Below are 113,012 nucleotides of genomic sequence, written 5' to 3'. Positions count from 1 at the left end.
CCACAGCCACGGCACTGCCGGCCTTCTTCGGCCCTACGAGACGTGCCGCGGTGCTCGAAGCCACGGCGAGGAACAGGCCGTGGCCCATACCGGCCACAAAGCGCGCAATCAGCAGTGTTGACAGGTTGGTGGCGATTGCCGCGAGCAGGCTGCCGACAGTGAAGACCAATACTGTCACCAGCATGACTTGCTTGCGTGACCATCCGGCGGTCAAGGCTGTCAGGACGGGCGCCGCGAAGGTCGCCCCCAATGCGTACAGGGTCACGGCGCTACCGGCCTGTTCGATGCTGATGTCCAAGCTTTGCGCCATGACCTCGGTCAGGCCTATGGGCACAAACTCGGCAAGGCCCAGCGCGAAGGCACTGAGCGTAAAGATGTACACGATGAGTGGCATGAGAATCGCTCTCGATCTTCGGGAAAGAACAGCCTTGGGCCGCAGTGCCGTGAATCGTAAAGAAGGTCTATGGATATGAGGAATTATCATTTAATGGTCTATGGATAAAAAATTTTATGGCTGACATACTTTTTTCATGCAGATCGACTTGCGAACGGCGGTCCGGAGCCGAACAGGTCGCTATCTCCACCAGAACCTTCCGGAGGACGTCGCCAGCAGCGGCGTGACACTATCCATGAGCCATCTTGATCATCTGCGCACATTTATCGAGGCTTACCGGCTGCAGTCGTTCTCACGGGCGGCAGAATCTCTTGGCATGACACAACCTGCGGCATCCCTGCACATCCAGGCGCTGGAAGCCTTTGTGGCCAAGCCGTTATTCGTACGTCGTGCCCGTGGCGTCACGCCGACGGAAGCGGCTGACGAGCTGGCGCGAGCGATCGGCCCGATGATCGACGGGCTGGAGATGAGGATGGCCTCATACCGTCTGGGCGGTGAGATGGGTGGCACCGTGCATATCGCCGGGCCTTCCGACTTCATTTATTCCAAGATCGCGGCGGGATTGGCACCGCTGATGGCGCAGGGATTTCAGATCCGCGTGCACACGGGAAACCGCGACCGCATCTACAGCCTCCTCAATGCCTCGACTGCGGACCTGGCCATCACCGCCTCCATGCCGAATGAGCATTCGCACGGATTCGCCAGGCTGTGGACCGAGCGTTTTTTGCTTGTCCTCGCTCCGGAGATGGCCAAGCAATTGGGCAAGCGTCCTACTGCGCAAAGGCTGGCGAAGCTCCCGCTTATCGCGTTCGATGAAGACCTGCCGCTGATTCGGCCGGTGTGGACCGCGCTGTTTCAGTTTGCGCCAACACTGCAGGCCGCGCTCACAATCGCCGACCTGCGCATCATTCAAGACCTGGTCGTGAAGGGGCACGGATGGAGCGTTTTACCGGATTACCAGTGCGCCGAGGCGCTGGAATCAGGACTGTTGGTGTCGATCACTTCGCGTCAAGACGCCCCCACCAACAACCTGTATCTGGTTTGGCAAAAAACCGTTATGCGCAATCCACGCATCGTCCATGTGCGCGACTTCATTCTGGGAATGTTCGGTAGCGACACATAAGAGCGTATTGTCGGCCGCTGCTCAAACAACAAGTAAGCGGACTGGCCTGTTAGACCCCATTGTGTGTCCGGGGCCGAGCGGCCAGTTGCGAGCGGGGCGTCAAGGTGGCCAAGGCAACCGCCACGATGAAGAGCGCCGGCACGTCACCTGCCAAGTGCCCCATTTGCCCCGGCTGGGTCACCGCCTGGACGGTCATGATTCCTGCGTGTACGGCGCTAGACCACGCGGTGAACCAGATCAGGCTCAGATTGGCTAATGGATCACGTGCGGCCAGGATCAAGAACACGCCAAGTGTGGCGTAGATGCCAACGATCATCATCGGGTAGTCCGAGTGACCGACGTGCCAGGCCCAGCCGGACGGCCAGAACAACATAAGTGGGTAGAGAGCAAGGCTCGCGAGCCCAGCCAACACTAGAACGACACGCAAATACCTGAGGCGATCGACTACGGTCATGGCGGACTCCTCTTTGGGCCTGACTCTAATTTGACCTCAAGTGGGGTGATAACACCCTCACGGGCTTGGTGGATAACATTCCTTGTTCTGTCGTCTAGCCCTGACTAGACCGGGCATTGACAGTCGGGTGTCTGCTGAAGGGGGTTATACGCCATCGACGCAAAAGCCCAATCTGCTCAAATAGTTCCGGCAGCAGACCAAGCATAGCTACTCATTAGCTATCGCTCCGTCCACCGGCTGCTTTTGGCCGTTTTCTGCCTGTAGCGAAGGGCAGTTACCGACCCATAGTGGCCAGTCGGCAGCTAGCAGGTGAAATCCACTGAGAGGACGCTAGAGAGCATCCGTCATCAAGCTATTTTCAATATGCCTCACCTTCATCTCCTTCAATACTGCCTGCGAGTGCTTTCGCAATTTCCTTGGCCTTAATGATTGCCGCATCGCTGTAGACGAAGGAAATCATCCCCCTGCGATAATCAAAGAGATACTGTTGCTGTGTTAGTGGAGACGTCCAAGTTGCTGAGTTTTTCCCGCTGGAAACAATGGATTCACCGGTGACGGGATTTTTGCGAGCAAACTCGTTTTCAAGCTTCATTGATGGATCACTTGCGCAAAGTGATTGCCATTCTTCAAGAGCTATTTCCATTGGTCTGACAATATGAAGTTCGTAGGCCATAGGTGTACCGGCTCCTGACTTTTGGCTGTATGTGACGAGTTTGTGAGACACCTGAATGTCAGTGATGGCTGAGGCTAGCGACTGACGGCAGAGGTGTCCAGTGACTCTTCTTGGCCGTTTTTGGCTGTCACCAAGGACAGCCATCAACCCACAGCCGCGCGCAACCGGTTGACCGTTATGTTCTGTGGCATTAACAATCGTAACTTTCATACTGAATGCGTAAGACTTATGCGTTACGACGAACTAGCCTGTTTGACGGAAATTTACCTCGAAGATAGCTACGTGCTCGCAATCGAAGAGGGACAGTCAACCTTGGTATTTAACATGGATTTGGTGCTTCTAGAGTCGCACCCGTTTTACAAAAAACCAAGCGCAGGTGAACACTACTGCTATCAAAGGGCCGACATTCTGTTCCGTGAAACGGAGTGCGTGAGCTGGCAGAAGAGAAGCGATCTCGTTTCAGTAGATGAAGACGGCGAGGTTGATTTCGGGAACATAGATACGTTCGTGGCGGACGGTCGCAACTACATGCTTTCCGGAGATTGGGGGGCTGTATCGGTGACGTGCGACGCGCTCATGGTGAAATTCCACCTTGATTGATGCTTAAGGCTGTTGTCACTAAGGTGAATGAGTGCTTGCGACCCAAAGGAGACGGTGGTGGCCATGTGGGCTGTGGACACGGTCTCAGCTCCAATGTAAGCAATGAGGCTAGCGCGCAGGCCCTGCAAATGTGGTGTCCATCGTGTGTCGGTCGTAATCCAGCAGGTATGTATGATGCAGACGATACAGCTGTGAAAGCAGATCTTTGTTGGGGCCGACCACATCCATACCTCTGTCGTCGTAGGGAAAAACCATGACGTGCTTCTTCAAATTGAAGAGATATAAAACACAGTTGGGTTTAGGCTGAATTTCGGCAAAGTCTCTAGCCAAAGCACACCAAAGAAATGCTTGAAGCAGAGTCGCAGGCGCTTCAAATGCGATGTTGATCCAATACTCCGGCTCACTTTCGCAAAACCATTCCTCCGGATCTATCTCCTCACTCCAGACTGAGAATTCCGTGGGTATGTCAATGCCGGCAGATCGAAGAGCGTGAATCAGAGGCCGATGAGCAAATCGGTTGCTGCCAGAATGAGCAGACAAGCAACAAGCGTCGCGTCATCAAGAAAGATATCACTGCAGATCTTTGTTGATTTTCGTATTGCTGTTAGAAATTGCTCAATCACTCCACCAGTCTCAGAGAGCTCAAAACGCAGACCTCCTGGATAGGAATAGAAAAGTGGCCTGGCAAATGCTTTACCCCCAAAGATCCTCTCAATTTCAAGTTGTAGATTCATTTGATCCCTTCATGGCAGGTTTCAGTCAGCCCTATCAGATTGCTCAAGCCCTTGCACCAGTGTCGTAAAAATGTTGGACGCAATATGCTCGCCCTTTGAGTGCGTTTAGCTTGCAGTTCTTAGCTATACAAAAAGACGCATCTAATCCGCCGTGATTCTCAACCATACGCTCTATTATCAAGGATTTTATACCGACCGACTCCCAGCCCTTTGGCGAACTCAACTTCAACGCATACAGGGTTTGGTATTTGTCCCATTCATCCGTTCGCCAAAACTGACCACAATCAAGGCACTGCAATAGTTTGATCCATTGGCCTATCTCAAGGCAGCGTAAACCAGCGACAAACTCCGCATAGTTATGACCAATCTCTACGAGGTCGCCCCGACTGCCACAACTGCAATGCATTGCTTCACTCCTAATACTGAGCTTTTTACTAGACTCGATCGTCCGTGCCTGGCCGATCTCTGCGTGTTGCGAGGGGTAGTAAACGACCCAAGGCGCCCTTGTTACATCATTGGCGGAAGAAGAATGGTACTTGTTATCTGATCTGAAATATTTCAGAAATTGCATTCATGGCCTTCTTGCCGTCAGATTCATAAAGGCCATGTAGTAACTTCTGATCGCTGAGACGGTGCAGACGGAAATGGTTGTAAAAAGCCTGACCCAACCGCTGGTTCTCGAATGCACCTCTGTCCCAAAGCGCTAAGAACTCATCGTAGGTCGCTCTCTCAATTTCCGGTCTTATTCTACTTTCCAATGCAAACCTCAATTGATTGTGAGTGCTGGCAGGATCCTACAAAACCAAAACTGCTGGTGCAAGGCACCTCAATCTGGGTGACCGCTCCTGGCCGTTTCCGTCCATTGGCAACCGGCTGAAATCGACCCGATGGCAGCCTGTCACTCGGAACTGCACAAAATTCAGGTCAGGTTTCAGCGCGCGCTGAGCCACTCGCTTCGTGTGATCTCCCAGACTTCGACCTGCATGGGCCCCGAGACAAAATGCCCGTCCCGCGTCCCTATCATCCGCATGCCTTCATGTTGGGATACCTTGCGCGAAGCGTGGTTGGCGACAGCCTTGGGCACCTGCATGACTGGACGTAACAATGTCGCGAACCAGTACGCGTTGACGACCTCGCAAGCTTCGCGCATATAGCCGTTGCCCTGCCACAGAGGCGCGAGCCAGAACCCCCTATGGTTACCTGGCTGGTCATACAGGCTGATGCTTCCGATGCTGCGCTCAGGTTGCGCGCGCGTGCGAATCATCCAGTGCCACTCTTCTCCCCTGGCCATGGCGGGAAGAGCGACATCGCGCACGTAAACCAGCGCACCATCCTGCGGGTAGGGCCATGGCACACGGCTGTCAAGGTAGCGGACCACTTCCCATTGGGGAAACAGCTGTTGTATAGCGGCTGCATCAGTCATTCGCAGCGGCGTGAGGATAAGACGGCTGGTGTATAGCGTCGGGGGGCAATCCATCGCATGAAATCCTTGGCAAGAGTTGTTGCAGATTGGATCAGCACTTTCCTAAAGCAATCGTGCCTTTGTCGCGTGTCTACACTTGGCCGATTTCTGCCTGCCGTGGGGGCAGCAGCCACCCAAAGCGGACAGATCGACCCAGAACTTGAGTCGATCTATCAATGCCGGTCAGAAACGCCAGTCCTCAGCGTGAACGACACGACAGAATGGGCCCGCCAGGGTTGCATTGTGATGAGCGACGATACTTTCAGCCTTCAATGCGGGAGTGTCGGTGCAGGTATGACCATCGGCGATCAGCACTGCGTCGAATCCAAGATCTCGTGCGGCGCGGCAGGTGCTGTCGACACAATACTGGGTCTTCATTCCCGCAATAACCACGCCTCGAGATCCACAAGCCTTTAGTCGATCGGCCAGATCAGTCATGGCGAAAGCGTTAGGTCGGCTTTTGTTGAAAATCACTTCGTCGCCTTGCAGCAACAGTTCCTGCACCAGTTGCGCCAACGGGCTTCCAGGTTCGATAGGCGAGCCGGGCGGCCCCACGTGGCGAGCAAGAAAAATTGGCGCGCCTGCCCTGCGGGCTTTATTCAACAGACTATTCAACGTATTCAGCAGCGCCTCACCAGCCCATGGTTCATCCGGGCCATGAAACAATCCAACCTGCATATCGAGAATCAACAGTGCATGCATAGTGCTTTTCCTTGCGTTTGGACCAGCGACACAAGGGCAAAAGAAAAGGCCCTTTCCATCACTGGCGGGCCTTTGAAGTTCGTGCGTTATTAGCTCACGACACCTCTCACGACCCGCCTCGGGCGGTCGTAGTCGTGGTGGTGGTCGTGGCAATGCGTAGCTGATTCATAAGCGGACAGTATCTGCACGGTGCCTGGTTGGCAAGGGGACAAGATCTACGCGATGGCTACTTCTTGTATTGCTCATTGAGGTCCGCTTCTGGCCGTTTTCTGCCTATCACGACAAGCCGAAACCGACCAGAAGCTGCCGGTAGCGCAGGAAAATAAATGAGTCCCCTTTTCTGGTTCGAAGGCATACGATTAAAAGTAAGGCAGTCTACATACAAGCTACAGCGCCGCCACGGTGACACCACGCCGGATGCGGTCATCAGACCGGGAGGTGTTACTTGAAGTGCACAACTGATATGCCCGCTAGCGTCATCACGACACTTACCTACCTGGTCAAGCACGATGCGAAGCCCTATGTGCATACCGAGGCTCTGACCGGTAACAGTGAACCGCACTACTTTGCTGAGCAGGAGGAGCGCGAGGTCACGATACACAACGGTCGTCCGTTGGCAGACAGCCTTTCTCTGGACAAGCAGGGGTTTGAACTCCATCGGCGGGATACGGTGGTCGACGACCTCTACGACGATACCTCAGTGGAAAGCGTCTACTATGACGAGGTCAAGGCCTTGATCAAGGAGTTGACGGGCGCGAGCCGGGTCGTCATCTTCGACCACACTAGGCGCAGCGACGCCGAGCGGCGGGATATTCGCGGCCCAGCCAGCCGTGTGCATAATGACTACACCGAGCGCTCGGGGCCTGAGCGTATCCGCGACGTGCTGGGCAGCGATCAGGCCGCCGCACTGGCAGCGGTGTCGATGGCCCAGATCAACCTCTGGCGCCCGATGAGTGGACCCGTCAAGCGCTCGCCGCTGGCCGTGCTGGACGCCTCGACGCTCGACCCCAATGACCTGCTGGCCACCGACCTGGTCTATCCGGATCGTATCGGTGAGATCTACCACCTGGCCTACAATCCGCACCAGCGCTGGTACTATTTTCCGGACATGCGCCGTGACGAAGTCTTGCTGATCAAGGGGTATGACTCGCGTCATGACGGCCGTGCCCGCTTCACGCCCCATACCGCCTTCCAGGACCCCAATACGCCGCCGGGAGCCCCGCCGCGCGAGAGTATCGAAGTTCGCACCCTGGCCTTCTTTGATTAGGTTGTGGCCACCTGGCGTGGGCCTCACCCGTGCGGCGCTTGACCTCTCCCGCGTTCTACCAGGCGACCATCCGTTCCCAGTCGATTCCAGCCCCACTGATGGATCTGTAGCCGTTACGAGTGATGGCTGCTCGCAAACGTAAAAACAGCGAAGTTGCGAAGTGGCGACCCCTGATGAAGTCGCCACGTTTCGTCTGCCTGATCAGTTACCCACTGGCATCGGCAGGTTGATACCCTCTTTTTTCAGGACGTCACGCACGTACTGGAATTTCTGGTATTGCGACAGCTCGATCGGCCCGTCATAACCCATGCTTTGCAGTTTGCGCGGTGGGTAATCCGCGTAGGTTTTCATCAATTTGATGATTGCGCTCGTGATCGGCACCATCGTCCAGGTACGCTCGGTGAAGTTGTTCATGAAGAGGTCATAACGTTCCTGCGGGTCTTGCCACAAGTCAAAGACTTGCGGAACAGTGGCCACATACTTTTCTGCGCCTTTCCATCCCAGGTTGGAGTCGACAGCCAGACCACCGGTTTGTGCACCATCATCGCCGCGCAGGTTGAACACGGCTTTGTAGTTTCCAACTCGGGCCGCACCCGGGGATAACTCGTTCTCGGTAAAGTAGAACCACTCCTTACGTGGAGACGGGCCAGTTCCAGTGAGCACTGGAGTCATATCGTAACTGTCGAAGATGATCGGCTGACCCTCGCGGTCTTTTTCCGGCAGCTTCACGCCAGCAACAGAGGCGAAGGTTGCCATCAAATCCAGGCCACCGAGAATCTCGTGATTTTTTGTGTCCGGCTTGATCTTGTCTGGCCAGACGGCAATGGCCGGTACCCGGTTACCCCCCTCACGCACGGTACCTTTGGTTCCCCGGAACGGCGTGTAGCCAGCATCCGGGTAAACATCCTGCCAGGCTCCGTTGTCAGTGGTGTAAACCACCAGAGTGTTCTTATCCAGCCCGAGCGCCTTGAGCTTGTCCATGATGCGTCCGATGTGGGTATCGAGTTCGACTATAGAATCGGCGTACTTGGACTTGGACATGGACTTATGAACGAACTCCGGGGCCGGCATGTTCGGCTGGTGGACTTTCATGAAGTTGACGTTGATGAAAAACGGCTTGTCCGATTTGGCCGCCGTGTCGAGAAACTCCAGTGCAGCTTTCTCAACGTAGTTGTCAAAGAACGGAATGCCGACCACGCCGGGTTTGCCGTCTACAACCGGCGTGTCCACGTACTGACCATTGACCTTGAATTCCTCGACCGGTTTTTCACCCGCCTTGCCGGACAATGCGCCCTTGGTCACCCGCTGAAACATCTCGCGGGTTTCCGGGTCCATGTCCGGGAACCAGGTCGGGTCAGCGTAGGTGTAGGCGTTGAGATGGTATAGCCCGACGTATTTCATCACGTCATAACCTTGCGCATTGGGCAGCGCATAATCGGCTTCGCCCAAATGCCATTTCCCGGTGAAATAGGTGTCATAGCCACCGGTTTTCAACACCGATGCCAATGTCCACTCGGCTGCAGGCAAGCCGCCGCCCTGGCCCTGGAACGCCACAGTGGTCATGCCGCTACGGTTGGGAATACGCCCGGTTTGCATGGCCGCCCGACCAGGTGTGCAGCTTGGCTGAGCATAAAAAGAGTAAAAAGTGACCCCTTCTGCCGCCAGCTGATCGATGCTGGGCGTCGGCATGCCTCGACCGACCCCACCGCCGTAAGGGCCCAGGTCGCCATAGCCGGTATCATCGGAGACGATAAACAGAATATTGGTTTTTTCCGTTTGAGCCGCGTGGGCGAGTCCGTTCAAAGACAAAAGCGCAGCAAACACTATAGACAGTTTGAAACGATCCGATAGCTGTTCCATATCAGAATTCCTCGTTGTTTCATGGTGTTGGCAACCGGGTGATGAGTGCACATCAATGTTGACCCATGGTGCATTGACCACCGAGCAATTAGCCTAGGTACTGCGTACAGAATCATTTCCCTCCCCCCTGTTACATGATCGTGCACTGTTTAAGGCGCAAGAAGGAGTCTAGTGCTGTTTTGGCAAGTGGACGGGGCGATTGCACTGTTCTGCCGGTATATGTAACGCCAGAATTACAACCGGATAAATACCCTTGGATACAATCGCCACCTATAACGCGACTTGATTCAAACTGACCGCGGGAAGTTCATCGAGTCGCGTGTGCAATATCGCCGCAGAAAATATCAGCGCTGCCATCCTCGGGTGAAGTACGCACGACAACTGAGTACTTGCCGGAAAGCAGGTCTGGCAAGGTTATTGGTGCGCTCCTGTAAAAGGTCCATCCACCGGTGCCTGCATTGGGCTCAGTGTTGACCTTATCGTTCATTGCGAACGCGGCTGGCCCGGGTTGCTGGCAGCTGCCCTTGTTGATGAAGGTGTAGAGGCGCGGCGGCAAGATGGTTCCGTCTGGAACGCCGGTTATGTAGAAATCAAAATTGGTTTGATTGCCTTCGCCAGTCAATGTAGTCGTGGCTGTATGACCAGGGTTTTTATGGGTCGCTGCCAAAGGAAGATTCATTGACTGGTGTGATGAACTGGAGCAGCCGAAGAGAGTAGCGGTAATGACGAGTGCCGACAGGGGGATACAGGGTTTCATTGCCAACCTCCAATAATGGAAGAAGTGCGGTGGGGGGACTATTGGGTATAGCTCAATAACATCGCATTGTTTTCTTGGGCCTCTATTTTTTTATTACCCCTTGAATCCCTGATCCTACGGTTTATGTATAAGCCATTGTGATTACCAATGCTCACGCGCTTGAGAACCAGTAAGTAAGTAGAGGGTTACGTCACTCGAATGCGAAAATCTTCTTCCAGTCTTTTTTATGCTGATCACCGTCCAGCCTTGTTGCTTGGGTATATAACGATTCGAACTTGATCCGTGTAAAAAACGGGACGCTCAGTGCCCCGTTTTTTATGGCGCAAGTATCAGCTTCCAGCGCGCCTGTTCAGCGCCTCTTCCTCTGCGACAATCTCTGCCTGGCGCCTGACGATCAAATCGCCCTTTGGCGGTCCCTGGAAGCGGCGGGCTTCGAAGCCGAACCAGACGATGGCGGTCAGCACCAGGAAGCCGATGGTGATGTACAACGCCCATTCGTTGGGTGGCTGGATGCCGATGACGAAGATGATCACCATCGAGAGGACCGAGAGCAGGGCGAACACCGTGTACCAGAATCGCCCCATGTTCCACGGCCCCATGGTGGGCCACTTCGAGGTGCCGTAGGTGAACAGGCCGAGCACGATGGGGATGATGAAGGAGAAGAACAGGAAGATCACCGTACAGGATACGACGATGGTGTAGACCGGCGTTTCACCGATCGATATCACCGACGATCCCCAGTCGAACAATACCGCGAGCGTGGCGCCGGTCCAGATCGCTGCGACCGGGCTGCGCAGGGTTGGCGAAACCGAGGACAGTGCCTTGGAGAAGGGCAGGCCGCCGTCACGGGAGAACGCGAAGATCATGCGCGAGACCGAGGTTACGGTCGCCAGTCCGCAAAGCACTTGCGAGATGAAAATGGCCACGTACAGCACCGTTTTTACGGTCGGGTTGACTTGGGTGTCCATCGCCCAGAAGAACACGGTCCAGCCATGCTTGGCTGCCTCGTCCATGCTCGGCAGCATCAGGACAAACGAGCAGAGCATGAGCCAGCCGAACAGCAGCGACCAGACCACTGAGGTGACCATGCCGCGTGGCACCGACATCGTCGCGTTATGTGTCTCTTCCGAGGTGTGCGCGGAGGCGTCGTAGCCGGTGATGGTGTAGATCGGCAACAGCAGGCCGAGCATGAACACCCAGCTGTTCGACACCTGCGGCCAGACGTTGCCGCCTGCCTCGCCGGAATAGTTGCTGAAGGTCCATAACCGGGCGAACTCATAACTGGGCGCCGATATCAGGCAAACGATGGTTAGCGCGAGCGCGGTGGCGAATATCAGGTACCCCGAGAAGTCGGTGAGTTTCGCAGTCAGGCCAATGCCCAGGTGGTTGCACAAGGCCTGGAGGCCCGTGAGGATCGCCAGGAAAATCACCCGTGTCGTGATGGTGTCTTCCATACCCAATGCCGGTCCGAAGGCGCCGAAAAAGAAGTAATACGTCCCGACGTTGATCGCGCCAAGCACGGTGATCAGACCCAACAGGTTGAACCAGGCCGTCAGCCAGCCGGTGAAGCGGTTACCAAGAATCGAGCCCCAGTGATAGAGGCCGCCAGCGGTGGGGTAGGCCGAGGAGATCTGCGCCATCGCCATGGCGAAGACCCCGGAGATCAGGCAACCGATTGGCCAGCCAATGCCGATGGACGCGCCGCCCGCGCCCGAGGTGCCTTGGGCAAGTGAGTTGATGCCACCCGAGAGGATGCAGATGATCGAAAAGGAAATGGCGAAGTTGGAGAAAACGCCCATGCGTCGCGAGAGCTGCTGGGCATAGCCCATGCTGTGCAGCACCTTGACGTCATCGTCGTGCGGGCTTGCTGGCTTCATGTCGTGTGCCCCTTCAGGTTTTGATACGCATCCATCCGGGGTCCCGGATGGCCTGGTCTTCAACCCCTTGTCGTACTGCTCCTTTTTGCAACCCTGTCCGCACGGCGACGGCTCTAGAGACGGCCGTGATACGCCGCGTCGAAAATCTGTGCGGCACCGGCCCGCGTCAATGGCAGCGGGTTGCCGCCGGCAGACGGATCGACAATCGCCATGTCCGCGATCAAGTCGGCTTGTCGATCATCCACGCCCAGTTCTATCAACGTGTGCGGCACACCGATGTCCTTGCGCAGCTTGAGAATGAAGGCCAGGAAGCTGTCGAAGCCGGGCGAGGGTAATCGCAGATAAGCCGCCAGGCGCGTGATGCGCTCTTCGATGGCCGGGCGATTGAACTTCAAGACATAGGGCATGAACGTGGCGTTGGTCATGCCGTGATGGGTGTCGTACAGCGCACCCACCGGATGCGACAGGGCATGCATCCCGCCCAGACCTTTCTGGAAAGCGGTGGCGCCCATCGCCGCGGCGGCGAGCATTTGCGCGCGTGCATCAAGGTCGGACGGCGTAAGAACCGCTCGCACCAGGGCATTGGCCACCAGACGTATGCCTTCCACCGCGATGCCGTCGGCCATCGGATGAAAACCCGGGGCGCAGTAGGATTCCAGGCAGTGCGCCAACGCATCCATGCCTGTGCCGGCGGTGACTTTTGCCGGCATGCCGACGGTCAGGGCCGGGTCGCTGATGACCACGCGCGGCATCATTTTCGGGTGAAAGATGATGCGCTTGGTGTGGGTTTGCTCGTCGATGATCACCGCCGCACGGCCCACTTCGGAACCGGTGCCCGCCGTCGTTGGCACGGCGATGACCGGGGCGATCCGGCTTTCGTCGGCGCGGGTCCAGTAGTCGCCGATGTCTTCGAAATCCCAGACCGGCCGGGTCTGGCCGCTCATGAAGGCGATGAGTTTGCCCATGTCCAGGCCGCTGCCCCCGCCGAACGCGACCACGCCATCGTGTTTGCCCGCGCGCCAGGCATCGAGCCCACCGGCCAGGTTGGCTTCGACGGGATTGGGCTTGAGGTCGCAAAACAGCGCGACACCCAGGCCGGCCGCGCGCAAGGCGTCGACCGCCGCGATGGTGATCGGAGCGCGTGCCAGACCGCTGTCGGTGACCAGCAACGGTCGCTGGATACCCTGGCTGCGACAGACTTCGGCCAGTTCGGCGATGCGGCCGACGCCGAAACGAATGCTCGTGGGGTAGTTCCAGTTTCCGGTCAGGCTCATGGCTCAGGTCTCGTGGCGAAGATGGAAGGATTTCGCTCGGGTCAGGTGTTCGTAGCCCAGGGACGACAGCGTGACGCCGCGCCCGCTGTGCTTCACCCCGGTCCAGGCGAGGGCCGGGTCCAGGTAATCGCAGCGGTTCATGAACACGGTGCCGGTGTCGATCTGGTCACCCAGGCGTTCGGCGGCAGCGAGGTCTTGGGTCCAGATGGACGCGCTCAGGCCGAATTCACTGTCGTTCATCAAGGCAATGGCTTCGTCGTCGCTGGCCACCGGCATGATGCCGACCACCGGACCAAAGCTTTCCTCGCGCATCACCGACATGTCATGGCTGACGTCGACCAATACCTGAGGCGCCATGTAGGCGCTGCCCGGCGCATCAAGGGGGAAGGCTTTCGGATCGATCAGGGCCTTGGCGCCTTTTGCCAGCGCATCGACGATCTGGCCACGGACGAATTCGGCGGCGCCCGGGTTCACCAGCGGACCGAGGGTGGTGGCTTGATCCAGTGGATTGCCCAGCACGTATTGATTGGTCAGGGCGACGAATCGCTCGACAAAGGCCGGGTAGATTTTCTGATCAACATAGATGCGTTCAACGGCGCAGCAGCTTTGCCCGGAGTTGAAGAAGCTGCCATCCACCAGGTTTTCTACTGCGTGTTCAAGGTTCGCGTCTGCGCGAACGTAGGCCGGGTCTTTGCCGCCGAGTTCCAGGCCGACGCCGATGAATCGCCCCGTGGCGGCGTTTTCCATGGCCTTACCGGCGGCAACCGAGCCGGTGAAGTTCACTTGCTGCACGCGTCCAGAGGCAATCATCGACGCGGTCTGCTGATGATCGAGCAGTAAATTTTGAAACAGGCCTTCGGGCAGATTGGCGCGGCGAAAGGCTTCGGCGAACCGTTCGCCCACCAGCAGCGTTTGCGAGGCGTGTTTGAGGATGACGCTGTTGCCGGCCATCAGCGCCGGAATGATCGTATTCACCGCCGTCAGGTAGGGGTAATTCCAGGGGGCGACGACCAACACCGTACCCAGCGGATCACGTTTGATATAGCGGCGAAACCCCGCGATCGGCGTGGGCTCTATCGTTGCCAGGACTTTGGGTGCGATGGCAATCATGTGCCGGGCGCGTTCTTCGAAACCGCGCAGTTCACCGGCGCCAAAACGCACCGGGCGACCCATCTGCCAGGCCAGCTCCGGCACGATCTCGTCCTTCATCGCCAGCATGGCGTCCGTGGCGGCGCTGCAAAACGCCGCGCGTTCGTTCAGTGGCCTGCGTTTCCATTGCGCCTGGGCGGCTGCGGCAGCCGTCAACGCCTGCTCGATCTGTACGGTATCGGCGCAATGGCGCTCGGCATAGACCCGGCCATCGACCGGTGAGATGAGTTGAATCATCGAAGTCATGATCGCCTCAATAGCGCTCGAAGCCGCGCTGCAATTCCCAGTCGGTGATACGCCGGTCGTATTCCTTCTGCTCCCATTCGGCGGTGTGCACATAGTGGTCGACCACTTCATCGCCGAACGCTTCGCGCAACATCGTCGAGCCCTTGAGCGCGGCGCAGGCTTCGCGCAAGGTCTTCGACACTTCGGGCAAGTGTTCGTCGACGTAGGCATCGCCTTCAAAGGGCGGCGCGAGATTGAGCTTCTCGTCGATACCGGCCAGGCCCGCCGCGATCAATGCGGCGAAGGCCAGGTAAGGGTTGAGGTCGGCGCCACCGATGCGGCATTCAATGCGGATGGACTTGCTGCTTTCTGCGCACAGGCGAAAGCCTGCGGTGCGATTGTCGCGGCTCCAGACTGCCCGCGTCGGCGCAAAGGTGCCGGCCTGGAAGCGCTTATAGGAGTTGATGTACGGCGCGAGAAAACAGGTGATGTCGTTGGCATATTTGAGCTGCCCGGCGACCCAGGCGCGCATCAGTTTCGACATGCCGAACTCAGCCTTGGCGTCGAAGAACAGCGGCTTCTTGCCGTTCTTGTCCCACAGTGAATTGTGGATATGGCTGCTGGAACCGGCGGCGTCATAACGCCACTTGGCCATGAAGGTGATCGCCTTGCCTTGCAGTTGCGCGATTTCCTTGCAGGCGTGCTTGATGATGACGTGGTGATCGGCCATCGTCAGCGCATCGGCATAGCGAATGTTGATTTCTTCCTGCCCCGGCCCCCATTCACCCTTGGAGTTTTCCACGGGGATGCCGCTGGCTTGCAGGTGCTTGCGAATCGCCCGCAGCACCGGCTCTTCGCGGGTGGTCTGGAGGATGTTGTAATCCTCGATGTAGTGGCCGGCGGTCTTGGGCTTGTGGTAGTTGCGTTTGTGGATGGCCTCGTAGCTTTCGTCGAACAGGTAGAACTCCAGTTCCGAGGCGAACATGCCGGTATAGCCGCGCTCACGCAGGCGCTCGATCTGCTTTTTCAGGATGGCCCGCGGGCTGTGGGGCAAGTCCTTTCGATGGTAATGATCGAGCACATCACACAAGACCAATGCCGTGCATTCGAGCCAGGGCACTCGGCGCAACGTGGCCATGTCGGGCTTGAGCACGAAGTCGCCGTAGCCTTTGCTCCAACTGGCGGCGGCGTAGCCCGGCACGGGCTCCATGTCGATGTCGTCGGCCAGCAGGTAATTGCAGCAGTGGGTTTCTTCATGTCCGCTGTCGATGAAAAACTCGACCTGGAATCGCTTGCCGACCAGTCGGCCTTGCATGTCGACCATGCACACCAGAACGGTATCGATTTCGCCGGCGGCAGCAGCGCGCTTGAGTTGCTCGAAAGTGAGGAAGGGCTCGGTCATCACGTAATCCTGCGTGAATAGGTTGGGCCTGTCTGAGATAGCTGTTGCAGACGCTCTCCAGAACAAACCAAAACCTGCAGACGCGAGCATCGTGAGCAATAAGCTGCTCTTAGCTTAGCCTACCTCCGCTGAATGCAAGTTTTGCGCGGTGGTCATTCGCGGCCCCGGCTAACCCATCGCACCGCGGAGTTGGCGGTAAGCATCCACCAGTTGATCCTGCGTGAACGCGCGATTTCGCCCACTCGGATTGGGCAGGACCCAGACCGACGCGTTGCCAAAAGTTTGGGATTGTCGCCCCCAGTTGATTTGCCGCTGGCCGGATAGCGCGCAATAAGCGGCTTTGCCGAGAAACGCCACACAGCGCGGTGCGTAGCGTTCGATCTTGCGTTCGAAATCCGCCGCTGCTGCGGTGAATTCATGCGCAGACAACTGATCCGCCCGAGCGGTCGGCCGCTCAACCACGGCCGTCAGCCCACACTGATACTGCAAGATCGTCCGATCGTTTTCCGGGCGCACTTCCTCAGGTGTAAAACCGGCGAGGTGCAGCGTGCGCCAGAAGCGATTGCCCCTGCCGGCAAAGTGATGCCCTTGAGCGGCGGCGGTCAGGCCCGGATTGATCCCACAAAAAATCACCGCCAGCTGCTCGGCCAGAATGTCTTCAAGTCCTTCACTCACGATCAACCTCACACACCGCAGATCACACTGACCGCGTTGCGCGCCAGTTCCGTCAGTTCTTCGCGGGATTTACCTGCCCGCGCGCGGATCGAGATGCTGTGCAGCAGGGAGGAGGCGAGGACGGCGAGGGCGGCGGCGTCGACATCGCTTTTCAGTTCGCCGGACTCGATGGCCGTTCGCAGGCGCACTTCAAGATCGGTGTCGAGCCTGCTGAGCCGGTCTGAAAGTACCTCACGAATTTCCGGGTCCTCGACGGCTTCGGTGGTTGCCGTGCCGATCGCAAAGCAGCCGCGCGGTTGGCCATCACCCGAGAAATAGATCGACAGCTGCCCTTCGTAGAAACGCATCAACGCATCGCGAAGGGGCAGCTGGGTGTCGGTCAGCGCCTCGTGCATCGCTGCTGCGGCAAATTCCCAGTATTGCTCAAGCGCTTTGATGTACAGCGCGTGTTTATCACCGAATGCCGCGTAAAGGCTCGGGCGATTCATCCCGGCTGCGGTGGCAATGCTATCCAGCGAGGCGCCTGAATAACCGGTGCTCCAGAATACACCAAGCGCTTGCTGCAGGGCGGTTTGCGGGTCGTAGGCGCGAGGGCGGCCACGGCCTTTTCCCTCGCTAATCTTTTTTTGTGCCATGTCGTACAAAATCCTTGGTGGAAGGTGGGTGTGGGGATATTCTTACATCATCGCACAAAATTAAGGAACCAGAAATTCCTTGGTTTACGGTTTGTTGAAGCGGAGCTCGAACTGAGTGTTGCGGCGACGAAACAGGTGCGGCGGAGCGATCCTCCAGTCCGTGCTCGGGCTTGATTCCTCACAGCAACTATTGATGTCCGGCCCGGCACAGTGTTGGCCGGCCTGATTTCCCGGTTAAAGGTGTATTCGATCATGACTAAACAGTTCGACATCCCGGCGTCACAGAGCTTCGAGCACCCAGGCGTGAACCCTGGCCAGGCGCCCATCAAGAAACCGTTCAAACAGAAACTGCGACCGTGGCTGATGGTCGGCTTGCCGGTGATCTTCGCCGCGCTGGGATACGCCCGCTATCATGCCGGCGCCGCTTTCATTTCGACGGATAACGCCTACGCCCGAGTGGCGAAAGCGTCGATCAACGCGCGCATTTCCGGGCAAGTGGTGGAAATCGCGGTCGAGGACAATCAGCGGGTACACAAAGGCCAGGTGTTGTTCCGGATCGATCCGAAACCGCTGCAGATCGCCGTTGACCGCGCCGAAGCGCAGCTGAATGTGGCGCGCCTGCGCATCGATGGGCTCAAGGCCAGCTACCGCCAGCAGCAGGCTGAGCTGCAATCGGCCAAAGAGTCGGCCGATTTCGATCAGCGCGAATTTGCCCGCAAGAAGGCGCTGGTCGCGACCGAGTTCGTCTCCCGCGCCATTTACGAACGTGCCGACACCGACCTTAAAGTAGCCCGGCAACGGATCGCGTCTGTCGAACAACAGATCGCCAGCACCGTGGTTGCCCTGAACGGCAATCCGACGATTGAAGTCGACACCCATCCGACGGTTCGCGAAGCCAAGGCGCAACTCGACGAGGCGCAGCTCTACCTTTCGTACGCGACGGTGTATGCGCCTGACGACGGCACTGTCGCCAAGGTCGACGACTTGCAGGTGGGCAACTACGTCAACAGCGGCGCGCCAGCCTTTGCGTTGTTGTCCGATCACGAGATCTGGGTCGAGGCCAACTTTCGCGAAACGGACGTCACCCATATGCGCCCCGGCCAGGAAGCGACCGTCAGTATCGACACCTATCCCGATCACGTTTTCAAGGCCCACGTGACCAGCATGAGCCCGGGGGCCGGCTCCGACTTCGCCCTGCTGCCACCGGAAAATGCCACCGGCAACTGGGTCAAGGTGGTCCAGCGTGTTCCGGTACGGCTCGAACTCGATGAAACCGATCCCGCCTTGCCGCTGTTCTCGGGCACCAGCGCCACGGTCAAGGTCGATACCGGCTTTCGCACACCTTGGTGGCATCCGCTCAAGGCATTGTTGACCGCGGGTAACTTCTGATGAACGCCAACCATGCCGGACCTCAAGGTGCGGGAGCGTTAAGGTTCGCCGCGCTGCTTGCGACGTATATGCAGTCGGCGAGCCTGCCACTTCCCAACGCTGTACTCAGGTTGATTCAGGGCAGCCTGTCGATGACCGACGACCAGGCGGGGTGGATCTTCACCTCGTACCTGGCGGCCAGCGCCATCACCCTGCCGATTGCGCAATGGCTCGCCGGACGCTTTGGTCTCAAGCGTGTTTATCAAACCGCGCTGGCCTTTTTCGTCCTGGGGTTGCTGCTTGCCACCCAGGCCTCAACGCCGCTGGAGTTCATTGGCGCGCGGATTATCCAGGGCCTGGCGAGTGGGGTGCTGGCGCCGCTGTCGATGGCGATTGCCATGGAGACGTTGGCGCTGGAAAAACGCGCGAAATTTGGCGCGACCTGGACCGCCATCGTGCTGTTCGGCATCGTCAGCGGCCCGAGTATCGGTGGCTGGATTGGCGAGCATTTCGGATGGCGCCCGATCTTCTACATCAGCGTTCCGTTGTCGGCGTTTATCGGCCTGGTGATCGCGCTGTTGCAGGTCGAGAAAAAGGCCGAGAAGCGTCCGTCGTTCGACTTCTTCGGCTTCGGCAGCTTCACGCTGGGCTTGATCTGCCTGCAAATGCTGCTCGATCGTGGCGAACGTCTGGACTGGTTCGCCTCGACCGAAATCTGGCTGGAGGCCATCGGCTGCGCCCTGGGGCTCTACCTGTTCGCGGTGCATGTGTTGACCACGAAGGTGCATTTCCTCAACAAGCGCTTGTTCCAGGACCGTAACTTCGTGTTGTCGACGACGATCTTCTTCGCCGTGGGTTTTGTACTGTTGTCGACCATGGCCCTGACGTCGCCGATGCTCGACGAGATTCTCGGTTACCCGCCGGATACCACCGGGTCCCTGACGATCCCGCGTGGCATTGGACTGGTCGGCGCGTTTCTGCTGATGGGGCGTGTGCCAGAGCGCTTTGACCGGCGGTTTTTCGTGGCGGTGGGTGTGGCGCTGGTGGTTTACGCCAACTGGCTGATGCTCGGTTACTCGCCGCTGATGGACTGGTCGCCTGTGGCTGTGGCGGGTGCGATCCAGGGCGTCGGCATCGGCATGTTGATGCCGTCGCTGACGAAAGTCGCGTTCAGCACGCTCGACCCTGCGTTACGCCCGGAAGGCACCGGCATTTTCAATCTGTTCCGGGTCTACGGCAGCACGCTGGGCGTGGCGATTGTGCAGCTGTTTTTCTTCAACAACACGCAAGCGATGCACTTGGCGCTGGCCAGCAACCTGACGCCGTATCGCCCGGCGCCGACATCCCTGCAAGCACTGGCGGGGCTCAACGAAATGATCACAGGGCAAGCGGCGTTCATCGCGGTGATCGATCAATTCAAGATTTTGATGGTGGCGATGCTGGTGGTGAGTCCACTGGTTGTCTTTCTTCGCAAGCCGGTTTCGGCCCAATAGTTTTCGTGGAGTATGCCCAATGAAATCCTCTGCACGCTTCATCAACAGACAGACCTTCAGAACCACGTTCGGCGCGATGGCGGCCCTTGCATTCCTGACCGCCTGCACCGTCGGCCCTGACTATCAAATGCAACCGCCGAGCCAGTCGCAGCACTACGACCAACAGGCCGAGCAGCGCCTTGGTCCGCGCGGCAACACGCCGGGTGAACAGCACATTGCCCTTGGCCAGAAGGTCAGTGGCAACTGGTGGACGGCTTTCCAGTCGCCGAAGCTCGACAAGGTTGTGCGCCGCGCCATCGAAGGCAATCTTGAGCTGGTGGCCGCGGACGCAACCATCCGCCAAGCGTCGTCTTCGGTAGCCGCGGCGCAAGGTGCGCTGTATCCGCAAGTCGATTTTGGCGGCCAGGCGGGTCGCCAACGGGTGCATAACGCGAAGGAGCCAACCACCACCAATTTCTATGCGATCGGCCCACGGGTTGGCTTCGACCTCGATGTATTCGGCGGTAACAAACGCCTGGTCGAACAGCAAGAAGCGTTTACCGATCTGCAGAAGCATCGCTACGAAGCGGCCTATTTGACCTTGACGGGCAACGTCGCGAGTCAGGCGTTGCTGGTCGCGTCCGCCAACGCACAGATGGCGGCAGTCGAGAAGTTGCTGGCCAATGACACGAAAAACCTCGAGCTGGTACGCAGGGCACACGCCAGCGGCGCCACCACGCAGATCGACGTTTCGCTGGCCGAAACTCGGCTTGCCCAGGACCGCACGCTGTTGCCGCCGCTCGCCCAGCAGCGCGATGCCGCTCGCCACGCGTTGTCGATTCTCACCGGCAAAGGCCCTGGCGACTGGATCGCGCCGGACTTCGATTTTGCCGAGTTCGTGTTGCCGGCAAACGTGCCCGTCAACGTTCCTTCGGAAATGGCCCACGGCCGGCCGGACGTATTGCAAGCGGAGGCCGAGTTGCACATGGCCAGCGCGGCAGTAGGCGTTGCAACCGCTAATCTCTATCCACATGTCACGCTGTCGGCGTCGCTGGTACAGGCCGCTTCAGGCAATGGTGGGGCGGCGCTCTGGGGTTTCGCGGCCGGGATCGCGGGTCCGCTGTTCGATGGCGGAACGCTCAAGGCAGAACGTCAGGCGGCCGTCGACGGGTACAAGGCGACGCTTGCCGGCTACCAGCAAACGGTCATTCAGTCGTTCGGCCAGGTCGCTGACTCGTTGCAGGCCATCAACCACGACGCGGAGGAAAACCTGGCGCAGGCAGACGCGTTACGCGCGGCCGAAAGCAGTTTTCAGTTGAACCAGCAAGCGTACGCGCAGGGCGAGAACAGCGTTCTCCAGGTGTTGGAAGCGGAGCGTGCTTATGAGCAGGCATTGCTGGGTCAAATCAAGGTGAAAACCGCGCAATACCTCGACACGGTGCAGCTCTACGTAGCGCTCGGCGGTAATTCGGTCGGTGCGTTCGAGCAGCGCGTTGCCAGTCGTGATGAACCGAAACCTGCGTATCAATAGCGCCGGATTTTTTGGCAGCACATGATCCAGGGGCGGCCTGACAACAGGTTCGCCCCGTTTCTCTATTTTCCCGAGGTGAAAACGATGGACGTTTTCCAGACCATGCGCTTTTTCGTTGCGGTGGCCCAAAGTGGCAGTTTTACCGCCGCAGCTGAAGTGTTGGACACCACCACGACGAACGTTTCCAAAGCAATCTCCAGCCTGGAAGCGAGGCTGCAAACACGGTTGATCAACCGCACCACCCGGCGCCTGGCATTGACCGAAGCAGGCCTGCGTTATTTGCAACGCTGCGAGAGGATTCTGGAAGAGATACGTGACGCGGAACAGGAAGCGGGCACGGCGCATACGCTGCCGGTGGGGCGGCTGAAAATCCATGCGATGTCGGCGGTGGGCAATCACTACGTGATCGATGCGATTGCCAAATACAGAGAGACGCACCCCTCGGTGATGTTTGACCTGACGCTGACCAACCGGCTGCCGGATCTGCTGGAAGAGGGCTATGACATGTCGATTGTGTTGGCTCGGGACCTGCCCGACTCAGGGTTTGTCGCGCAGCGGCTTGGCATTACGTACAGCATTCTCTGCGCGTCGCCGACTTACTTGAGGAAACGCGGATACCCTGACACACCGCAGGCGCTGGCCGCCCATGACTGTTTGAAAATCGTCAACACGGTGATGCCGGTTGAAAGCTGGGTACTGGAAGGGCCCGAAGGCGTGGAGACGGTCAACGTGTCGTCATCACCGTTTCACATCAATACCGCCGACGGCATGACCGTGGCGATTGCCAATGGCATGGGCATCGGCATTCAGCCTATTGCTTCTGCGGTCGATGGCTTGAGAGCGGGCACGTTGATGCGTGTGTTGCCCGAACACCATCTGGAAGAGCTGAATTTGTATGCGATCTACCCGTCACGAAAGTTCGTGGATGCAAAAATAAAGACCTGGGTGGAGTTTCTTAAACATTCCATCCCGGACGTGTTGGCCAGCGACGAAAAAATCGTCGGTTCGGCGAAAAAAAATCAACTTCACTGACAGCGCAGGCATGGAGTGTCGACCCTCCATCATCCTGACTGTATTCAACCATTTGAACATCCGGTGCCCATCACTTGGTACTGAAGGGTGTGACGCTGTCCCTGAGAGTCTTCATACGTCATTTGCGCTGGAACCGGCCCGCATTCGTTGGGAATGTCTGAGATCACGATGATTTTCTTGATGTCCAGCGTCGTGCCATACACGTAACTTTCAACCGCTGTTTTGTCGGCTTCGGCCGTTGAGTGGCCGCTGTCTGCAAAAGCCTGTGCGCCTAAACCGCCCAGCGCCAGGAACAGCGCAATTTTCAAAGCTTTCATGTCATTCACCTTCTCGTCTTGGGTTGATCCAGTGGGCCGCTTGAGAGTGACTCTTTTGGCTCTCTGGTTAGACGCAATGCTAGGTGTTTGGCCATCCCTCAAACAGCCGCCTCCCGGACAAACACTGTTGCCGGATTTCGTATAAATAGGGGTATCGACACACGTGACAAAGGTGAATGTCCGGGTCACCGCCTTGTCTTGAACCATCTCCTATACTGATTCGCGTTAACGGGTTTAACCCAACCTTAATACCGTCTAAGCAGCATTTCGCGTTCTGACGGCTTCCCTGCGAACTCACTGTAAGGAGAACGATCATGACCATCCGTATTGGCGACGAAGCCCCGGACTTTACCGCCGAGAGCACCGAAGGCACGCTGCATTTCCATGAGTGGATCGGCGATAAGTGGGCGATCCTGTTCTCGCATCCCAAGGACTTCACCCCGGTGTGCACCACTGAGCTCGGTTACATGGCAGGGCTCAAGCCGGAGTTCGATAAACGCAACACCAAGATCGTCGGGCTCAGTGTCGACCCGGTCAGTAATCATGCGAGCTGGGCCAAGGACATCGAAGAGACCCAGGGGCATGCGGTCAACTACCCCATGATCGGCGACGATAACCTGGTGGTGGCCAAGCTCTACGACATGATCCATCCCAATGCCAGTGGCGGCGCGCGCACGGCCGTGGACAACGCCACGGTGCGTTCGGTGTTCATCATCGGGCCGGATAAAAAGGTCAAGGCAATGCTGGTCTACCCGATGAGTGCCGGGCGCAACTTCGATGAGGTACTGCGCTTGCTCGATGCGCTGCAATTGAACGCCAAGCACACCGTTGCCACCCCGGTGAACTGGCGTCCGGGCGAGGACGTGATCATTCCGACGTCAGTGTCCGACGAGGACGCGAAGAAGAAATACCCGGATGGCTTCAAAACCGTGAAACCGTATTTGCGCACCGTGGCGCAACCGAAATAACCCACTCGTTTGGAGACCCGCATGGCTGTTCAAATCGTTCGCGCCGAAGCGATTCATGTCGACAAGATTGCCGGCCTCTTCGATGCGTATCGAGGTTTTTACGGCCAGCCCTCCAACCTGGCGCAGTCCCGGGATTTCATTGCCGAACGCCTTGCCCTGAACGAATCGGCGATCTTTTTCGCCGAGGACGCCACCGGCAAGGCGCTGGGCTTTGTCCAGTTGTATCCGACGTTTTCCTCCATCGACGCCTATCGCACCTGGCTGCTAAGCGACCTGTTCACCGCTCCCGAAGCCCGGGGGCGGGGAGTGGGGCGATCACTGATGAACGCTGCGCGAGCCTTCGCGGTGTCGACCGGCGCCAAGGGCATGGTGCTGGAAACGGCCACGTACAACCTGCCGGCGCAACGGTTGTATGAGTCGTTGGGTTATGTGCGTGATAGCGGTTATTACACCTACTGCCTGGATTTGAAAAAGGGCTGAGCAAATCCTGGTCGGTGGCCCATCAACGCGGCGGCAACTTCCAGGCTTCACGCAATTGCTCGTATTGCGCCTCGGGCATTTGCACCAGCAACGGCGATTCACCCGGGTCCAGCCAGTCGAACAACCGCGAAATATCCGCCGGGTCCATCGCTGTGCAGCCCAGCGTCGGGGAGGTGGGCCCGCGCCAGATATGGAGAAAGATGCACGACCCCGAGGCCGGGGACGCTGGCGTGTTGTGCTCGATGAAAATGCCCTGGCGATAGCCGGACTCACTGCGCATGTGTTCGGAGCTGTTCCAGTCCTTTGCCGTCGCCGCGCCGTCGACCAGTGCGTTGTAATGCCTGGAGGCGCTGTCATCCACGCATTCGGTGGTGGGCGTCAGTGCGAGGTAAGGCAGTTTTGTCGCGGCCGTCGTGTCATAGCCGAAGGCCGTTCCGAGCCTGAATATCCCGGCCGGTGCCTTGCCGTCGCCTTCGCGTTTGACCGGTCCTGCGACAGGCTCGACGTTACCCGGACCCTTGCCCCAGGCCAGGCCGTTTTTGCCGACCACCACTGCAAACCCGTCACCGACTTTTCGAAAGGAGTTCCCGTCCCGTTCATAACGCTGGGCGCTGCCCTGGATGTCGTCCCAGTTCTTGGTGGTGACCACGATCAATTGATGACTGCTGTCGAGCACATCACGGGACGTCAGCGGTGTGATGGGGAAATCCATCACGGTTTTGGGCGCGCCCTCTGCGCTGTAAGTGAAGTGCCACCATTCTTTGGAGTATCCGGCAAAGCCCTCTTTTTCCATGGCGCTGCCGAGCCGTTGGCGGTTTTCTTTGGCGAGCGCATTGATCGTCGGGTTGGCGGTATGCGCGCGCTCATCGAAACAATCGAACCCGGTGCCCATATCGAGTGCGCCGTCGTGCCAGCGCTGGCCGTAGGGCGCGGTGCAATCGACTTGCGCGGCCGAGGGCGTCCAGGTGTCGGCAGGCAGCGCGTTCGGGCCGGTCAGTGTCAGGTCCACGGTCGAACCTCTGGAGTGATTCGACACCCGCGCCACATAGCCCAGGTGCCAGAAATCCTGCTTGTCCACGCGCGGGTAGAACTCGGCCTTGCGCGGATCACCGGGTTCAGTGGCGAAGCGAGCCATATCGGCCACGGCACGGCTGGGCCGATAGCAGTCGAACACCTTCAAGCCGTAACCTTGTTTTTGCAGGGCGGTTTGTACCCGGGACAGGGCTTTGGCGGTGTCCAGCGAAAGCATGCATTCCGGCGCGGCATAGCCGTCAAGCGGGTGCCCGGTGAAGTTGTGAGCGCCTGCGTAGCGAATGTCCTGCTCGATACTCGGATCAATCGCACGCAGATACACCATGTTGTCCGGCCTTGGCTCGGCGCCGGCCATGGCGGGCATGACGATACTCAGCAACAGGAGAGGGCGTGCGAACAGGCGGCGCAGTTGAGCCGCCATCGGCAGTGAAGCGGGCATGGAAACGTTCAGGTTTAAGCGCATGAAATGATCGTCGAGTCCGCAGGAGGCTTCGAATGATCTTAAACCATGCCACCCGCTTCTGGCCGATTCATGTCTGGCCGGTTTGGCGATTTTTTGAGGCACGTCATGGTTACCGCCGGTTGCGCTCGCCAGACGCCTCGGGCAATGGATGGCGAATCGAACGCCATCACTTTTTCGAGGATTTGCCGCTGGCGGGCATGTGCAGGTAAGCCATCACGCTTTCAGTCAGCTCGGTCGCCAGCTTGACGGCTTCTTTGTTGCGCGCCATCACACCGGCCACCAAGCCTTCGATCAAGGCGAGCACCGCGATGTTGGAACTGGTCAACACCGGATGGTCGGCGGGGGCAAACAGCGTGTGTTCGGCAATGCTGGTGAGCGGCGAGGCGGGTGAATCGGTGATGGCCAGTACCGAGGCACCACGTTCGTTGGCGAAACGGGCGAGTTGCAGGGTGTCGAGGGAGTAGCGCGGCAGGGAAATCGCCAGCAACACATCCTGATCGGTGATCGCGGCCAGGCGGTACGCGGCGTTTTCGTTGCCGCCCTCCATGCTGATGGCGGTGGCGTCCGCACAGAAGGGCATCAGGGTCGAGGCGGCGAGACCGGCGAAGTACACACTGTTGCCAAAGCCCAGGATGTAGATTTTGCGGGCGGTGGTCAGCCGGGTGACGAACGCTTCAAAGGTGTCTTCGTGGTTATTGGTCGCCGCGGTGGCAAGGTTGCTGCTGGCGCTCTGGATTTGCTCATGCAGGCCAAACGCACCGTCGGGGCGATGGGCCAGTTCATTGCGCAGCTTGTCGACCGGCGACACCATCTGCTGCAAGGTCGCGACCAGCTCGGCCTTCATGCCGGTGTAGCCGCCCAGGTTCAGCGCCTTGGCCAGCCGGTTGACCGCGGCAGGCGAGGTGGATGTTTCGTGCGCCATCTCCTCGATCGTCAGCGTCGCGGCCTTGAGCGGGTGACGCAGGATAAAGTCCGCCACCTTGCGCAGGGACGGCTGCAAATCGGCAACGATTTCCGCCAGTTTGCGCATCACCGGCGCGGCATAGACCGTGGTGTTTTTCGAGGGGGTCGGCATATCCGGCTCAACATTTCCTGAGGGCATAAGGTTGGCTGGAGTGTATCCGAAGCCAACCGTCGGTGAGCGGGGCGGCCGGATTATTTCAAGCTGCCGGCCAGGAATTGCTGGAGGCGCTCGGACTGTGGGTTGGCCAGCACCTCACGCGGGTTGCCGCGCTCTTCGACCTGGCCCTGGTGCAGAAACACCAGTTGATTGGAGACTTCCCGGGCAAAGCCCATCTCATGGGTCACGACCACCATGGTGCGGCCTTCGAGGGCGAGGTCCTGCATGACTTTGAGGACTTCGCCGACCAGTTCGGGATCGAGGGCCGAGGTCGGTTCGTCGAACAGCATCACTTCCGGTTCCATGGCCAACGCACGGGCAATCGCCACTCGCTGCTGCTCGCCGCCCGACATATGCGCCGGCCAAGCGTCCATGCGATGGGCGACGCCGACTTTGTTCAGGTAGTGTTCAGCCTTTTCGCGCGCCTCTTTTTTGGACATTCCCAGCACGTGCACCGGGGCTTCCATGACATTTTCAAGGGCGCTCATGTGCGACCACAGGTTGAAGTGTTGAAACACCATCGACAGGCGCGAACGCATGCGTTGCAACTGCCTGGGTTCGGCAGCCTTGAGACCGCCGAGCTTGTTGGGCATCAACTTGAGCGGTTCGCCATTGAGCACGATAGTGCCCGCGTTCGGTTGTTCCAGCAGGTTGATGCAGCGCAGGAAGGTGCTTTTGCCGGAGCCGCTGGAGCCGATAAGGCTGATCACGTCACCGGCTTTCGCCTCCAGGGACACACCTTTGAGCACTTGGTGGGTGCCGTAGCTTTTATGCAGGTTCTGGATTTCAAGTTTGTACATGCTGGTCACTCTCTGGAGTCAGTCGCTGAGCAAGCGACCCTGGCGAATTAGGCGGGTGCCGGCGACTTTGGCCAGCCACAAACCGGGTTGGGCAAAACGCAGGCGTTCGCGGGCATAGAGGATGCCGTCGGTGCTGGCGCGCACGATGCTGTGCTGGTCTGTCAGCGGATCCAGTACTTCGAACAGTGGATCACCGACCCGGACCTGGGCACCCAACGGTTGCAGAAAACTCACCACGCCGGGGTGCGGCGCATAGGCGTACTGCGTACCGGCGAAGGGCGTTGCTTCGCAGCAGGTCAAGGGCGCTTCGGGCCAGTCACCGCTGATCAGGCCCTGCTCGGCGAGGTAACCCAGAATGGCGTCGGCGCTGTCGCTGCATTGCTCGCGCTCGGTGTCGGCCATGCCGCGCAATTCGATGGTGGTGGCGGCGCACGCCAACGGGATAGCGGCTTCAGGAAACCGCTCGGCCAAACGCAACCACGGGGCCGCGCAGGCTTCATCGAAGGCATTGCCACCGGCACCTTCGGCGAGGAGCGTTGCGCCGGCACCCAGGCGCGCGGCCAATGAACGCAAGCGCGGCCAGTGTTGCGGCATGGCGTAAAGCAGCATGATCGACTCGAAGTCGCAATGCAGGTCCAGCACCAGATCGGCGTCGCAGGCATGCTGCAACAGCACGCGACGCAGGCCATCGAGCTCCGAGTTTGCTGGCGGCATGTCGGCGAGGACATCGCTCATGGCGCGGCGGATCAGCGCGGTGTTGAGGTCGGCGTTGTCGCCCAGTCGACCTTTCACCAACGCCGCCACGGCTTCGGTCAGTTCCGGGAAGTCGCGGTTGAAATTCTTGCCGCTGTTGAATTCGAAACGCCCCTGGTGGGTGGCCTGGAACATCTGCGCGATACCAATCGGATTGGCCATTGGCACCAATTCGATCACCCCGTTCAGCCGACCTTGTTCTTCCAGCAGCCGCAGCTGCCGCTTGAGTTCCACCGCCACGCGCATCCCCGGCAGTTCGTCGGCATGCAAGGAAGCCTGGATGTAGGCTTTGCGCGGCCCGCTGCCAAAACGAAACAGCGACAACCGCCGTTCCGTGCCCGAAGCACTCCACGGCAACAGGTATTCAATGTGTTCCATAAGCGCTCCTTAGTGCTTGCGCGGTGCCAGGTATGCCAGCCAGCGGCGCTCGGCCAGCTTGAACAGACGGACCAGGATGAAGGTCAGGGCAAGGTAGATGAGGCCGGCGGTGATGAACGCTTCGAACGGCAGATAGAACCGTGAGCTCACCGTCCGCGCCGCGCCGGTGATGTCCACCAGCGTGACGATCGAGGCCAGGCTGGTGGTTTGCAGCATCATCAATACTTCGTTGCTGTACTGCGGCAGTGCCCGGCGCAAGGCCGACGGCAAGAGAATCCGGCGGTACAACGTGAAGCGCGACATGCCCATGGCCTTGGCCGCTTCGATTTCGCCATGGGCGGTGGCCTTCAAACTGCCGGCCAACAGTTCCGCGCTGTAGGCACTGGTATTGATCGCAAAGGCCAGGCAGGCGCAAAACGTTGCGCTGGAAAGGTACGGCCAGAGCGCACTGTCACGGACCGCTGCGAACTGCGCCAGGCCGTAATAGATCAGGAACAATTGCACCAGCATCGGCGTGCCGCGAATCACGTAGGTGTAGAGCCAGGCAGGGAAGTTGATCAGTGGCGAGCGGGACACCCGCATCAGCGCCAAGGGGATCGCCAGCACCATGCCAAAAGCCAGGGAAATCAGCAGCACTTTGAGGGTCAACAAGGCGCCATTGAAATACAGCGGCAGGTTTTCCCAGATCAGGTTGTAGTCGAGAATCATGGGGGTTGCTCCCAATCACAATTCGGCGGCTTTAATGCCGACCGAGTAGTGTTTTTCCAGATAGCGCAGCACAAGCAATGAAAGGCTGGTCAGCATCAGGTACAGCGCCGCCACCGCAAGGAAAAACGTGAACGGTTCATGGGTGGCGTCCGCCGCGTTTTTGGCCTTGAACATCATGTCCTGCAAGCCGATCACCGAGATCAGCGCGGTGGATTTGGTCAGCACCAGCCAGTTGTTGGTGAAGCCGGGGATGGCGAAACGAATCATCTGCGGCACCAGAATCCGCCAGAAAACCTGCGCGCCACTCATGCCATACGCCATGCCGGCCTCGCCCTGGCCTTTGGGAATCGCCATAAAGGCGCCGCGAAAGGTTTCCGAGAGATAGGCACCAAAAATAAAGCCCATGGTGCAGACGCCGGCGACAAAGGGATTGATGTCGATGTATCGGGTGTAGCCGAGTGCCAGGGCAATGCGGTTCACCAGGTCCTGGCCGCCATAGAAAATCAGCAGGATCAACATCAGGTCAGGGATCCCGCGAATCAGCGTGGTATAGCCTTCGCCGAGCATCGCCAGCCATTTAAGCGGCGACAAACGAAAGGCGGCGCCAATCAGACCCAAGGCAATCGCCATGCTCATGGAGGTCAGGGCCAGGTTAATGGTCAGCCAGGCGCCATCGAGAATGCTCGATCCGTAGCCGTGAAGCATGATGAAGTTCCTCAAGCAAGCGCCGTGAAGCGCGCAAGACAAGTCCCAAGCGCCCGCGATGAGCGGGCGCCCGCATGACAGATAAAGGTTTATTCGCCGTAGATATCGAAGGCGAAATACTTGGCCATCACTTGCTGGTACTTGCCATTGGCGCGGATCGCGTCAATCGCCGCACTGAGGCGTGCAGCGTTCGCGCTGTCGCCTTTACGCACCGCAATCCCGGCGCCCCGACCGAAATATTTCGGGTCATTGATGTCCGGCCCGGTCAGCGCGAAACCCTTGCCCGCCGGGGTTTTGATAAAGCTTTCGTCGGTGGCGACGATGTCGGCGAGCGTGGCGTCCAGTCGACCCGACGCCAGGTCAAGGAAGGCTTCGTTTTGTGAGCCGTAGCGCACCACTTCGACGCCGGCTTTTTCAAGTTGCTCGGTGGCGAAACGGTCGTAAGTCGAGGCGCGTTGCACACCGACTTTCTTGCCCTTGAGATCCACCAGCGGGTCGTTGATCACGTTGCCGACCTTCATCGCGAACTTGCCCGGCGTGTGGTAGTACTTTTTGCTGAAGTCGACCGACTTCATGCGGTCTTCAGTGATTGACATCGACGACAGCACCGCATCGATCTTGCGCACTTTGAGCGACGGGATCATGCCGTCGAACTCCTGAATGACCCACTCGCATTTCACTTTCATCTCTTCGCACAGTGCGTTGCCGATGTCGTAGTCGAAGCCACTGACGTTGCCCTCGGGCGTCTTGAAAGAGAAGGGCGGGTAGGCGGCTTCGATACCGATACGCAGGCTGTCTTCCTCGGCGTGTGCCAGAAAGCTTGCTGCGCACAGTGCCAGAGCGCCGAGAAGTGCTGTCTTGTTCATTTTGTTGACTCCTGGGGGGCATTGGGAGGGTGCTGGTTTGGTGCCGTCCGGGCTGGCGGTGGATCAGTCCTGATGAATTTTGTGAGGCTATAAATGACACGTATTGTTTCATAAATCAATATCGTGAAAATAAACGTATCAAAACGAGGCGCGCGGATTTATTGATCAATCGATGCCGGCCCGGTTTATCCGGTCGATCCTCAAGGCGCAGAAAAGGCAAACTGCTGGCCCCCAAGTCGCCAAACTATCGCCAAAATCACTTCACTTTCAGGTGGTTAGGTGAATGGAATTGCGAAGTGTATTTGTCACGATGATCTCGTTCGCCCTGGCGAGCGTTGCACTCTCTGCCCAGGCTAAAGAGCTGGCGTCCAATGACCGGTTTATGTGCAGTTGGGGCGCAGGAACGGCGGCGAGGGCCCAGGAACTCAAGCTGGCCGGGGTTTCGCTGTATGCCGCTCGTCAGAAGATACAGGCCTACAAATTCGACAAGGCGTGGATGCGGATGATGGCGATGGGCATCACCGAGCAAACCTACGACAGCAAATCGCGGTACAAGCCAGCGGACGTGCGGAAAAATTTTTATGAGGATTGCGTGCGGTTCAAATTGGCGCGCAAGTGAAAAAAGGCCCGCGAATTTAACTCTCTAGTCCCCTGTGGGAGCGAGCTTGCTCGCGATAGCGGACTGTCATTGAGCAATGATGTCGACTGATCCACCGCTATCGCGAGCAGGCTCACTCCTACAGGGTCTGCTTTTGCCTCAGTTCAGGCATTGCGGCTTCGACCAGTTCGATCCAGTGCCGCACAGGGGGGCGGCCCTCACCGTCGAGGTGGGACTGCATGGGCGTTACGCGAAAAGGCCGTCGCATTCGTACGGACTGGGGTTGATCTCTTTTTCAGTGGTGGCCTTTTAATATTGCCTGCAACTCTCTAAAATCCGCGACCCGCTCTCCGGTATGGAGGCGCTGTGCCATTATTAAAGGGAGTCGTCATGCAGTTTGGGAAATGTCTAGGGTTGGCCTTGGTACTCGGCCTAAGTGGTTGCGCCAGCTTCACCAAAGATGAAGTTGCTCCGGTCAGCCTGCCGTCAATGTCCAGCTATTCGAACAAACCGAACGTCTATGTGGACTTCGATTTCTATCAAGGCGAGCCAAAAAGCGCTTCGGCCGTTGAAATGCCGCAAGCACGCGACATGTTGAAGCCTGAACTGCAAAAAGTGCTGACCGATTCCGGTCTTTTCGGCCGCGTCACGCTGGACGAGTTCCAGAAACAGCCAGGTGACTACAAACTGCGTTTGAAGGTTTATAACCATCCACCGGGTGGTGGTCAGATGGTCATGGCATTTATCAGTGGTTTGACGTTCACCGTTATCCCGGCGCTGGCGACGGACCAATACACCATGAGCCTCGAGACGCTCGATTCGCAGGGGCAGACCCTGACTAACACGAGCAACCATGACGGGATCAATACCTGGATTGGCATCTGGTTCGTGCCGTTGATGGCTAACACCCCGAAAGAGGCAATCAACGACACCTTCAGCCGTCAGGTCAATTCCCTGCTCAAGCAGATGGTCGATAGCAAAAGCCTGAAATATTCGGCTCTTGATGCCTACGTGCCTCGGGCCTGATCACGACATCACGACAGGAGCCGCAAAAGCGGCTCCTGTTTTGCCCTTACTTGAGGGCTTGAATGAACTTCGGGTCGCTGTACAACGCCTTCAGCAAATCACGAACCATCGGGTTGTAAGCGTTAGCGGCATTCGGGATCGCAATGGCACCGAAAAAGCTACTGTCCCACTGGCGGCTGACATCTTTGGTCGCGTCATAAACCACCTCATTGTCCTTGAGCAGCGTAAAACGCGCCGCCAGCTGGCCCGTGCCCGTTCCCATGCCTGCGGTCAGCTCATTCTTGACCACCAATACATCCAGATGCCGCTGCGCATGAGCATTCAACAGTCCCGCCCGACCCAGTTCTTCGGTAATCGCATCCTGAATATGCTGCGTGATGCTGCCGCTCGGTGAGCTGATCGGATTGGCCCGGACCGTCAGCGATCCCTGACCGGAGTCCGCTTTGACCTGAGCGTTGCTGATCGATTGCAGCGGCGGGGTTTGCTTGAGCTGTTGGACGTTTTCGTAGCTCGGCTCATAACGCGCCATGGTTACACCACAACCTTGCAGCAGCAGAGCGAAAACAGGGACGAGCAGGAGAGATTTCTTCACGGCATTTCCTTGCGTGAGTTTAAGGAGGGGCGGGATTATCAACTGATGGCATATAGCTAGCAATCAAGTTTCGACAAGTATTCGTCGATGCGGTCGGCTTGGCTCGCTGCATCGGTATTGGAGATCAGTGCGCCGTATCCGGAATAGAAGAGCACTAGTCGATCACCTGACTGTGCGTCGTCCAAGGCGATCAAGCGTTGAAAAACGCCGCGACTGTCGTAAAAACGACCTGTTTACACCGAACGCGAAGCACCACGACTTTTCTGTTGAACGACTGTTCAGCTTCGACTATGTTGATGACCACCTCCCCGGCTGGTTGCGCGGGCTTGCGTTTCTTCTATTCGAACGAGGCACTGGCATGCGGTTTTCACCCTTTGTTGAGCGGATTTCAGGCGACGGTGTAGCCGCCTGGGATATTCACAATGCAGCCTTCGAAGCCCAGCGCCGGGGCGAGGATGTGATCATTCTCAGTGTCGGCGACCCGGATTTTCCCACCCCCGATTTCATCACCGATGCCGCGATTCATGCGCTGCGTGAGGGCGACACCCACTACACCGAAATTGCCGGTCGGCTGGCGTTGCGCGAAGCCATTGCGGCTCGCTACGGCCAACTGTTCGACCGTGAGCTGCAAGCGTCAAACGTGATCATTGCGGCCGGGGCGCAGAACGCGCTGTTCATCACCTCGATGTGCCTGCTCAATACCGGCGACGAAGTGATTGCCCTGGACCCGATGTACGTGACCTACGAGGCCACGCTCAAGGCGTCGGGCGCCACGCTGGTTCGTGTGCCGTGTTCGGCGGACGAAGGTTTCAGGCTCGACGCCGCTGTGCTGGCCAAGGCCATCACCCCGCGAACCCGGGCGATATTCTTCTCCAACCCGAACAACCCCACCGGCGTGGTGCTCAACCGCGAAGAGCTGCAAGCCATCGCCGAACTCGCCATCGAGCATGACCTGTGGGTGGTGGTCGACGAGGTGTATGAGAGCCTCGCCTTCGAGCGTGAACACCTGAGCCTGGCGGCGTTGCCGGGCATGGCCGAGCGCTGCGTGGTGATCGGCAGTCTGTCCAAATCCCACGCGATGACTGGCTGGCGTACCGGCTGGATCGTCGCCGATCCAAGCCTGGTCGCGCACGCCGAAACCCTGGTGCTGAGCATGCTTTACGGCTTGCCGGGGTTCGTCATGGAAGCCGCGCTCAAAGCGGTGCAGGCCCATTCAGACGTGACCCATGGCATGCGCGAAATCTATCGTCTTCGCCGCGATCTGGTGGTGACCAGCCTGTCGGATTGCCCGGGCATTTCGGTGCTCAACCCCGACGCCGGCATGTTCGTGCTGGTGGACGTGCGCGCCACCGGGCTGACCTCCCTGGAATTTGCCTGGCGCCTGTTGCGCGAAGCACACGTCTCGGTGCTGGACGCCGCCGCGTTTGGCGAACCGGCGCAAGGCTTTGTGCGGCTCTCGTTCACCCTCGGTGAAGAGCGCCTGGCCCAGGCCTGCCAGCGTATCCGCGATTTTGTCCTGGTGTTGCAAGGCGAAGCGCCAAGGCCGGTGATCAGCCGTGTCACTTGCCAGGCGCCGGTTGAACCGGTCGCCGCCAAGACCATGATCGAAGTCGACGGCCTACATAAACGCTTCGGCAATATCGAGGTGCTCAAAGGCGTTTCCCTGACCGCCCGCGAAGGCGATGTGATTTCGTTGATTGGTGCCAGCGGCTCGGGCAAAAGCACCTTGCTGCGCTGCATCAACATGCTCGAAGTGCCGGACCAGGGACGCATTCTGGTGGACGGCGAGAGCATCCACCTGAACTTCGACCGTCCTGGCGCTCCGCTGGTATCCGACGCCAAGCAACTGGTCCGGATTCGTTCGAGCCTGGGCATGGTGTTCCAGAATTTCAATCTCTGGCCCCATCGCACGGTGCTGGAAAACCTCATCGAAGCGCCGACCCAGGTCTTGCGTGAAAGCCGTGCGGAGGCCACTGAACGGGCCGAAGCCTTGCTTGAACGCGTCGGACTTGCGGCCAAGCGCAACGAGTACCCGGCGTTTCTCTCCGGGGGACAGCAACAACGGGTGGCCATCGCCCGGGCCCTGGCCATGCGGCCCAAGGTCATGCTGTTCGATGAACCCACCTCGGCACTCGACCCGGAACTGGTCGGCGAAGTGCTGCGGGTGATCCGCTCCCTCGCGGAAGAAGGCCGGACCATGATCCTGGTGACCCATGAAATGGCCTTCGCCCGCGATGTCTCTTCCAAAGTCGCCTACTTGCACCAAGGCCTGATCGAGGAAACCGGTTCGCCGGATGAAGTGTTCGTACACCCACGCAGCGAGCGTTGCCGACAATTCGTCAACGCTCATCAGACTCGCTAATACATCATAAAAAGACGGGGAAAAATCATGGGAAATCGACGTTTGGCAAACTGGTTCACGGGCGTGGCCTGCGTATTGCTGGCCGGGATGAGCGCGGCCCAGGCCCAGCCGATCAGGTTCGCGGTCGCGGCCGAACCTTATCCGCCGTACACCGAGAAGCAGGCCAACGGGGAATGGAAAGGCTTTGAAGTCGACCTGATCCACAAGCTGTGCAGCGAAATGAAAGCCGAGTGCGAGATCAAGGAAGTGGCGTGGGACGGCATCATTCCCTCGCTGCTGTCGAAGAAGATCGACGTGATTTTCTCCTCGATGTCGGTGACCGAAGAACGGGAAAAACAGATCGCGTTCAGCAAGGCCTATTACGATTCGGTGGTCGCGCTTGTCGGGCCGAAGGGCACGTCGGTGAAAAAATACCCGGATGACCTCAAGGGCAAAACCATCGGCGTGCAGAACTCGACGGTGAGCGCCAGCTTCCTCAAGACCTACTACGAAAAGATTGCCGACGTTAAGTATTACGACACCCAGGATTCGGCCAACGCCGACCTGATTGCCGGCCGGATCGACTTGATGATGGCTGACGGTACGGCCATGGCGGCCTTCGTGCAGACGCCGGATGCCAAGGACCTGGCGTACCTCGGCGCGGTTCCATACGACCCGATCTTCGGCAAGGGTGTGGGCGCCGGTCTGCGCAAGGACGACACTGAGCTCAAGGCCAAACTCGACACGGCGATCGCCTCGTTGCTGGCCAGCAAAGACTATGACCACCTGTCCCAGCACTACTTCGGCACCAGCGTGAAACCTGCGTTCTGACCTGAACACAGAACCTGTGGGAGCGGGCTTGCTCGCGAAGGCGGCCTGACATTCAGCAATGATGTCGCCTGACCCACCGCCTTCGCGAGCAAGCCCGCTCCCACAGGGGATTGCGTCAGGCAGTGATTGCGTTAACTGGAGACGGAAATGCCGGCAATGTTCGATTTGATCAATTTCAGCGAACAAGGATGGGGCGGTGCGCTGTTGAAGGGGCTCTGGATGACCCTGCAGATATCGGCCGGGGCCTTCGTGGTCGGGCTGTTCATCGGGTTGGTGGTGGCCTGTCTGAAACTGGGCGCACCCAAACCGATCGCCGCACTGATGCGCAGCTACACCACGTTGTTCCGTGCCGTTCCCGAGTTGCTGCTGATCCTGCTGCTGTACTACGTCGGCTCCATGCTCCTCAATTCGCTGATGGCGCAGCTGGGTTACGGCGCGGTGAACGTCAGCGGTCCGCTGGCTGCCATCGTCGTGCTGGGACTGGTGCAAGGCGCCTACGCCTCGGAGATTTTCCGCGCGGCGATCCAGGCGATTCCCTTCGGCCAGATCGAAGCGGCGAAGGCGTTCGGCCTGAGCGGTTTTGGCCTGTTCCGCCGTGTCACGCTGCCGATCATGGCGCCGTATGCGATGGCCGGGATGGCCAACCTGTGGATCAACCTGATCAAGGACAGCGCCTTGATCAGCGTGGTCGGCACCAACGAGCTGCTGTACACCGCCAAGCAAGGCGCGGGTTCCACGCGTCACTATCTGTTGTTCTACCTCACGGCCGCGGCGATGTATTACGCGGTGACGCTGGTGTCCAACTACCTGTCGGGACGGCTTGAGCGACGGATTCGTCGCTGGATGCCTTTGGCTGAGTGAATGAAATGATTCCAGCGTGGATAGTTGAATACGCGGCACTGTTGGGCCGAGGGTTGCAAACGACCATTACCATCCTGTTGATTTCCAGTGCCTTGGGGTTTGTCCTGGCGGTGCTGGTGGCGTTGGCGCGGATCTCGAAGAACACCGTGATCGCCAAGGTCAGTCTGTTCTACACCAGCGTGACGCGTGGCACGCCGTTGCTGATCCAGATCTACATTTTCTACTACGGGCTTGGCAGCCTGTTTGCGCAGTTCCCGCTGATACGCGGCAGTTTTCTCTGGCCTTACTTGCGTGACGGTTACTGGTACATCGTGTTCGCCTTGGTGTTGTCGGTGGGCGCGTATGTAGGTGAGGTGATTCGTGGTGGCCTGTTGGCGGTGCCAAAGGGCGAGATGGAAGCCGCCTCGGCGTTTGGCATGACCCCGCGCCAGTCGCTGCTGCGGGTGCGCTTGCCTCGGGCCTTGCGTTTGTTGTTGCCGACCCTGGCCGGGGAGACCGTGATGTTGCTCAAGTCAACGGCACTGGCTTCGACCATTGCGATTGTCGACCTGCTGGGCGCGGCCAACGTGGTGCGGGCGCAAACCCTTCAGGTCTATGAGCCGCTGCTGCTGGTGGCCGGGGTGTATGTCTGCCTGACGTTCTTGATCGAGGCACTGTTTGCCTTTGCCGAACGGCGCGGGACGCCCGTGCGCAGGTCGGTGTAATGAATGCGTCAGGAGTCGTCGACCGATCGTTGCAGGGCATTGGCCTGTGCACCTTGGGTTACGCGTTCCTGGCGTTGCAGGATGCCGTGATCAAGTGGCTGGTGGCCGACTATTCGGTGGTCACCATTTTGTTCTGGCGCGGCCTGGTGGTGGTCCTCGCCTGTCTGTTGGCCGGGCGTCTGCGCCTGGTTCAGCGGGCCTGGCGCTCGCCGAGCCGACGCTTGCTGGTGGTGCGCGGCTTGCTGTCGATAGTCGCCTGGCTGCTCTACTACACGGCTGCCCGTGACCTGTCGCTGGCGGAAATGACCACCCTGTATTTTTCCGCGCCGATCATGGTCACGGTGCTGGCGGCAGTAATACTCAAGGAACGCGCGAGCGGCTGGCAGTGGTTTTCCCTGATCCTCGGATTCGTCGGGGTGGTCATCGCCTGTCGCCCGAGCAACATCACCGATCCCTTGCCGATCGTGCTGACGCTGCTGGCGGCGGTGTGCTGGGCATTTACCTACATTCAGTTACGCCAGGTGGACGAGCAGACATCCGTGCTGGAGCAGATGCTGATCACCAACGTGGTGTTTGTGCTGTGCATGGCCGTCGCGTTGCCTTGGACCCACACCCCGGCGCCGACCCCGGCCTGGCTGGGGATGCTCGGTGCCGGGTTGGTGGGCGGCATCGGTCAATTCCTGTTGTTCGCCAGTTTCCGGCGAGCCACCGCGACCTTGCTCGCACCGTTCGAATACACCGGGCTGATCTGGGCGTTCCTGTTGTCGAGCCTGATCTGGGGCACGCTGATGGATGTTTCGCTGATGTTCGGTGCCGGGCTGATCGCCGTCAGCGGCACCCTGGCGATGATCTTCGGACGCCATGCCTCACAAGACGTCGTCGGTGCTGAATGCTCCGTGTCGCAACCCCTTTATCCAGCAACGGCAGATGTGCAGGCCGTTGGCGGGGCTGAAGGTTTCGGGGTTCAGGCACCACTCGATCCAGAGTCCGTCGAGCATCGCTGACAGACCGATGGCCGCCAGGCGGGTGTCGTGGATCACAAAACCTTCGCTGGCCGCCATGTCATCCAGCAATTGGCGGAGCAGGTCGAGGTAGGCGCGGTAGCTTTTTTCGTGGGACTGGCTGACGTGTTCGGAGTGACGAATCAGGCTCCAGAACACCACCCAGACACCCAGCAGTTGCGGGTCCATGACCCGCGGCGAAAAAGACCCGGTGAGAAACGCATCCATCTTTTCGGCCGGGGTGCCGGCCTGCTGGATTTCCTGGAGCAGGGCGGTGGTCAGCTCGCTGGCGATCTTCTGGTAGGTGTCGGCGATCAAGGCATCGATGCTGCCGAAATGATGGTTGAGCAAACCCACGGACACACCGGCCTCGGTGGCGATGCGGCGCACGGAAATCCCGGCGTGCCCGTCACGGGCCAGGCAGCGCAAGGTGGCGGCCACCAGCATTTCGCGGCGTTCGTCGGGCTCGGCGCGGCGGTTTTTCGGCGAAGGGGTTGTCACAAGGATTTCCTTGGATGCGGTGCCAGGTTGGCGAGCTTAGTTGAACGTGCGTTCAATCTCCAGTTCCGGCCGTGGCGATGCATCGGTTTTTAACGGTTCATGACGGGGAGGGTGGGCCAATGGCGCAGGATATTTCGTTCAGTGTGCGCAACAACAACGGTGACGCGATGCCGGTCGGCGTCTGGCGTTTCGAGGGCGATGGCAGCGGGCCGAACGTGCATTTGCAGGCCGGGGTGCACGCCGATGAAATCGCCGGGATGCTGGTGCTGCACCTGTTGATGCAGCGCCTGCAAGTGGCCGAGGCCGAAGGCCGGCTCAAGGGCCAGGTGACGGTGGTGCCGCAGGCCAATCCACTGGGCATCGGGCAGTTTCGCCAGGGGCGGATCCTGGGGCGTTTTCACGACGCCACCGGGCATAACTTCAACCGCGCATTCGATCAGTCGGCCGCGCTGCAGCGGCCGTCGACCAACGTCCAGGAATGGCAAAAAAAACTGGTGCAACTGGCGTCCTCGGCAGATCTGATGCTCGACCTGCACACCGATGACGAGGCGCTGCCGTACCTCTACGTACACCGCAGTTTCTGGCCCCGTGGCCGGCAACTGGCGGCGGCGCTGAAGATGGACGTGGCGATCATCTGGGACGAGGGCGGCGATGGCTCCTTCGAAGAAACCATCATTGCGCCGTGGCTGCGCGATGGCGTCACCGATGGGCGCATGGCCGCGACCCTGGAATTGCGCGGGCAGGGCGATGTCAGCGATCGCTTTGCCGAGCAGGATGCCCAGGGTTTGTACGTCTGGCTGTGCAGTTGCGGGGTTATCGACGAAGCGCTTGCGCCAGGCGACTGGCCCGTCGAGGCGATGGAAATGGGCCACATGGAAACCATCCTCGCGCCGCAGCCCGGGGTATTGATCTTTGAAAAGGAACTGGGGGATTTCGTCGAAGAAGGCCAGCGGTTTGCGCGGATTCTGCGCCGCCCCGGCGATCCGTCTTCCGAAGTGGTGCTGGTGGCCGAGCAGGCCGGACGGATGGTGACGCGCTATCGGGATCGGCTAGTGTCCCAAGGCATGGTGGTGGCGAAATTCACCGGCAGCCGGATGTCGCGCCACTGGAGCGGCGGGTTGCTGGACCCGAACTAGGCAACACGGCCACCTCCGCTGAACGTGCATGACTCTCTAAAGCAGTCAGCGGAGGCGGCCATCAGGCGTATTGCTAGTTCCCGTCGGCGACTTTGCGCTCTATCTCCGCTACTTTTCGGCGCAGCTCCTCGGCTTCCTGCTCCTGGTTATGAGTGGAAGCGGGGTTATTGGCCTCTTTGGCTTCTTTGTCCTTCAGCGCCTTTTCAACGTCATCGATACTGTCATCGTTGTTCATCTTGCCTACCTCCGTTGACCTACACGTTGGACGCAACGGCATGGCGCGAGTTCGAGATTTGTTTACCGACGGTCGCCCTTAAAGCTCACGGTCCGCCAGCGCTTCCAGCAGGTCGGCTGAAGGCACGAAAAACAGGCCTCCCGTCACTGCCGTGCTGAAATCAAGCAAGCGGTCATAATTGCCTGGCGGCCTGCCGACGAACATATTTTCGAGCATCAGCTCCAGAGGGCTCGGCGAGCGCGCATAGCCGATGAAGTAGGTGCCGAATTCGCCCGCGCCCGGCCGGCCGAATGGCATGTTGTCGCGCAGGATTTTCACTTCTTGCCCGTCCTCGGTGATCGTGGTCAGGGCGCTGTGGGAGTTGGTCGGTTTGACCGTGTCATCGAGTTCGATGTCGGACAGCTTGGTACGGCCGATAATCCGCTCCTGCGCTTCGACCGTCAGGGTGTTCCAGGCCGTCATGTTGTGCAGGTATTTCTGCACCAGCACATAGCTGCCGCCGCTGAACGACGGATCTTCACTGCCCACTATCGTGAAGTCGACCGCCTTGCGCCCGACCGGGTTTTCGGTGCCGTCGACAAAGCCGATGATGCTGCGCATGTCGAAATAGCGAAAACCCTGCACTTCATCGACGACCGAAATCGCATCACCCAAGGCGGCGATTATTTGCGTGGCCAATTCGAAACACAGGTCCATCTGTTCGGCACGAATGTGCAGCAAGAGGTCGCCGGGCGTTGCCAGTGCGCGACGTCCCGCCGGACCGAACTCGCGAAACGGGTGCAGCGCGGCCGGGCGCGGGTTGCCGAACAAGGTGTCCCACGCGGTCGCGCCAAAGCCGCAGATACACGAAAGATTGCCCGCGGGAACACGTTTGCCCACCGAGCGCACCAGGCCCGCGACATCGCCACACCAGGCCCGCACGCGATTGGCCGCGTCATTGCCCGGCGCTATCGTCGCCACGATGAAAATCGCACTGTGGGTGATGGGGCTATCGACCGATTGCGGTTCCGGCGTCGGGTTATCCATAGGCGTCAGCGTTGTCATAGAGCGTTTCCAGTTCAGCAGGACGAGGTTGGAAAACAGTAGCAGAGAATGGCGTCGAGGCAGCCACGGCGTATGGACTGTAAACTGTCCGCGCAAAAGGCGTTGAGCGCCCCTTTACCCCCTCAAGCAAGAGATCCCCATGGCAAACCAAGACATCACGTTCACCCCCGATCCCGATGCGGACTCCATCTCTTCCGACGTTGCCGGTTTCGGTGGACTGTTGGTCTCCACGCAGATCCCGACCCACGCCGATGGCAGCCTGGAACTGGGCGACATCACCTTGCAGAGCGAGTGCACGCTGCAGGCGTTGAAGGTCGCGCTGGAGCGCGCTGGCAGTTCGATGGACCGGGTGTTGCACCTGACCATCTACCTCACCGACATGGCCGACCGCGCCGCGTTCAACGAAGTCTATAAGCGCTTCTTCGCCAAGCCGTGGCCGGTTCGGGCGGCGGTGGGCGTGGCCGCCCTGGCCGTTGAAGGCATGCGCGTCGAAGTCACCGCGATGGCCGCCAAAGCCTGACGTTTGGGGTCAGGCGCGATGAAAATCCGCCTGACCCAATTTCAAAAACACCGACGGCTCATGCCTCTGCACGACAAGCCTTATCCCTGCACGAAAATTAGTTTCGCCTCGTTTGAAAATCACGCCTCGAAATGTTTTATGAGTTTCACAACCCATTCGACGTGACCCTTTCGAGGAGTACCGCATGACCCTGTCCTTCGGCTATTGGCTGCTGGTGTATGCCGCCATCGCCATCATTGCGCTGATCGTTCTGATCGCCCGTTACCGACTCAATCCGTTCATTGTGATTACCCTGGTGTCCATCGGCCTGGCCTTGCTGGCCGGGATGCCGGCGTCTGGCGTGGTCGGCGCTTATGAGGCGGGCGTCGGCAAGACCCTGGGGCACATTGCGCTGGTGGTGGCGCTGGGCACCATGCTCGGCAAGATGATGGCCGAGTCCGGCGGCGCCGAGCAGGTGGCGCGGACCCTGATCGACCGGTTCGGCGAGAAGAACGCGCACTGGGCGATGGTCTGCATCGCCTTTCTGGTCGGCCTGCCGTTGTTCTTCGAGGTCGGTTTTGTGCTGCTGGTGCCGATTGCGTTCACCGTGGCGCGGCGCGTTGGCGTGTCGATCCTGATGGTCGGTTTGCCGATGGTTGCTGGCTTGTCAGTGGTGCACGCCTTGGTGCCGCCGCACCCGGCGGCGATGCTGGCGGTGCAGGTGTATGGGGCGTCGGTGGGGCAGACGTTGATGTATGCGATTTTGATCGGCATTCCGACGGCGATCATCGCCGGGCCGCTGTACGCCAAGTTCATCGTGCCGCGCATTCAACTGCCGGCGGAAAACCCGCTGGAGCGCCAGTTCCTCGACCGCGAACCGCGCGACAGCCTGCCGGGCTTCGGCATCACCATGGCGACCATTTTGTTGCCGGTGGTGCTGATGCTGATCGGCGGCTGGGCCAACCTGATCTCCACGCCGGGCAGCGGTTTCAACCAGTTCCTGCTGTTCATCGGCAACTCGGTGATCGCCCTGTTGCTGGCGACCTTGCTGAGCTTCTGGACCCTGGGCATCGCCCAGGGCTTCAACCGCGAGTCGATCCTCAAGTTCACCAACGAATGCCTGGCGCCGACCGCCAGCATCACCTTGCTGGTCGGCGCCGGCGGCGGCTTGAACCGGATTCTGGTGGACGCCGGGGTCACCGACCAGATCGTCAGCCTGGCCCATGAGTTTCACCTGTCGCCGCTGATCATGGGCTGGCTGTTCGCCGCGCTGATGCGCATCGCCACCGGTTCGGCCACGGTCGCGATGACTACCGCCTCGGGGATTGTTGCGCCGGTGGCCATTGGTCTGGGTTATCCGCACCCGGAGCTGTTGGTGCTGGCGACGGGCGCGGGGTCGGTTATCTTTTCCCACGTCAACGACGGCGGTTTCTGGTTGATCAAGGAATACTTCAACATGACCGTTGCCCAGACCTTCAAGACCTGGACTGTGCTCGAAACCATCATTTCGCTGGTGGCGTTCGCGCTGACCGTAGGGCTTTCCTACCTGATTTAACCCGAACACTCCGATCGCTTTCCTCAAGGCTCATGGTCACCCATCGAGCGCGTCATTGTGTGCGCCGGTGTTGGGTGCCACTGGAGGATGGCGCTCGTTCACCAACAAAACAATCATAAAAAAATCACCCGGAGCACCGTATGTTTAAGCGAGCAATCCCCACCGCACTGTTGTTGGCCACCGGTTCCCTGTGCGCCCAGGCAGCCGACTCTGCCGGCCACGGTTTTCTCGAGGACAGCAAGGCTAGCCTGTCGATGCGCACCTTGTATTTCAACAGCGATAACCGCGACGGCGCGGCCGAGCCCTCGAAAACCGAAGAGGCCGCGCAAGGGTTTGTGCTGCGTTACGAGTCAGGGTTTACCCAAGGCACGGTCGGGTTCGGGGTCGATGCGCAGGCGTTGCTTGGGATTACGCTGGACAGCGGCACAGGACGTCACAACGGCAGCGGCATGATCCCCACCGATGGCGACGGCGCGGTGGACGCCTGGAGCAGCTTCGGCCCGACCGCGAAGATGCGTATTTCAAAGACCGAGTTTCGCTACGGCACACTGCTGCCGAAACTGCCGATCCTGATTGCCAACGATGCGCGTGTCTTGCCGCAGTCGTTCACTGGCGCCCAGGTCACGTCGACCGATATCGATGGCCTGATGCTGACCAGTGGCGTGCTCGAACACGCGGTCGGCCGTGCCTCGACTGATCGCACAGGGCTGTCGGTGGCCGGCAGCACCCAGGACAGCAACAAGTTCTATTTCGCGGGCGGCGACTACAACGTCACCAAGGACCTGAAGGCGCAGTACTACTTTGCGCAGTTGGAAGACTTCTATAACCAGAACTTCTTTGGCTTGACGCACATCCTGCCCATTGATGGCAAAAGCTCCTTCACCACCGACCTGCGCTACTTCCATACCACGTCGACCGGTGCCAACAGCACCGCGGCAGGTCGCGCACAAGGTTATCGCGTGTCGGGTTACACCGAAGACAACAACGGTGAAATCGATAACAACACTTGGGTGGCGATGATCACTTATGCCAACAGTGGTCACGCGGTGTCACTGGGGCATCAGCGGGTGGGTGACGGCAGCAACTTTGTTCAGCCCAACCAGGGCAGCCTGGTGGATAAAGGGGCGGGCGGCGGTAGTGTCTATCTGCCGACGGACCGGATGATTCAGAACTTTGCCCGTGCTGGGGAGCAGACTGATTTTGGTCAGTACAGTTATGACTTTGCGCCGCTGGGGGTGCCGGGTTTGAAGGCGACCATTGCTTATCTGAAGGGCACGGATATCAAGGCGCGCAATGCCAGTGATCAGTCGGAGTGGGAGCGGGATATGACGCTTGATTATGTGCTGCAATCGGGGTCGCTCAAGGGGCTTGGTTTTAGTGTGCGCAATGGTAAGTCGAATACTGATGCTGGGCGGAATGTTGAGCAGAACCGCTTTATCGTCAACTACACGCTTTCGTTGCTGTAAGCGTGGTGGGCGGCGGTTTGGGGGCATATCCGTTTTTTCGGTAATGGCTGGTATTGGTTCCGCCCTGACGGCGGGTTACTTGGAAGAGCGCCAAGTAACCAAGCGCTTTCGCCCCTGACGTACGGTGCCTCGCTGTGGCTCGGCATTCCCTCACTCCGGTCCTGCTCCGTGGGCCCGCCGCCATCGGCCATCCATGGCCGGGGGCGGCTAACCCGGCATCCCTGCCGGGTTGCCCACTGCGCAGAACCTGCGTTCGGCCTTCCGATGGGGCAGGTCAAGATCAAAAGCCAGATCAACAGCCAGATCAAGTGCGCAAGCGTGCTCGGTGCTGACGCGAGACTGTGCTAATCCGCGAACCTGTGGGAGCGAGCTTGCTCGCGATGGCGGCAGTACATTCAACATCATCGGCGACTGGTCCGGCCCCATCGCGAGCAAGCTCGCTCCCACTTTAGGCTCAGCATTTGCTCAAGGCGTTGACGCCTCTGTCCAGTCCAGCGTTGCCGATGCGCGCCATTTCACGTCGGTGAGGCCGTACCGTTCAGCTTGGGGTTTGGACACGACCTTGAGGGGTGGTTTTCCGGGTTTCGGGATGGGCGCCAATCCGGCATCACAGCTTGCCCAGTGCCATGCGTGCGCGTTGCTCATTTCTTTCGCCCGGATGATGAAAGACTTCGGCTCCCCGTGGAGCTTGTATTCGATGATGAAAAGGTCAGTGCGGTTCATGAGGCGCTCCTTATGCTCATAGACAAAGGAGTGAGTGCGTCAAAAAAAATTCAAAGTGTTTAACTGGCGTGCCCAGGCTTTTGAATTCGTTGTTTTTTTCGCAATCGCTTCGGCCAATCGCTTGAAGCGTTTCGCGGCTGTACCTCATGTCAATCCTTGTGAACCAATGCCGTTGCCGGTTGATCCATTCAAAAACAACGCCGGGATTGCGATGAACAGCCACCTGAACTTCGGCATCGAAGAAGAATATTTCATCACCGACCTGAACACCCGGCGTATGGCCGCCAAGCCTCCCGTCGCTGCGATCCAGGCGTGTGAGGCTGCGCTGGGCAGTTGTTTTGCCTATGAGATGTTCCAGGGCCAGATCGAAGTCGCTTCGCCCATTTTTACCGGCGTTGCCGAAGCGGCGCATTACCTCGCTGCGGCCCGTCACACGTTGCGAAAAAACCTGGAGGAATACGGCCTGGGACTGATCAGTGTCGGCAGCCACCCTTTGGCGGATTGGCGTGTGCAGCAGGCCACCGGGCAACCGCACTTTCTTCAACTGTTTGAAGACTTCCAGCGCGTGGCCAGGCGTAGCCTGTTATCTGGTCTGCACGTGCATGTCGAAGTGCCGTCGCACCTGGACCGTATTCAGGTGATGAACGAAGTCTTGCCGTGGATGCCGTTGTTGTTGGCGTTGAGCAGTTCTTCACCGTTCTGGGACGGTGCCGACAGCGGCTTCATGAGTTACCGGCAAACAGCCTGTGACGAGTGGCCGAGGATGGGCATTCCCGAGTTCTTTGAAGATCAGCGAGCCTATGACGCTTACATCGGATTGCTGATCCAGACTGGCACCATCAAGCAGGCGGGCGAATGCTGGTGGTCAGTAAGACCGGCTGCGAAATATCCGACGTTGGAGATGCGCATCACGGACGCCTGTCCACGCCTGGACGATGTGTTGTGCATCGCGTCTTTCTTTCGATTGCTGGTGGCCTATGCCATTGAGCAACCGTGCCCCGGGTCGACCTATTCGCCCGTGTCGCGATGGGTTCTCAGCGAAAACCGGTGGCGGGCCAAACGGTTTGGAGCCCACGCAGCCTTCATCATCGAAGGCTATGACCGACCGTTCTCCGCCGAGCAGTGGCTGTCCATGGCGCAGCAGGTGTTGGGCGATGCGGCGCGTAATATGGGCGTGGAGAATGTGTTTGCTCAGGCGCGCCGGATCCTGCGCAGGGGCACCAGTGCGGATCGGCAGCGCAGCGTCTACGAACGCGCCTTGCACAGTGGGCAGGATGTCCAGGCGGCGCTGTCGCAGGTCGTGGATCAGTTGCTGATGGAGACGTCGCAAGCGCCGCACATTTGCAATGACGTGCAAAGCGTCGCCTGTGAGTCGTGAGAGTAAAGGGTGAGCCAGTTGAGCGACGGGATTGTGGCTGTGCGGCCCCAATCCCGGCTGTTTTACGGATGGTTGCGCGGCAATGGTGGGGTGCGCGGCGGGATCATTCGCAGGTTGCCCATCGACTCGAACGCCGAGGCAAAGCGCAGCAGCGTCGAATCGTCATAGGCCCGACCGGCAAACGTCAGCCCGACCGGCATGCCGATGTCCGGCATTACGCCCATCGGCACCGTGACCGTGGGCACGCCCAGATGGCGGATGGCGAGGTTGCCGTTGGCGACCCACACGCCGTTGCTCCAGGCGATATCGGCAGACTGCGGATCAACATCGGCATTCGCCGGCCCGACATCAGCCACCGTCGGGAACAGCACCGCATCGAGCTTCAACCGATCCATCCAGTCTTCAAGGTCGATGCGCCGCGTTTCTTCAAGTCCGCGAAGTCCGTCCGGCACTGTGCTGATCTGGTCCCACGGGGTGATACCGCGCTGGGCCATCTTCACGTATTCGTCCATGCCCGCCGCCAGGTCGTCTTCGCGGTTGGGCAACGTGCCCGGGTCGTGCGGGAATATCAGCGGCCCGTCGACATCGGCCAAACGGTTGAGTTTGGGATCGCCGTTGGCCCGCAGAAAATCATCGAACGCCCAGGCCGACAGGTCCCACAACTCATGATGCAGAAACTCTTTGGACACCAGGCCGCGGGTGAACACGGTCGGCGCGCCGGGGCGATCGCCCTCGCAGTTGGAAACCAGCGGGAAATCGACTTCGACCACTTCGGCGCCCGCGGCTTCGAGGGCCTTGCGCGCTTGCTCCCACAGGCCGATCACGCTTTGGCGGGTGTGGATTTTCTGCCCGGTTGGGCCGCCGATGCCAGGCGATTCGCTGGTGCCCGCATCCGGATCCTTGTTGATGTACATGCGCGGGACGCCGAAGCGCTTGCCGGCGAGTGCAGCAGAGTTCGCGGCCAGTTCGGCATAGGAAGCGGGGCGCACGGAGGCGACACTCGGGATCGGCACCCAGGGTTGCATCCGCCACAGATCGCCACGGGTGTCGGGGTCATCCGCCACCACCACGTCGAGCACTTCCAGCAGGTCGGCCATGGTTCGGGCGTACGGCACGACCACGTCCATCGTCGGGGTCAGCGGCCAGTTGCCGCGCACCGAGATCACCCCGCGCGACGGCGTGTAGGCGCACAGGCCGTTGTTCGATGCCGGACCGCGTCCACTCGACCAAGTCTCTTCGGCCAGGCCGAATGCGGCGAAGCTGGCGGCGGTCGCGGTGCCGGCACCGTTCGATGAGCCTGACGCAAACGGGGCCGTCAGATAGTCGGCGTTGTACGGGCTCTCGGCGCGGCCGTAGACCCCGCGTTGCATGCCGCCATTGGCCATCGGCGGCATATTGGTCTTGCCCAGGCAAATCGCCCCGGCGGCACGCAGACGTTCAATGGTGAACGCATCGCGGTAGGCAATCAGGTCTTTGAACGCAGGACTTCCGGAGGCGGCAGTGAGCCCCTTCACCAGATAACTGTCCTTGGCTGTATAGGGAATGCCGTCCAGCGGGCCGAGCGTCTTGCCTTTGGCTCGACGGTCATCGCTGGCTTGGGCTTCCTTGAGTGCGTCGGGGTTTCGAACCACCACCGCGTTGAGTGCGGTGGGCGTTTGGGCGGTGTCGTAGGCGTCGATTCTGGCGAGATAGGCCTGGACCAGTTCAACCGCCGTGGTCCGGCCGGATTCGAGCGCCGCGCGCAGTTCGGCAATGGAAACCTCGGTGACCTCGATCATGCTGTCACCACCGCTGGCTGAAGGGCGTTGTGGTCGATGTTGGCCTCGCGCCGGGTCTTGGGGGCGAGGGCATCGCTTATCTCAAAATGGGTGTTCATATCAGTTCTCGTTGCACTGCATTACGCGACAGGGTCTGGGCTTAAACCTGAGCGCTCTATTTAGCACCAAGGCGGGCGCGGAGGGAATCGGTGTGATCATTTGGTGCGCAGGGAAGCCGTCAGTCAGCGATTCTCAAACCAGGGACGTGTGGCGACTATTCTCATTCGGGCGAAAATCATCCTCAAGGAGTTGGTATTCACATGAAGAAGGGCGCAATGGTCGGAGAAGGGGACGATTCTGCCTCTCGGTTGATAGACGCAAGAATCAGCGAGTTGAATGACTGGCGGGGCGAGACGCTGGCTCGGGTCCGCTCGCTTATCCACCAGGCCGACCCTGATGTCGTTGAGGAATGGAAGTGGCGGGGCGTTCCGGTGTGGTCCCATGCCGGGATTCTCTGCACCGGCGAGACCTACAAGCAGGTTGTGAAAATGACCTTCGCCAAGGGCGCTTCGCTTGAAGACCCTGCGGGTTTGTTCAATTCAAGCCTTGAAGGGAATACCCGGCGGGCCATTGATATCCATGAAGGTGACCCGGTTGATGAGGGGGCGTTGAAAGCGTTGATTTTGGCTGCTGTTGCGCTCAATACCTCTCGTACCAGACCGCTCAAGTAAGCGCACTGTGGGGTTGGGTACATATCCGTTTCTGCGGTAACGGCGGCTATTGGTTCCGCCCTGACGGCGGGTTACTTGGAAGAGCGCCAAGTAACCAAGCGCTTGCGCCCCTGACGTCCGGTGCCTCGCCTAGGCTCGGCATTCCCTCACTCCGGTCCTGCTCCGTGGGCCCGCCGCCATCGGCCATCCATGGCCGGGGGCGGCTAACCCGGCATCCATGCCGGGTTGCCCACTGCGCAGAACCTGCGTTCGGCCTTCCGACGGGGCAGATCAAGATCAAAATCAAAAGCGCAAGGCGAGCTAACGCTCGGCCTGATGAGTGGTGAGGAGCAACAGCGGTGCGCCGATCTGCTTTATGTGGGAGTGAGCCTGCTCGCGATGCTGTTGCTGTTGATCGTTCCCACGCTCCGCGTGGGAATGCATCCCGTGACGCTCCGCGTCACCATCGCGCAAGACTCAAGCCCTGTGTCGACAGCGGGACGCAGAGCGTCCCCGGCGGCATTCCCACGCGGAGCATGGGAACGATCAGGACGCGCAAGCGTTGAGCAAACAGGTCGGCCCGCAGGCCGCCTCGCTTTGGCTTTTGCGGTGCACGCCCCCTCGTGAGGCCGAGTGGAGGTTCTGCGCAGTGGGCACCGCGGCAAGGATGCCGCGGTAGCCGCCCCCGGCCATGGATGGCCGATGGCGGCGGGCCCACGGAGCAGGACCGGAGCGAGGGCATACCGAGCCTTAGCGAGGCACCGAACGTCAGGGGCAAAAGCGCTTGGTTACTTGGCGCTTCTCCAAGTGACCCGCCGTCAGGGCGGAACCAATAGCCGCCGTTACCGCAGAACCGGATATGTACCCAAACCCCAAAACACCCCAAACATTACGATTCCCCCAGGCTTTTCCGTTTCAGGAAGTCAAGAAATCGCGGCAGTCAATGGCGTTCAGTAACGCCAGCATTTCGAGACACCCGATTCCTTCCCGCCCGTTTCGCCTGATAGAGCTGCTGATCCGCCCGATTGATCAGCGCTGTAGCGTTGCTATCGGATGCTTCGGCAAGGCCAATGCCGATACTGACCGTGACCTGACCGACCGAGACAAAGGTAGCGGCGGCGATCGCGGCGCGGATTTTTTCTGCGACGATATCCGGACTCTCGGGCTCCTCGACTTCGGGCAACAGAACCGCAAATTCCTCGCCACCGTAGCGGGCCACGAAATCCGTGGCGCGGGTGTTGTCCTGAATCAGGCGGGCCAGTTGGTGCAGCACTTCATCGCCGATGGCATGACCATGGGTGTCGTTGATTTGCTTGAAGTGGTCGGCGTCGATGAACAGCAGCGCGAACGGGCGTCCGGTGCGTTGATACAGCAGGCTGGACTCGACCAGTTTCTCGTCGAACCGCCGCCGGTTGTAAACGCCCGTCAGCGCGTCATGAGTGGCCAGTTTCAACAAGTCGGCATTGGCCTGGGTGAGGGCGGCGGTGCGTTGGGCGACGGTGGCTTCCAGCGAGGCATTGGCCTCCTGCAACTCGCGCTCCTTGCCGAGCAAGGACTGAGTCATGCCCTGAAGGGACTGGCCAAGCTGGGCAATTTCCAGCACTGAATGTTCCCGGGGGAACGTCGCGCCGGGCTGTTGGTTCTGGACTTGTTGAGCCGACTTGGCCAGCAGCTCTATCGGCCGGCTGAGGTACAGCGCCAGGTAATACGCCACCAGCGCAAACACGATGGCGGCGATGACGCCCAGCAACAGCAACTTGTAAAACAGGACGCGTGCCGGCTCAAGCGCGATGTCCAGCGGCTGTCGAACAGCGATGTACCACGCAAGGTTCGTACTCGAGGATGTCGGCACCGCGACAATGCTGGTCAGGTAGCCATTGCCCACTGACCAGCCCGGCGTATCGGGATGGGTTCCCTGAGGCGGCGGCATGTTGGTCAGTTGTTGCCCCATGAGGGGTTCCGGGTACAGCACTTTACCGTCGTGGTCGACAATCAGTGCTTCTACTTCAGGCGTCGTACCCTTGTGCAATACGGCCGCGTCGACAATGCGCGTCACCCAGCTCCAATGGGCATGCGCTCCCAGCACGCCGATCACTTGGCCATTGGCATTGCGTATCGGTGCGGCGAAATCGATGAAGCGCAGCGGCTCGCCATTGCTGGAGCCCGGCAACAGTTTTGCCAGCAAGACCGCCTCGTGAGGATCGCCGGTATAGGCACCGCGCAACCCGGCCTGAAACCAGGGGCGTTCTTTTACCGATTGATTGACCAGAAGATTGTTCACGGCCTGGTGCACACGCCCGTCGGCGTCCGCCACGCCCATCCACGCGTATTCGGCGCGGGACTGCGAACGCAGCTCCATCGACGACAGGATGTCTGGATCGTCGAGGTCGCCACGCCGAAACAGCGGGGCGCGACTGAGCAGGGACACTTCGAGCTGACGTTCACCCAATTGCGCGCCCAACAGCTCGGCCGCAGACCGGGCGGTGCTCAACAACGCATTGCCGCTTGCCTGCTTCATCTGCTCGGTGGCGATGTGGCCGACATAGAAACCCACGCTCAGCAGCGTAAGCAGCGACAAACCGGCAAACCAAAGTGTCAGGTGGCTACGCAGACTGGCTTTGATCATGGGGGCCCATCTGTAATTTTTTAGAGTCGCGCATGGTATGCGCAATGGAGGGGTCGCGGCCAGTGGCGGCGCTTTCATGGCCCCGGGCGTATCGGACAATTCCTGTGGGAGCGAGCCTGCTCGCGATAGCGGTGGGTCAACCACAGCCAATCCTGAAGCCTATCGAAAAGTTGGGGTGAACCTCCAACAGGGGCCTGAGAAAAAAAGTTCACTGCCTATATATCCAGAGCGACTGATTGGACTGTACGGCACTTAAAAAAAGGCTAAAAAACTGTCAACTCTGACAGTAGTCATGGGGCGTATGCGAAGCGATAACTATCCCTGTACCGAAGCCAGCAAAGAGCTGAGCGGGTGTCCACGAATGGCAGCTAATCAATTCGGAGCAAAAAAAATGCAAGGAACAGTGAAGTGGTTTGATGGTGAAAAAGGTTTTGGCTTCCTCACTCCCGATGATGGTGGCGAAGATGCATTTGTTCGTTTTTCAGATATACGATTGCCCCCTTTTGAGACACTCAATGAGGACCAGAAGGTTGAATTTGAAGTTGTGTTAGTCCAAGGTCGGCGGCTGGCTAAAAATGTTGTTCCTTTGTAAATGCCTATGGCGTGCCTTCATGAAACACCTTTATGGCAAGGGAACTTGTCGGAACGCCGTACCGTCCCGCTGAGCCGCGAAGCGGCCCCATAAAAGGGACCGCTGCACAGCAGACCGCCTCTACGCCGGCGTATCGATCTTATCCAACACCCGGTTCGCCGTGATCTCCGCGACCATGATGCTGTTGGAAATCCCCAGCAGGGCATAACGCGATTCACCCTCCAGATGATCCACCAACTGATGGACCATCACATCGACCGAGGCCAACGTCTCGACCAGATACACCGCCAAAGTTTCAGCCGTGGCCTCAGGGTCAACGGAAAACAGGGTGCTGCGGGTTCGCGGTGCGGCTTTGATGTCGGCGTTCGACGGGAAGTGGTAGTCGAGCGCTCGCTCGGCGGCCTCGTGGAATTTCTTTGAATCGGGTTCGTACGGGGAGGCCGGATCGGTGTCCGGTGGGTTCGGCGTTACTTTGAACATAGGTGCTTCCCTTTTGTAGTAGGGCTGCGACCATCTCGCGACTAAACGAGGGGAGGCAGCCGTGCGCAAGTTAGTCGACCGGCAAGGAAAGGCAAAAATCCGGCGCGTCCGAAGACGCCATGCGCACAGCTGCCATAAAGTACAGGTGAATACCTGCCTGACGTTGCTCGTGCGACCGCATTACCTTAGCCGGGCGACTAAACCCGATCACTGATGAGCAGTGACGGGAATCAAGTTACCGAGCAGCCCCCAGGCGCACAAGCCGGCGGATTCTGGCGTAGCCGTAGGCAACGGCGCAAGGTTTTGTAGCTTTCAGGACGTAACCTTGAGCGCGCTTAAACAGACACCTTCCGGCGATGTTTAAACCTTAATGAAATCCGAGCAAATTCCTGACTCTCGCCGTACCAAATCAACCCCCCCAACCGCGTTTTTAAGCCTCCGTCCCTGGATCATCTGTGCCGCCACTGAAAAATCAGAACGAAGCGCTTATGCTGGAGGCTTTTCAATCATCTGGTTTTCGGTGGGGGCAGGGATGGAACATCGGTGTGAAGTAGCGGTTCTCGGCATGGGCGCGATGGGCGCCGCCACGCTGTATCAACTGGCGAAAGCCGGCGTCAATGTGATCGGCGTCGACCGCCACCATCCTCCCCACGATCAAGGTTCAAGTCACGGCGACACGCGCATCACCCGGCTTTCGGTCGGGGAGGGCGCCGCCTATCTGCCCATCGTTCGCAATTCCCACCGAATCTGGCGCGAGCTCGAAGCGCTGTCCGGCGAGTCGCTGTTCGAACAGTGTGGCGTGCTGGTCATGACCTCGGGCCCTGACTACAACGCTGACGATGCCAGCGACTTCACCCACCGCACTCTGCACTTGGCGCAAACCCACGGCATCGAACACGAGCGGTTGTCGGCCGAGCAGATTCGCCAGCGCTTCCCGCAGTTTTCACCGGTGCTGGACACAGCGGTCGGCTACTTCGAACCGAGTGGCGGCTATGTCCGGCCCGAGCGCTGCATTGCGGTGCAGCTGCAGCTCGCCGAAGCACTCGGCGCGACACTGCTCAAGGGGGAAACCGTCACGCAGATCCGCTCGGACGAGCAGGGCGTCACAGTCACGACCGATCAGCGCACGATCATTGCCGACAAGGTGGTGATCAGCGCGGGCATGTGGTCCCAGGGTTTGCTCGGCGCACCCTTCGACCGTTTGCTGCGGGTGTGTCGTCAGACGCTGTTCTGGTTTGAGCTGGAAGAAACAGCGCAATTCGCGCCGGTCTCGCCGACGTTCATCCGCCATCAAGGGGCAGACGATGATGCGAGCTATGGCTTTCCACCGTTGCCGGGCGAGAACAGCCTGAAGGTCGCGACCGAGCAATACAGCGAAGAATCGTCGCCCGACACCCTGGACAGAACCGTCAGCGCCGCCGAAGCGCGGGAGATGTTCGACACCCACGTGCGCGGCAAGATCGCCGGTGTCAGCTCGCGGGTTGCCAAGTCGGCGGTGTGTGCCTACACCGTGACGCCGGACAGCCACTTCATCATCGACGAGCATCCTTCACTGAAAAATACCCTGGTGGTGTCCGCCTGTTCCGGGCATGGCTTCAAACATTCCGCTGCACTGGGGGAGGCGTTGGCGCAGTGGTGTGTGCGGGGTAGCAGCGACCTGGACTTGTCGGCGTTTTCGTTGCAGCGCTTTGACGGCGTTACTGCGTGACTGCGGTGCACAGCCGTTCAATTTGCGCCTGCTCCCAGGTGCTGAGCAAGCTCACCAGGTCGGTGCCGTAACGTTGCCAGCTATCGGGCTCACCCATGCGACCGTCCGGGCTTTGGCAGCGCAGGCAGTGACGCAGGCGATTGCCCTCGAAACCGAGGTTCAGGCGCCAGCCTTCGAGGTCGACGTGCACATGGCCAGGCTCGGGCTGTTCGTCGAGGCGCTTAAGCGGCCGGACTTCCAGCGCGGCATCGCGCAATAGCTGGTAAACCTCGCGGGCGGTCAGGGGTGGCACAGGTGTCTCCGGTGAAATTTCGGGGTGCACAGGATAAACGATCATGGTGAAATCGCCGCAAAGCTTGTGCCGTGAACACCCTCTGATCCGGAACCCTATATGAAGAAAGCCGCGTTACTCACCTTCGCCCTGGTGCTCAATGCTGGAGCGTTCAGTGCGCAAGCACACGCGGCCGGCGACGCTGAAGCCGGCGCGAAATTGTTCCCGCGCCTGTGCGGCGGCTGCCATCAGGTCGGCGAATCGGCGCGAGGTTCATTCGGGCCGCAGCTCAACGGCATTTTTGGCCGTCATTCGGGCAGCACCCCGGATTACCAATACTCCGAGGCCATGAAATCGGCCGGCATCGTCTGGACCCGCGAAACCCTGACTGCCTACCTTGAAGCGCCAAAATCCGTCGTGCCTGGCACCCGCATGATTTTCTGGGGGCTCAGCGATCCGGAAAAAGTCGACAATCTGTTGGCGTATCTTCAGACGTTTCAGCCGCAGTAGAGCCTTCTGTCGCAAACCGCCACGTAGAAAACGAGATCGCTCATAGTTCTCCCTCCGCCGCCGATAGCGTTGTATGCAAGCGCCTTGCACCAACGAACTGCGGTAAATCATGCCGAACAATCTCGCTTCTATCGTTTCCTCCCTCTCCAACCGTACAAGCGTATCGTTGGCTCGGGCCTCTCTTTTCAAATTTGTGGGGTTACTGGCCGGTGTGTTTCTGCTGGCCAGCGTTTCACTGGTTTTTCTCGCCCGGGATTTAGACCGTACGGAGGAGGCCGAAAGTGCTTTCTACACGCAGAAAGCGGTGCAATCACTGGAAAAATCCCTGCGCCTGACTGTCAAGGATTACGCATTTTGGGGTGATGCATACAAGCACCTGCACACTCAAGTCGACCCCGATTGGGCCTTTGTGCGACAAAACGTTGGCTCCACGCTTTACGCGGATTTTGGCATCCAAGGCCTGTTTGTCGTCAATGACGTCAACCGCGCTGTCTATTCGGTCGTCAAAGGAGAGCTGAAATCCGTTGAGCTCGCCCAGTGGCTTGGGCATTCCGTTGACTCGATTCTCGACAAGGCTCGTGCGGGCGCGGAATCGGAAACGCCGACCACCGCCTTCGTCAATATTGGCGGCGTACCGGCCCTCGTCGCGGCCGCCGCTATTACACCGGGCACCGATCCGACCGTGACGGCGGATGACCGACTGCCGTCGGTGCTGATTTTCGTGGACATGCTGGAAGACGCCAAACTCCGGGCGATAGGCAACGATTTCGGGGTAAATGGCTTGCGTGTCGCCACCGCCGATGACGTTGGCTCGACGTCGCTCTTTGCCTTGGGCGATGACGGCACCGTCGGCAAATTGCATTGGATTTCGTCCCGACCGGGTCTGCGCTTGTTGGGAATAGGGTTGCCACTGATTGGCATCGCCGCGTTGTTGGTGTGCCTGATGACCTGGGTGATTTTGCGGCGCGCGACCGCAGCTGCGCTTGCATTGGATGCCAGCTACGCATCGTTGCAGAAAAGTCAGGACGCCCTTGCCACCAGCGAAGCGCGTTTTCGCGATGTGGTTGAAGCCAGCTCGGACTGGGTCTGGGAAATCGATGCGAATTGGCGCTTCACCTATCTGTCGGAGCGATTTGAAGCCGTCACCGGGCTCTCTATGAACGCCTGGATTGGTGCGCCAATGGATGATCTGCTGGGTACTGAATCAGGCACATTGTCTCAGTGGCTGAGCCTCCCGAACCGGCGTCCCGATATCACTATCCAGTGTCGCTACGTGGATCCACAGGGGTGTGAGCGAATCACTCGTCTCTCGGCCCGAGACATGCCCTGTAAAGGGTTCCGGGGTACAGCCACTGATGTGACGGAAGAAGTCGAAGCCCGTCGACGCATCGAGTTCCTGTCCCAGCATGACTCCCTGACCGGGCTTCCCAACAGGACACGTCTGCAGGAGTTTCTTGACGGTAAACTCAAGGCAATGCCAAGCGAAGATTCACCGCTGGTCATGCTCAGCCTGGACCTGGATCGGTTCAAACCGGTCAACGACTTACTTGGGCACGCAGCTGGCGATCTTGTTCTGAATGAAGTGTCGAGCCGCCTGGCTGATTGTGTACGCCACGGCGACCTTGTCGCCCGGGTCGGCGGGGATGAGTTTGTGCTGATCCTCACCGACGTCAGTTCCCAGGACGAAGTCGAGGCACTCTGTCACCGCCTGATCGAATCCATCGAGCGGCCGGTCGCGATCGATGAGCAGGAAGTGTTTGTCAGCGCCAGCATCGGCATCGCAATGGCGCCAAACGACGCAAGCAAAGCGGCCGAACTGCTGCGTTATGCGGACATTGCTCTGTACGAGGCCAAGGCCGCGGGTCGTAACACCTGGCGTTTTTATGCCGGTGATATGAATGCCAAGATCATTGAGCGTCGTCGTCTGGAAAACGATCTGCGTTTCGCGATCAAGCACGGCGAACTGCGGCTGCATTTCCAGCCCCGCTATCGGATTGCCGACGGAAAAATGGTCGGCGCCGAAGCCTTGGTACGCTGGAAACATCCCGATCACGGCTTGATACCGCCCGACACCTTCATCCCCATTGCCGAAGAGTCAGGGCTGATACTCGCCTTGAGCAACTGGGTGCTCAATACCGCCTGCACAAGCGCCGCGCAATGGCCGGAGAGTCTGTTCGTCTCCGTCAACCTGTCACCGACCGAGTTCAAACAGGGCAATCTGGTCGAGCGCATTCAGCAATCGCTCGACGACTCTGGCATCGACCCCGCCCGCGTAGAGCTGGAAATTACCGAGAGCGTCATGCTCGAAGATGCTTCGGGCGCGCTGGAAATCATGCGCACTCTGAAACGTCTTGGCGTGCGCATAGCGATGGACGATTTCGGCACCGGGTATTCTTCGCTGAGCTACCTGCGCGCGTTTCCTTTCGATGGCCTGAAGATAGATCGCAGCTTTTTGAACAGGCTTGATGAAAGCGAGGATGACAAAGCAATTATCCAGGCCATCGTCGGCCTTGGGCGTGCACTGGCACTCACCGTGACGGCGGAGGGCATCGAAACCGCTGAACAACTGAAGTTGCTCAAAGCGGTGTCATGCGATGAAGGTCAAGGCTACTTCCTGAGCAGGCCACTGGATGTCGAGGCGTTCAATACCTTGGTCGGCGTCAGGGAAAAAGAAGTCAGCCACAGCGATGTTTAATCCGAATACATGCTCAACCCCGTGGCTCCGCCACCATCAACAATGACTGCGGCACAGGACTTTGCGGGTGTTGCGGCTCCCGCAGAGTCGTCAACTGAAAACCGGCCATGTCCAGGGCATTGAGCCAACTGGACAGGGTGCGGAAATACCACGGCATCGGTTTCCATTGCCCCTTGAACCCGGCGAAAGTCTCCTCGCGCCAGCCGTCCTGATAGTCATCCCCTGCGGCGATCCACGGATGCAGCGTCTGGATCACCAGCGCGCCGCCAGGGGCGAGCAGGGTGTTCATGGCGGCGAGCAGCGGGATGATGTCCTGATGCAGCAGGGCGAAGTTGGCGCAGATCAGGTCGTAGTCGCGGCCTATGTCCACCGTCGAGTCCACCAACGCCTCATAACTCGCCACATGCACGGGTGAAGAACCCGCCGCCTGCGCTGCCTCGACCAGCGTCGCGTCGCCATCGACACCGACTGCCTCGATGCCCCGTTCAGCCAGTGCGCGCAGCAGCCAGCCTTCGCCACACCCCAGGTCCAACACCCGTTCGGGCTGGCGGCCCAGCACCGCGAGCAAGATGGCCTGGTCGGTGACCTGCAGTCGGCTTTCGATGGTGCCGCCGCGGATGGCTTCAATCCAGGGTTTGGCGTTGTGGTGCCAGCTTTGCAGAAGGTTGGATTCGGGGGCGGGCATGTCGGTGTCCAGAGTGGTTGGCTGGATACAGAATAGGACAAGCGCAGCTACTGAAGGCAACTGCGTTTGGTCTGTTTTGCGGACGGGCGAAGTAGCTCGGTTGGCGGCTCTACTAGAATGATCATTCACTCCCGATTCTGGAGAACCGAAATGGTCAGCAAAAACACGATTTGCCTGTGGTACGACGGCACTGCGCTGGACGCTGCGACGTTCTACGCCAAGACGTTTCCCGACAGCGTAGTGGGCACCATTCTTCGTGCGCCTGACGACTACCCGGCGGGCAAGCAGGGCGATGTCTTGACGGTCGAGTTCACGGTGATGGGCATTCCTTGCCTAGGTCTGAATGGAGGCTCGGGGGTCAAGCACAACGAGGCTTTTTCGTTCCAGGTGGCGACCGATGACCAAGCCGAAACCGACCGCTTGTGGAACGCAATCGTTGGCAATGGCGGCGCGGAAAATGTCTGCGGCTGGTGCCAGGACAAATGGGGGATCTCGTGGCAGATCACGCCTCGCGTCCTGACGGATGCGATCAACAACCCTGATCAAGCGGCGGCCAAGCGTGCATTCAACGCCATGATGCAGATGGGAAAAATCGACGTCGCGGCAATCGAAGCGGCTGTCAAGGGCTGACCCGCATGGCGAGGGCTTTGCCTCAGATATCCAGGTCAATCACGCAGGCGTCATCAAAGAGAGGGTTCTCATTGATGCCGTCCTTTGCATAGCCACGGGCATTGCACATGACGCGGGTGTTGCCGACCCGATAGTCAAAGCTCCCGTGGGTGTGACCATGTAGCCAGAGCGCCGGCTGCCACTCCTTGATGCGGGCTTCGAGGTCTGAAACGAAACTCGCGTTAATCGCAGAACGCTCGAAAAGCGGGCTGATGCTCAACCGTGTCGGCGCGAAATGCGAAACCACCACCGTGGGAATCGTTGGGTCCTGGCTGAAGCATTCTTCCAGCCAGGCAACGGTCTGCAAGAAAATCAGTTGGGACACTGCCGGGGTGAACGGATCCTCGAAATCGGGTGAGATTTTTATATGGGTGAAGTCCCGGATCACGTTCGTCGCCATAGCAATCCCGTGGGCCCGCTCCTCTGGGTCATCGAACAGACGATAGTCTGACCACAAGGTGCAGCCCAAAAACCGCACGCCTTTGTAGATGTACTGCGAGCGCTCCAGCACGTGGATCTGCGTGCCTTGGGTCAAGCTTTTGAACTGCGCGAAGGTCGAGATCAGGTCACTGCCATAAAACTCGTGGTTGCCCGCCACATACACCACCGGTGCAGGGCAGGCTCTGGCCCAATCAATGGCCCGTGCCGGGCGGGAGATATCACCGGCGAGCACGACAATGTCGGCATCCACATCGGGAAAGGGGATTGCGTTGACGGACAAGTGGATGTCGGACAGCAAGGCGATGCGCATCGATCAACTCCTGACTGATGTGAAGGGCAGCCTGTGCAAGTTACGCGTTCGTTGTTGCTGGCGACAAGTGTGGCGATGCGGGCGATCCCGATCGAACGACCGCCACTGGACGTTATCGCGCCAACTGATCCACCAACTCAGGCGTCACATAGTGCGGCCCATCGAACAGGTACAGCGGATAACCGTTATACGCTGCCATTTGCGGCTTGAGCTCGGCGGCGGTTGCGGAGCGAAATCCGCCGCCGAAGCGGGGGCGGAAGGCTTCGACGATGATTCGCACGCGGTCTTTGCCCAGGCGTTGGCTCAGCGCGTCGGCGTAGGTTTTGGCCACCGGGGCGGTGCGGGCGTAGACGCCGACGCCGTCCTGGAAGAACACGCCGATGTCATTCGGTAGCCATTGCTTGAGCCAGTCGGCGGTGGCGGCGGGGCCGATGTTGGCGCCGTCGTACACGCTGATCCACAACGGGCGCGGCAGCTTGGCCAGCAGGGCGGGGAGTTCTTTGGCGCGGGTCCAGCTGGGGTCGACTTCGGCGGGGAAATACCAGCCGGTGACGTGCAGCGGCGTCGGCAACTTGGCGATGCGCTCCGAGGTCGCGGCCAGTTGCTCGATGTTGTCCCGTGAGCGGTTTTCGCTGAAGTAACCCGCCAGTCCGACGATCACATCCTGCGCCCACGGTGCCTTGGCGATGCGTGCCCAGTCGGGCAGGACCGGTACGCTGGGCAGGCCGGTGCCGGGCACAAAGGCCTGGTCGTCGACAACCGTCCATTGCACCAGCAGCTCACGCGCGCCGAGTTTTTCCCAGTGACCATTGATGCCGACAGTCTTGTTGTCTGGCTGCCAGACGATGCCGACAACCCCTGGTTCCAGAGTCTTGTTGTGGGTCACATAGAGCATGCTGGTACCTGCACCGAGAGTGGCGGCGAACAAAAGTCCGGCTAGGGTTGCCCGGCTGACGGTGTAGCCAAGAATCTTCACGGCAGAGCCTTGTCGATGCGTTGATGCCATTGGCTCAGCGAAGTGACGCCCTTGGCGTTCCAGTTGGCGGCCGCATCCGGGCCGAGGTGGAACTGACCCTCGTTGAATTGCCAGACGATCACTTGCGGTTTGTGTTGGGCGAAATCCGCCGACTCCAGGTATTGCAGCAGCGTAGCCCACGGGCCGACGTCGCCGGGATTCCAGGTCAGCGCAACGGGACGGTCCAGGGCATTGGAAAGCTTTTGCGTAAAGCCCAGGTAAGGCTGGACAAAGCTGTTGCCGATGACTTGAACCGGCGCCGGTGCATCATCGATCAGCAAGTCGTTCTCGGCCTGATGGCGTACGGTGTAGATGTCGCGACCAATGGCCTTGCGCTTGACCGCCGGCAGGAAGTTACTCGCCAGGTCGCCGAAGGCGCGGCGTTCGAACCACTGGCCGAGCGCCGCGCCACCGCCGGGTTGACCTTGCAGGCGGTAACGCTCGGTGATCAGTTGTGCGGTGGCATCGGCGGTGTTTTCCGCGCTCCAGGCCGTCCAGTGGTAGTCGGCGCGGTAAAACGCGGTCTGCTGGCCAACCTCGGTGCGGAGCAGGATCGGCTTGATGTCCAGCGTGGTCAGGCCGGCGCGAGTCAGGTCAGCCTGCAAATGCTCATAACGCTGATTCACTGCTGCGCTCAGCGGCTGATCGGCGGGCAAGCGTTGGGCATAGAACGGCGCTTTCATGGGCACGACCAGTACGATCAGCCCGATGTGTTCGCGTTGCAGTTGCTGCTGGAGCGTTTTGACCAGCGCGATGTTGCGCGCCGTGCCGGCGTTGTCGACCTTGCTCAGGCTTTCCCAGGCCGGGAATAACCAGCCGCCGTCGCCGGTAATCACCGCCGAGGCCGCTTGAACGCTGGCGCCGGACAGGCTCAACAACAGGCCGGCGATCACGCCAGGAATCGACAGGCGAGGAGGGCGGCCAGCGGATTTCAATTGAAGGTTCATGGCGCGCTCTGGTCGACAAGGCCAATCAGGCGTGGCGCCTGGCGGGAGCCGACCAGGAACAGGCTGTAACGGTCACCGGCCTTGAAGGGCGCGAGCTTCAACGGCAGGCTCGCGGTTTCATTGCAGGAGGCAACCAGCGTCGCTTGCACCGGGTTGATCGTGCGCTGGGCCTGGCCGTTGAACGGCAACTGATTGAAAACAGGGGCGCCATTGGCCAGTTTGACCTCGGCCTTGTCACAACCGTTGGCCAGGTTGTAGACATTCAGTTCGGCGCGCAGGTCCTTGCCGCGCAACGGCGGGTCGATCACCAGGCGTGGCGCCCGTGTCGGGTCGCTGTCGAGGATCAACGTGACCCACGCGCTTTTCGGCGCGCTCAGCCCTTTGATCTCCTGACCATTGACGGTCACGTGCAGCGGCTGTCGCGAGTCCACCATCTGAAAAGCGCTGGCCACTGTGGCTTGCGCGGAAAGGGCGACGCTTGCGCCCTGGTCCACCCGCACTTGCTGGGCAGTGTCGGACGGATTGACCACGCGCAACCAGGCCGAACCTTCCGGCAGTTTTGGCGCATACAACTGGGCGATTTCAGAGGCGGCGTGCGCCCCCATCGGGAGCAGGCCAAGACCCAGCCACAAACACATTCGAACGTTCATGCAAGTCCTCAATAGGAGTAGGTCAGGCGCGCGAACACGCCTTCAGCGTTGTCTTCGCCCAGCACCTTCACACGGTATTGCAGGGAAAAATCCACGTAGGAGCGAGGCGCGTTGTACGCGTCTTCGCGGAACCAGTAACGCACGTTGTTGCCCACGCCAATGCCGCCGGCCTTGCCGGACGATGTGTGGTCGCTGCCGTCGGCGCCGGTCTCGCTGTTCATCTTCGAGTCGTAGTCGAACGCGGCCACCACATGCGGGAACGTCACCCAGCGCGAGCCCGCGCCGCCGATGGCGTAGCTGCGGCCCACCTGCCATTCGCTGTTGAAGTAGTTGCGCGAGGCGTTGACGTAATGACCGCCTTCGGCGTACAGCTGCGAGGTCCACCAGCTGTCGGTATCGACCCGCAGGTCGGTGCCGATGCTGGAGCCATAACCCAGACGCAGCAACCAGTCACCGTCGACATTCGATGAGCCCAAAGGGAAGGTGCGCTCGACGGCGGCCATCACGTTCAGCGAGGTGAACGGTTTGACCCGCACGCCCAAGGCGCCTTGCAGCGCATCGACGCCGGTATCCGAATCGCTGTTCTTGCTCCACAACGTGTCGGTGACGCGACCGTAGAGTTCGACAAAACGTGCGTTGCGGTAGCCCAGGGGACGCCAGGAAAGTTCGGTGCTGTTTTGCACGCTGTCATTGCTGGTACTGCCACTGCCACCGCTCGGGGCAGAACTCAGGCCGCTGCTGGTGCTGTTGCCGCGATAGCTGGTGGTGTTGGTCAAGCCCCAGGTGCGCGACACATCGGCCACCGCGCGACGGGTGTCGAACAACTGCTGCGGGGTCAGGTCCAGATCGCCAGCATTGGTCGAATCGATGACGCGCTTGAAGTAGGTGACGGCTTGTTCGTCGTCATTGACCCGCATCGCGTTGTAGGCCGCATCCTGAGTGGCTGTCGGCGAGAGTCGGGTCTGGGCATCGGCCTTGCGGAACGACTCATGGGCGCTGTCATCGTCGCCGGCCTGGACCGACAGGTAAGCGATTTGCAGCTCGCTCATCGATTCGAGTTCACCGGTGTCCCGCGCTTGTTGCAGCCGTTCGCGCGCAGTTCGGCGCTGGCCGATGGCGGCATACAGGCTGGCTTCTTCGTAAGCGGGCAGGCTGCCCAGTGCCAGGGCTTGAGTAAAGTCCTGGCGAGCCCCGGCATCGTCACCCGCTTGCTGACGCAGACGGCCGCGTTGGGCCAACAGTCGTGCGTCATCGCCAGTGATCTTGAGACCTTCGCTGGCTGCGGTGATGGCTTCGGGCACACGTTTCTGGTCGCTCAAGGCGCTGACCAGCAAACGGCGGTACGCCGGATTCTGCGGCGCACGGTCAATGGCCTGTTGCGCCAGGGCCGCTGCCGTTGCTGGGTCTTTGCGGGCCAGGGCTGCGTAAGCCTGGGTCGCCATGTCCGTGCCGCCGTCGCGCTGGTTGCCCGGCCAGATATCGCAGACCAGGCCGAAGGCCGTTTCCTGACAGTTCAAGGCCGGGGCAGGGAAGCGGGCACTGACGTTTGCACCGTTGTTTTTCTGGCGCAACGCCATACGGGCGGCGGTGCGTCGACGTGCTACTTCGCCGCCTTCATCGTCGGCCAGCGGTTGCAAGTGATCGAGCGCTTGCTGAGGCTCGCCATGGGCCAGTGCGGCGTCGGCGGCGAAGAAACGAATGTCGCGGGTTTCGGTTTCCAGCAAGCCGTCGATGGCCAGGGCGTGATTAAGGTCCGCCTGAGCGGCCTGGGTCTTGCCCTGACGATCAAGGGCATAGCTGCGCAGAATCCACGGAGCGATTTCCCCATCGTCCTGGGCCAATGCGCCGGTCGCGGCCTGTTCGGCGCCGCGGTAATCGTTGGCAGCGAGCAGGGCGCTGATCAGCAGTTGCTGGTTGGCGCCGATTTCCGGCGCCCAGGCGACGGCTTTTTGTGCCCGGTCCACGGCCACCGGTACTTGGCCTTGTTCCAGGGCGCGATAGCCTTCGACCGCCAGCGGTGCGGCCAGTTGACGACGAATTGCTTCGCGACGCATCAGCAAAGTATCGTCATTGGGGAAGACGGCCAAGGCCTGGGTGGTGGCTTGATCGGCGTCCTGCAAATGTTGCTGGCGCTGCAAGGATTCGATCAACAGCAGTCGATAATCCATGCGTTTGGGCGCTTGGGCGATGGCTTTGCGTGCCGCAATAGCCGCCGTGCCGAAGTCATCGCGATCATAGGCCTTGAAGGCCTGTGCCGCGGCGCCGAAGCCCGGAGCCTGGCGTGACGGCGAGTAGCTTTTGGGATGGTCGCGCAGCTCCTTGTCCCGTTGCGCCAGCGCAATCAGCGTATTCAAACGGGTGATGTCGGCGCGCTGACGCAGTGCTTCGCGGGCCTTGGCGATGGCCAGGTCGTAGTCTTTGCGTTCGTAGGCGCTGTAGGCCTCGTTGGCGGTGACATAGGCCGGGCCGGTCAATGGCAGCGGCAGGTTTTCGGCAAGGGCCAGCGCAGGTATCAGGCTCAGCCCCGTCGCCATGAGGGTCAACAAGGGGCGATTCATGCCGGAAGCTCCGCAGGGTAGTGGCTGTGTTGACGTGCCACGGCCTTTTCGATGATTTCGCGGGGCAGCACGCCGCTGTCGACCAGATAGTCGCCGATGCGTCCGTGACGTTGCGGGCGGTACTGCAACATGGCGCGGTCGAACACCTCGCGATCCAGCAGACCCATTTCGATCAGCAGGTCGCCCAACAGCGGCGCACGGGCATCCGGTACGGCCTGGCCGTCGCGCACGTTCAGTTGACGCAATTGCGCAACGATTTCACTTTCCCGGGCGATCAATTGCACTGGCTCGCTGCCCAGCTCATTGCTGATCTGTTGCAGACCTTCGGCTGGCAGTGGACTGGCCACGGCAATTTGCGCCAGGCCGTCTGCATTCAGGCCAAGCGGCACCACGCGCCAGCGCAGGGCGAATTCATCGTCGAGCGTCTGGTTGGCGTCCTCTGCCTTATTCGCTAGATCGAACACCCGGGGCAGGTCGTTCTGGAAGGCGATGGCTTCAGCCAGGGTCTCGTCATCCAGCCAACCGTTGCTGAGCAAAATACGGCCCAAGGGCATGTGCCGGGTTTTCTGTTCGGTGAGGGCGCTTTGCAGGTCGGTTTCGTTGATCGCCTGCCAGGACAGCAACACGCTGCCCAGCTTGCGCGGTGCGACAGCGACCAGGTCGGTGGACGGGAAGTCGTGCATGGTCTTGTCCCACACCAGTTTGCGGTTCATCACCTTGCCGACCAGGAACATGCGCCAGGCCCGTGAGGCGGCCATGAAGTTGACGAAGTTGCCGACGACCATGCGCGGAATGGACAGCAAACCATGCTGCCAGCCGTAGAGCACGGTGGTGAAGTAGCAGCGGTGGGCGATACGCCAGGCCAGTGCGGCACCGTTGGCCAGCAACAGGTATTTGATGAAGCCGTTGGTTTCAAACGGGGTCGGGAAACTCACGTCCCACAGACCGCTGTGACGCAGAATGATCAACGCCAGCAGCTGCACCAGAATCACATAAGCGATGATGCTGACGAACGCCGTCACCACGCCTTTGCGGTCACGAAACAGCAGATAACGGTTGGCCAGCGAGCCGTTCCAGCCCATTTGCTCCCAGCCTTGCAGGCCGATGCCAAGGGTCCAGCGAGCTTTCTGGCGGAACGCGGTGCGGAAGGTGTCTGGAAAGAATTCGCGCACACACAACGGCATTGTCAGGGTCGATTCGTACGGCTTGCGGAACCACGATTTGCGCAGCACGCGAAACTTGACCGGGAAGCGCACGAAGATCGCATTCATGCCGACCTTGGCCAGGCGTGCGCCAACGTCGTAGTCCTCGGTGAGGCTGTCGGTGTTGAACGGCTGGTTCTGGGTTTCCCCGGCCAGCACGCGCAACGCGCGGTGTGAAAAGCAGGTGCCGACGCCGGCAGACGGCACCGTGTCGGTCATGCTTTCACGCACCACCAAGTCCTTGCCGTGCCATTCGGCGAACTCGTCCATGTAGGTGCCGGCCACCCATTCGTACCAGTTGCGCTCCAGCGAAACCACAGGCAACTGAATCATGTCCTTGCGCGGCAGCAAGTAGTTGAACAGGCGCAATTCCATCGGATGCAGCACGTCTTCGCTGTCGTGCAGCACGACGCCGGCGAAGGTTATGCCGTGGGTTTTCTCGTGCAGGAAAATCGCCTGGATCACCCAGTTCAGGCAGTCGGCCTTGCAGGTCGGCCCGGCATGCGGGACTTCCACGCGATGCAACTGCTTGTAGCGCCGACGCATGCGTTCCACTTCATCAATGGTGCGCTGGTCGTTGATGTACGTGCCGACGAAGACCACATAGTTCTGGTAATCGAGGGTCGACACCATGTTCTCGATCATCGGCGCGATGACGTCGTATTCCAGCCACGCCGGGACCATGATTGCCAGGGGTTGTTCGTCCCTGGCCATCAGTTGCTCGGCGGTCAGCGGCCGGTACTTGCGGCCCACGGTGAACTTGCGAAACAGGCGGCGAGACCAGTACCACAGGTCAATGAACAGATCGTCAACCCCGGAGATCAGGATCAGTATCGCGACCACGATGGTCGAGAACTCCAGGAAACTGTAGTAGTGGGCCAGCCAGTAGGGCCAATAAAGCGACGTCATCGAAGGGTACCGTTATTGACGATTGCGACGGGCGTTACGGCCAGCCAACAACAGGATGAGGACCAACAGAATGCCGCCGGGAATCAGCCACAGCAGCGACGGCGTGCGCCAGGCATCGAGGCCTTTGGGTTCTTCGTTGTCGATCAGTTGGCTGCCACTCGGGTCCTGGGTATCGAAGGTGGTCAGGGTGCCGTTGTCACCGAGGATGGCGACGTCGCCGCGGCTCAGCAGAACCTGCTTGGCGAAGCGTGGCGCGTCGGCGCCCAGGGTGCGATAGACCAGACCGTGCTGGCTGCCGGCATCGACCACTTGCAACGAGGCCAGGTGGTTGAGGGGATGCACGTCCAGCAGCAGTTGATCCTTGTGATTGACGCGAAGGCGACCCTGGTCATCGACCAGCACCGACTCTTTGCTGTCCTTGATCGGCAGCTCGAACGCCAGGAAAGGCTTGTCCGGCGTGACCGAGTTTTTCGGGTCGGCGCTGACATTCAGATTTGCCCGCAGCGGCGAAACACCGGCGGCGTTGGCGACCGAAATCACCTGCGGCAAACTGCTTGCCGGGTGTTCGAGGTAGGCCTGTGGCACGAGGATTTGCGTGTCCATGGCAAAGCGCGCAGCCATGCCGGAGAAGTCATCACCCAGCGTGGTTTTTTCCAGCACGATATGGCTGGTCGGCAATACCGAGACCGGGAACGCCTGTGGCGTTTCCAGGCAGCGATCGCTGACAGGCTGGCGCTGGAACGACACGCGCAACACGTTGGTCGAGCCCAAGGCGTAACGCGGGATGCGCGCTTCGATGCGTTGCTTTTCACCGTTGGCCACCAGCTGTTGCGCGCCAATCAGGTAATCGTTGAGAAACAGCGAGGCCACCGGATCGGTGTCCGAGGCGCCGGGAGCGGCGGACACGTCGATCACTGCTTTCACAGGCAGGCGACCGTCGTAGGCTACGCTGCCCAGCGGGAACGAGGTGCTCCAGTCGGACTTGGCCAGCACGTCGATGGCGCCGGGGTTGCCGCCCAGGCGGGACAAGGCCACGCGGCCATCGGCGCTCAGTGGCAACTGGGCTTCGCTGACCGTCAATTGACGGCTGCGGGCCAGGGAGTTCCAGGCCGAGCTGAACAAGGCCAAGGCCTTGCCGGTCGCTTGCGGCGCGATCATCAGCACCGGGCGTGTGCCCAGCAGTGCCAAGCGCACATTGTCTGTGCCAGTGGCGGCCAGGCCTGCATTGATGTGCTGCGCACGCCATTGCGTGAAAGCGTTGACGGCGGAGGCGTCGAGGCCCTGGATCTGGCTCTGCAACGCGTCAAGGGCGTCATTGACGGCCTTGAGCAGTTGCGGGTCATTGATCGCCAGGTCAGCCTGGACGTTCGGGGTCTGGCCCAGCATCAGCAGTGCGCCGATTTGCGCCGGGTTCGCCAGGACCTGCGTGCCCTTGCCGTTCAGGCTGGCAAAGGCCGGGATCGCCAGCAGTTCGGCCGGGATGCGCAGGCCGCTCAGGTCAACGCTGTCCTGGAGTGCCGGGAAGGGCAGGATGCGGGCGTGCTTGCCGATCCGCTCCAGTGCCACACCGAGGCGCCAGGCGGCGTCGTAGCTTTCGGCGGACACCGTGCCCGGCGCAACCATGATTCCCGGTTTGCCAGGCAATGCTGTCCAGGCAGCACCGACGTCCTGCAAAAGGCTGGCGTCGTAGCTGTAGGTGAGGCGAGTGTTCGGTTCGATGCGCAATACGTTGCCGATGGCGCGTTCGTCTTCGCACAACACACGCGATACGACCGATGACCAGGCGACGCCCAGGCGTACCGAGCCGCTGTCTCGCGCTTTCTTGTCCACGCCTAGTATCGTGCTGGCATTGCCCTGAGGTTCGCTGAGCCCTTGCGCGCTCACCGGATAGCCATCCAGCGACAGCATCAAGGTGTTGCGGCCGCCTTCGCCATTGAGGTAGCTGGCGTCAAAATTGAGCGACGCATCCGTCAGCGGAACGCCCGCCGGCACCGGCAGATACAGTTCACGTCGCGAATCGGTGGAACCGAGGATGATCGGTGCGTCGATCCCCAGATCGCTCAAGCGAATCTCACGCTCTTGTCGGGTATCGGCGGTGAGCCGGTTGATCGCCTGGGTGAGCGGGCTGTCCGCGGCCAAGGCAAAGGTCGGCATGAGCGCGAGCAGGCTCACGCCACAGGCAAAGGCGCTGAGCGCACCCGTATGGATGGCAACGGAAGACTTCATTCAGGTAGATCTCGAGCTGATAAGGGGAGAAGTGATTTGGGTTACTGAGCGGTAAAAGCCGGGTGGTGTTTCTCGGCCACCGGCACTCCTGACGGCGAGTGCAGGAATTGAGGCAAAGGGCTGGCGACGATGAACTCATCGACCGGACGACCCATCAGGGCGTCGACAATGCGCGAACTGGCCAGGCCATCGCCGTAGGGGTTGGCCGCCAGGGAGCAGCGACGCCACAGCAGGTCGTCATCGAACAGCGCGTTGACGCCCTCGATGATCGAGTCCGGCGAGGTGCCGACCAGCCGCACGGTGCCGGCAGCGACAGCTTCCGGTCGCTCGGTCACATCGCGCATGACCAGCACGGGTTTGCCCAGCGACGGCGCTTCTTCCTGCACACCACCGGAGTCGGTCAGGATCACGTGTGCCCGTTGCATCAGGCGCACGAAGGCCAGGTAGTCCAGCGGCTGGATCAGGTGCACGTTGGGCAGGCCGCCCAGGTGTTCGGTGACCGGGCCCATGACATTGGGGTTCAAGTGCACCGGATAGACGATCTGGATGTCGGCACGCCGAGCCAGATGGCTCAAGGCCTTGCAGATATCGAGGAAGCCTTCGCCGAAGTTCTCACGACGATGCCCGGTTACCAGCAGGACCTTGCGGCCGCCCTGCAGGAAGGAGAATTGCTGGTCCAGGCTGGCACGCAGGTCAGCGTCCCGTTCGATGCGCTGCGCGGTCATCTGCAAGGCGTCGATCACCGTGTTGCCGGTCACGAACGTGCGCCCCTGAAGGCGTTCGTCGAGCAGGTTCTGCCGCGATTCGTGAGTCGGTGCAAACAGCATGTCCGCGCCGAGGTCGATGCAGCGGCGGTTCATTTCTTCGGGCCACGGGCTGTAGATATCACCGGTTCGCAAACCGGCTTCGACATGGCCGACCGGAATGCGGCGATGGAACGCAGCCATCGCGGCGACCATGGCCGAGGTGGTATCGCCATGTACCAGCACCCGATCCGGGCAGGTCGAGTCCAGCACCGGGTCAATCGCCGCGTAGAGCGCCGCTGTCAGCGAGTTGAGCGTCTGTTTCGGCGTCATCACATCGAGGGTGTAATCGGCTTTCAAGTCGAACAGATCCAGCACCTGTTTGAGCATGCTTTGGTGTTGGCCGGTGATGCAGATCTGCGAATCAATGCCAGGTTCTGCAGCGAGGGCTTTGACCAAAGGCGCCATCTTGATGGCTTCTGGACGGGTACCGAAAATCGATAGGATTTTAATCCTGGATTGATGACGAGCGATGATGCCCTTCCTCGCGCAGATTTATGCGCAGCGAAATAGCTGGTCCGAGTTTATTAAAACTTGAACAAGCTGGCGTTATTTGGGGGTTAGTTGAAACCGGAAAAGTCAGCCTGAGGGCTAATGTTCACTTCATGTGAGAAGGGTATGACGCCTTAAGAACCCGGTGGCGGGCGGATTATTAGCACCTATGTTCAATATTTAAAAGTGTTAAATGCACTATTTAATTTAATAAATAAGTTTGAAACTTTTTATATTTACGCCCGGTCTGTGTTGGTTTTGCTAATTTCCAGTGGGGCGTCTAGCAGTAGCTGTTAATTTTATAATTCATTGATTTTAAACGATATTATTTAATTTGTGTCCGTTCGTCAGTTCTGCTGAATTAATCATTAGGCTCTGTGGTCGCGGTTTTGGGTATCAGTCTCATAAGTTTCTGGTGGCGTGGTTGCTTTGGCCACTTTAATGACGCCTGAATATTGTCAGGCGCCATCGATAACATGGCGTCAACTAATGCGCGCTAGTAATAGTTGTACGTTCACTTGTTAAAATAGACGTTGTTAGAGAACTTGCCAGTGACGATCGGTCAGCCCGTTTCCAATCCGAAGCTCATTCCTGTTCTTCCAAATGATCAATGTGTTTGAAGCGCTCCACCAGAAAATCGATAAGGCTGCGCACTCGCGCCGACAAGTGCAATTGTTGCGGGTAGACGGCATAGACGTCGGCGCGAGTGGGGGTCTGATCCTCCAGCACCAGGCGCAGGCGACCGCTGCGTACATAGCGAGCGATGTCCCATTCGGCCCGAAGCAAAATACCGTGGCCTTCCAGCGCCCAGTTCAGGGCCACTTCACCGTCATTACAGCCCAACGCGCCACGCACCTTGATGTTTTGCGTGCGCCCACCGTTGGTAAAACTCCACACGCCGTAGGGTGTTTCGTTTTGCCGCAGGAAGATGCAGTTGTGTTGCTGCAGATCCGCGAGGCGCTTGGGCACACCGTGCTTTTCCAGGTACAGCGGCGAAGCGCAGAGCAGGCGGCGATTGGAGGCGATCTTGCGTGCATGGAAAGCGGCATCGGGCAGGGTGCCAAAACGAATGCCCAGATCAAACCCGTGCGTTGCCAGGTCGAGCGGGTGATCGCTGATTTCCAGCTGGATTTCCACCTCAGGGTATTGCGCGAAGAAGGCGCCGAGTGCCGGGCCAATATAACGGCTCCCGAATCCCAGCGAGGCGTTGACGCGGATCAGTCCCTTGGGCGTCGCCCGGCTGCTGCTGATCAACTGCTCGACCTCATCGATCTGGGTCAGGATGCGCGCGGCATGGGAAAAATACAGCTCGCCTTCCGAGGTCAGGCTCATCGAGCGCGTGGTGCGGTTGACCAGGCGAATGCCCAGCCGGGCTTCCAATGCGCTCAGGCGTTTGCTCACCGCCGGCGGAGTGACGCCAAGTTCCCGTGCCGTCGCCGCGAGGCTGCCTTTATTGGCCAGCAGGTAGAAAAATGACAAATCCAGGGTCTGGCTCATTCGTAACCTGTGTTCATGTATGTAGTGATTTTGAGTAACTCACTCCAGGTTACTCAGCAGCCAGTCGACGAAGCTTCGCGCCAGCGGATTGTTTTCGCTGTCGCGATGGGTCAACAAGGCCCAGTTTGGCCCGCGAATGGTGTCCTCCACCAAGGGTTGCAACAAGCCGTTGGCGCGCGCTGGCTGGCTCAGCAATTGACTGACCAGCGCGATGCCGAGCCCTGCGCATGCTGCGTCCAGCAACAGGCCAGGATCGGAGAAATTCAATCCCTGATCCTTCTGGCCGACATCAATCCCGGCCTCCACCGCCCAATGACTCCAGTCCATTTCCCGTTCGCCGTGAAGCGTGGTGCGTTGCTCGGCGGGCAGCACCAACAGGTCCGGGTGGCAGGCTGGGTAAAGGCGGTCGGCGTGCAGCACTTTGAAGCTGCATTCGGCCTGGGAACTGATGTCGTCGCGCACCGCGAGATCGATGGTCTGGGTGGTCATGTCCGGCACTTCATCGGTGCTGAAAATCCACAGGTCGACTTCCGGGTGCTGCCGGCGAAAATCCCCCAGCCGTGGCAGCAGCCAATGACGGGCAAACGTCGGCGTGGTGTTGAGCACCAGTTGATTGGGTTTCTGGTATTGCCCGAGGCGGCGAATGCCGACCGCCAATTGCTGCAACAACGCTTGGGTGGTGCTGAGCAAATCGTGGCCGGCATCGGTCAGGCTGACGCTGCGTCCACTGCGGAAAAACAGCGGCTGTTCCAGGTACGCCTCAAGCGTTCGAATCTGCTGACTGATCGCCGATTGAGTCAGGTGCAATTCGTCGGCGGCCTTGTGAAAACTGCCCAGGCGGGCGGCGGCTTCAAAGCCGCGAAGGGTGCTGAGCGGGGGCCAGTGCTTGAGCATATTGATAAGTTCCTCTAATCACTTTTCTGCAAAATCCATCGTTTGTTGGCCCGTTTTTACAGCCGTAGCATGCATGCCAAGACCGCCAAGGCAGTTTTGTTGAACACAATGGCTTAACTAAGGGGCTTTTTATCATGCAGCAGAACCAACTTCAAAACGGCGGCTGGTGGATGCCGGCCGAGTGGGTTAAACACACCGCGACCTGGATGGTCTGGCCGCACAACCGGGCACTCTGGGAGTCGGGTTTGCGCGTTACCTTGCCGTTGGTACAAGAAGATTTCGCTCGGGTCGCCAACGCCATTGCCCGTTTCGAACCGGTGAAAATGGTGGTCGATCCGTCTGCTGTCGCCAGCGCAAAAGCGCTGTGCGGACCCAACATTGAATTGATCGAAATGGCGGTGAATGACAGTTGGTGCCGCGACTCAGGCCCAAGCTTCGTCTGCCACCCGCAACACGGGATGGCCGGTGTGAGTTGGCGCTTCAACGCGTGGGGCGGCAAGTCGGCGCACGACCTGGATGAGAGCCTGGCGCGCCGCGCGCTCAATCACTTGGGGATGCAGTGCTTCGGCACACCTTTGAGCAATGAAGGCGGGGCGATTCATGTCGACGGCGAGGGCACGCTGATTACCACCGAGTCGGTGCTGCTCAATCCCAATCGAAATCCGGGCATGACCAAGGCTGAAATCGAAGAGATCTTCACCCGCCTGCTGGGCGTGAAGAAAACCATCTGGCTACCGGGTGATCCGGATTACGTGACCGGCGACATGACCGATGGCCACGTCGATGGCGTCTGTGCATTCGCTCGTCCTGGTGTGCTGCTGGTGGACGCCACCCACGACACGCAATCGGTGTATGCCGAGGTCGCCCGGGAAAACCGTCGTGCGCTGGAACTGGCCACCGATTCCAACGGCCGACGGTTCGAGCTGATCGAGTTGTATGAAGCCAGCGAGGCCGTGGACAGCGACGCCGAGGTGTTCTGCGCCTCGTACACCAATTTCTACATCGCCAATAACGCGATCATCATGCCGGCCTATGGCATCGATGCCGACCACGCGGCGGCCGAGGTGTTGACTCATGCCTTCCCGGGGCGCGAGGTGGTGCCGGTGCGGATCAACCATCTGGCGCATGGCGGCGGCGGGGTGCATTGCATCACCCAGCAGCAGCCGGCCTGGCCGGTGGAGGGTTGATGCCATGACGTTGCTGACGATTGCCACCACGCAGATGCCTTGCACCTGGGATTTACCGCACAACCTTGATCAAGCCGAGCAGTTGGTCCGGGACGCGGCCGGGAAGGGCGCCCAGGTCATCCTGTTGCAAGAGCTGTTCGCCACACCGTATTTCTGCATCGAGCAGAGCCATAAGCATTTGATGTTGGCTGAAGAGTATCGGTACAGCCCCGTACTCAAGCGCTTTGCCGCACTGGCCAAAGAGTTAGGGGTGGTGTTGCCGCTGAGCTGGTTCGAGAAGGCCGGCAATGCCTACTTCAATTCCCTGAGCGTGGCGGATGCCGACGGGCGTTTGCTGGGGGTGTATCGCAAGACCCATATCCCCAACGCCATCGGCTATCAGGAGAAGGAATACTTCAGCCCCGGCGATACCGGCTTCCGCGTTTGGGACACCGCGTTCGGGCGTCTTGGCGTGGGCATCTGCTGGGATCAGTGGTTCCCCGAAACCGCCCGTTGCCTGGCGCTGATGGGCGCCGAAATCTTGCTGTTTCCCACCGCCATCGGTTCCGAACCGGGCTGCGCCACGCTGGATTCGCGCGATCACTGGCAGATGACCATGCGCGGTCATGCCGCCGCGAACATCCTGCCCGTGGTCGCGGCGAATCGCGTCGGTCGTGAGGTGGCAACCACCGATCCAGACTTGCAGATGAGCTTCTACGGCTCGTCATTCATCTGCAATCACAAGGGCAAGCTGCTCGCCGAAGCCGACCGAGACAGCAGCGGGGTGTTGGTCCACAGCGTGGACCTGGCCGCAATTCGCGAAGAACGCCTGAGCTGGGGCATCTACCGCGACCGCCGGCCGGACATGTACGGCGCGCTGTTGAGCCAGGACGGTCGCCATTCCCACGCACGCTGGAACACTCAAGGAGTTTGACATGCGCATTCCCCACACGCTGTTGCTCGCCGCTTTGGGTCTGGCGCTCGCCTCGCCATCGCTGCGCGCCGAAGAGAAAACCCTGCGGCTGTACAACTGGGCCGATTATTTTGCCGAAGACACACTCGCCCAATTCACTGCAGAAACCGGGATCAAGGTGATCTACGACGTCATGGATGGCAGCGAAACGCTGGAAGCCAAGATGCTCGCCGGCGGCAGCGGTTATGACCTGATCTTCCCCGGCGACACGGTTGCCGAGCGCCTGATGCGCGCCGGTAGCCTGTTGTCGCTGGACCGCTCCAGACTCACCGCCCTGAATGACGTCGAGCCCGGTCTGCAGAAGCTGCGCGCGCAGTATGAGCATTCGAGCCAAGCGACTGTGCCTTACACCTGGGGCACCATCGGCCAGACCTACAACGCCGAACAAATCAAACAACGCGCGCCGGATGCGCCGGTCAACAGCCTCGACATGCTGTTCAAGCCGGAACTGGCCGCCAAATTTGCCGATTGCGGCATCTCGATGATCGACTCGCCAGACGAAGTGCTGGCAGTGGTGCTCAATTACCTCGGTCGCGAACCGCGCAGCGCCAAGCCGCAGGACCTGGCGGCAGCGAGTGAATTGCTGATGAAATTGCGGCCGTACATTCGCAAGTTCCAGTCCCAACCGGTGACCGATCTGGTGAATGGCAACCTGTGCCTGTCGCTCGGCTACAGCGGCGACATGACCCAGGCGCAACGCACGTCGGACGGCGCCGGCAAGAGCACCCGATTCGAATACCGCATCCCCCGTGAAGGCACCACGGTGTGGATGGACACCATGGCCATTCCGGTCGACGCCAAACACCCGGAATATGCTTACGCGTTCATCAACTTCGTCATGCGTCCACAGAACATGGCCGCCATCAGCAATTTCACCGGCTACCCGACCTCCAACGCCAAGGCGCGGCCGAGCGTCGATGCGACGATGCGCAACAACCCGGACATCTACCTCGATGAGGCCACCTATGCACGGCTGATTCCGGGCAAGGACATTCCCCAGGCCGACATGCGGGCGCGCATGCGTACCTGGACCAAGTTCAAGACGGCTACTGCGAAATGAGTGACTTCGCCATCGATGGGATGGTCGGGGGCAACAGGCAGCATGACAAGGAAGATCCTTCGAAATTCACGTTCGGCGTCTGATGGCGGCTAGTCCTGAGGCGCGGCTATGATCCATAGCAATCATGGAGAAGAAACCGACAGGGATACGTGAAAGCTATACACGAACTTGATCAGTTGTGACTCGCTGCTCGCGTCCCTGGAGGGGCTCATGTCGCCCATCACCCCGCGTCTGGCGCTGTTTGTTCTTGGCCTGATACTTGTCGTGCCAGCCCACGCCAACGACTGTCCCGCTGGCGAGAAACAAGTGTGCCTGGACAGTTGCGTCTGCCTGCCAGACCTGAGCCCGCTGCTCGGCACACTTCCCGATGACATTTACCAGGTCGCGGCGCCTGCACTGGCGCTGTGGCTGACCCAAGCCCGCGCCGAAGCCGGCAGCGCCGACATCCAGCCCATCCCGCCGCACATCCGCGAGCAACTGCTGCGCTGGTACGACCCCGGCGTCCTTGATGCCGCGCACTACAAAGTCAGCGATGCCAGCCAATTCACCGCCGCCACCGCCATGCTGCAAAACCCCGATGTCGGAGCGGTGACGCTGATCGACATCATCCTCTTCCGGGACGCTCAAACCGCAGAACAGAACCTCGCCGTCTGGGCTCACGAACTCAAGCACGTGCAACAGTTTCAGGAATGGGGAGTCGACGGATTTGCCCAGCGCTATACCCAGGATTTCAATGCGGTGGAGGCGCCGGCTTATGCGATACAGGCTGAAGTCAGGCGCTGGGTGCGGGAAGGGGCTCACTGACTCAATTTGCGGCAAACGGCGGCCGTTCGTTGAACCAGTTCACGGCTTGTTGTTTGAACGCCTCGGCAGGTGGCGTTAACGGGTAGCGCTGGTCATAGGCCAATACGATGCGCTGTGCAGGCAGCTCTTCGCGGATCGGACGACAGACCAGCGGCTGACCATCGTAGCTGTGGTCGCCGAAGGGTCTGGTATAGGTCAGCGCCACGCCGAATCCATTGGCGACGAGACTGCGCTGAAACTCGAAGCTGTGTGTGCGCTGGACGCTGGCGGGCGAAAGCCCATGAAAATTGAACAGGTCGAGCACGTGTTGCCAGCTGTGGATTTGGTCAGTCACCACCAGGTTGCATTCGCTCAGAGCCTGCAGACTGACATGGGTCTCGTTGGCCAGCGGGTGATCAGCCGCCAACAAGGCATGGGCCGTCAACTGGCGCAGCACGATGCATTCCATGTTTGCCGGCAACCCCAGGTCGTACGTCAGCGCCAACTCCAGGGCGCCTTCAGCGAGACGCTTGCCCAGATATTCGAACCCGCCTTCGCGCATATCGACCGTGACCTGAGGATGGTCCTGTTGCACGCGCCTCAGGATTTGCGGCAGGCAATAAGGCGCCAGGTCCTCGTAGCAACCCAGTACCAGTTCTCCAGAAAAATCGTTGCTGTTACTCCCGATGTCCGAAAAGCTCCGAGCCTCGGCCAAGACACGTTTGGCCTGGGCCATCACCGTGCGGCCGAAAGGCGTCAGGGACACGCCGAGCCCGCGTTGGCGAACAAACAGTGGCTGGTCGAAAAGCTGTTCCAGCTCGGTAATGGCCGTGGAGATCGAAGGTTGGGAAACGTGTAACTCCTCGGCCGCCAGCGTGAGGTTGCCGTGCTTGGCCGCAGCGAGTGCGTAACGCAGTTGTCGCAGGCTGAACTTCATAAGATTTTCTTCGGTGTCAGATCAAGACATATTATTTTATCTTCGTTGAGTGTCATGAAATATTTGTCCTGCGCCCACCTTTATTTCTTGTTCGAGGGAGTTTCAGGTCATGACACGCAGTTCCTACACCATTAACGAAAAAGACATTGAGGCCTTTCAACGCGATGGGGCGGTTTGCCTGCGCGGCATTTTCAGTGACTGGATCGAGACCATTGCCGCCGGTATTGAGCGCAATCTGAACGAGCCAGGCGTTTACGCCAGCCGATACGTCGAGAAGGATGACAAGCCGGGCGGTTTTTTCGATGACTATTGCAACTGGCAGCGGATCCCGGAGTTTCGCGCCATGGTGGAGCAGTCGCCGGCAGCCTCCGTCGCTGCCGCTGTCATGCGTTCGAAATCGGCACAATTCTTCCATGATCATGTGCTGGTCAAGGAGCCGGGGGCGCAAAAAGCCACGCCTTGGCATCAAGACATTCCCTACTACTTTGTCGAGGGCAACCAGAACGTCAGTTTCTGGATACCCGTTGACCCAGTGCGCGAATCGACACTGCGGCTGCTTGCAGGCTCACACCGTTGGGAGAAGGGGATAAAACCCGTCCACTGGGCCGATCAAAGCGATTTTTACCGGGGCGCGGACGGGTACCGTGACGCGCCTGATCCGGACAAGGAAGAGGGCATGCAAGTGCTTGAGTGGGAGATGCAGCCTGGCGATGCAGTGCTGTTCGATTTCCGCACGGTCCATGGCGCCAGGGGCAATGCATCGGCGCAGCGTCGACGTGTGTTGTCGCTGCGCTGGCTTGGCGACGACATCCGTTACTTCGAGCGTCCAGGACGGACCTCTCCACCGTATCCAGGGCATGCGATGCAGACCGGTCAGAGACTGCGCGAAGATTGGTTCCCGACGATACATCAAGGAGCTTGAGTTTTACGTTGATGACAATTGTTCGCCACTGATGTGGCGAACGTTTGCACTGCCATAACCCTGTTCACTGTGTTGGAGCGTGCGATTGTGAAAATCAAAAAAAATATTACCGCCACACTGATTTCCCTCGGTCTGTTGGCCGGTAGTGCAGCGACCCAGGCCGCCGGTTGGTGCGAGTCGGGCAAACCGGTGAAGTTCGCCGGGCTCAATTGGGAAAGCGGGATGTTGCTCACCGACGTGTTGCAAGTTCTGCTCAAGGACGGCTACGGCTGTGCCATCGATACGCTGCCGGGCAATTCCATCACGATGGAGAGCGCCTTGAGCAGCAATGATATTCAAGTGTTGGCGGAAGAATGGGTGGGTCGCAGCGAAGTCTGGAACAAGGCGGCAGACTCCGGGAAGGTAGTGGGCGTCGGCGCACCGATCATTGGCGCAACCGAAGGCTGGTATGTGCCGCGGTATGTGGTCGAAGGCGATGCCAAACGCAACCTCAAGCCCAAGGCTCCGGACCTGAAAAAAATCGCCGATCTGACGCAGTACGCCGGACTTTTCAAGGATCAGGAAGAGCCGAAGAAGGGCCGTTTTTATAACTGCCCGGCCGGCTGGACCTGCGAACTTGAAAACAGCGAAATGCTAAAAAGCTACGGCCTCGAAGCGAGCTACACCAACTTCCGTCCGGGGACCGGCCCAGCCCTGGATGCCGCGGTCCTGTCGAGCTACAAGCGTGGCGAGCCGATACTGTTTTACTACTGGTCCCCGACACCGCTCATGGGGCAGGTCGACCTGGTCAAGCTGGAAGAGAAGCCGGGTGTCGACAAAAAGATCAGCATCAAAGTCGGGCTTTCCAGCGCTTTCCATGAGCAGGCGCCGGAACTGGTAGGCGTGCTGGAGAAGGTCAATCTGCCGATCGACCTGTTAAACCAGAACCTGGCCCGCATGACCAAGGAGCACATTGATTCTCCCAAGCTGGCGAAGATTTTCTTCAAGGAACACCCGGAAATCTGGCATACCTGGGTCAGTGAAGCGGCGGCGAAAAAAATCGACGCGACGCTCTAGCTCGTCAAAGGGCAGGGATGCCCTTTCTCTGGCCAAGGTTGTTGCTCCTGGCGCAATCGCTGATGGCCAATCCCTCGGTATGACCCACCCACCTCGGTAACAGTTTCTGACTGGCACTGGTCGATTCCTAGCACCCCCAAGCGAACTGAATCCTCTCACCTGTATTCCGAACTAGAATTTCACTGCCGACTCTTCTAAGGCCCGGTCTGATATCAACCGCGCTGCATCAGATCTCGAGCGTTATTTCAGTCTCTGGGATACCGGTATGGAAAATCCGCAAGATAAAGCCGAATCCGAAGCGGATTTAGCTCAGATGGTCATAGGGCACGGGCCCTGCACCTATCTATTGTTGCTCTTGCTGGGATTGATTCTGCTGTTCCCCTTTCTTGAAGAAGGCATATTTGCTCGCACGTTGCTTGGCATTTTGTTTTCAATCGTGCTGCTCGTAGGCGCTTTTGCCACCAGGCAGACTCGAATGGGGTTCATCCTCAAAACAGCTCTGGCGTTGCTTGCAGTTGGCCTTCAATGGGCGGCGTTGTGGGCTGGAAGCATCGCCATGCTTGACCTTGCGGGATTAGCTTATGCGACGTCTCTTGCCGTCTCATTTAGCGGAGTACTTCGCTATATTCTCCAGCGCGGGCCCATTACGACGGACAAGCTGCATGGTGCGCTAGCGGGTTACATCCTGCTGGCCTTCGTTTGGTCCTTCGTCTATGCCATGGTCGAAGTATCCAGTCCTGGCTCATTCGGCCCTGGTCGGCTCGACTTTGTACAACCCGGCACTTTCTTCAGGCTGATCTATTTCAGCCTCACAACGCTGACGACCACCGGTTACGGTGATGTTCTCCCGCTGACCAATCACGCTCGTTCAGTTGTGATGATCGAAGAATTTTCAGGCGTCTTTTATGTCGGTGTTGTGATTGCGCGGCTAGCCGGTCTTTATCCGTCGTATCAGACGAAGTGACTGTCGATGGGCTGTACCACTTCTGTGCATCTGGATGGCGGCGCGATAGTTGCCTTATAAGTTCCTCAGGCCACTTGGAGTTTCGATAGAGGAAACCAGGCGTGACGCCTCAATGCTTTCGCACCTGTGAAGTCGAACTGGCCCGGAAAAATTCATGGCCTCCAGCAGGTGGCTGATCCTCTCTGGCGCCGGATGAAAGATATCGAGCATCCGCAGTGAGCAGCCTTTATCTTCAAGCATCGTCGCAGGGTGCACCGGCTGTCCCCAATGAATCAGGCTGGGCGCGGCCCCCTCCAAAGGCAGTCTGCCGTCCGCTAAAACAGTAATCTCCCAACGCAGTTCGCCTCGGCTCATCGGCTGCGCCTGTCCGACGACCTCTGTGAGCATCGGGCCAAGCGTTTGCAAGGTGTCGGTTTTAGCGACCCAATGGGCCAGCCGAGGAGATACGTTGGCTGGCAGCTCGTCCAGGCCAAACCACCGAGGCCGATTCACCGGCAGGGCTGCTGGGTTGATAGCGATCACTTCCAGATAGACATGTGTGCCTAGCCGAAGCAGTTTGTTGTGGGTTCCCATCAGCGGATGGCAACCGCCTGGTTGAAGTTCCACACCCAGTCGCTGACTCACGAAGCGGTCACCCGCCTCCAACGTAGGCGCCACGATGACTAAATGATCCAGCGAAGTCTGCATAAGGGCTCCCATCACGCCAGTACGTTATCGAGCAAGGTACAGATCGACGGCGCCCAAATGATGCTCGGAAAGCGCCAACAACGACTATAGTCATTGCAGCGTCAGAGCGAATCCAGCCGTTGCGCTACCCACCTGGCCTCAATCCAATACCGCGAAAGCACGGCGGACTTCCTCGTGCTTCTTGATCCGGAACATGAACGTCTCGCAGCCGAAAACACTCAGGCTCAGGCCGAGATCGAGGCATCGTCGCCATTTATATATTCCTGACGGTGGATGGAGTAATCCCGCCGGGCAGTCGTATCCCCCGCTGAGCAGACCCTAACCACCCATCTATCAGGGCTCAAGCAATGAACACTTCAGAATTGGATCATACAAAAGAAACGAATGACGACCTGGCTCAGGGGCCGCTGCCAGCCGGCACTGTCGCGCCCGACTTCTCGCTGTATGCGACCCCTGATCAACAGTTGTCGCTGCGCGAGCTAAAGGGAAATCCCGTGATACTTTCGTTTTATCCCGCTGACTGGAGTTCGGTTTGTGGCGACCAACTGACTTTGTACAACCAGTTGCTACCCACATTCAGAGAATACGGTGCGACGCTACTGGGTATCTCGGTTGACAGCGCCTGGTGTCATCAGGCCTTTGCCAAAGATCGGAATTTTCACTTCAGCCTGCTGGCCGATTTCGAGCCCAAAGGGGCTGTGGCGCGACAGTATGGAGCGTACGACTCCCACCTGGGGGTTTGTAAGCGGGCGCTGTTCGTGATTGACAAGGAAGGGGTGGTCGCCTGGAGCTACGTCTCACCGATGGCTATCAATCCTGGGGCGGACGGCATTCTGGATGCGCTGGATGCTCTGGCGAATTCGCCACAAAGAACGCCAGCCAAAAATTAACAGGTGATCACATGGCCACTCTCAAAGTCCCGGTAAGTGAAAACGACCATCGTCAGGGAAGTGCGCATGCCAAGGTCACGCTGGTGGAATTTGGCGACTATGAATGCCCCTATTGCGGTTTAGCGTATTGGGTCGTCAAAAAGCTACAGCAGCATTTTCGCGATGACCTGCAGTTCGTGTTCCGTAACTTTCCACTGACCACCGCTCACCCACATGCGATGGGTGCAGCTGTCACCGCTGAGTATGCCGGGAGTCGAGGATTCTTCTGGGAGGCTCACGACGAATTGTATGAAAATCAGGAGCGATTGGGCCTGCCGCTGTTTCGGGCCATCGCTCTAAAACACGGCCTCTCCGACGAAGAACTCTACCTTGCTATGCAAGACGGTACCTACGTACCCAAAATAAAATCCGATTTTAATGGCGGCGTACGCAGCGGCGTGAATGGCACCCCCGCGTTTTACATTGACGGACTTCGTTATGACGGGGTTCCAGAGCTCTCCGAGATGATTCAGATGATTGAGCTTTCGTTAGTAAGTTGACGAAATCGCTGGAGTGCGATATCGACTTGGCATCACCCAAATCGTAGTCACCGCTCCCATTGAAGCGCCGACTCGACAGCACTCAGCAAATCTTCTCCGCTGAAGGGTTTACGTAAGCATTCGATGGGCGCATAGCGGCCGGATTCGGCCAGTGTCGCTTCGTCCCAGTGTGCGGACATGCAAATCACCGGCAATTTTCTACCCCGGGTTGTCAGCGCGTGCATGACGCCTATCCCTGACAGTCCGGTCATTTTCAGATCCAACAGCACACACGCGATGTCATCGAAGTTGTCGAGGGCCAGGAATTCCTCCCCCGAGGCGAATACCCGAGAGCGGTATCCGGCCGACCGGAGCAGGTTGGCCAGGCTTTTGCGCACAGATGCATCGTCGTCCACGATACAGACGATGATCATGGCGCTACCGGACGATCCGGGCACGGCGCAGGCGTTGTCAGTAGTCATGAAGGTCCCTGCGTGCCAAACGCAGGCTCTGCGCTGATCAAGCCATACAGGTTGACCAGACTCACCAGCGAGCGCGTCTGCATCTTCTCCATAATATGTTTGCGGTGGACCTTGGCGGTGACTTCACTGGTGCCCAGCCGGTTGGCGATGAGTTTGTTGGACAGACCCGCGACAACCAGCGGCAGCACTTCGCGCTCACGGGGGGTCAACAGGGCGGCCTTTTGACGGGCGCCCTGAAGGCGCTGCCATTGCTCGAACGCCACCGCTGCCCGCTGACGGGTGGTGCGCAGCGTGTCCAGCAACTGGTCGTCGTTGAAAGGCTTGGTCAGAAACTCGACCGCTCCCGCTTTCATGGCCTGTACCGACATAGGGATGGTGCCGAACCCGGTCATGAAAATCACCGGCCACGGATGTCCGCGTTGTCCGAGTACCGATTGCAGTTCCAGGCCAGTCGCCTCGGGCAGGGTGACGTCCAGCAGCAGGCACGCGGGACCGATCTCGAGGTCAGCATTGAGAAATTCTTCGGCCGAGGCGAATATCCGGTGCGCAATGCCTTCGGCCCGTAATAGTCGGCTGAGTGCTGTGCGCACGGACGCGTCATCATCCACGATGAACACCGGCACGCTGCCAGGATCGATCGATTTCTGATCCTCGGACGCCAAGGAGACCGGTGCTACCGGGTGGAACAGGGGCAGGGGCGGTTCACGTTCTTTCAATATTCGGTAACCTCGGCGCGGAACCGTCTGGATGAGTTCTTTTTCTCCGAGCAACTTGCGCAGGGAGGAAATCTGCACCTGCAGATTGTTTTCCTCGACGACAGTGTCGGGCCAGACCTGTGTGATCAATTCATCTTTACTGACAATCCGGCCATCTGCCTGCATCAGCACCGAGAGGATTTCGAACGCCCGGCCCCCGACACGCAGCAGACGTCCATCAAGAAATGCTTCGCGCCGCTCCAGGGAAATAGTAGCTTGGCCGAGTCGGATCATGCGTTCCTCTGCACTGCGTTGGCGGAGAGTGACGGCGGAGCGTCGACTCATCAGGCGTACACGCTAGGGGAGGGCCCCACATAATGCAATTATCCCGAGGGATAACGCGCCGTGATTTCAGAGGGCAAATACCATCGGCAGCGGCGGCTCTCAACGGCCATTATGGTGCTGATGACGGACAGGATTCCCTGAGCGCAGCCATTGGGCCAGAGCCTTGCGTATACTCTTGGGCTCCGCCCGAAACGAATCTTTAGCGGTGATTGTTCATGCCCAGCAGTCCTTTCACATCATCCGGTTCCTGCAGACTTGATGTCGTCCACGATGAAGCCTGGCTGGAACGTTGCACGTTGGGAATGCTGCGCCGGGAAAACGATCTGACCTGGTTCATGCTTCATGATCGGCCATCGGGAACACGCTGGCTCGCCGCCCGGGCACCGATTCAGCGGCCTGCCACGTGCCAGCGGCTGGAGCGCGATTTTCATTTGGACCGGGATCCGGCCTGGGCGATTGCCCCAGTCGCATTCATCCGCTCCGCCGAGGGACCTTTGTTGGTTTATCCCGCGACGGGGACACCACTGGTAGATTTGATCGGTGACACAGGGCTGCCACTGGAACGTTTTCTGGCCATCGCAACGGCTGCCGCCACCGCAATGGCTGGCGCGCAGAAAGCGGGTGTGCGACATGCCAGTCTGCTCCCGCACCATCTGATGGTGGAGGCCGCCGACTCGGTCAGACTTCTGGGGTTGCACAGTCATGCCGCCGAGGCGCCTGCGGATGAACTGCCCAGCCTGGAACAATGGCCTTATCTGGCGCCGGAGCAAGTGCGCCGCGATGCTGCCAGTTTTGACGCACGCAGCGATACCTACGCTCTGACGGCGATCCTTTATCAAGCGCTGACCGGGCGCCTGCCGCTCACTGGCCGCGACCCGTCCCATTGGCTGCACGTGCACGCCGCCGTCCAGCCCCAATCACCGGCGATTCATGTCACCGATCTGCCGGAAGGCCTGTGCCGAGTGCTGCTCAAAGGTTTGGCGAAGGACCCGGGTGCCCGTTATCAGAGCGCAGCATCGATGGCCGCCGATCTGGCCTGGTGCCAACAGCAGTGGCTGGAGCATGAGCGCATCGACGCGTTTCGGCTGGGCGCTTTCGATGCGTTGCCTTCCATGACCCGCAGCGATGTTCTGTTCGGTCGAGACACCGAACGCACGCAGTTGATCGAGCAGATAAGTCAGGTGCGCAGCGATGGCATTGCCCGGGTCTTGTTGGTCGGTGGCGCGCCGGGTGCCGGCAAGTCGACGCTGATCCATCAGGGCGTCCGCCCGCAGGCACCCGGCTATTGGGCTAGCGGCAAGAGCAATTTGCTGCAGCAGGAAATTCCATACGCACCGTTGGCGGAAATCTTCAGGTCGCTGATGACCCAACTGCTCGGCAAGCCGGCTCTGGAACTGGAAACGCTGGGCGAGCAACTGGTCGAACGGCTCAAGGGCCGAGGCAGGCTCCTGGTGGATCTGGCGCCCGAGGCCGAGTTGGTCATCGGCGGCACGCCTGAGCTGCCGAACATGCCGGCCCGACATGCGCTCGATCGTGCCAACCGGACGTTGCTCGATGTATTGGAAATCTTCACTCTGCCGGGGCGGCCGCTGGTGCTGTTCGTGGATGACGTGCAGTGGGCGGATGATTCGACCCTGTCGTTCTTGCGAGCCTTGCTCGCGCGGCCGCCCCGGCATTTAGTGCTGATCCTGGCGTACCGCGAGGCTGAGTCGCAGGCCCTTGAGCGTGAGGGGGGATTGCTGGAGGTGCTGGGCCGTGGGCAATCGTTGCCGTGTACACGCGTCATGCTGGGGGCGTTGTCAGTGCCCGCGGTCGCTGAACTGATCGCCGCTGAACTGGACACTGATCCGAAGGGGATTGAGGCGCTTGCGCACGTCGTGCACTACAAGACGGCCGGTAACCCTCTGTTCGTCAGCCAGGTGTTGCGAGCGTTGATCGATGAGCGTCTCGTGCGCTTCGACGTACAGGGTCGCCGCTGGGTCTGGAACCAGCAGGAAGTGGACGGTTACCGCTATGCCGACAACGTCGCGGACTTGATGGTGCAGCGACTCGAACGGCTGGCACCGATGGAACGCGAGGTGCTGCGCACGGCCGGCTATGTCGGCGGGCGCTGTGATGAATTGTTGCTGCATCGGCTGTTGCCCGGTGATCCGCAACAGATCACCCGTGATGCGCAACATTTGGTCGATACCGGTTTTCTGCTGCGCGAGGGCGAGCAACTGGTGTTTCCCCACGACCGCGTGCTTGAGGCGGCCTGTCAGCTTGCGGCACCGGCGGGACGCGCCGCCGAGCATGCGCGTATTGCTGGTGCCATGCTTGATCAGTGGGGCGAGCAGATCCATGAGCGTGTGTTCGAAGTCGCCAGCCAGGTCCAGCGCATTGACGCCGATGAACTGGATGCGAATCGCCGCGCCGCGTTCGTCGAGCTATTAGTCGAAGCCGCCGAACGCGCCAGGGACACCGCTGCTGTCGAGCAGGCCGTGGGTTATCTGCGCACGGCTGAAAGCCTGCTCGGCCAGACGGGGTGGTCGAGCCTCTACACCCAGGCGTTCGCTACCCAATGGCTGGCTGCCGAGTGCGACATGCTGCTGGCTGATCTGGCTGGCGCGCAACAGCGCCTCGACGATTGCCTGAGCCACGCCACCACGGCGCTCGACCTTGCGAAAACCTATCGGATACGGGCCACCTTGCGCACGCTGCATTCCGATTACGAGGGGGCAATAACCGAGGCGCTGAACGGTCTGAACCTGCTGGACATTGCGCTGCAGCGCAGGCCCTCGCAGGAACAATTGACCCTGGCATTTACCCTGGTGCGTGAGCTCGTCGGCGCTCGCCGCATCGCCGAGCTGGTGCATTTGCCCAAAGCTGATGACCCGGTGGTCGAAACGGCCATGGAGTTGCTCAGCACGTTGATTTCCTCGTTCTTCGTCGACGATGACATACGCTTTTTGCATCTGGCAAAAATGGTCGAACTCACGCTACTGCATGGCACCACGCCGAGCACCGGTTACGGGTTTGCCTGGTTCGGCGTGATGATTGCAGAACGCTATGGCGAATATCTGGACGGGCAAGCCTTCGCTGAAGTGGCGTTGGAACTCACCGACAAGCACGGCTATGAAGCCGGTCGCACAGGCACGCTGGTGGCGCTTGATCAGGTCAGCCCGTGGACCAGGCCGATGGCGTACGCCAGGCAGAAGGCGTTCGCGGCGTTCGAATGCGGCCAGGCCGGCGGCGACTTGGGAATGTCCTGTTATGCCTGCAATCACATCGGTTCGGACCTGCTGTTCATGGGCGAACCCTTGCAAGGTGTGTTGAACGAACTGGAACATGGCCTGGAATGGGTGCGTCAATTTCATTACATCGACATCGAGCGCATTCTGCTGGCGCAACAGGCGTTCGCCACCGATCTGCGCGATGGGCGCCCGCACCGCCCGCTGGCTGAACTGGACGCCACGGAACATGACCGTTTCGGCTCCATCGATCGCACCCGAGTGTCGCAGCCGACACTATTTTGGTCGTGGTTGTATTCAGGTATGTCGGCGTTTCATTTTCGCGATATCCCTTACGCATTGCGACGTTTCGAAGAAGCTGCCGCGCTGGTCTGGTCCATTCCGGCGCATATAAATCTCGCCGATTACTACCTGTTCTACAGCCTGGCCCTGAGCAGTGCGCAAGCACCGGGCGAGGTGGCGGAAAAACTGCAAAAGCTCGAGCGGCAACGCCAGCGGTTCCTGCCATGGGTCGAACTCAACCCGACCACCTTTCGCAACAAATTGCTGCTGATCGAGGGGTGCATTGCCCGTATGCGTGGTCAGGAGCTAGTTGCCATCCGCTGCTTTGACCAATCGCAGATCGCCGCGGCGGCGGCCGGTTTCATCCATGAGCAGGCACTGGCTCATGAACAGTTGGCCGATATCTGCTTGCCCAACGGATTGGTCTCTGGTGCCAACCACCACCTGCGTGTCGCACGTGACTGCTATATCCAATGGGGGGCCGAGGGCAAGGCGCGTCAGCTGGAGACCTTGCACCCGTTTCTGAGTGCTGAGCCGGCGTTCGAACCGTCCCGGCCGGCAACCCAGGTCCGTCTCGATCTTGAAGTGGGGATCGAGGCGGCGCGTGCACTTTCGCAGGAAGTACTGCTAGAACGACTGATCGAAACCCTGATGAATCACCTGATGATTCAGGCCGGTGCCGACAATGGGGTTCTGATGATCGTCAGCGGCGCCGAACTGCAGCTGGCGGCGACAGCTGCGGTCGAAGCCGGCAACGTGCGGGTTGCTCTGGACGCCGGACAGCCGCTCGAACAAATGGCGCCTGCCTCGGTACTTAATGCAACCATGCGCACACGCACGACCCTGGTAATCGACGATGCCCGAGCCGAATGTCCCGAGGCCTACAGTGCCGATCTACAACTGCGCCAGACACGTTCCATGTTGTGCCTGCCGTTGCTCAAACAAGGCACATTGATCGGTCTGGTCTATCTCGAAAACAGCCTGGTACCCAAGCTCTTCAGCGCCGAACGCCTGACCATGCTGGAAATTCTCGCTTCTCAGGCCGCGGTGTCACTGCAAACTGCCAGGCTGTATGCACGGTTGGTCGAGGACAACCAACTGCGCGCGCAGATGGAAGCGGACTTGCGCAGTTCCCGCGCAGAACTGGCGCGTAGCTCGCACCTTAAGGTTTTGGGTGAACTGTCTGCTTCGATTGCCCATGAAATCAGCCAGCCACTGCTGGGCATTTTGTCCAATGCCTCGGCGAGCCTGCGCTGGCTCAAGCGTGACCAGCCCGATCTGGACGAGGCGATTCAAGGGTTGGAGGACATCCGCTCAGACAGCGCCCGTGCCGCCGACATTGTCCAGGCACTTCGTGCCCTCGCCAAACAAGCGCCGTTGAAACGGTTGCCTGTGCAGATCGACGATTTGATCGGTGAGGTCGTGCGCCTGACTGCCACCGACCTGGCGAACCGTAACGTGCGCGTGGAAACCCGGCTGGATGTGCAATGTCCGGTGTCGGCCGATGCGGTGCAGATCCAGCAGGTGGTATTCAACCTGATCACCAATGCGCTGGAGGCCATTGCTGGGGCAGGGTTGCAGGATGGATGCATCATTATCGGCTCAGCGGTGAAGGACGACCATGTGGTGGTTTGTTTCCAGGACAACGGGCCTGGAATTGACGCGCACCAGCGCGAGCAGATCTTCGATGCGTTCTACACCACCAAAGGCAGCGGCATGGGAATGGGCCTCGCCATTTGCAGGTCGGTGATCGGCGCGCATGGTGGGACGCTGGTAGTCGAGGACAGCGAGGAGGGCGCCCGGATCGGCTTCAGCCTGCCACTGGCACCGGCCAGCAGTGGATAAAAAAAAGGCCGCATAAGCGGCCAAAAGGGAGGAGTTCGTTTTGCGGAACTCGATCAGTTCACGATGCGCAGCTCCCGGGAGCGCGACTGTCCGATGCCGTCGACCAGGTTATCGAGAATTCTCCAGTCGGGTATGTTCCGATCGATCACTGGTCGCTGGGTAGGTTGGCTCGTTGCATGATCAAAGGCCCGGCGCCAGGCCTTGGGTGTTATCCCTTCCAGACGGCTGAAGGTGCGGGTGAAATGCGAGTGGTCGGCGAAACCGCACTCATAGACGATGTCAGTGATGGGTATCGGGGTGCTTAACAGACTTTTGGCTTTTTCGATTTTCATCCTCACCAACCAGCCTTGCGGCGAGTGGCCGGTCACCTTTTTGAACGCCCGGGAAAAATGGCTGCGGGACAGATTGCAGTGTTCGGCAACCTCGCTGATGCGCACGCAGCTGCCTATGTCACGCAACATCAATTCCTTGGCACGGCGCTCTTGCCAGCCAGACAGGGCGCCCAGCGGTCGCGCAAGGGCTTGCGGATGGTCTGAATTTACCGATTGCGGATTCATGGCGGCTCTCCTGATCGTTCAGGAAAGTCTGTCCGCTGGTGACATTTAAAGTCCTTAAGCAAACCTTAAGAGTTCTGAAATGCAGCGCTCGTTGCAGCGCGTCCTGCCATGCGTGCTGTTCAGCTAGTATCAATTGTCCACGCCCGTGTGCATTCGCTTAAAGCGATGCCCTCTTCAGAAACTTCATGATTTCGAGAGAGTAGGCGCCTGGATGCGAGAATCTGAACATGTGGCCGGTGCGCGGCATGATGACTTCCTGCGAACCCTTGATGCCCTTCAGGAGGATGCCCGCGGCTTGTTTGCCGATCAGCTTGTCTTCCTCGGGAGTCAGGATCAGCGTGGGGACGTCGATCTTCCTCAGCATGGCCGTATAGTCCATTTTCTCGATTGAGCGCAGGCGGTTGACGTAGGCTTTGTGAGGAGTCTCCTTGACGAAGAATGCGCGACTCTTTGCGGTTGACCAAGGGATGTCTCCCTCCTTGTCAAACGACGAAGCTAACTGCGCAGCGTGGACCCGAAGGGTTGTCTGCCGGTAAAAAGGCCCGGGGAAGAATGGTGCAAGCGCTGCCATCGTTTTGAGCAAGGGCGATGTGATCGGGTTCTTGGCAAAACCACCAGAGAGCACCAGCCCTTTAAGACCCTTTGGCTGCCGCGTCGCAACCGCGATTGAGGATACCGCGCCATACGAATCGCCAATCAGCACATAGCTATCGAGGTCCTTCACCCGGTCGGCGATGAAGTCGGCCAACGTTTCCAGCTCGCATACGTCGTTCGGCAAACGAAGGGTTCGCATGGGGCGGCCTTGCAAGTAGGTCAACTGTTCAAGCTGCCACGGGGCGCCCGCGAAGCAAGGGATCATGACCAAGGTGGGCTCTGTTTTCATCAGGTACTCCTAGCGGGTTGAGTAAACGACGACCGAACTCTAGGAGGACCGAGGTGTTCGATCCAATGGCATTTATACAGCGTGTGGATGCACGAGATTCATGGGCGCGGCTCACTCTGGCCGCACCAGGTCAGGGCCGATGTTTTAGTCGGCGATCATCATGTTTGTAATCCACTCAACGGCAGGCTCGTTGGCACGTCCTTGTGCTCGAATAACCAGTACCTCCCACGTGGGGAGTACGAGGGGCAGTTCAAAGAGGCTTAGCTGCGCGGTCTCCTGCAGCTGTAATGCGACCCGCTCGGCAACAACGGCGATCGATTGCGAAGCGCCGACCATAAACGGAACAGCCAGAAAGCTGGGGCAGGTGACACTCACCTTGCGGGTCCGACCAAGCTTCTCCAGCGCATCGTCGACAACGCCCCGAGTGTCGCCGAGCGGAGAGACCAGTATGTGGGGCAGGCGAGCGAAGTCATCCAATTCCATGTGCAGCTTCCTGCCTCGCTTGACCAGAGCCGGGTGGTCATTGCACGCGATGCCAACGAAACGCTCCTTATGGACAAGCTGGCAATCAAAGCGCTGTGGGACCTGGGCAAAAGAGCCCGATCCCAGCACGATGTCGATCTCGCCAGTGTCCAGCATGCGCAGAGCGGATTCGACATCGGCCGGTCTGAGCCTCAGCACGGCGTCTGGCGCAGCGGCTTGGATCTTGGCCAGAACAGGGGTGATGACGGTCAATAACGCGTGATCGGTGGCCGCCACTGAGAGTATCGCTTGCAGACACCCTGGATCGAACGGCCCACGGGGACTGGCAACGAGCCTGACTGACTCGAGCACCGCCGCCACTCTGGGCATTAACTCTATGGCCAGCGGCGTCGGCGCGATCCCGCGGGGGTTGCGAATGAAAAGCTGATCAGCAAAAGCGGTACGCAGCCTCGCTAAGGCGTGGCTGGTTGCGGACTGGGATAAATGCAATTTTTCGGCCGCGCGACCAACGTGCCTTTCAGCCCAAAGCGCCTCAAGTACAACCAGAAGGTTGAGATCGAAACGCGTTAGATCCAGAGGCTTCATGCTGTATTGGTCTCTTTATTCATAATTCCAGGAACGGAGCTTTCGTATAGACCTTTCGGGGCAACGATGGCAACTATTCTGTCCGGCCTGAGCCACTGCGTTGATCCCAGCTCTATCAAGCGTCCTTTCGCCTGCGTGATGTTATCCATCCGCTGCTGGAGTCAATAGCTGAAGAAAGCGGGGGGAAACCTCATCCTTCTACGTGCTTGAGAACGGAAGCAAAGCTCTATTTTAGGTGGGCGGGTAGGGCGGTCGCAGACGACGGGAAGCAAGAAGCAGCATTGACTGGCCGCTATTTGGCCGTTTGCCGCCTGAATCATGCGTCGCCAAGAAACAAGGTATGGGTGGCATGGTCATCATCTGATCGGTTGAAGCCGCAATGCCGATAAAAGGCGTCTCCTTCAGGTGTATCAGTAGAAAGGCGTACGATCCGAAAACGATGAGAGGCGAATTCGACAAGCGCATTGACCAACGTTTGTCCGACTTTTAGTCCTCTTGATGAGGCTGCAACGTATACCCGTCGTAGCCTTGCCGTATCGTTTTGAGCGTACGGATCAACCGAAAGGCCTCCAATGCCTATCAGGCGATGGTCCCTATACGCTGCCATCAGACACTCGCCCGGTGCGTCGAAGCGATTTGCCCCGGATTTCCATTCGGCAATCAGGCGGGTGAGAAACCTGAAGCCTTCCCCGACCGCCTCTTTTTCAAGGGTCAGGATCTCTGGTGGAAGGCGCGCGATCCGTTGAATCTCCACTCGTTTCATTCATCGTCCCTGACTTGGCGACTCCCGTTCCTGCGCTTTCAAAAGACCGCTACCAAGGACATCAAATCCTACGCAGCGGCCATCATCAGGCGTGTAGACAGCGGGCTATGGTTTTATCAAAAGTCCCTGTCCTGTGGGCAGACTGGCAATCGCAATATCCCTTTTTGCGGCCCATTGATCCATCCCGTCCTTTTGCGGCTGATAGCCAAAGTAGGCGTAGTCATCCAGTAAAATGACCGCCCCCGACACCAATCGATCCCACAGAAACTCAATGGCCGCCACTTCTGGCTGCACGCAATTCATATCGATGTGCAAGTAAGCAATCTGTGTCGATTCGATCTGAGCCAGCGTTTCAGGAATGGAGCCTTGAATGATATTTACATTTGACCATTCCGAGAAATTTGCTCTTACCGCGTCAATGTTTGATGTGTACGTCCCGTCGTCGACCCACTTCTGGCTTTTACCAGAGACACCGCCGTCTTTCTCTTCATCAGATAAAAACCGGTCGTCGATGCCGGAGTAAGTGTCCAGAAGATGGAACATCTTGCCGGTGCTGTCCCAGTCCAGGTCTCTCATGATCGCTGAACTTAAAAAGCCATAATTGACACCACATTCGACAAAGTCACCTTGGCGTTTCGCTGCGGTCCGTGCTGCCCAAAGCCCTAGATGAACACGCCAGTACCATTGATAGTCGGCGCCTGAGGCCTCCATGCCTCGGTCATACGCAGCGATATAACGCGGATCACTCATGAAGTCGTGATTGTGTACGGTCCTCAATCCATCCGAATGGAATTCTCCCTTTACTTTAGGAAGTAGAGGATCTGAGTTCGGTTTATAAGGACGACCTTCTCCAACTCCCCACGTCAAGTAGTGAACTGCAGGATCGATACCTGACAATCTAACGTCAGGGTGTAGATACAGGTATTGCTCAGCAGAAAAATCTATAGGCAAACTCATTCCATATCCTTGTTAGCCTTTAAACAGCTCCATTCCCAATGCGCGATGCAAGGGTAATCACCAATCAGCATTCAAAAATCGGCGCGGGGCGATACTACATTAACGGCGTATCACCCTCTATGCAGAACACAAACTCCTTTGTGGTTGCTCTAGCGCAGCAGATGCACGGCCAGGCCCGTGAGCGCACAGCCCGTCAACACCGGGATGACGCCCCGCTTGAAGCGAAACAAGGCAATCGCGGCGGCGATTGCGATCAACGCCGAAGGCCAGTCGAGGCTGCCGTTGAAGCCCTTTGGCCAAAGCACGTGATAGCCGAAGAAACACGCCAGGTTGAGGATCACGCCAACCACCGCGGCGGTAATGGCGGTCAGTGGCGCAGTGAATTTGAGTTCGTTGTGGGTCGACTCCACCAGCGGGCCGCCCGCGAGGATGAACAGGAACGAAGGCAGGAAGGTAAACCACGTCACCAGCGAGGCAGCCAAAGCCCCGGCCAGAAACACCTGATCCGGCCCGAAAACCTGCGAGACATAGGCGCCGACAAAACCGACGAAGGCCACCACCATGATCAGTGGCCCAGGTGTTGTTTCGCCCAGCGCCAAGCCGTCGATCATCTGGGTTGGGGTCAGCCAGCCATAGTGACCGACCGCACCCTGGTAGACATACGGGAGCACCGCGTAGGCGCCACCAAAGGTCAGCAATGCCGCCTTGGTAAAGAACCATCCCATCTGGGTCAAGGTGCCCTCCCAACCAAAAACCACGGTCAAAAGGCCCATTGGTAATGCCCATAGCCCGACGGCGATCACGGCCAGCAGTGCCAGTTTTGGCCAACTGAACCGGGCATGTTCCGGGGAGGGGGTGTCATCATCGATCAAGGCCGGACCGAAGGATTTTTTTGAAGCACTATGGCCACCGGTTCTGAACTTCTCGGGCGCCAGGCGTCCGCCGACATAACCGATCAATGCAGCACCCAGCACAATCAGCGGGAACGGAACATTGAACGCGAAGATGGCGGTGAATGACGCCGCCGCTATCGCCCATAGCCAATTGTTTTTCAACGCCCGAGAGCCGATCCGATGGGCCGCCTGCACCACAATGGCCGTCACGGCGGGCTTGATCCCATAGAAGAGCCCGGCCACCACGGGTACTTCGCCGAACGCGATATACATCCACGACAGTGCGATCAGGATGAACAATGAGGGCAGGACAAACAGCGCCCCCGCAATCACGCCTCCCCAGGTCCGATGCATCAGCCAGCCAATGTAAGTTGCCAACTGCTGAGCCTCCGGCCCGGGCAGCAACATGCAGTAGTTGAGGGCATGCAGGAATCGGCGCTCGGATATCCAGCGCCGGCGCTCTACCAACTCCTGGTGCATGATCGAAATTTGCCCCGCAGGCCCACCGAAGCTGATAAAGCCGAGCTTCAGCCAAAACCAGAACGCCTCACGCAAACTGACTGCTTGCGGCCTCGACAGCTCTTCTTCAACCATGGGTGCCACCACCTTATTCATCGAGTTGTTCCTCTTTCACAAACACGGCGAGCAGACCATCGAAGATGGCGCTCGCAGCAGCCAGCAGGTCATCGTCATGAAGAATGGTTTGACGCAGCCCTGCGAGCACGCGCTCGATGCCGGTAGCCTCCACCGGTTGAATGCCTCCGACATCGAGGTAATGCACCAGCGCCGCAATGCGGTTCAGGCCAGGCGCTTGAAGCGCAAAACTGGCTTGCAACGTTTCGAAGCTCACGCGGTTGCCGACATGACTGAACGCCGCGTCATCGAAGTCGAACCCCACGGCATGGGCGGGGCAGTCCTGTGGGGTGTCCAGCCAGAGGATTTTAGCGCCAGGGTCAATGAAGCGGCGGATTAACCAGGAACAGGCCAGACGATCAACCCAAGGACGCTTACGGGTCGCCCAAACACGTCCTTGATAATCGTCACGGTCGAGCACCGTTATGGGTTGGTCGTGGCTGTGCGGCTCGTCTGAAGACAGGGTTCTGCTGACGGCAATCTCAAGCTCCTGCAAGACTGCATCAATCTGCTGCTTCGGTTTGCCCGGGAAGTAATCGATGGTGGTCAACTGCTCGTAGGTTTTGCGCAGTTTGCGAACCTGTTTCGTAATGGCCAGCGCGTTTTCAGGATTGAGCTGCCCACGGCACTCTTCGATCTCTGCGCGTAGCTTGCTGTAATCATCGCTACGGTCGAACAACTCGACGAAACGCTCCCCGTCAGGATCGACGACGGGCAGGATAAATGCGGTGCCATTGATCGCCAGGATGTCGCGCTCGACAGCGGCGAGGGTTTCACGACAGGCATTGGTGTCCGGCAACAGATAGGCACCATCACGCAGAACTGCCGCACCCGCAGCTCTCAACGCACGCCAGGCGCGCATGCGTTCGGTGGCATTGGCGGTGGGCAAGCCAAGAATCAGGGTTAGCCAGTTTTTCATGTAGAGTTAGCTATTAATTATGTAATTACAGTTACATTACTCTGGATTTTGGGGATTGAAAAGTTGCCCCTTTAGTCACTCGATACCACGAAGCTTTCACATTGATCCGACAGAGGCCAGACAATTGGACGCCTACGCTGGGCGCTGTCATGGGGTGATATCGAGGGGGGCAAGTAAGGCAGTCCTGATAGCCGGGGCTTGATGGGGAATGTTGGCGTAATCGTAATGACCAAGAACGCAAACGCATCTACTCAATAAGGGGTTACCTATGTCCATCGGAGCCGTATCCGCTTCAAATCCAGTGACTATCAATGGGCAGAGTTCTACCCAAAGTCAGCCACAGGCGAAAGAAAGTCAGGCAACGACCACTGCTAACGCGGCCAGCAATGTTGCAGCAGCACTGAAAGAAGCTACCGAAACTGCCGCGCAAACCGCTCAAGAGGCGGGGCATGGTGATCGTCAGGCACAGCGCTTGATGCAAAAGCACCAACATCAACCCGCAAGCTCAGCAGCGCCAACCTCTGGTGTTGTGAATGGTAACGGGCAGATCACCGGCGAGCTCATAAACACCAAAGCGTAATCGCTCGGATTCACTTCAAAAGGCTGGCGAATCCTGTGCGAGCAGGGTTTTCCGGTTGCCTTCAAAGCAGGGTAACTCGCCATTTCTTCTGCACTCTGGCTCAGAGTGTGTCTGTAGGCACCGGCGCAAGTTGCGTCAAAAGTCCAGGCGTCCTCGAACTTGCGCATGCGGCTTTTTCATTCACCAGACTCTCAGCGTTTTCCCTTGGATAATCTGCTCGTACATACGGACCCTTCGGTGACTTCGCGCATAACCGCCCATCGCCGATACAGTGCCGCTTTGAATGTGATCCAGGTAACGGAAGATCTTTCGCGGTGAAACAGAACGCACCTGATAGCCCAGGGCAGTCATTCGATCCTGCAGTTCATAACCCGGGTTACGCTTATCCATTTGAAAGTGAAAGCCGTGTTGCTTGATGAGCGCCACATTCCACAGCGTGCAAAAGCTCTTCAGGTGGACCTCTCGATACGGCTTGGGCGCTCTTGCCTGAACGCCGAGCGCCAGCAAACTCCGTCGGGCGTAGTGCTTGCAAAAACGTGAGGCCAGGCGCCAGGCCGAGCGAACGACACCCCGATCCAGTTGCTCCAGGCATCCGACGGCAGCCACGTCGCGTTGCTCCGTGCATTGGTCGAGCATCATGGCGAACACTGCCGGATCGTAAATGAAAGTATCGGTGTGCAACAGAAACAGATAGTCGGTTTCAACCTGTGCCAAGGCGAGATCCAGAGCACGGCCATGGGCAATGTTTCCGGCTTCGGGGCCTGTGTGCTTGCGTTCGATCAGCTCAATCCAGTCCTGCGAGCGCAAGTACTCGCTGCTTGCATCGTCGGAGTGGTTATCCACCACAATCACCGGAACATTTGTCCCACGCAGAGCTTCCTGCAGAAGCGTGAGACAGGTTTTGGTCAGATCAAGTGTTTTGTAGTTAACCAACACAATGCTGTAGTTGGCTGTCGCTGGAATTGGACGGGTCATAATCCGTGGTACCTCGATGATTTAACCGATATCGCGCAACACCGTTCTTAACGGTGACGGACGTTCACACGGTCAGTTCGAACGCGAGGCGTCACTGGAGGAGGTGTTCTGATTGCTGGCAGTGGCTGTAGCCGTGGCAGACCCTGACTGTTGCAGCGAGATCATGGCGGTCGCCCTTGCCGCTTCCATTTTGTTCATCACGGTATCGCCACCGCCTTCTGCCATTGCGGCGACGGAGGCGGTCATCAAGGTCACGATCAAAAGGGCTTTAAGGCTGTTCATGAGTGTTCTCCAGTAGTGAGTTGAGCCAACAGATTGTTTGTTGGCTTGAACTCATCTTGACGCTCACGTCCTTTCGCCCTGTTCTCCGCAAAATGAATTTTTCGACAGGTTGGCGGCGAGGCTGGATTTTTTGGGGGGCGAGGGGAGATCAATACGACGGGAGGATTTATCGCGTTGCGTGTTTCGGCCCACGCCCAGCCAAACCGCCAGGAGCCCGGCTAATCAGACAAGGCCAAGGGGCGCGGATGTGCCCGCCAACCCCGTCTTGCCAAGCAGTTCGATGCGACAGCCAGGCGCCGCGTCACTGACGGTCAGCTTGAGGTCGTGTAAGCGCGCAACGGCTGAGACCATGCTTAACCCCAGGCCATTCCCCGGCGTGTGTCGGCTCGCTTCGGCACGGTACAACCGACGAAAAACGGCTTCGCGCTCACCTTCGGCAATGCCCGGTCCGTTGTCTGTGACCCGAATTCCGACGGAGCCATGATCGGCGATCACGGTCAGGTTGACCTGGCTATGGTCGGGACAGAACTTGATGGCGTTATCCAGCAGATTGCAGAGTGCATCAAACAACAACTGCGCGTCTCCGGCGATGACGGCGGGACCCTGGCTTTCATTGAGCGTGAGGCTGATGCCACGTTCTTCTGCCAACGGCTCATAGAGCTCGGTGGCGTCGGCGCTGATCAGGTTGAGGTCCAGCGGTGCGAAGTGACTGCGGCGGGCGCTGTTTTCGATTTCCGAGATACGCAGCAAGGCCTTGAAGGTCAGCAGCAGCGCCTTGGCTTCGACCAGCGCTGCGTCGATGCTCGCGGCGTATTGCGCTTCATCGAGACCGCGGCGCTGGGTACGTTCCAGCCCGGCGATCAACCGAGTCAGAGGGGTGCGCAGGTCGTGAGCGATGTCGTCGCACACGCCTTTGACCTCGTTCATCAAGCGTTCCAGCTCATCGAGCATGCCGTTGACCACGGAGGCGAGGCGGTCGATGTCGTCGTTGTTGCCCTGGATCGGCAAGCGGCCGGTCAAGTCGCCTTCGATGATCCCCTTGATCGAGCGACTGACCTTGTCCAGGCGCCGATGGGCCGAGTAACCCAGCACCAACGCGCCAAACAGGCCGACCACCAGCAACAGCAGGCCGCCGGAAACGAGTGCCTTGATCAGCAGTTCGTCAAATTCGCGTATGTCGTGGATGTCCTGGGCTACCAGCAAGGTCTTGCCGTCGGCCAGGTGATGGACAATGAAGCGTATCGGGCGCTGATGACCACCGGGCTTGCGCCAATCGAACTCCTGAGGTTTGTCGTAGGCGGAGAAGGGCGGCAATTGCTGGATGGCCCCGGCAATGAACTGGCCTTGCGCGTCGAACAGGCTATGGGGAAGGCGCGCTTCGGTATCCTGTTCGGCGTGATTGCGGATTTCCCTGAGTTGCAACTCGGGGTCCTGCGCACTGCGGGTTTCCACCTGGCGATACAGCGCGGTATCCGCTTCGGTTTTCAGGTAGAACGCTGTTTGCCAATAGACATAGCCAAACAGCGCCAGAAACGAACAGCCGAACAGTCCGAGAAACAGCAGGCCGGTGCGAAAACTGATGGTGCGCGGGATCTCACTCAGGCGAACGGAGGACATAGCCGGCTCCACGAATGGTATGGATCATCGACGGTTCATTTTCGTCGTCGATCTTGCGACGCAAACGGCCCATGTGGACCTCGATGACGTTGGTGCGCTCGTCATAGGCGTAGTTCCAGACCGCTTCGAACAGCATGGTGCGGGTGACCACTTGCCCTGCATGGCGCATCAAGTGTTCCAGCAACGCGTACTCACGGGGCACCAGATCAATGACCCGGTCACCACGCCGGACCACCCGGCTCAACAGGTCGACCTCCAGATTGCCGACCCGCAAGCGTGTTTCCCGAGCTTCGGAGGCCGGTTCGGCGCGGCGACGGTTCAGCGCATCCAGGCGTGCAGTCAGCTCGATGAATTCGAAGGGTTTGGTCAGGTAATCATCACCGCCCGCGCGCAGGCCGCGAACCCTTTCGTCCAGCGCACTCAAGGCGCTGAGGATCAGCACGGGAGTGCTCACGCTTGCCGCCCGCAATGCGGTCAATACGCCAAGCCCGTCGAGGCCGCCGGGCAGCATGCGATCCAGGACGATCAGATCGAACGGTTCGCTCAGGGCTTTGAGCAGACCTTCGCGACCGTTGTGGACGCTGCTCACGGTGAAGCCGTGGTCACACAGCGCCGCTTCGATTTCGCGGCAGGTAGGCAAGTCGTCCTCGACGACTAGAACATGGGTCATGGCAGATGAACCGCTCACATAATCGGGCAGAGGTGGCATAGTGTGACAAAGCCTGCGGCTGTGCCACGTTCCCGTCAGGTAAATAAAAGTTTAGGTAGATTTCTGGAGACGGTGCCTTGCGCATTCTTGTGGTTGAAGATGACGCCCAGACCGCTGCGTACCTGCTACGCGGGTTGAGCGAAAGCGGTCACATCGTCGATATCGCCAGCGATGGCAACAGTGGGCTGGGCATGGCCCTGGAGCAAATCCATGACGTGCTGATCGTCGACCGCCGTTTGCCCGGCCTCGACGGTGTCGGCCTGGTCAAGGCGCTGCGAGCTAAACAGTTGCGGGTGCCGATCCTGATGCTCAGCGCGCAGGCGTCCACCACCGACAAGGTTGAAGGCCTGCAGGCCGGTTGCGATGATTATCTGGCCAAGCCTTACGCGTTCGCCGAAGTACTGGCGCGGCTCGATGCCTTGCTGCGCGGGCGCGAACAGACGACGAGGCCCGCGCGACAGTTGCAAGTCGGTGAGTTGCAACTCGACTGCGCCACACGCACCGCGGTGCGTCAGGGCCGGGTCATTGCCCTGCAGCATCGCGAGGCGCTTTTGCTGGAAAAACTCATGCGCCACAGCGGTCAGGTGGTGACCCGCGACATGCTGCTCGACAGCGCCTGGGACTACTCTTTCGACCCCAATGACAACGTTATCGATAAACATATCCATCGCTTGCGGCGCAAACTCGATGAAGGTTTCGACTATTCGCTGATCAAGACCATTCCCGGTGCCGGCTACAGCTTTCAGGAGACGCCGGAGAAAGGCTAAACAAAAGTTTATCTGCCGACGAACGCTCTGGCAGGCACCCCTCGCCATCTTCTGCCCATTCGTGGATTGCTCCACACAGGATTTAGCGGGGGATGGCTTGCCCATGTCGGTATCAACTTTGGCGGCACGCAGCAGGCGGGTTGCGTGTCTTTCATCCGTGGCGTTGACGTTGTTCGGCATGCTCATGCTTGACGGCTGCTCGATGGTGCCGCAATACCAGCAACCCGAGTTGCCCCTGGCGCAACAGTTCAATGGCCCGACAGACAGCTCGGCGGCTCAGGGCGGCCAGTGGTGGCGCGAGTTTCACAGCGCCGAACTCGACTCACTGATCGCCCGGGGCCAGGCCTCCAACTACACCCTCAAGGCGGCGGTCAGCCGCATCGATGAAGCCCGCGCCTCGGCGCAGGTGGCGGGGGCGGCGCAATATCCGGCGCTGAATCTGGGAGGCAATTACCAACGACAGAACAATTACGGCTCCACGGAAAAACGCAGCGTATTTGCCGAAGCTACCTATGAAGTGGATTTCTGGGGCAAACAGCGCGCTGCCGCTGACTCCGCCGATGCGTTGGCCAATGCCACGGTATTTGATGCGCAAACCCTGCGCATGAGCCTGGGCGCGAGCATCGCCGACCGCTACTTCGAGGTGCTGTCCCTGGAGGACCGGCTGCGTCTGGCCCAATCCATTGCCGACGATGCGCGACAGGTGTTGGATCTGGTGGAAGTCCAGGCCAGCCAGGGCGCCGTGTCGAATCTGGAAGTCGCCCAGCAGCGCAATGCCATGCAGACCTTTGAAGCGGCGATGCCGCCCCTGCGGCAACAACGGGACCTGGCGCTCTACCAACTGGCCGTTTTGGTGGGGGCACAGCCCGAGGGCTTTCATCTGCAAGGAAACGGGCTGAAAACCCTGCAAGTGCCGCAGCCTTCGACCGGGTTGCCGATTGGTTTGTTGCGCCAGCGGCCGGACATCCAGGCCGCCGAAGCGCGGCTGAAATCCGCCAATTTCGACGTGGGCGTGGCCCGTGCCGCGTTTTTACCGAACCTGTCCCTGGACCTGCTGGGTGGCATCGATACGCTCGCCGGCGGCCAGATCTGGAGCGCCATCGGCACGCTCAGCCAACCGGTGTTTGCCGGTGGTCAGCTCAAGGGTCAACTGCATTTCGACCAGGCCCATGTCCAGGAGCTTGCATCGAGTTATCGCGAGTCGATCATCGAAGCGCTGCAGGATGTTGAAACCCAGCTCAGTGCGGCCCGCGAACTGGATAAAAGCTACGTCCTGAACCAGTCCGCCGTGGACTCTGCCCGCGAAGCCGCACGTCTGGCGCAGGTTCGCTACCGGCTCGGCTCGACCGATTTCCAGACCCTGCTGATCGTCGAACGCACCCAATACCAGGCCGAAGACACGCTGTTGCAGGTACGCCTCCAGCATTTGCAGGCCGCCGTCGGCCTGTTCCGCGCCCTGGGCGGGGACTTCTCGCCGAACACCCTTGCTTTCAATTCTTCTGCTCAGGTGGCTCACCCATGAATGCCTTGAACCCACGTCGTCGCGTTATGTTCGCAGGGGCAGTGGTGCTCTCGCTGGCTGCTGTCATCGGCGGCTTTCAATGGACCCGGCAAGCCCATGCCGCACCGGTGAAAGTCGATGCCGGCGCCGTGCCGGTGCAGATGACCCAGGTCAGTCGCCAGGACCTGCCCGTCTGGATCAGCGCCATCGGCAACGTGCAGCCGCTCAACAGCGTGAATGTGCGGGTGAGGGTGGACGGTGAGCTGCAAAAAGTCCTGTTCAACGAAGGGCAGACCGTCACCGCTGGCAGCTTGCTGGCGGTCATCGACCCGCGGGTGTATCAGGCACAGGTGGCCCAGGCACAGGCATTGGTCGCCAAGGACCAGGCGCAACTGGCTAACCTGAAAGTCAACCTTGAGCGGGCCAGTAAACTGGCCGCCGCCAAGGCCGGGCCGACCCAGGACGTCGACACCTACCGCGCACAACTGGCCGCCCAGCAGGCCACCTTGCAGGCCGATCAAGCGGGACTGGACGCGGCGCGCCTGCAACTGGAGTTCACCCAGGTCAAGGCACCGTTGACCGGTCGTACCGGCCAGCGCCTGCTGGACGTCGGCGCGATTGCCCACGGCGCCGAAGCCACCGGACTGGTGACGATCACCCAGATGAACCCGATTTCCGTGGCCTTCGCCGTGTCCCAGGACGAACTGGCGGAAATTCTCGAAGAGAACGCCAAAGGCGCATTGCAGGTGGTGGCGATGACCCGCGATGGACAACAGGAAATCGCCCGCGGCCATTTGAGTTTTATCGACAGCCAGGTCACCGCCGCCAGTGGCCAGATCCAGCTCAAGGCGCAATTCGACAATGGCGCCGCGAAACTCTGGCCGGGCGAGTTGGTGAGCGCGCGGTTGCTGGTGCAGACGCACAAGGACGTGGCCGTGGTCCCGGCCGACGCGGTGCAATTGGGACGTCAGGGTAACTTCGTCTATGTGGTGGATGCCGATCAACGGGTGCAACCGCGTCTGGTCGATGCCGCCACGGTTGTCGATGGCAAGCAGTGGATCCGCCAAGGCCTGGCGGCTGGTGAAACCGTGGTGGTGCAGGGCCAGTCGCGCATCGCGCCGGGGCTGAAGGTCACGCCGGTCAAGACCGACACCACTGCCGATTTGGCGGAGGCGGCCCAATGAATGCGCTGGCCGGATTGATTCAACGGCGTGTCGGGCTGAGCCTGTTGGCCATCGGGGTCTTGCTGCTCGGTGCCTTCGCTTACTTTCATCTGCCTGTGGCGCCGCTGCCGACGGTGGATTTCCCGACCATTCAGGTCACCGCCAAACTCTCCGGGGCAAGCGCCGAAACCATGGCGTCTTCGGTGGCGACGCCCTTGGAACGCGCCTTTGCGGCCGTGCCACAAGTGACGTCGATGACCTCGTCGAGTGCGGCGGGTAAAACCCAGGTGGTATTGCAGTTCGATCTGTCGCGAGACATCGATGGTGCTGCGCAGGATGTGCAAACAGCGATCAACACAGCCACGCCGAACCTGCCCAAGACCATGTCCAGCGCACCGACCTTCAACAAGGTCAATCCGGCCGAAGGCACCGTGATGTCGCTGGCCGTGACATCACCCGTGCGCACGTTGCCAGAGCTGGACCGCTACGCCGACAACTACATTGCCCAGCGCTTGTCGCAGATGCCCGGCGTCGGCCTAGTGGATTTTCACGGAGAACAGAAACCGGCGGTGCGGGTACAGATCGATCCCGATGCGCTGGCCGCTCGCGGCCTGACCCTGGAGGATGTGCGCAGTGTGATCGGCGTCAGCACCCTTGATCAGCCCAAGGGCACCCTCGATGGCCAAAGCCGTTCGATCACCCTCGGTGCGACCGATCAATTGCTCGACCCACAGCACTATCGTGATCAGGTTATCGCCTATAAGAACGGCATGCCGATCAAGCTCGGTGACCTGGGGCGGGTGATTGCCGGCGCCGAGGACACGCAACAAGCCGCGCAACTGGGTGCCGAGCCAACGGTTATCGTCGACATCCACAAACAGCCGGGTTTCAACCTGCTGTCGACCATCGCCACCCTCAAGGCCAAGCTGCCCGAGCTGACCGCCTCGTTGCCGCGAGACGTACAGGTACAGGTAGTCGGTGACCGTACCCAGACCATCGAAGCCTCGGTCAACGACATGCAGTTCACCTTGCTGCTGTCGATTGCGCTGGTGGTCGTGGTGATCTTTGTGTTTCTGCGCAAAGCCACGGCGACGCTGATTCCCAGCCTGACCATCCCGTTGTCCCTGGTGGCCACGTTCGGGGTGATGTACTTGTTGGGCTATAGCCTCGACAACCTGTCGATCATGGGCCTGGCGATTGCCGTAGGGTTTGTGGTGGACGATGCCATCGTGGTCATGGAAAACATTGTCCGGCATCTGGAAATGGGCAAGTCGCGCCTGCAGTCGGCGGTCGACGGTTTGCGCGAGGTGGCGTTCACCATTGTCTCGATGACGGTGTCGCTGATTGCGGTGTTCCTGCCGATCCTGTTGATGTCCGGCATTGTCGGGCGCTTGATGCGTGAATTTGCGGTGACCGTCAGCGTCGCGATTATCATGTCCGGCATCGTTTCCCTGACCATCACACCCATGCTCTGCGCGTGGCTGCTCAAACCCCATGCCGATCATGAAGAGGGGCGCTTTGCCCAGGCCTGCGAGCGGGTGTTCGAAGGGCTGCACGATGGTTATCGCCGTAGCCTGGATTGGGTGCTGGACCATCAGCGCATCACCATGGCGGTGGCCGTCGCAACCATGGTGGCGACGGCGGTGCTGTATGTCGGCATCCCCAAGGGCTTCTTTCCGCAACAGGACAACGGCTTGATCCAGGGTGTGGCCGAAGCAGCGGCTGATATTTCACCCATCGCGATGCGTGCACAGGTCAACCGCGCTGCCGACATCATTGGCCAGGACCCGGCGGTGGCCCGGGTGTATTTCTGGATCGGCCCGAACCCGACCGTGAGCCAGGGCAAGGTGATGATCAACCTGAAGCCGTTCAGCGAGCGCACCGCCAGCGCTGCAGAAGTTATCCGTCGCCTGCAACCGGCGCTCGACCGGTTATCCGGAATCAAAGTGTTCATGCAGGCCAACCAGGATATCCAGATTGGTGGTCGTGCCAGCAAGACCCAATACCAGTACACCCTGCAAGACCCGGACAGTGTCGAACTGGATCACTGGAGCGGTGTACTGCTGGAGAAACTCAAGAGTTTGCCGCAGTTGCAGCACGTAACGTCGGACCAGCAGCAGGCCATCGCCCAATCGACCCTGGTGATCGACCGTTCTACGGCTGCACGGCTGGGCGTAACGGTGCAGGCTATCGACGACGTGCTGTATGACGCCTTCGGTCAGCGACAGATTGCGACGATGTTTACCCAGCTCGATCAGAACCACGTGATCCTTGAACTCGACCCGAGCTGGCAAACGTCCACCGCCACCCTTGAGCATTTATTTGTCCGCGCAAGTTCCGGCGCCCTGGTGCCGCTGAACCTGCTGGCCAGCGTCAAGACCGAACAAGTGCCGATCATCATCAACCACCAGGGCGTGTTCCCGGCCATTACCCTGTCGTTCGACCTCGCGCCCGGCCATGCCCTGAGTGAAGCGGTCACCGCGATCAATCAAGCGTCCCTGGCCGTGGCCATGCCCGACACCGTGCTGGGCAGTTTCCAGGGCACCGCTCAGGCTTTTCAGGACTCATTGAAGTCACAACCCTGGCTGATTCTGGCGGCGATCCTCACGGTCTACATCGTACTGGGCGTGCTGTACGAGAATGCGATTCACCCGCTGACCATCATATCGACCTTGCCTTCAGCTGGTTTCGGCGCACTGCTGGCATTGATGCTCTGTGGTCAGGATCTGTCGGTGCTGGGGATGATCGGCATCATTTTGCTGATCGGTATCGTCAAGAAGAACGCGATCATGATCGTCGACTTCACGCTGCAGGCTCAGCAGCAGGGCCTGTCGCCCCGGGATGCTGTGCGTGAAGGTTGCCTGTTGCGCTTGCGACCGATTCTGATGACCTCACTGGCTGCCTTGCTGGGGGCCGTGCCGCTGGCGTTCGGGCACGGTGCCGGCTCCGAGTTGCGTCAGCCGTTGGGCATCGCGATTGTCGGTGGCCTGGCGGTATCGCAGATTCTGACGCTCTACACCACGCCCGTGGTCTATCTCTGGTTCGAGCGCCGACGCCGCAAAACGCTGCCTGAAACCGCAGAGGTCAACGTTTGAAACCCATGGCAGGCATTCGCCTCGATCAGTCGAAGATTTTGTCCTGTGGCTTGCCGTGTCGAGCTAACAGAACATTGCCATCCCAATCCCCATTTGCTGTTTCTTCGGGTCGGGGCAGGAGCTGCCTGTTGTCTAAAACGCCAGCCAGAGTGCCCCTTGGTGCATTCATACCGGGCTGTGTCGACGTTAACGTCACGAGGGAGAGGGGATGATAGAAGCGCTCCTCAACAACTGACCCCATCCACAGCGCTGAAGAAGTCCCGTTTTTGAGTTCGAAATCGACGACCCATACTCGAAGCACGAGGCGCGAGCTGGTCAGTGCGCCATTACTGTTCGGTCGAATGAGCGTCAGGCTGGGGAGGCGACCACTGGCGAACAGTGGAATGACTGGAAGCGCTGCCGAGTCGGTCTGGATGGAGAGCCAATTCAGGGCATTCAACGGTGTCCAGGCCGCTGAGTCGCGCCACCCGTTACGTTGCAGGACATCCTGCAACTCCGTCAGGCCACCGGCCCACTGGAACGTCAGCGGCTCATTCGTCTCGCCAGTCAGATCGATACGCCGTGCCGGCAGTTGTTCCCAACCCGACGCCCACCATTGCGTGGCGGTCATGGACGGCTCTCCTGGCTTGATGGCATAGCGATCGTTGTCTGTCGCATGGTTACGATAGACATTCAGTCCGCCGGCCAGAATCAGTGCCAAACCTCCGGCGGCGAACAAGCCCATGGAGTCAATGCGTCCGGCTTCGCGCTTCAGGTAGGACAGGCTGAGCAATGCCAGCCACGCCGACCCGAATGCCACCCCCCCGAGCACGTCGGAAAGCCAATGCGCACCAAGGTACAGGCGCGAGAAGGCAATCAGAAATATCAGGGTTGCTGCGCCGAGAATGACCACCAGGCGCCATGCCGGGCGAATCTCGCGCGCGATGAGAAAAGCAAGGAAACCGTACAGCACGAAGTTGACCGTGCTATGGCTGCTGGGGAAGGAAAATGCACTCCACCCAGAGTAGAGAAGTTCACCGGGGCGAGCTCGATGCAACGCGACTTTGATGATTGTGTTGAGCACCGAAGCGCCGGTAATTGCTACCAGCCAATAAATGGCTGTACGCCAGGCGCGTTTCCACAAGAGCCACAGTAAGACAACCGTCGTGACCGCCACCACGACCAGGGTATCGCCGAGCTCCGTAATGGCGATCATCACTGCATCACCTGGCGCTGTACGAAGATCCTGAAGGGCGTGATATATCGCGCTGTCTGCGAGCAGTAACGGGTCACCGGTGACCACATCTTCAAGGATGCCGAAAAAGAGCCACGCTGCACCGACGAGAAGCACTGCCGACAATGCGAGAGTCCGTGCTTCGGGTCGTGAAGGATCGAGCAATCGGGTGACGCCGCGGCTCAACCGTGTGTCGTGGGTGCCTGCCCACGACCGCAGTCGCCGCAGTGCGTCGATGAAGAAAGGGACACCATGACGCAGCGTCCAGCGCACGATATGCAGGAGTGCCCAGCCCGTCGCGAGTAGAACGACCAACAAGATCGCGAGGGGCTTGGCAGCCGCTCCAAGAAGGCGGAACGTTGCGCCTGCGAGAACGCCTGAGAGGATATGCGACAAAGCCCAGGCGAACGCCGAGGCGATATTGACCGCATAGAATCGACTGGCCGCCATCCCCATCATTCCGGCGAATAGCGGAATGAAGGCGCGGACACCCGGTACAAAGCGCGCGAAAAATACACTCATGGCGCCGTGACGCTCAAAGAAGGCTTCGCTACGCTGAATCAGTTCAGGGTGTCGGTTCAAAGGCCAGAAACCAAGAATTTCTCGGTGGTATCGACGCCCGAGCCAGAACGAAAAACCATCGCTCACGATGGCACCTGTCGTGGCGGCGATCAGCAGCGGCCAGAGCAGTAATACGCCACTGGGCACCAAGGCACTGAGTGCGAGAATCACCGCGGTACCGGGAACGACAGCGCCGATAATCGGGATTGACTCGGAAAGTGCCAGAAGAAACACCGCCAGATAGGCAATATGCGGATTCACCGTGAGGAACTCGATGATTGATGAGACCAGGGACGTCATCATTCGCAGGCAGCCTATGCAGTGTCGGTGAGGACGCAATCGATGTGCGTGTCTTCCCGATTAGTCGCACACCGTGATGAAGCAGTTGCCGTCTCAGTGGTGAGCTCTTCGGTGCGCCTTTCCAAGTTACCACGGTGCAACGCGTGCGCGGGGCCACTAACGGCCCCACCATCGCACTTTCAGCACGAGGATGAATCATGCGTATGTGGTTAGGAGAGGCAGCCCGGCTCATCAGCCGATGGATGATGGCGGCGGGTATCAGCCTTGTCGCAATCTTGACTAGTGTCCAGGCTCAAACCACACCTCAAGCCACTCTTGAGATAAAGAGCTTGCTGGACTATGTCGAGCATAGTGAATGTCTGTTTGTGCGCAACGGGAGCGAATACCCAGGTCCTCGGGCTCGGGCGCATCTTGAGCAGAAGCTGAATTATCTCGAAGGCAAGAATAAGGTGAACAGCGCAGAAGACTTCATCGATCTTGCTGCCACCAGAAGCAGCATGAGTGGCCGCGCCTATGAGGTGAAATGTCCAGAAGGCGTGCAACCGGCAGGTACGTGGCTGAAGCGGGAACTTCAGAGGCAACGGCAGCTTCATTAATTTTCATTCAGCTAAAGAACACCGCTCGAGTTGATGAGGTGCACACCTCACCAGGCCCAAGGGCTGAAAAAGTACGAAAGCATCTGACGTATTCCAGGACGAGGTAAGGCCGACAAACGCCCCTCAGCCCCTCAATTCAAGGTGCTACAAATAGCTTCGCGCATGGGCACATACATCACCGAATGTCCTAGACTCGTTTGCTCTGCCAATCAGCCAAGGAAGAATCAATGGGCATTCGAGGTAAGGACCATCAGATTGACAACATTGAGTTCAATGTCGTTGATATAGCCATCAGCAAGGCGTTCTACGGAAGCGTATTTAACTGGAGTTTCGTCGACTATGGGCCGACCTATAGTGAGTTCAGCGACGGTCGTATGACGGGCGGATTCACTACAGGAGAACCTGTGCGGCCGGGCGGCCCACTAGTCATTCTCTACGCAGAAGACCTGGACCTAATCCAACTCAGGCTCAAGGCTGCAGGCGCTACGATAAGCCGTGAGATTTTCTCGTTCCCAGGTGGGCGCCGTTTCCACTTCATCGACCCGGATGGTTACGAACTAGCCGTGTGGTCGAGTTCTCAATGACCTCGAGGTAAGTCTGTCGATGGCCAAATTGTGGAGAGCCCGACCCCATGCCTTCTCCGCTAGCTGAAGCCTTACCCGAATGGCCCAGATATCTCTGACTCGGAGTGGGGCTTTCAGCCCTACAAACTTTCCCTTGTTCCAAGGCTGATGCGATGTAAAGCAATAGTGTTCATGGCTTGTCCTCCGGGTGGAGGGAGGACAAGGGGGGGGCGCATTCGCGATGCATGGTGGTCGCCAATCGACCTAAAGACGGTGGCCCTGTGGGCTGTGGGTACGGTTTCAGCTTCAATGTCAGCAATGAGGCTAGCGCGTCGGCCCCGCAAATGTGGTGTCCATCGTGTGTCGGTCGTAATCCAGCAGGTATGTATGATGCTGACGATACAGCTGTGAAAGCATATTTTTGTTGGGGCCAACCACGTCCATACCTCTGTCGTCGTAGGGAAAAACCATGACGCGCTTCTTCAAATTGAAGAGGTATAAAACGCAGTTGGGTTTAGGCTGAATTGCGGCAAAATCTCTAGCCAAAGCACACCAAAGAAATGCTTGAAGCAGAGTCGCAGGCGCTTCAAATGCGATGTTGATCCAATATTCCGGATCACTTTCGCAAAACCACTCCTCCTGATCTATCTCCTCACTCCAGACTGAGCATTCCGTAGGTATGTTAATGCCGGCAGATCGAAGAGCGTAAATCACGGGCCGATGAGCAAATCGGTTGCTGCCAGAATGAATGCGCAGACAAGCAACAAGCGTCGCTTCATCAAGGAAGATATCGCTACAGATCTTTGTTGATTTTCGTAGTGCTGTTAGAAATTGCTCAATCTCTCCACCAGATTCAGAGAGCTCAAAGCGCAGGCCTCCTGGATAGGAATAAAAAAGTGGCCTGGCAAATGCTTTGCCACCAAAGATCCTCTCAATCTCAAGTTGTAGATTCACTTGATCCCTTCATGACTCATATCCCGCCTCCAAAGCTTGCGCGGTGCAGACGAATATTAATGTATACGCAATATCTGCGCTAAGCCGCAAGCGTCCGCTTTTTGCCGTTGTCTGCCTGTTGCGACCGGCTGAAAACGACCCAGGCCGTGTGAAAACGCACTGAATACGTCGAAAGTTGAGAGCTACGGGCGTTGCCTGCGAAACCAGCAGACTGAAGCGCGAATTGCCCTCGTC

Annotated in this window: 104 protein-coding genes and 3 pseudogenes (1 of these 107 running past the window's edge); 45 read left to right on the top strand and 62 right to left on the bottom strand. The window is 59.3% G+C overall.

What is annotated here, in order from left to right; genetic code table 11:
- A protein-coding gene (locus HNR03_RS24510; protein WP_259156333.1) for an MFS transporter crosses the window boundary here: on the bottom strand, positions 1 to 394 show its beginning. 797 nt of this gene lie to the left of the window's left edge; 394 of the gene's 1,191 nt are visible here — the first part of the coding sequence; its start codon is at positions 392 to 394; its stop codon lies beyond the left edge, outside the window.
- Between the two features lie 235 nt (positions 395 to 629).
- On the opposite strand from HNR03_RS24510, the gene HNR03_RS24505 reads away from it, so the two are divergent.
- Positions 630 to 1,517, top strand: a complete 888-nt coding sequence (locus HNR03_RS24505) for a LysR family transcriptional regulator (RefSeq protein WP_259156331.1) — start codon at positions 630 to 632, stop codon at positions 1,515 to 1,517.
- A 49-nt stretch (positions 1,518 to 1,566) separates the two neighbouring features.
- Here HNR03_RS24505 and HNR03_RS24500 read toward each other — a convergent pair whose 3' ends face one another.
- Complete coding sequence (locus tag HNR03_RS24500; protein WP_259156329.1) at positions 1,567 to 1,971, bottom strand: DUF6632 domain-containing protein; 405 nt, start codon at positions 1,969 to 1,971, stop codon at positions 1,567 to 1,569.
- 358 nt (positions 1,972 to 2,329) lie between these two features.
- Entirely contained in the window at positions 2,330 to 2,644 is a 315-nt protein-coding gene (locus HNR03_RS24495; RefSeq protein ID WP_259156327.1) for a hypothetical protein, read from the bottom strand.
- Positions 2,645 to 2,872: 228 nt separating this feature from the next.
- On the opposite strand from HNR03_RS24495, the gene HNR03_RS24490 reads away from it, so the two are divergent.
- Positions 2,873 to 3,244: a hypothetical protein gene (locus HNR03_RS24490; protein ID WP_259156325.1), complete on the top strand. Its 372-nt coding sequence runs from the start codon at positions 2,873 to 2,875 to the stop codon at positions 3,242 to 3,244.
- Positions 3,245 to 3,352: 108 nt separating this feature from the next.
- Here the strand turns inward: HNR03_RS24490 and HNR03_RS24485 are convergent, their stop codons facing one another.
- The 5 genes from HNR03_RS24485 to HNR03_RS24465 all read right to left on the bottom strand — a co-directional run bounded on the left by HNR03_RS24485 (position 3,353) and on the right by HNR03_RS24465 (position 6,142).
- Positions 3,353 to 3,472, bottom strand: coding sequence for a DUF3885 domain-containing protein (locus HNR03_RS24485; protein WP_259156598.1), 120 nt, complete (start codon positions 3,470 to 3,472; stop codon positions 3,353 to 3,355).
- A gap of 266 nt (positions 3,473 to 3,738) precedes the next feature.
- Positions 3,739 to 3,978: a hypothetical protein gene (locus HNR03_RS24480; protein ID WP_259156323.1), complete on the bottom strand. Its 240-nt coding sequence runs from the start codon at positions 3,976 to 3,978 to the stop codon at positions 3,739 to 3,741.
- Between the two features lie 539 nt (positions 3,979 to 4,517).
- Entirely contained in the window at positions 4,518 to 4,736 is a 219-nt protein-coding gene (locus tag HNR03_RS24475; RefSeq protein ID WP_259156318.1) for a hypothetical protein, read from the bottom strand.
- 173 nt (positions 4,737 to 4,909) lie between these two features.
- Positions 4,910 to 5,455, bottom strand: a complete 546-nt coding sequence (locus tag HNR03_RS24470; RefSeq protein WP_259156316.1) for a GNAT family N-acetyltransferase — start codon at positions 5,453 to 5,455, stop codon at positions 4,910 to 4,912.
- 168 nt (positions 5,456 to 5,623) lie between these two features.
- Positions 5,624 to 6,142 carry an isochorismatase family protein gene (locus tag HNR03_RS24465; RefSeq protein WP_259156314.1) on the bottom strand — a complete coding sequence of 173 codons (519 nt, stop codon included), beginning with the start codon at positions 6,140 to 6,142 and terminating at the stop codon, positions 5,624 to 5,626.
- A gap of 445 nt (positions 6,143 to 6,587) precedes the next feature.
- Between HNR03_RS24465 and HNR03_RS24460 the strand changes: the two genes are divergently transcribed.
- Positions 6,588 to 7,409 carry a CmcJ/NvfI family oxidoreductase gene (locus HNR03_RS24460; protein ID WP_259156312.1) on the top strand — a complete coding sequence of 274 codons (822 nt, stop codon included), beginning with the start codon at positions 6,588 to 6,590 and terminating at the stop codon, positions 7,407 to 7,409.
- A 201-nt stretch (positions 7,410 to 7,610) separates the two neighbouring features.
- Here the strand turns inward: HNR03_RS24460 and HNR03_RS24455 are convergent, their stop codons facing one another.
- The 8 genes from HNR03_RS24455 to HNR03_RS24420 form a co-directional block, all read right to left on the bottom strand.
- Positions 7,611 to 9,269, bottom strand: a complete 1,659-nt coding sequence (locus tag HNR03_RS24455; RefSeq protein ID WP_259156308.1) for an arylsulfatase — start codon at positions 9,267 to 9,269, stop codon at positions 7,611 to 7,613.
- 307 nt (positions 9,270 to 9,576) lie between these two features.
- A complete protein-coding gene (locus HNR03_RS24450) occupies positions 9,577 to 10,026 on the bottom strand; it encodes a hypothetical protein (RefSeq protein WP_259156306.1) in 450 nt (149 codons plus the stop codon).
- A gap of 329 nt (positions 10,027 to 10,355) precedes the next feature.
- Positions 10,356 to 11,903, bottom strand: coding sequence for an amino acid permease (locus tag HNR03_RS24445; RefSeq protein ID WP_259156304.1), 1,548 nt, complete (start codon positions 11,901 to 11,903; stop codon positions 10,356 to 10,358).
- A 113-nt stretch (positions 11,904 to 12,016) separates the two neighbouring features.
- Entirely contained in the window at positions 12,017 to 13,177 is a 1,161-nt protein-coding gene (locus tag HNR03_RS24440; protein ID WP_222587567.1) for an iron-containing alcohol dehydrogenase, read from the bottom strand.
- A 3-nt stretch (positions 13,178 to 13,180) separates the two neighbouring features.
- Positions 13,181 to 14,572, bottom strand: a complete 1,392-nt coding sequence (locus tag HNR03_RS24435; protein WP_259156301.1) for an aldehyde dehydrogenase family protein — start codon at positions 14,570 to 14,572, stop codon at positions 13,181 to 13,183.
- Positions 14,573 to 14,579: 7 nt separating this feature from the next.
- Positions 14,580 to 15,953 carry a glutamine synthetase family protein gene (locus HNR03_RS24430; RefSeq protein ID WP_259156300.1) on the bottom strand — a complete coding sequence of 458 codons (1,374 nt, stop codon included), beginning with the start codon at positions 15,951 to 15,953 and terminating at the stop codon, positions 14,580 to 14,582.
- Between the two features lie 168 nt (positions 15,954 to 16,121).
- A complete protein-coding gene (gene mug / locus HNR03_RS24425) occupies positions 16,122 to 16,628 on the bottom strand; it encodes a G/U mismatch-specific DNA glycosylase (protein ID WP_259156299.1) in 507 nt (168 codons plus the stop codon).
- Between the two features lie 8 nt (positions 16,629 to 16,636).
- Complete coding sequence (locus tag HNR03_RS24420) at positions 16,637 to 17,263, bottom strand: TetR/AcrR family transcriptional regulator (RefSeq protein WP_259156298.1); 627 nt, start codon at positions 17,261 to 17,263, stop codon at positions 16,637 to 16,639.
- A gap of 252 nt (positions 17,264 to 17,515) precedes the next feature.
- Between HNR03_RS24420 and HNR03_RS24415 the strand changes: the two genes are divergently transcribed.
- The 4 genes from HNR03_RS24415 (at position 17,516) to HNR03_RS24400 (ending at position 22,666) form a co-directional block, all read left to right on the top strand.
- On the top strand, positions 17,516 to 18,652 hold the full coding sequence (locus tag HNR03_RS24415) for an HlyD family secretion protein (protein WP_259156296.1): 1,137 nt from the start codon (positions 17,516 to 17,518) through the stop codon (positions 18,650 to 18,652).
- Entirely contained in the window at positions 18,652 to 20,124 is a 1,473-nt protein-coding gene (locus tag HNR03_RS24410; RefSeq protein WP_259156294.1) for a DHA2 family efflux MFS transporter permease subunit, read from the top strand. Before HNR03_RS24415 ends, HNR03_RS24410 begins: the two co-directional genes overlap by 1 nt.
- A gap of 19 nt (positions 20,125 to 20,143) precedes the next feature.
- Positions 20,144 to 21,634 (top strand): efflux transporter outer membrane subunit, encoded by a 1,491-nt coding sequence (locus tag HNR03_RS24405; RefSeq protein ID WP_259156293.1) that lies wholly within the window; start codon positions 20,144 to 20,146, stop codon positions 21,632 to 21,634.
- Positions 21,635 to 21,718: 84 nt separating this feature from the next.
- Positions 21,719 to 22,666, top strand: a complete 948-nt coding sequence (locus HNR03_RS24400) for a LysR family transcriptional regulator (RefSeq protein ID WP_259156291.1) — start codon at positions 21,719 to 21,721, stop codon at positions 22,664 to 22,666.
- Positions 22,667 to 22,710: 44 nt separating this feature from the next.
- Here the strand turns inward: HNR03_RS24400 and HNR03_RS24395 are convergent, their stop codons facing one another.
- Positions 22,711 to 22,983, bottom strand: coding sequence for a DUF2790 domain-containing protein (locus HNR03_RS24395; RefSeq protein ID WP_259156290.1), 273 nt, complete (start codon positions 22,981 to 22,983; stop codon positions 22,711 to 22,713).
- 314 nt (positions 22,984 to 23,297) lie between these two features.
- On the opposite strand from HNR03_RS24395, the gene HNR03_RS24390 reads away from it, so the two are divergent.
- Complete coding sequence (locus tag HNR03_RS24390; protein WP_222587555.1) at positions 23,298 to 23,951, top strand: peroxiredoxin; 654 nt, start codon at positions 23,298 to 23,300, stop codon at positions 23,949 to 23,951.
- A 21-nt stretch (positions 23,952 to 23,972) separates the two neighbouring features.
- The gene (locus HNR03_RS24385) at positions 23,973 to 24,431 is read left to right on the top strand and encodes an N-acetyltransferase (RefSeq protein WP_259156289.1); all 459 of its coding nucleotides are present in this window, start codon (positions 23,973 to 23,975) and stop codon (positions 24,429 to 24,431) included.
- Between the two features lie 22 nt (positions 24,432 to 24,453).
- On the opposite strand, the gene HNR03_RS24380 is transcribed toward HNR03_RS24385, so the two are convergent.
- The 7 genes from HNR03_RS24380 to HNR03_RS24350 all read right to left on the bottom strand — a co-directional run bounded on the left by HNR03_RS24380 (position 24,454) and on the right by HNR03_RS24350 (position 31,256).
- Positions 24,454 to 25,902: a M15 family metallopeptidase gene (locus HNR03_RS24380; RefSeq protein ID WP_259156596.1), complete on the bottom strand. Its 1,449-nt coding sequence runs from the start codon at positions 25,900 to 25,902 to the stop codon at positions 24,454 to 24,456.
- Positions 25,903 to 26,092: 190 nt separating this feature from the next.
- The gene (locus HNR03_RS24375; protein WP_259156288.1) at positions 26,093 to 27,001 is read right to left on the bottom strand and encodes a MurR/RpiR family transcriptional regulator; all 909 of its coding nucleotides are present in this window, start codon (positions 26,999 to 27,001) and stop codon (positions 26,093 to 26,095) included.
- A gap of 80 nt (positions 27,002 to 27,081) precedes the next feature.
- Positions 27,082 to 27,846 carry an ABC transporter ATP-binding protein gene (locus tag HNR03_RS24370; protein WP_259156287.1) on the bottom strand — a complete coding sequence of 255 codons (765 nt, stop codon included), beginning with the start codon at positions 27,844 to 27,846 and terminating at the stop codon, positions 27,082 to 27,084.
- Positions 27,847 to 27,864: 18 nt separating this feature from the next.
- Positions 27,865 to 28,977, bottom strand: coding sequence for a succinylglutamate desuccinylase/aspartoacylase family protein (locus HNR03_RS24365; RefSeq protein WP_259156285.1), 1,113 nt, complete (start codon positions 28,975 to 28,977; stop codon positions 27,865 to 27,867).
- Between the two features lie 9 nt (positions 28,978 to 28,986).
- Entirely contained in the window at positions 28,987 to 29,685 is a 699-nt protein-coding gene (locus HNR03_RS24360) for an ABC transporter permease (protein ID WP_259156283.1), read from the bottom strand.
- A 15-nt stretch (positions 29,686 to 29,700) separates the two neighbouring features.
- A complete protein-coding gene (locus tag HNR03_RS24355) occupies positions 29,701 to 30,390 on the bottom strand; it encodes an ABC transporter permease (protein WP_259156281.1) in 690 nt (229 codons plus the stop codon).
- Between the two features lie 89 nt (positions 30,391 to 30,479).
- Entirely contained in the window at positions 30,480 to 31,256 is a 777-nt protein-coding gene (locus HNR03_RS24350) for an ABC transporter substrate-binding protein (protein ID WP_259156278.1), read from the bottom strand.
- Between the two features lie 283 nt (positions 31,257 to 31,539).
- Between HNR03_RS24350 and HNR03_RS24345 the strand changes: the two genes are divergently transcribed.
- Together HNR03_RS24345 and HNR03_RS24340 are read left to right on the top strand one after the other, a co-directional pair.
- A complete protein-coding gene (locus HNR03_RS24345; protein ID WP_405046086.1) occupies positions 31,540 to 31,875 on the top strand; it encodes a hypothetical protein in 336 nt (111 codons plus the stop codon).
- Positions 31,876 to 32,244: 369 nt separating this feature from the next.
- Entirely contained in the window at positions 32,245 to 32,880 is a 636-nt protein-coding gene (locus HNR03_RS24340) for a hypothetical protein (RefSeq protein WP_222587543.1), read from the top strand.
- A 46-nt stretch (positions 32,881 to 32,926) separates the two neighbouring features.
- Here HNR03_RS24340 and HNR03_RS24335 read toward each other — a convergent pair whose 3' ends face one another.
- Positions 32,927 to 33,472 (bottom strand): hypothetical protein, encoded by a 546-nt coding sequence (locus HNR03_RS24335; protein ID WP_259156275.1) that lies wholly within the window; start codon positions 33,470 to 33,472, stop codon positions 32,927 to 32,929.
- A 358-nt stretch (positions 33,473 to 33,830) separates the two neighbouring features.
- Here HNR03_RS24335 and HNR03_RS31755 point away from each other — a divergent pair, with 358 nt between their 5' ends.
- From HNR03_RS31755 to HNR03_RS24300, 5 genes are all read left to right on the top strand, one after another.
- Positions 33,831 to 35,834, top strand: a complete 2,004-nt coding sequence (locus tag HNR03_RS31755) for an aminotransferase class I/II-fold pyridoxal phosphate-dependent enzyme (protein WP_310504656.1) — start codon at positions 33,831 to 33,833, stop codon at positions 35,832 to 35,834.
- A gap of 27 nt (positions 35,835 to 35,861) precedes the next feature.
- On the top strand, positions 35,862 to 36,644 hold the full coding sequence (locus tag HNR03_RS24320; RefSeq protein WP_259156273.1) for a transporter substrate-binding domain-containing protein: 783 nt from the start codon (positions 35,862 to 35,864) through the stop codon (positions 36,642 to 36,644).
- Positions 36,645 to 36,791: 147 nt separating this feature from the next.
- Positions 36,792 to 37,505 carry an ABC transporter permease gene (locus HNR03_RS24310; RefSeq protein ID WP_222587538.1) on the top strand — a complete coding sequence of 238 codons (714 nt, stop codon included), beginning with the start codon at positions 36,792 to 36,794 and terminating at the stop codon, positions 37,503 to 37,505.
- A gap of 5 nt (positions 37,506 to 37,510) precedes the next feature.
- Complete coding sequence (locus tag HNR03_RS24305) at positions 37,511 to 38,209, top strand: ABC transporter permease (RefSeq protein ID WP_222587537.1); 699 nt, start codon at positions 37,511 to 37,513, stop codon at positions 38,207 to 38,209.
- Complete coding sequence (locus HNR03_RS24300) at positions 38,209 to 39,213, top strand: DMT family transporter (RefSeq protein WP_259156271.1); 1,005 nt, start codon at positions 38,209 to 38,211, stop codon at positions 39,211 to 39,213. The genes HNR03_RS24305 and HNR03_RS24300 overlap by 1 nt, the downstream gene beginning before the upstream one ends.
- Here HNR03_RS24300 and HNR03_RS24295 read toward each other — a convergent pair.
- Positions 39,172 to 39,657: pseudogene (locus HNR03_RS24295) on the bottom strand (TetR family transcriptional regulator C-terminal domain-containing protein); the annotation flags it as partial. The gene HNR03_RS24300 and the pseudogene HNR03_RS24295 sit on opposite strands and share 42 nt — an antisense overlap.
- 173 nt (positions 39,658 to 39,830) lie before the next feature.
- On the opposite strand from HNR03_RS24295, the gene HNR03_RS24290 reads away from it, so the two are divergent.
- A complete protein-coding gene (locus tag HNR03_RS24290) occupies positions 39,831 to 40,847 on the top strand; it encodes a succinylglutamate desuccinylase/aspartoacylase family protein (RefSeq protein ID WP_259156269.1) in 1,017 nt (338 codons plus the stop codon).
- Positions 40,848 to 40,920: 73 nt separating this feature from the next.
- Here the strand turns inward: HNR03_RS24290 and HNR03_RS24285 are convergent, their stop codons facing one another.
- Together HNR03_RS24285 and HNR03_RS24280 are read right to left on the bottom strand one after the other, a co-directional pair.
- Positions 40,921 to 41,082, bottom strand: a complete 162-nt coding sequence (locus HNR03_RS24285) for a hypothetical protein (protein WP_222587534.1) — start codon at positions 41,080 to 41,082, stop codon at positions 40,921 to 40,923.
- A 78-nt stretch (positions 41,083 to 41,160) separates the two neighbouring features.
- Positions 41,161 to 42,108: a Dyp-type peroxidase gene (locus HNR03_RS24280; protein WP_259156590.1), complete on the bottom strand. Its 948-nt coding sequence runs from the start codon at positions 42,106 to 42,108 to the stop codon at positions 41,161 to 41,163.
- A gap of 157 nt (positions 42,109 to 42,265) precedes the next feature.
- Between HNR03_RS24280 and HNR03_RS24275 the strand changes: the two genes are divergently transcribed.
- From HNR03_RS24275 to HNR03_RS24265, 3 genes are all read left to right on the top strand, one after another.
- Entirely contained in the window at positions 42,266 to 42,646 is a 381-nt protein-coding gene (locus tag HNR03_RS24275; protein ID WP_222587533.1) for a RidA family protein, read from the top strand.
- Positions 42,647 to 42,830: 184 nt separating this feature from the next.
- Positions 42,831 to 44,180, top strand: coding sequence for a GntP family permease (locus HNR03_RS24270; protein WP_259156267.1), 1,350 nt, complete (start codon positions 42,831 to 42,833; stop codon positions 44,178 to 44,180).
- A gap of 140 nt (positions 44,181 to 44,320) precedes the next feature.
- A complete protein-coding gene (locus tag HNR03_RS24265; protein ID WP_259156266.1) occupies positions 44,321 to 45,646 on the top strand; it encodes an OprD family porin in 1,326 nt (441 codons plus the stop codon).
- A gap of 465 nt (positions 45,647 to 46,111) precedes the next feature.
- Here HNR03_RS24265 and HNR03_RS24260 read toward each other — a convergent pair whose 3' ends face one another.
- On the bottom strand, positions 46,112 to 46,369 hold the full coding sequence (locus HNR03_RS24260; protein WP_259156265.1) for a DUF6555 family protein: 258 nt from the start codon (positions 46,367 to 46,369) through the stop codon (positions 46,112 to 46,114).
- A 211-nt stretch (positions 46,370 to 46,580) separates the two neighbouring features.
- On the opposite strand from HNR03_RS24260, the gene HNR03_RS24255 reads away from it, so the two are divergent.
- Complete coding sequence (locus HNR03_RS24255) at positions 46,581 to 47,747, top strand: carboxylate-amine ligase (protein ID WP_259156588.1); 1,167 nt, start codon at positions 46,581 to 46,583, stop codon at positions 47,745 to 47,747.
- Positions 47,748 to 47,809: 62 nt separating this feature from the next.
- Here the strand turns inward: HNR03_RS24255 and HNR03_RS24250 are convergent, their stop codons facing one another.
- Positions 47,810 to 49,525, bottom strand: coding sequence for an amidase (locus tag HNR03_RS24250; RefSeq protein ID WP_259156264.1), 1,716 nt, complete (start codon positions 49,523 to 49,525; stop codon positions 47,810 to 47,812).
- Between the two features lie 299 nt (positions 49,526 to 49,824).
- Between HNR03_RS24250 and HNR03_RS24245 the strand changes: the two genes are divergently transcribed.
- Complete coding sequence (locus HNR03_RS24245; protein WP_259156263.1) at positions 49,825 to 50,235, top strand: DUF1801 domain-containing protein; 411 nt, start codon at positions 49,825 to 49,827, stop codon at positions 50,233 to 50,235.
- Between the two features lie 919 nt (positions 50,236 to 51,154).
- On the opposite strand, the gene HNR03_RS24240 is transcribed toward HNR03_RS24245, so the two are convergent.
- Complete coding sequence (locus HNR03_RS24240; RefSeq protein WP_259156262.1) at positions 51,155 to 52,840, bottom strand: diguanylate cyclase; 1,686 nt, start codon at positions 52,838 to 52,840, stop codon at positions 51,155 to 51,157.
- Positions 52,841 to 53,201: 361 nt separating this feature from the next.
- On the opposite strand from HNR03_RS24240, the gene HNR03_RS24235 reads away from it, so the two are divergent.
- Complete coding sequence (locus HNR03_RS24235) at positions 53,202 to 53,432, top strand: cold-shock protein (protein ID WP_310504655.1); 231 nt, start codon at positions 53,202 to 53,204, stop codon at positions 53,430 to 53,432.
- A gap of 120 nt (positions 53,433 to 53,552) precedes the next feature.
- Here the strand turns inward: HNR03_RS24235 and HNR03_RS24230 are convergent, their stop codons facing one another.
- Positions 53,553 to 53,912: a DUF6124 family protein gene (locus HNR03_RS24230; protein ID WP_259156261.1), complete on the bottom strand. Its 360-nt coding sequence runs from the start codon at positions 53,910 to 53,912 to the stop codon at positions 53,553 to 53,555.
- Positions 53,913 to 54,444: 532 nt separating this feature from the next.
- On the opposite strand from HNR03_RS24230, the gene solA reads away from it, so the two are divergent.
- The gene (gene solA / locus HNR03_RS24225; RefSeq protein ID WP_259156260.1) at positions 54,445 to 55,620 is read left to right on the top strand and encodes an N-methyl-L-tryptophan oxidase; all 1,176 of its coding nucleotides are present in this window, start codon (positions 54,445 to 54,447) and stop codon (positions 55,618 to 55,620) included.
- Here the strand turns inward: solA and HNR03_RS24220 are convergent.
- Positions 55,610 to 55,912, bottom strand: coding sequence for a hypothetical protein (locus HNR03_RS24220; protein WP_259156259.1), 303 nt, complete (start codon positions 55,910 to 55,912; stop codon positions 55,610 to 55,612). The genes solA and HNR03_RS24220 overlap by 11 nt on opposite strands.
- Before the next feature lie 99 nt (positions 55,913 to 56,011).
- Here HNR03_RS24220 and HNR03_RS24215 point away from each other — a divergent pair, with 99 nt between their 5' ends.
- Entirely contained in the window at positions 56,012 to 56,401 is a 390-nt protein-coding gene (locus HNR03_RS24215; RefSeq protein WP_259156258.1) for a cytochrome c family protein, read from the top strand.
- 109 nt (positions 56,402 to 56,510) lie between these two features.
- Positions 56,511 to 59,096 (top strand): EAL domain-containing protein, encoded by a 2,586-nt coding sequence (locus HNR03_RS24210; protein ID WP_259156257.1) that lies wholly within the window; start codon positions 56,511 to 56,513, stop codon positions 59,094 to 59,096.
- A gap of 13 nt (positions 59,097 to 59,109) precedes the next feature.
- Here the strand turns inward: HNR03_RS24210 and HNR03_RS24205 are convergent, their stop codons facing one another.
- On the bottom strand, positions 59,110 to 59,781 hold the full coding sequence (locus HNR03_RS24205; RefSeq protein WP_259156256.1) for a bifunctional 2-polyprenyl-6-hydroxyphenol methylase/3-demethylubiquinol 3-O-methyltransferase UbiG: 672 nt from the start codon (positions 59,779 to 59,781) through the stop codon (positions 59,110 to 59,112).
- Between the two features lie 150 nt (positions 59,782 to 59,931).
- Here HNR03_RS24205 and HNR03_RS24200 point away from each other — a divergent pair, with 150 nt between their 5' ends.
- Entirely contained in the window at positions 59,932 to 60,411 is a 480-nt protein-coding gene (locus HNR03_RS24200) for a VOC family protein (protein ID WP_259156255.1), read from the top strand.
- A gap of 22 nt (positions 60,412 to 60,433) precedes the next feature.
- Here HNR03_RS24200 and HNR03_RS24195 read toward each other — a convergent pair whose 3' ends face one another.
- The 10 genes from HNR03_RS24195 to HNR03_RS24150 form a co-directional block, all read right to left on the bottom strand.
- On the bottom strand, positions 60,434 to 61,201 hold the full coding sequence (locus tag HNR03_RS24195) for a metallophosphoesterase (RefSeq protein WP_259156254.1): 768 nt from the start codon (positions 61,199 to 61,201) through the stop codon (positions 60,434 to 60,436).
- A gap of 112 nt (positions 61,202 to 61,313) precedes the next feature.
- Positions 61,314 to 62,096 (bottom strand): hypothetical protein, encoded by a 783-nt coding sequence (locus HNR03_RS24190; RefSeq protein ID WP_405046087.1) that lies wholly within the window; start codon positions 62,094 to 62,096, stop codon positions 61,314 to 61,316.
- Positions 62,097 to 62,173: 77 nt separating this feature from the next.
- Entirely contained in the window at positions 62,174 to 63,163 is a 990-nt protein-coding gene (locus HNR03_RS24185) for an alginate O-acetyltransferase AlgX-related protein (RefSeq protein WP_259156252.1), read from the bottom strand.
- Positions 63,160 to 63,813: an alginate O-acetyltransferase AlgF gene (locus tag HNR03_RS24180; RefSeq protein ID WP_259156251.1), complete on the bottom strand. Its 654-nt coding sequence runs from the start codon at positions 63,811 to 63,813 to the stop codon at positions 63,160 to 63,162. The genes HNR03_RS24185 and HNR03_RS24180 overlap by 4 nt, the downstream gene beginning before the upstream one ends.
- Before the next feature lie 8 nt (positions 63,814 to 63,821).
- The gene (locus HNR03_RS24175) at positions 63,822 to 66,371 is read right to left on the bottom strand and encodes an NfrA family protein (RefSeq protein WP_259156250.1); all 2,550 of its coding nucleotides are present in this window, start codon (positions 66,369 to 66,371) and stop codon (positions 63,822 to 63,824) included.
- Complete coding sequence (locus tag HNR03_RS24170; protein ID WP_259156249.1) at positions 66,368 to 68,482, bottom strand: glycosyl transferase family protein; 2,115 nt, start codon at positions 68,480 to 68,482, stop codon at positions 66,368 to 66,370. The genes HNR03_RS24175 and HNR03_RS24170 overlap by 4 nt, the downstream gene beginning before the upstream one ends.
- Positions 68,483 to 68,494: 12 nt before the next feature.
- A complete protein-coding gene (locus HNR03_RS24165; protein WP_259156248.1) occupies positions 68,495 to 70,708 on the bottom strand; it encodes a cellulose biosynthesis cyclic di-GMP-binding regulatory protein BcsB in 2,214 nt (737 codons plus the stop codon).
- Between the two features lie 41 nt (positions 70,709 to 70,749).
- Positions 70,750 to 71,919, bottom strand: a complete 1,170-nt coding sequence (wecB, locus tag HNR03_RS24160; RefSeq protein WP_259156247.1) for a non-hydrolyzing UDP-N-acetylglucosamine 2-epimerase — start codon at positions 71,917 to 71,919, stop codon at positions 70,750 to 70,752.
- Positions 71,920 to 72,588: 669 nt separating this feature from the next.
- A complete protein-coding gene (locus HNR03_RS24155) occupies positions 72,589 to 73,500 on the bottom strand; it encodes a LysR family transcriptional regulator (protein WP_259156246.1) in 912 nt (303 codons plus the stop codon).
- A 39-nt stretch (positions 73,501 to 73,539) separates the two neighbouring features.
- Complete coding sequence (locus tag HNR03_RS24150) at positions 73,540 to 74,394, bottom strand: LysR substrate-binding domain-containing protein (protein WP_259156245.1); 855 nt, start codon at positions 74,392 to 74,394, stop codon at positions 73,540 to 73,542.
- Positions 74,395 to 74,528: 134 nt separating this feature from the next.
- Between HNR03_RS24150 and HNR03_RS24145 the strand changes: the two genes are divergently transcribed.
- The 4 genes from HNR03_RS24145 (at position 74,529) to HNR03_RS24130 (ending at position 78,397) form a co-directional block, all read left to right on the top strand.
- The gene (locus tag HNR03_RS24145; RefSeq protein ID WP_259156244.1) at positions 74,529 to 75,581 is read left to right on the top strand and encodes an agmatine/peptidylarginine deiminase; all 1,053 of its coding nucleotides are present in this window, start codon (positions 74,529 to 74,531) and stop codon (positions 75,579 to 75,581) included.
- A gap of 4 nt (positions 75,582 to 75,585) precedes the next feature.
- A complete protein-coding gene (gene aguB / locus HNR03_RS24140) occupies positions 75,586 to 76,494 on the top strand; it encodes an N-carbamoylputrescine amidase (RefSeq protein ID WP_222587495.1) in 909 nt (302 codons plus the stop codon).
- 1 nt (position 76,495) lies between these two features.
- Positions 76,496 to 77,593, top strand: a complete 1,098-nt coding sequence (locus tag HNR03_RS24135) for an extracellular solute-binding protein (RefSeq protein ID WP_259156243.1) — start codon at positions 76,496 to 76,498, stop codon at positions 77,591 to 77,593.
- Positions 77,594 to 77,803: 210 nt separating this feature from the next.
- The gene (locus tag HNR03_RS24130) at positions 77,804 to 78,397 is read left to right on the top strand and encodes a DUF4157 domain-containing protein (protein ID WP_259156242.1); all 594 of its coding nucleotides are present in this window, start codon (positions 77,804 to 77,806) and stop codon (positions 78,395 to 78,397) included.
- 1 nt (position 78,398) lies between these two features.
- Here the strand turns inward: HNR03_RS24130 and HNR03_RS24125 are convergent, their stop codons facing one another.
- Positions 78,399 to 79,313 (bottom strand): LysR family transcriptional regulator, encoded by a 915-nt coding sequence (locus tag HNR03_RS24125; RefSeq protein WP_259156241.1) that lies wholly within the window; start codon positions 79,311 to 79,313, stop codon positions 78,399 to 78,401.
- Between the two features lie 109 nt (positions 79,314 to 79,422).
- Between HNR03_RS24125 and HNR03_RS24120 the strand changes: the two genes are divergently transcribed.
- The 3 genes from HNR03_RS24120 to HNR03_RS24110 all read left to right on the top strand — a co-directional run bounded on the left by HNR03_RS24120 (position 79,423) and on the right by HNR03_RS24110 (position 82,255).
- Positions 79,423 to 80,235 carry a phytanoyl-CoA dioxygenase family protein gene (locus HNR03_RS24120; protein WP_259156240.1) on the top strand — a complete coding sequence of 271 codons (813 nt, stop codon included), beginning with the start codon at positions 79,423 to 79,425 and terminating at the stop codon, positions 80,233 to 80,235.
- 87 nt (positions 80,236 to 80,322) lie between these two features.
- The gene (locus HNR03_RS24115; RefSeq protein WP_259156239.1) at positions 80,323 to 81,291 is read left to right on the top strand and encodes an ABC transporter substrate-binding protein; all 969 of its coding nucleotides are present in this window, start codon (positions 80,323 to 80,325) and stop codon (positions 81,289 to 81,291) included.
- Positions 81,292 to 81,556: 265 nt separating this feature from the next.
- Positions 81,557 to 82,255 carry an ion channel gene (locus HNR03_RS24110; protein ID WP_259156238.1) on the top strand — a complete coding sequence of 233 codons (699 nt, stop codon included), beginning with the start codon at positions 81,557 to 81,559 and terminating at the stop codon, positions 82,253 to 82,255.
- A 54-nt stretch (positions 82,256 to 82,309) separates the two neighbouring features.
- On the opposite strand, the gene HNR03_RS24105 is transcribed toward HNR03_RS24110, so the two are convergent.
- Positions 82,310 to 82,942 (bottom strand): VOC family protein, encoded by a 633-nt coding sequence (locus tag HNR03_RS24105; protein ID WP_259156237.1) that lies wholly within the window; start codon positions 82,940 to 82,942, stop codon positions 82,310 to 82,312.
- 69 nt (positions 82,943 to 83,011) lie between these two features.
- Between HNR03_RS24105 and HNR03_RS24100 the strand changes: the two are divergent.
- From HNR03_RS24100 to HNR03_RS24090, 3 genes and pseudogenes are all read left to right on the top strand, one after another.
- Positions 83,012 to 83,209, top strand: a pseudogene (locus HNR03_RS24100) (hypothetical protein); the annotation flags it as partial.
- A gap of 80 nt (positions 83,210 to 83,289) precedes the next feature.
- Positions 83,290 to 83,832 carry a redoxin domain-containing protein gene (locus HNR03_RS24095; protein WP_259156236.1) on the top strand — a complete coding sequence of 181 codons (543 nt, stop codon included), beginning with the start codon at positions 83,290 to 83,292 and terminating at the stop codon, positions 83,830 to 83,832.
- An 11-nt stretch (positions 83,833 to 83,843) separates the two neighbouring features.
- Complete coding sequence (locus HNR03_RS24090; protein ID WP_259156235.1) at positions 83,844 to 84,371, top strand: DsbA family protein; 528 nt, start codon at positions 83,844 to 83,846, stop codon at positions 84,369 to 84,371.
- Positions 84,372 to 84,418: 47 nt separating this feature from the next.
- Here the strand turns inward: HNR03_RS24090 and HNR03_RS24085 are convergent, their stop codons facing one another.
- Both HNR03_RS24085 and HNR03_RS24080 read right to left on the bottom strand, forming a co-directional pair.
- The gene (locus HNR03_RS24085) at positions 84,419 to 84,784 is read right to left on the bottom strand and encodes a response regulator transcription factor (RefSeq protein WP_259156584.1); all 366 of its coding nucleotides are present in this window, start codon (positions 84,782 to 84,784) and stop codon (positions 84,419 to 84,421) included.
- 44 nt (positions 84,785 to 84,828) lie between these two features.
- The gene (locus HNR03_RS24080) at positions 84,829 to 85,821 is read right to left on the bottom strand and encodes a response regulator (protein ID WP_222587485.1); all 993 of its coding nucleotides are present in this window, start codon (positions 85,819 to 85,821) and stop codon (positions 84,829 to 84,831) included.
- 353 nt (positions 85,822 to 86,174) lie between these two features.
- Between HNR03_RS24080 and HNR03_RS24075 the strand changes: the two genes are divergently transcribed.
- Positions 86,175 to 91,229, top strand: coding sequence for a trifunctional serine/threonine-protein kinase/ATP-binding protein/sensor histidine kinase (locus tag HNR03_RS24075; RefSeq protein WP_259156582.1), 5,055 nt, complete (start codon positions 86,175 to 86,177; stop codon positions 91,227 to 91,229).
- 53 nt (positions 91,230 to 91,282) lie between these two features.
- Here HNR03_RS24075 and HNR03_RS24070 read toward each other — a convergent pair whose 3' ends face one another.
- The 7 genes from HNR03_RS24070 to HNR03_RS24040 form a co-directional block, all read right to left on the bottom strand.
- Positions 91,283 to 91,786, bottom strand: a complete 504-nt coding sequence (locus HNR03_RS24070) for a helix-turn-helix transcriptional regulator (RefSeq protein WP_259156234.1) — start codon at positions 91,784 to 91,786, stop codon at positions 91,283 to 91,285.
- A gap of 157 nt (positions 91,787 to 91,943) precedes the next feature.
- Positions 91,944 to 92,669, bottom strand: coding sequence for an alpha/beta fold hydrolase (locus HNR03_RS24065; protein ID WP_259156233.1), 726 nt, complete (start codon positions 92,667 to 92,669; stop codon positions 91,944 to 91,946).
- A gap of 144 nt (positions 92,670 to 92,813) precedes the next feature.
- Entirely contained in the window at positions 92,814 to 93,737 is a 924-nt protein-coding gene (locus HNR03_RS24060) for a LysR family transcriptional regulator (RefSeq protein ID WP_259156232.1), read from the bottom strand.
- 316 nt (positions 93,738 to 94,053) lie between these two features.
- Complete coding sequence (locus HNR03_RS24055; protein ID WP_259156231.1) at positions 94,054 to 94,500, bottom strand: GNAT family N-acetyltransferase; 447 nt, start codon at positions 94,498 to 94,500, stop codon at positions 94,054 to 94,056.
- Positions 94,501 to 94,605: 105 nt separating this feature from the next.
- A complete protein-coding gene (locus tag HNR03_RS24050) occupies positions 94,606 to 95,457 on the bottom strand; it encodes a class I SAM-dependent methyltransferase (protein ID WP_259156230.1) in 852 nt (283 codons plus the stop codon).
- Between the two features lie 149 nt (positions 95,458 to 95,606).
- Entirely contained in the window at positions 95,607 to 96,965 is a 1,359-nt protein-coding gene (gene chrA, locus HNR03_RS24045; RefSeq protein ID WP_259156229.1) for a chromate efflux transporter, read from the bottom strand.
- Complete coding sequence (locus tag HNR03_RS24040) at positions 96,958 to 97,902, bottom strand: chromate resistance protein (protein WP_259156228.1); 945 nt, start codon at positions 97,900 to 97,902, stop codon at positions 96,958 to 96,960. Before HNR03_RS24040 ends, chrA begins: the two co-directional genes overlap by 8 nt.
- A 268-nt stretch (positions 97,903 to 98,170) precedes the next feature.
- Between HNR03_RS24040 and HNR03_RS24035 the strand changes: the two genes are divergently transcribed.
- Positions 98,171 to 98,482 carry a hypothetical protein gene (locus HNR03_RS24035; RefSeq protein ID WP_259156227.1) on the top strand — a complete coding sequence of 104 codons (312 nt, stop codon included), beginning with the start codon at positions 98,171 to 98,173 and terminating at the stop codon, positions 98,480 to 98,482.
- A gap of 180 nt (positions 98,483 to 98,662) precedes the next feature.
- On the opposite strand, the gene HNR03_RS24030 is transcribed toward HNR03_RS24035, so the two are convergent.
- From HNR03_RS24030 to HNR03_RS24015, 4 genes are all read right to left on the bottom strand, one after another.
- Positions 98,663 to 99,457, bottom strand: coding sequence for a glycosyltransferase (locus HNR03_RS24030; protein WP_259156226.1), 795 nt, complete (start codon positions 99,455 to 99,457; stop codon positions 98,663 to 98,665).
- A gap of 72 nt (positions 99,458 to 99,529) precedes the next feature.
- A complete protein-coding gene (locus HNR03_RS24025) occupies positions 99,530 to 99,739 on the bottom strand; it encodes a co-regulatory protein PtrA N-terminal domain-containing protein (protein ID WP_259156224.1) in 210 nt (69 codons plus the stop codon).
- A 222-nt stretch (positions 99,740 to 99,961) separates the two neighbouring features.
- Entirely contained in the window at positions 99,962 to 101,356 is a 1,395-nt protein-coding gene (locus HNR03_RS24020) for an ATP-binding protein (protein ID WP_259156223.1), read from the bottom strand.
- The gene (locus HNR03_RS24015) at positions 101,334 to 102,026 is read right to left on the bottom strand and encodes a response regulator transcription factor (RefSeq protein WP_259156222.1); all 693 of its coding nucleotides are present in this window, start codon (positions 102,024 to 102,026) and stop codon (positions 101,334 to 101,336) included. The genes HNR03_RS24020 and HNR03_RS24015 overlap by 23 nt, the downstream gene beginning before the upstream one ends.
- 116 nt (positions 102,027 to 102,142) lie before the next feature.
- Between HNR03_RS24015 and HNR03_RS24010 the strand changes: the two genes are divergently transcribed.
- The 4 genes from HNR03_RS24010 to HNR03_RS23995 all read left to right on the top strand — a co-directional run bounded on the left by HNR03_RS24010 (position 102,143) and on the right by HNR03_RS23995 (position 108,591).
- The gene (locus HNR03_RS24010) at positions 102,143 to 102,832 is read left to right on the top strand and encodes a response regulator transcription factor (RefSeq protein WP_259156221.1); all 690 of its coding nucleotides are present in this window, start codon (positions 102,143 to 102,145) and stop codon (positions 102,830 to 102,832) included.
- 103 nt (positions 102,833 to 102,935) lie between these two features.
- Positions 102,936 to 104,354 carry an efflux transporter outer membrane subunit gene (locus HNR03_RS24005; RefSeq protein ID WP_259156220.1) on the top strand — a complete coding sequence of 473 codons (1,419 nt, stop codon included), beginning with the start codon at positions 102,936 to 102,938 and terminating at the stop codon, positions 104,352 to 104,354.
- On the top strand, positions 104,351 to 105,517 hold the full coding sequence (locus HNR03_RS24000; RefSeq protein WP_259156219.1) for an efflux RND transporter periplasmic adaptor subunit: 1,167 nt from the start codon (positions 104,351 to 104,353) through the stop codon (positions 105,515 to 105,517). The genes HNR03_RS24005 and HNR03_RS24000 overlap by 4 nt, the downstream gene beginning before the upstream one ends.
- On the top strand, positions 105,514 to 108,591 hold the full coding sequence (locus tag HNR03_RS23995; RefSeq protein WP_259156218.1) for an efflux RND transporter permease subunit: 3,078 nt from the start codon (positions 105,514 to 105,516) through the stop codon (positions 108,589 to 108,591). Before HNR03_RS24000 ends, HNR03_RS23995 begins: the two co-directional genes overlap by 4 nt.
- A gap of 25 nt (positions 108,592 to 108,616) precedes the next feature.
- Here HNR03_RS23995 and HNR03_RS23990 read toward each other — a convergent pair whose 3' ends face one another.
- Positions 108,617 to 110,668 (bottom strand): bifunctional DedA family/phosphatase PAP2 family protein, encoded by a 2,052-nt coding sequence (locus HNR03_RS23990; protein WP_259156217.1) that lies wholly within the window; start codon positions 110,666 to 110,668, stop codon positions 108,617 to 108,619.
- Between the two features lie 194 nt (positions 110,669 to 110,862).
- On the opposite strand from HNR03_RS23990, the gene HNR03_RS23985 reads away from it, so the two are divergent.
- The gene (locus HNR03_RS23985; protein WP_259156216.1) at positions 110,863 to 111,261 is read left to right on the top strand and encodes a DUF5329 domain-containing protein; all 399 of its coding nucleotides are present in this window, start codon (positions 110,863 to 110,865) and stop codon (positions 111,259 to 111,261) included.
- A 227-nt stretch (positions 111,262 to 111,488) separates the two neighbouring features.
- A complete protein-coding gene (locus HNR03_RS23980) occupies positions 111,489 to 111,845 on the top strand; it encodes a VOC family protein (protein WP_259156215.1) in 357 nt (118 codons plus the stop codon).
- A 15-nt stretch (positions 111,846 to 111,860) separates the two neighbouring features.
- Here the strand turns inward: HNR03_RS23980 and HNR03_RS32025 are convergent.
- A pseudogene (locus HNR03_RS32025) lies at positions 111,861 to 112,018 on the bottom strand (integrase); the annotation flags it as partial.
- A gap of 130 nt (positions 112,019 to 112,148) precedes the next feature.
- Entirely contained in the window at positions 112,149 to 112,778 is a 630-nt protein-coding gene (locus HNR03_RS23975; RefSeq protein WP_259156214.1) for a DUF3885 domain-containing protein, read from the bottom strand.
- Positions 112,779 to 113,012 lie beyond the last annotated feature (234 nt).

The sequence above is a fragment of the Pseudomonas sp. JAI111 genome (genome assembly GCF_024809425.1).
Taxonomy (GTDB): domain Bacteria; phylum Pseudomonadota; class Gammaproteobacteria; order Pseudomonadales; family Pseudomonadaceae; genus Aquipseudomonas.
Note: the sequence above shows the minus strand (reverse complement) of the source record. Positions and strands in the feature narration are given on the sequence as shown.

Excerpts from the sequence above, each read along its gene's own strand:
- HNR03_RS24190 (WP_405046087.1), bottom strand. The coding sequence starts at position 62,096 with ATGCTCTATGTGACCCACAACAAGACTCTGGAACCAGGGGTTGTCGGC.
- HNR03_RS24135 (WP_259156243.1), top strand. The coding sequence starts at position 76,496 with ATGCGCATTCCCCACACGCTGTTGCTCGCCGCTTTGGGTCTGGCGCTC.
- wecB (WP_259156247.1), bottom strand. The coding sequence starts at position 71,919 with ATGGCGCCTTTGGTCAAAGCCCTCGCTGCAGAACCTGGCATTGATTCG.
- HNR03_RS24130 (WP_259156242.1), top strand. The coding sequence starts at position 77,804 with ATGTCGCCCATCACCCCGCGTCTGGCGCTGTTTGTTCTTGGCCTGATA.
- HNR03_RS24245 (WP_259156263.1), top strand. The coding sequence starts at position 49,825 with ATGAAGAAGGGCGCAATGGTCGGAGAAGGGGACGATTCTGCCTCTCGG.
- HNR03_RS24040 (WP_259156228.1), bottom strand. The coding sequence starts at position 97,902 with ATGAAAAACTGGCTAACCCTGATTCTTGGCTTGCCCACCGCCAATGCC.
- HNR03_RS24250 (WP_259156264.1), bottom strand. The coding sequence starts at position 49,525 with ATGATCGAGGTCACCGAGGTTTCCATTGCCGAACTGCGCGCGGCGCTC.
- solA (WP_259156260.1), top strand. The coding sequence starts at position 54,445 with ATGGAACATCGGTGTGAAGTAGCGGTTCTCGGCATGGGCGCGATGGGC.
- HNR03_RS24185 (WP_259156252.1), bottom strand. The coding sequence starts at position 63,163 with ATGAACCTTCAATTGAAATCCGCTGGCCGCCCTCCTCGCCTGTCGATT.
- HNR03_RS24025 (WP_259156224.1), bottom strand. The coding sequence starts at position 99,739 with ATGAACAGCCTTAAAGCCCTTTTGATCGTGACCTTGATGACCGCCTCC.
- HNR03_RS24430 (WP_259156300.1), bottom strand. The coding sequence starts at position 15,953 with ATGACCGAGCCCTTCCTCACTTTCGAGCAACTCAAGCGCGCTGCTGCC.
- HNR03_RS24420 (WP_259156298.1), bottom strand. The coding sequence starts at position 17,263 with ATGGCACAAAAAAAGATTAGCGAGGGAAAAGGCCGTGGCCGCCCTCGC.
- HNR03_RS24435 (WP_259156301.1), bottom strand. The coding sequence starts at position 14,572 with ATGACTTCGATGATTCAACTCATCTCACCGGTCGATGGCCGGGTCTAT.
- HNR03_RS24235 (WP_310504655.1), top strand. The coding sequence starts at position 53,202 with ATGGCAGCTAATCAATTCGGAGCAAAAAAAATGCAAGGAACAGTGAAG.
- HNR03_RS24465 (WP_259156314.1), bottom strand. The coding sequence starts at position 6,142 with ATGCATGCACTGTTGATTCTCGATATGCAGGTTGGATTGTTTCATGGC.
- aguB (WP_222587495.1), top strand. The coding sequence starts at position 75,586 with ATGACGTTGCTGACGATTGCCACCACGCAGATGCCTTGCACCTGGGAT.
- HNR03_RS24455 (WP_259156308.1), bottom strand. The coding sequence starts at position 9,269 with ATGGAACAGCTATCGGATCGTTTCAAACTGTCTATAGTGTTTGCTGCG.
- HNR03_RS24320 (WP_259156273.1), top strand. The coding sequence starts at position 35,862 with ATGGGAAATCGACGTTTGGCAAACTGGTTCACGGGCGTGGCCTGCGTA.
- HNR03_RS24380 (WP_259156596.1), bottom strand. The coding sequence starts at position 25,902 with ATGCCCGCTTCACTGCCGATGGCGGCTCAACTGCGCCGCCTGTTCGCA.
- HNR03_RS24180 (WP_259156251.1), bottom strand. The coding sequence starts at position 63,813 with ATGAACGTTCGAATGTGTTTGTGGCTGGGTCTTGGCCTGCTCCCGATG.
- HNR03_RS24340 (WP_222587543.1), top strand. The coding sequence starts at position 32,245 with ATGCAGTTTGGGAAATGTCTAGGGTTGGCCTTGGTACTCGGCCTAAGT.
- HNR03_RS23995 (WP_259156218.1), top strand. The coding sequence starts at position 105,514 with ATGAATGCGCTGGCCGGATTGATTCAACGGCGTGTCGGGCTGAGCCTG.
- HNR03_RS24495 (WP_259156327.1), bottom strand. The coding sequence starts at position 2,644 with ATGGCCTACGAACTTCATATTGTCAGACCAATGGAAATAGCTCTTGAA.
- HNR03_RS24375 (WP_259156288.1), bottom strand. The coding sequence starts at position 27,001 with ATGCCGACCCCCTCGAAAAACACCACGGTCTATGCCGCGCCGGTGATG.
- HNR03_RS24360 (WP_259156283.1), bottom strand. The coding sequence starts at position 29,685 with ATGATTCTCGACTACAACCTGATCTGGGAAAACCTGCCGCTGTATTTC.
- HNR03_RS23990 (WP_259156217.1), bottom strand. The coding sequence starts at position 110,668 with ATGATGACGTCCCTGGTCTCATCAATCATCGAGTTCCTCACGGTGAAT.
- HNR03_RS24055 (WP_259156231.1), bottom strand. The coding sequence starts at position 94,500 with ATGAAACGAGTGGAGATTCAACGGATCGCGCGCCTTCCACCAGAGATC.
- HNR03_RS24070 (WP_259156234.1), bottom strand. The coding sequence starts at position 91,786 with ATGAATCCGCAATCGGTAAATTCAGACCATCCGCAAGCCCTTGCGCGA.
- HNR03_RS24000 (WP_259156219.1), top strand. The coding sequence starts at position 104,351 with ATGAATGCCTTGAACCCACGTCGTCGCGTTATGTTCGCAGGGGCAGTG.
- HNR03_RS24065 (WP_259156233.1), bottom strand. The coding sequence starts at position 92,669 with ATGAAAACAGAGCCCACCTTGGTCATGATCCCTTGCTTCGCGGGCGCC.
- HNR03_RS24230 (WP_259156261.1), bottom strand. The coding sequence starts at position 53,912 with ATGTTCAAAGTAACGCCGAACCCACCGGACACCGATCCGGCCTCCCCG.
- HNR03_RS24090 (WP_259156235.1), top strand. The coding sequence starts at position 83,844 with ATGGCCACTCTCAAAGTCCCGGTAAGTGAAAACGACCATCGTCAGGGA.
- HNR03_RS24260 (WP_259156265.1), bottom strand. The coding sequence starts at position 46,369 with ATGAACCGCACTGACCTTTTCATCATCGAATACAAGCTCCACGGGGAG.
- HNR03_RS24095 (WP_259156236.1), top strand. The coding sequence starts at position 83,290 with ATGAACACTTCAGAATTGGATCATACAAAAGAAACGAATGACGACCTG.
- HNR03_RS24270 (WP_259156267.1), top strand. The coding sequence starts at position 42,831 with ATGACCCTGTCCTTCGGCTATTGGCTGCTGGTGTATGCCGCCATCGCC.
- HNR03_RS24385 (WP_259156289.1), top strand. The coding sequence starts at position 23,973 with ATGGCTGTTCAAATCGTTCGCGCCGAAGCGATTCATGTCGACAAGATT.
- HNR03_RS24240 (WP_259156262.1), bottom strand. The coding sequence starts at position 52,840 with ATGATCAAAGCCAGTCTGCGTAGCCACCTGACACTTTGGTTTGCCGGT.
- HNR03_RS24445 (WP_259156304.1), bottom strand. The coding sequence starts at position 11,903 with ATGAAGCCAGCAAGCCCGCACGACGATGACGTCAAGGTGCTGCACAGC.
- HNR03_RS24310 (WP_222587538.1), top strand. The coding sequence starts at position 36,792 with ATGCCGGCAATGTTCGATTTGATCAATTTCAGCGAACAAGGATGGGGC.
- HNR03_RS24370 (WP_259156287.1), bottom strand. The coding sequence starts at position 27,846 with ATGTACAAACTTGAAATCCAGAACCTGCATAAAAGCTACGGCACCCAC.
- HNR03_RS24450 (WP_259156306.1), bottom strand. The coding sequence starts at position 10,026 with ATGAAACCCTGTATCCCCCTGTCGGCACTCGTCATTACCGCTACTCTC.
- HNR03_RS24300 (WP_259156271.1), top strand. The coding sequence starts at position 38,209 with ATGAATGCGTCAGGAGTCGTCGACCGATCGTTGCAGGGCATTGGCCTG.
- HNR03_RS24410 (WP_259156294.1), top strand. The coding sequence starts at position 18,652 with ATGAACGCCAACCATGCCGGACCTCAAGGTGCGGGAGCGTTAAGGTTC.
- HNR03_RS24175 (WP_259156250.1), bottom strand. The coding sequence starts at position 66,371 with ATGAATCGCCCCTTGTTGACCCTCATGGCGACGGGGCTGAGCCTGATA.
- HNR03_RS24205 (WP_259156256.1), bottom strand. The coding sequence starts at position 59,781 with ATGCCCGCCCCCGAATCCAACCTTCTGCAAAGCTGGCACCACAACGCC.
- HNR03_RS24200 (WP_259156255.1), top strand. The coding sequence starts at position 59,932 with ATGGTCAGCAAAAACACGATTTGCCTGTGGTACGACGGCACTGCGCTG.
- HNR03_RS24265 (WP_259156266.1), top strand. The coding sequence starts at position 44,321 with ATGTTTAAGCGAGCAATCCCCACCGCACTGTTGTTGGCCACCGGTTCC.
- HNR03_RS31755 (WP_310504656.1), top strand. The coding sequence starts at position 33,831 with ATGCGGTTTTCACCCTTTGTTGAGCGGATTTCAGGCGACGGTGTAGCC.
- HNR03_RS24405 (WP_259156293.1), top strand. The coding sequence starts at position 20,144 with ATGAAATCCTCTGCACGCTTCATCAACAGACAGACCTTCAGAACCACG.
- HNR03_RS24345 (WP_405046086.1), top strand. The coding sequence starts at position 31,540 with ATGGAATTGCGAAGTGTATTTGTCACGATGATCTCGTTCGCCCTGGCG.
- HNR03_RS24195 (WP_259156254.1), bottom strand. The coding sequence starts at position 61,201 with ATGCGCATCGCCTTGCTGTCCGACATCCACTTGTCCGTCAACGCAATC.
- HNR03_RS24170 (WP_259156249.1), bottom strand. The coding sequence starts at position 68,482 with ATGACGTCGCTTTATTGGCCCTACTGGCTGGCCCACTACTACAGTTTC.
- HNR03_RS24485 (WP_259156598.1), bottom strand. The coding sequence starts at position 3,472 with ATGGATGTGGTCGGCCCCAACAAAGATCTGCTTTCACAGCTGTATCGT.
- HNR03_RS24005 (WP_259156220.1), top strand. The coding sequence starts at position 102,936 with ATGTCGGTATCAACTTTGGCGGCACGCAGCAGGCGGGTTGCGTGTCTT.
- HNR03_RS24350 (WP_259156278.1), bottom strand. The coding sequence starts at position 31,256 with ATGAACAAGACAGCACTTCTCGGCGCTCTGGCACTGTGCGCAGCAAGC.
- HNR03_RS24285 (WP_222587534.1), bottom strand. The coding sequence starts at position 41,082 with ATGAACAACGATGACAGTATCGATGACGTTGAAAAGGCGCTGAAGGAC.
- HNR03_RS23985 (WP_259156216.1), top strand. The coding sequence starts at position 110,863 with ATGCGTATGTGGTTAGGAGAGGCAGCCCGGCTCATCAGCCGATGGATG.
- chrA (WP_259156229.1), bottom strand. The coding sequence starts at position 96,965 with ATGAATAAGGTGGTGGCACCCATGGTTGAAGAAGAGCTGTCGAGGCCG.
- HNR03_RS24415 (WP_259156296.1), top strand. The coding sequence starts at position 17,516 with ATGACTAAACAGTTCGACATCCCGGCGTCACAGAGCTTCGAGCACCCA.
- HNR03_RS24470 (WP_259156316.1), bottom strand. The coding sequence starts at position 5,455 with ATGGATTGCCCCCCGACGCTATACACCAGCCGTCTTATCCTCACGCCG.
- HNR03_RS24395 (WP_259156290.1), bottom strand. The coding sequence starts at position 22,983 with ATGAAAGCTTTGAAAATTGCGCTGTTCCTGGCGCTGGGCGGTTTAGGC.
- HNR03_RS24050 (WP_259156230.1), bottom strand. The coding sequence starts at position 95,457 with ATGAGTTTGCCTATAGATTTTTCTGCTGAGCAATACCTGTATCTACAC.
- HNR03_RS24080 (WP_222587485.1), bottom strand. The coding sequence starts at position 85,821 with ATGATCCGACTCGGCCAAGCTACTATTTCCCTGGAGCGGCGCGAAGCA.
- HNR03_RS23980 (WP_259156215.1), top strand. The coding sequence starts at position 111,489 with ATGGGCATTCGAGGTAAGGACCATCAGATTGACAACATTGAGTTCAAT.
- HNR03_RS24440 (WP_222587567.1), bottom strand. The coding sequence starts at position 13,177 with ATGAGCCTGACCGGAAACTGGAACTACCCCACGAGCATTCGTTTCGGC.
- HNR03_RS24490 (WP_259156325.1), top strand. The coding sequence starts at position 2,873 with ATGCGTTACGACGAACTAGCCTGTTTGACGGAAATTTACCTCGAAGAT.
- HNR03_RS24020 (WP_259156223.1), bottom strand. The coding sequence starts at position 101,356 with ATGTCCTCCGTTCGCCTGAGTGAGATCCCGCGCACCATCAGTTTTCGC.
- HNR03_RS24125 (WP_259156241.1), bottom strand. The coding sequence starts at position 79,313 with ATGAAGTTCAGCCTGCGACAACTGCGTTACGCACTCGCTGCGGCCAAG.
- HNR03_RS24290 (WP_259156269.1), top strand. The coding sequence starts at position 39,831 with ATGGCGCAGGATATTTCGTTCAGTGTGCGCAACAACAACGGTGACGCG.
- HNR03_RS24035 (WP_259156227.1), top strand. The coding sequence starts at position 98,171 with ATGTCCATCGGAGCCGTATCCGCTTCAAATCCAGTGACTATCAATGGG.
- HNR03_RS24110 (WP_259156238.1), top strand. The coding sequence starts at position 81,557 with ATGGAAAATCCGCAAGATAAAGCCGAATCCGAAGCGGATTTAGCTCAG.
- HNR03_RS24105 (WP_259156237.1), bottom strand. The coding sequence starts at position 82,942 with ATGCAGACTTCGCTGGATCATTTAGTCATCGTGGCGCCTACGTTGGAG.
- HNR03_RS24165 (WP_259156248.1), bottom strand. The coding sequence starts at position 70,708 with ATGAAGTCTTCCGTTGCCATCCATACGGGTGCGCTCAGCGCCTTTGCC.
- HNR03_RS24255 (WP_259156588.1), top strand. The coding sequence starts at position 46,581 with ATGAACAGCCACCTGAACTTCGGCATCGAAGAAGAATATTTCATCACC.
- HNR03_RS24155 (WP_259156246.1), bottom strand. The coding sequence starts at position 73,500 with ATGAGCCAGACCCTGGATTTGTCATTTTTCTACCTGCTGGCCAATAAA.
- HNR03_RS24015 (WP_259156222.1), bottom strand. The coding sequence starts at position 102,026 with ATGACCCATGTTCTAGTCGTCGAGGACGACTTGCCTACCTGCCGCGAA.
- HNR03_RS24120 (WP_259156240.1), top strand. The coding sequence starts at position 79,423 with ATGACACGCAGTTCCTACACCATTAACGAAAAAGACATTGAGGCCTTT.
- HNR03_RS24075 (WP_259156582.1), top strand. The coding sequence starts at position 86,175 with ATGCTGCGCCGGGAAAACGATCTGACCTGGTTCATGCTTCATGATCGG.
- HNR03_RS24060 (WP_259156232.1), bottom strand. The coding sequence starts at position 93,737 with ATGAAGCCTCTGGATCTAACGCGTTTCGATCTCAACCTTCTGGTTGTA.
- HNR03_RS24150 (WP_259156245.1), bottom strand. The coding sequence starts at position 74,394 with ATGCTCAAGCACTGGCCCCCGCTCAGCACCCTTCGCGGCTTTGAAGCC.
- HNR03_RS24400 (WP_259156291.1), top strand. The coding sequence starts at position 21,719 with ATGGACGTTTTCCAGACCATGCGCTTTTTCGTTGCGGTGGCCCAAAGT.
- HNR03_RS24305 (WP_222587537.1), top strand. The coding sequence starts at position 37,511 with ATGATTCCAGCGTGGATAGTTGAATACGCGGCACTGTTGGGCCGAGGG.
- HNR03_RS24145 (WP_259156244.1), top strand. The coding sequence starts at position 74,529 with ATGCAGCAGAACCAACTTCAAAACGGCGGCTGGTGGATGCCGGCCGAG.
- HNR03_RS24030 (WP_259156226.1), bottom strand. The coding sequence starts at position 99,457 with ATGACCCGTCCAATTCCAGCGACAGCCAACTACAGCATTGTGTTGGTT.
- HNR03_RS24210 (WP_259156257.1), top strand. The coding sequence starts at position 56,511 with ATGCCGAACAATCTCGCTTCTATCGTTTCCTCCCTCTCCAACCGTACA.
- HNR03_RS24365 (WP_259156285.1), bottom strand. The coding sequence starts at position 28,977 with ATGGAACACATTGAATACCTGTTGCCGTGGAGTGCTTCGGGCACGGAA.
- HNR03_RS24355 (WP_259156281.1), bottom strand. The coding sequence starts at position 30,390 with ATGCTTCACGGCTACGGATCGAGCATTCTCGATGGCGCCTGGCTGACC.
- HNR03_RS24280 (WP_259156590.1), bottom strand. The coding sequence starts at position 42,108 with ATGGATAACCCGACGCCGGAACCGCAATCGGTCGATAGCCCCATCACC.
- HNR03_RS24480 (WP_259156323.1), bottom strand. The coding sequence starts at position 3,978 with ATGAATCTACAACTTGAAATTGAGAGGATCTTTGGGGGTAAAGCATTT.
- HNR03_RS24275 (WP_222587533.1), top strand. The coding sequence starts at position 42,266 with ATGGCAAACCAAGACATCACGTTCACCCCCGATCCCGATGCGGACTCC.
- HNR03_RS24500 (WP_259156329.1), bottom strand. The coding sequence starts at position 1,971 with ATGACCGTAGTCGATCGCCTCAGGTATTTGCGTGTCGTTCTAGTGTTG.
- HNR03_RS24085 (WP_259156584.1), bottom strand. The coding sequence starts at position 84,784 with ATGATCATCGTCTGTATCGTGGACGACGATGCATCTGTGCGCAAAAGC.
- HNR03_RS24390 (WP_222587555.1), top strand. The coding sequence starts at position 23,298 with ATGACCATCCGTATTGGCGACGAAGCCCCGGACTTTACCGCCGAGAGC.
- HNR03_RS24215 (WP_259156258.1), top strand. The coding sequence starts at position 56,012 with ATGAAGAAAGCCGCGTTACTCACCTTCGCCCTGGTGCTCAATGCTGGA.
- HNR03_RS24505 (WP_259156331.1), top strand. The coding sequence starts at position 630 with ATGAGCCATCTTGATCATCTGCGCACATTTATCGAGGCTTACCGGCTG.